The 111413-nt window shown below is 55.3% G+C and carries 123 protein-coding genes, 2 tRNA genes, 4 rRNA genes and 1 pseudogene (2 of these 130 cut by a window edge); 90 read left to right on the top strand and 40 right to left on the bottom strand.

Translation table 11 applies throughout. From position 1 onward, the window contains the following. Both malP and malQ read left to right on the top strand, forming a co-directional pair. On the top strand, positions 1–2183 hold the 3' portion of the coding sequence (malP, locus tag KGP25_RS22835; RefSeq protein WP_223539655.1) for a maltodextrin phosphorylase. Its footprint begins 211 nt before the window's first position; 2183 of the gene's 2394 nt are visible here — the last part of the coding sequence; its start codon lies beyond the left edge, outside the window; its stop codon occupies positions 2181–2183. A gap of 9 nt (positions 2184–2192) precedes the next feature. After that, positions 2193–4271, top strand: a complete 2079-nt coding sequence (malQ, locus tag KGP25_RS22830) for a 4-alpha-glucanotransferase (RefSeq protein WP_223539654.1) — start codon at positions 2193–2195, stop codon at positions 4269–4271. A gap of 87 nt (positions 4272–4358) precedes the next feature. Here malQ and gntT read toward each other — a convergent pair whose 3' ends face one another. From gntT to gntX, 3 genes are all read right to left on the bottom strand, one after another. Further along, positions 4359–5675 carry a gluconate transporter gene (gntT, locus tag KGP25_RS22825; protein WP_024907902.1) on the bottom strand — a complete coding sequence of 439 codons (1317 nt, stop codon included), beginning with the start codon at positions 5673–5675 and terminating at the stop codon, positions 4359–4361. A gap of 316 nt (positions 5676–5991) precedes the next feature. Then, positions 5992–6567, bottom strand: coding sequence for a Fe-S biogenesis protein NfuA (gene nfuA / locus KGP25_RS22820; protein ID WP_008503055.1), 576 nt, complete (start codon positions 6565–6567; stop codon positions 5992–5994). A 61-nt stretch (positions 6568–6628) separates the two neighbouring features. Continuing rightward, positions 6629–7312, bottom strand: a complete 684-nt coding sequence (gene gntX / locus KGP25_RS22815) for a DNA utilization protein GntX (protein WP_223539653.1) — start codon at positions 7310–7312, stop codon at positions 6629–6631. A 36-nt stretch (positions 7313–7348) separates the two neighbouring features. Here gntX and bioH point away from each other — a divergent pair, with 36 nt between their 5' ends. Further along, a complete protein-coding gene (gene bioH, locus KGP25_RS22810; protein ID WP_223539652.1) occupies positions 7349–8131 on the top strand; it encodes a pimeloyl-ACP methyl ester esterase BioH in 783 nt (260 codons plus the stop codon). On the opposite strand, the gene feoC is transcribed toward bioH, so the two are convergent. The 5 genes from feoC to greB form a co-directional block, all read right to left on the bottom strand. Continuing rightward, a complete protein-coding gene (gene feoC / locus KGP25_RS22805) occupies positions 8103–8342 on the bottom strand; it encodes a [Fe-S]-dependent transcriptional repressor FeoC (RefSeq protein ID WP_048027699.1) in 240 nt (79 codons plus the stop codon). The two genes, bioH and feoC, sit on opposite strands and share 29 nt — an antisense overlap. Positions 8343–8354: 12 nt before the next feature. Beyond that, the gene (gene feoB, locus KGP25_RS22800) at positions 8355–10673 is read right to left on the bottom strand and encodes a Fe(2+) transporter permease subunit FeoB (protein WP_048027698.1); all 2319 of its coding nucleotides are present in this window, start codon (positions 10671–10673) and stop codon (positions 8355–8357) included. A 30-nt stretch (positions 10674–10703) separates the two neighbouring features. Continuing rightward, entirely contained in the window at positions 10704–10931 is a 228-nt protein-coding gene (feoA, locus tag KGP25_RS22795; protein WP_008503050.1) for a ferrous iron transporter A, read from the bottom strand. A 319-nt stretch (positions 10932–11250) separates the two neighbouring features. Then, complete coding sequence (locus KGP25_RS22790) at positions 11251–13581, bottom strand: Tex family protein (protein ID WP_223539651.1); 2331 nt, start codon at positions 13579–13581, stop codon at positions 11251–11253. 89 nt (positions 13582–13670) lie between these two features. Then, positions 13671–14144, bottom strand: coding sequence for a transcription elongation factor GreB (gene greB, locus KGP25_RS22785; RefSeq protein WP_008503048.1), 474 nt, complete (start codon positions 14142–14144; stop codon positions 13671–13673). A 228-nt stretch (positions 14145–14372) separates the two neighbouring features. Between greB and ompR the strand changes: the two genes are divergently transcribed. Further along, on the top strand, positions 14373–15092 hold the full coding sequence (ompR, locus tag KGP25_RS22780; protein ID WP_001157751.1) for a two-component system response regulator OmpR: 720 nt from the start codon (positions 14373–14375) through the stop codon (positions 15090–15092). Further along, positions 15089–16435 (top strand): two-component system sensor histidine kinase EnvZ, encoded by a 1347-nt coding sequence (envZ, locus tag KGP25_RS22775; RefSeq protein WP_008503047.1) that lies wholly within the window; start codon positions 15089–15091, stop codon positions 16433–16435. Before ompR ends, envZ begins: the two co-directional genes overlap by 4 nt. 66 nt (positions 16436–16501) lie before the next feature. Here the strand turns inward: envZ and pckA are convergent, their stop codons facing one another. From pckA to KGP25_RS22750, 5 genes are all read right to left on the bottom strand, one after another. After that, positions 16502–18121, bottom strand: coding sequence for a phosphoenolpyruvate carboxykinase (ATP) (pckA, locus tag KGP25_RS22770; RefSeq protein WP_048226358.1), 1620 nt, complete (start codon positions 18119–18121; stop codon positions 16502–16504). 360 nt (positions 18122–18481) lie between these two features. Further along, a complete protein-coding gene (hslO, locus tag KGP25_RS22765) occupies positions 18482–19360 on the bottom strand; it encodes an Hsp33 family molecular chaperone HslO (protein ID WP_023309492.1) in 879 nt (292 codons plus the stop codon). A gap of 24 nt (positions 19361–19384) precedes the next feature. Beyond that, a complete protein-coding gene (gene hslR / locus KGP25_RS22760; protein WP_063622743.1) occupies positions 19385–19786 on the bottom strand; it encodes a ribosome-associated heat shock protein Hsp15 in 402 nt (133 codons plus the stop codon). Next, a complete protein-coding gene (gene yrfG / locus KGP25_RS22755) occupies positions 19783–20466 on the bottom strand; it encodes a GMP/IMP nucleotidase (protein WP_048027692.1) in 684 nt (227 codons plus the stop codon). The genes hslR and yrfG overlap by 4 nt, the downstream gene beginning before the upstream one ends. Positions 20467–20532: 66 nt before the next feature. Further along, a complete protein-coding gene (locus KGP25_RS22750; RefSeq protein ID WP_045909339.1) occupies positions 20533–22668 on the bottom strand; it encodes an intracellular growth attenuator family protein in 2136 nt (711 codons plus the stop codon). A 324-nt stretch (positions 22669–22992) separates the two neighbouring features. On the opposite strand from KGP25_RS22750, the gene nudE reads away from it, so the two are divergent. Further along, positions 22993–23553 (top strand): ADP compounds hydrolase NudE, encoded by a 561-nt coding sequence (gene nudE / locus KGP25_RS22745; RefSeq protein WP_008503041.1) that lies wholly within the window; start codon positions 22993–22995, stop codon positions 23551–23553. An 80-nt stretch (positions 23554–23633) separates the two neighbouring features. Here nudE and mrcA read toward each other — a convergent pair whose 3' ends face one another. Then, positions 23634–26186: a peptidoglycan glycosyltransferase/peptidoglycan DD-transpeptidase MrcA gene (gene mrcA, locus KGP25_RS22740; RefSeq protein WP_223539650.1), complete on the bottom strand. Its 2553-nt coding sequence runs from the start codon at positions 26184–26186 to the stop codon at positions 23634–23636. 120 nt (positions 26187–26306) lie between these two features. Here mrcA and pilM point away from each other — a divergent pair, with 120 nt between their 5' ends. From pilM to trpS, 12 genes are all read left to right on the top strand, one after another. Next, the gene (gene pilM / locus KGP25_RS22735; protein ID WP_063622741.1) at positions 26307–27083 is read left to right on the top strand and encodes a pilus assembly protein PilM; all 777 of its coding nucleotides are present in this window, start codon (positions 26307–26309) and stop codon (positions 27081–27083) included. After that, a complete protein-coding gene (locus KGP25_RS22730; protein WP_111967810.1) occupies positions 27080–27574 on the top strand; it encodes a PilN domain-containing protein in 495 nt (164 codons plus the stop codon). Before pilM ends, KGP25_RS22730 begins: the two co-directional genes overlap by 4 nt. Before the next feature lie 3 nt (positions 27575–27577). Further along, positions 27578–28033 (top strand): HofO, encoded by a 456-nt coding sequence (locus KGP25_RS22725; protein ID WP_223539649.1) that lies wholly within the window; start codon positions 27578–27580, stop codon positions 28031–28033. Then, positions 28023–28427, top strand: a complete 405-nt coding sequence (locus KGP25_RS22720; RefSeq protein ID WP_223539648.1) for a HofP DNA utilization family protein — start codon at positions 28023–28025, stop codon at positions 28425–28427. The genes KGP25_RS22725 and KGP25_RS22720 overlap by 11 nt, the downstream gene beginning before the upstream one ends. Then, positions 28339–29577 carry a DNA uptake porin HofQ gene (gene hofQ / locus KGP25_RS22715; RefSeq protein ID WP_223539647.1) on the top strand — a complete coding sequence of 413 codons (1239 nt, stop codon included), beginning with the start codon at positions 28339–28341 and terminating at the stop codon, positions 29575–29577. Before KGP25_RS22720 ends, hofQ begins: the two co-directional genes overlap by 89 nt. Positions 29578–29863: 286 nt before the next feature. Next, positions 29864–30385: a shikimate kinase AroK gene (gene aroK, locus KGP25_RS22710; protein ID WP_003861630.1), complete on the top strand. Its 522-nt coding sequence runs from the start codon at positions 29864–29866 to the stop codon at positions 30383–30385. A 57-nt stretch (positions 30386–30442) separates the two neighbouring features. Further along, positions 30443–31531: a 3-dehydroquinate synthase gene (gene aroB, locus KGP25_RS22705; protein ID WP_223539646.1), complete on the top strand. Its 1089-nt coding sequence runs from the start codon at positions 30443–30445 to the stop codon at positions 31529–31531. A gap of 92 nt (positions 31532–31623) precedes the next feature. Next, positions 31624–32925, top strand: coding sequence for a cell division protein DamX (damX, locus tag KGP25_RS22700; RefSeq protein WP_223539645.1), 1302 nt, complete (start codon positions 31624–31626; stop codon positions 32923–32925). 67 nt (positions 32926–32992) lie between these two features. Then, a complete protein-coding gene (gene dam, locus KGP25_RS22695; protein WP_045909331.1) occupies positions 32993–33805 on the top strand; it encodes an adenine-specific DNA-methyltransferase in 813 nt (270 codons plus the stop codon). Positions 33806–33846: 41 nt separating this feature from the next. Further along, positions 33847–34524: a ribulose-phosphate 3-epimerase gene (rpe, locus tag KGP25_RS22690; RefSeq protein ID WP_008503032.1), complete on the top strand. Its 678-nt coding sequence runs from the start codon at positions 33847–33849 to the stop codon at positions 34522–34524. Then, positions 34517–35278, top strand: a complete 762-nt coding sequence (gene gph, locus KGP25_RS22685) for a phosphoglycolate phosphatase (RefSeq protein ID WP_167214943.1) — start codon at positions 34517–34519, stop codon at positions 35276–35278. Before rpe ends, gph begins: the two co-directional genes overlap by 8 nt. Continuing rightward, positions 35271–36275, top strand: a complete 1005-nt coding sequence (gene trpS, locus KGP25_RS22680; RefSeq protein ID WP_045333928.1) for a tryptophan--tRNA ligase — start codon at positions 35271–35273, stop codon at positions 36273–36275. The genes gph and trpS overlap by 8 nt, the downstream gene beginning before the upstream one ends. Before the next feature lie 144 nt (positions 36276–36419). Here trpS and KGP25_RS22675 read toward each other — a convergent pair whose 3' ends face one another. From KGP25_RS22675 to nirB, 4 genes are all read right to left on the bottom strand, one after another. Beyond that, a complete protein-coding gene (locus KGP25_RS22675; RefSeq protein WP_008503029.1) occupies positions 36420–36590 on the bottom strand; it encodes a YhfL family protein in 171 nt (56 codons plus the stop codon). Positions 36591–36727: 137 nt separating this feature from the next. After that, complete coding sequence (gene cysG / locus KGP25_RS22670) at positions 36728–38101, bottom strand: siroheme synthase CysG (protein WP_008503028.1); 1374 nt, start codon at positions 38099–38101, stop codon at positions 36728–36730. Between the two features lie 134 nt (positions 38102–38235). After that, the gene (gene nirD, locus KGP25_RS22665; protein ID WP_045909328.1) at positions 38236–38562 is read right to left on the bottom strand and encodes a nitrite reductase small subunit NirD; all 327 of its coding nucleotides are present in this window, start codon (positions 38560–38562) and stop codon (positions 38236–38238) included. Next, the gene (gene nirB / locus KGP25_RS22660; protein WP_069720576.1) at positions 38559–41102 is read right to left on the bottom strand and encodes a nitrite reductase large subunit NirB; all 2544 of its coding nucleotides are present in this window, start codon (positions 41100–41102) and stop codon (positions 38559–38561) included. The genes nirD and nirB overlap by 4 nt, the downstream gene beginning before the upstream one ends. Positions 41103–41341: 239 nt before the next feature. Here nirB and KGP25_RS22655 point away from each other — a divergent pair, with 239 nt between their 5' ends. After that, positions 41342–42643 carry a cytosine deaminase gene (locus tag KGP25_RS22655; RefSeq protein WP_223539644.1) on the top strand — a complete coding sequence of 434 codons (1302 nt, stop codon included), beginning with the start codon at positions 41342–41344 and terminating at the stop codon, positions 42641–42643. Between the two features lie 18 nt (positions 42644–42661). Here KGP25_RS22655 and tsgA read toward each other — a convergent pair whose 3' ends face one another. Further along, positions 42662–43846 carry an MFS transporter TsgA gene (gene tsgA, locus KGP25_RS22650; RefSeq protein ID WP_021242206.1) on the bottom strand — a complete coding sequence of 395 codons (1185 nt, stop codon included), beginning with the start codon at positions 43844–43846 and terminating at the stop codon, positions 42662–42664. 278 nt (positions 43847–44124) lie between these two features. On the opposite strand from tsgA, the gene ppiA reads away from it, so the two are divergent. The 4 genes from ppiA (at position 44125) to KGP25_RS22630 (ending at position 47292) form a co-directional block, all read left to right on the top strand. Continuing rightward, positions 44125–44697: a peptidylprolyl isomerase A gene (gene ppiA, locus KGP25_RS22645; protein ID WP_014885514.1), complete on the top strand. Its 573-nt coding sequence runs from the start codon at positions 44125–44127 to the stop codon at positions 44695–44697. A 106-nt stretch (positions 44698–44803) separates the two neighbouring features. Then, the gene (locus tag KGP25_RS22640) at positions 44804–45388 is read left to right on the top strand and encodes a putative adenosine monophosphate-protein transferase Fic (RefSeq protein WP_048027677.1); all 585 of its coding nucleotides are present in this window, start codon (positions 44804–44806) and stop codon (positions 45386–45388) included. 30 nt (positions 45389–45418) lie between these two features. Next, the gene (pabA, locus tag KGP25_RS22635; RefSeq protein WP_069720577.1) at positions 45419–45982 is read left to right on the top strand and encodes an aminodeoxychorismate synthase component 2; all 564 of its coding nucleotides are present in this window, start codon (positions 45419–45421) and stop codon (positions 45980–45982) included. 86 nt (positions 45983–46068) lie between these two features. Then, positions 46069–47292 carry an aspartate aminotransferase family protein gene (locus KGP25_RS22630; protein ID WP_175430186.1) on the top strand — a complete coding sequence of 408 codons (1224 nt, stop codon included), beginning with the start codon at positions 46069–46071 and terminating at the stop codon, positions 47290–47292. Here the strand turns inward: KGP25_RS22630 and KGP25_RS22625 are convergent. Continuing rightward, the gene (locus tag KGP25_RS22625) at positions 47289–49376 is read right to left on the bottom strand and encodes a YccS/YhfK family putative transporter (RefSeq protein WP_223540600.1); all 2088 of its coding nucleotides are present in this window, start codon (positions 49374–49376) and stop codon (positions 47289–47291) included. The genes KGP25_RS22630 and KGP25_RS22625 overlap by 4 nt on opposite strands. 57 nt (positions 49377–49433) lie before the next feature. Beyond that, the gene (crp, locus tag KGP25_RS22620; RefSeq protein ID WP_000242758.1) at positions 49434–50066 is read right to left on the bottom strand and encodes a cAMP-activated global transcriptional regulator CRP; all 633 of its coding nucleotides are present in this window, start codon (positions 50064–50066) and stop codon (positions 49434–49436) included. Between the two features lie 311 nt (positions 50067–50377). Between crp and KGP25_RS22615 the strand changes: the two genes are divergently transcribed. Next, positions 50378–50782, top strand: coding sequence for an OsmC family protein (locus KGP25_RS22615; protein WP_014885509.1), 405 nt, complete (start codon positions 50378–50380; stop codon positions 50780–50782). A 95-nt stretch (positions 50783–50877) separates the two neighbouring features. Here the strand turns inward: KGP25_RS22615 and KGP25_RS22610 are convergent, their stop codons facing one another. The 3 genes from KGP25_RS22610 to KGP25_RS22600 are packed head-to-tail and all read right to left on the bottom strand — an operon-like array spanning position 50878 to position 53015. After that, the gene (locus KGP25_RS22610; protein WP_008503017.1) at positions 50878–51747 is read right to left on the bottom strand and encodes a phosphoribulokinase; all 870 of its coding nucleotides are present in this window, start codon (positions 51745–51747) and stop codon (positions 50878–50880) included. Between the two features lie 30 nt (positions 51748–51777). Further along, positions 51778–51996, bottom strand: a complete 219-nt coding sequence (locus tag KGP25_RS22605; RefSeq protein WP_008503016.1) for a YheU family protein — start codon at positions 51994–51996, stop codon at positions 51778–51780. Further along, positions 51993–53015: a hydrolase gene (locus KGP25_RS22600; RefSeq protein ID WP_045909321.1), complete on the bottom strand. Its 1023-nt coding sequence runs from the start codon at positions 53013–53015 to the stop codon at positions 51993–51995. Before KGP25_RS22600 ends, KGP25_RS22605 begins: the two co-directional genes overlap by 4 nt. A 228-nt stretch (positions 53016–53243) precedes the next feature. On the opposite strand from KGP25_RS22600, the gene mdcA reads away from it, so the two are divergent. The 8 genes from mdcA to mdcH all read left to right on the top strand — a co-directional run bounded on the left by mdcA (position 53244) and on the right by mdcH (position 60289). Beyond that, positions 53244–54899, top strand: a complete 1656-nt coding sequence (gene mdcA, locus KGP25_RS22595; RefSeq protein ID WP_021242210.1) for a malonate decarboxylase subunit alpha — start codon at positions 53244–53246, stop codon at positions 54897–54899. Then, on the top strand, positions 54899–55756 hold the full coding sequence (locus KGP25_RS22590; RefSeq protein WP_223539643.1) for a triphosphoribosyl-dephospho-CoA synthase: 858 nt from the start codon (positions 54899–54901) through the stop codon (positions 55754–55756). The genes mdcA and KGP25_RS22590 overlap by 1 nt, the downstream gene beginning before the upstream one ends. Positions 55757–55765: 9 nt before the next feature. Beyond that, on the top strand, positions 55766–56065 hold the full coding sequence (gene mdcC, locus KGP25_RS22585; protein WP_196353018.1) for a malonate decarboxylase acyl carrier protein: 300 nt from the start codon (positions 55766–55768) through the stop codon (positions 56063–56065). Next, positions 56058–56891: a biotin-independent malonate decarboxylase subunit beta gene (locus KGP25_RS22580; protein WP_021242213.1), complete on the top strand. Its 834-nt coding sequence runs from the start codon at positions 56058–56060 to the stop codon at positions 56889–56891. The genes mdcC and KGP25_RS22580 overlap by 8 nt, the downstream gene beginning before the upstream one ends. Then, entirely contained in the window at positions 56891–57691 is an 801-nt protein-coding gene (mdcE, locus tag KGP25_RS22575) for a biotin-independent malonate decarboxylase subunit gamma (protein ID WP_069720579.1), read from the top strand. The genes KGP25_RS22580 and mdcE overlap by 1 nt, the downstream gene beginning before the upstream one ends. A gap of 122 nt (positions 57692–57813) precedes the next feature. Beyond that, entirely contained in the window at positions 57814–58773 is a 960-nt protein-coding gene (locus KGP25_RS22570; RefSeq protein WP_223539642.1) for an AEC family transporter, read from the top strand. A 2-nt stretch (positions 58774–58775) separates the two neighbouring features. Next, positions 58776–59393, top strand: a complete 618-nt coding sequence (locus tag KGP25_RS22565) for a malonate decarboxylase holo-ACP synthase (RefSeq protein ID WP_045353560.1) — start codon at positions 58776–58778, stop codon at positions 59391–59393. Then, entirely contained in the window at positions 59393–60289 is an 897-nt protein-coding gene (gene mdcH / locus KGP25_RS22560) for a malonate decarboxylase subunit epsilon (RefSeq protein WP_223539641.1), read from the top strand. The genes KGP25_RS22565 and mdcH overlap by 1 nt, the downstream gene beginning before the upstream one ends. A gap of 93 nt (positions 60290–60382) precedes the next feature. Here mdcH and KGP25_RS22555 read toward each other — a convergent pair whose 3' ends face one another. Continuing rightward, on the bottom strand, positions 60383–61315 hold the full coding sequence (locus tag KGP25_RS22555; RefSeq protein WP_045909314.1) for a LysR family transcriptional regulator: 933 nt from the start codon (positions 61313–61315) through the stop codon (positions 60383–60385). 15 nt (positions 61316–61330) lie between these two features. Beyond that, positions 61331–63235, bottom strand: a complete 1905-nt coding sequence (locus KGP25_RS22550) for an ABC transporter ATP-binding protein (protein ID WP_063622728.1) — start codon at positions 63233–63235, stop codon at positions 61331–61333. A gap of 135 nt (positions 63236–63370) precedes the next feature. On the opposite strand from KGP25_RS22550, the gene kefG reads away from it, so the two are divergent. The 4 genes from kefG (at position 63371) to slyD (ending at position 66629) form a co-directional block, all read left to right on the top strand. Continuing rightward, positions 63371–63925 (top strand): glutathione-regulated potassium-efflux system ancillary protein KefG, encoded by a 555-nt coding sequence (gene kefG / locus KGP25_RS22545; RefSeq protein WP_021242220.1) that lies wholly within the window; start codon positions 63371–63373, stop codon positions 63923–63925. Then, on the top strand, positions 63925–65730 hold the full coding sequence (gene kefB, locus KGP25_RS22540) for a glutathione-regulated potassium-efflux system protein KefB (RefSeq protein ID WP_223539640.1): 1806 nt from the start codon (positions 63925–63927) through the stop codon (positions 65728–65730). Before kefG ends, kefB begins: the two co-directional genes overlap by 1 nt. 13 nt (positions 65731–65743) lie before the next feature. Next, positions 65744–65944 (top strand): YheV family putative zinc ribbon protein, encoded by a 201-nt coding sequence (locus KGP25_RS22535; protein WP_010436300.1) that lies wholly within the window; start codon positions 65744–65746, stop codon positions 65942–65944. Positions 65945–66038: 94 nt separating this feature from the next. Next, positions 66039–66629: a peptidylprolyl isomerase gene (slyD, locus tag KGP25_RS22530; protein WP_008503010.1), complete on the top strand. Its 591-nt coding sequence runs from the start codon at positions 66039–66041 to the stop codon at positions 66627–66629. 51 nt (positions 66630–66680) lie between these two features. On the opposite strand, the gene KGP25_RS22525 is transcribed toward slyD, so the two are convergent. Next, complete coding sequence (locus KGP25_RS22525) at positions 66681–66899, bottom strand: protein SlyX (RefSeq protein ID WP_008503009.1); 219 nt, start codon at positions 66897–66899, stop codon at positions 66681–66683. A 238-nt stretch (positions 66900–67137) separates the two neighbouring features. Here KGP25_RS22525 and fkpA point away from each other — a divergent pair, with 238 nt between their 5' ends. The 11 genes from fkpA (at position 67138) to bfr (ending at position 75339) form a co-directional block, all read left to right on the top strand. Then, positions 67138–67956 (top strand): FKBP-type peptidyl-prolyl cis-trans isomerase, encoded by an 819-nt coding sequence (fkpA, locus tag KGP25_RS22520; RefSeq protein ID WP_008503008.1) that lies wholly within the window; start codon positions 67138–67140, stop codon positions 67954–67956. A gap of 166 nt (positions 67957–68122) precedes the next feature. Continuing rightward, entirely contained in the window at positions 68123–68845 is a 723-nt protein-coding gene (locus KGP25_RS22515; protein ID WP_045330517.1) for a transcriptional regulator, read from the top strand. Beyond that, positions 68845–69231 carry a sulfurtransferase complex subunit TusD gene (tusD, locus tag KGP25_RS22510; protein WP_023294706.1) on the top strand — a complete coding sequence of 129 codons (387 nt, stop codon included), beginning with the start codon at positions 68845–68847 and terminating at the stop codon, positions 69229–69231. The genes KGP25_RS22515 and tusD overlap by 1 nt, the downstream gene beginning before the upstream one ends. Then, positions 69231–69590: a sulfurtransferase complex subunit TusC gene (gene tusC, locus KGP25_RS22505; RefSeq protein ID WP_223539639.1), complete on the top strand. Its 360-nt coding sequence runs from the start codon at positions 69231–69233 to the stop codon at positions 69588–69590. Before tusD ends, tusC begins: the two co-directional genes overlap by 1 nt. 7 nt (positions 69591–69597) lie before the next feature. Further along, positions 69598–69885, top strand: a complete 288-nt coding sequence (gene tusB / locus KGP25_RS22500; RefSeq protein ID WP_045909310.1) for a sulfurtransferase complex subunit TusB — start codon at positions 69598–69600, stop codon at positions 69883–69885. Between the two features lie 124 nt (positions 69886–70009). Beyond that, positions 70010–70384, top strand: coding sequence for a 30S ribosomal protein S12 (rpsL, locus tag KGP25_RS22495; protein WP_000246815.1), 375 nt, complete (start codon positions 70010–70012; stop codon positions 70382–70384). 96 nt (positions 70385–70480) lie between these two features. After that, the gene (gene rpsG, locus KGP25_RS22490) at positions 70481–70951 is read left to right on the top strand and encodes a 30S ribosomal protein S7 (RefSeq protein WP_004106370.1); all 471 of its coding nucleotides are present in this window, start codon (positions 70481–70483) and stop codon (positions 70949–70951) included. Between the two features lie 96 nt (positions 70952–71047). Further along, on the top strand, positions 71048–73162 hold the full coding sequence (gene fusA / locus KGP25_RS22485) for an elongation factor G (RefSeq protein ID WP_008503004.1): 2115 nt from the start codon (positions 71048–71050) through the stop codon (positions 73160–73162). 69 nt (positions 73163–73231) lie between these two features. After that, complete coding sequence (gene tuf, locus KGP25_RS22480; protein WP_014068448.1) at positions 73232–74416, top strand: elongation factor Tu; 1185 nt, start codon at positions 73232–73234, stop codon at positions 74414–74416. A gap of 179 nt (positions 74417–74595) precedes the next feature. Further along, complete coding sequence (gene bfd, locus KGP25_RS22475; RefSeq protein ID WP_223539638.1) at positions 74596–74790, top strand: bacterioferritin-associated ferredoxin; 195 nt, start codon at positions 74596–74598, stop codon at positions 74788–74790. Between the two features lie 72 nt (positions 74791–74862). Further along, positions 74863–75339 (top strand): bacterioferritin, encoded by a 477-nt coding sequence (gene bfr, locus KGP25_RS22470; protein ID WP_008503492.1) that lies wholly within the window; start codon positions 74863–74865, stop codon positions 75337–75339. On the opposite strand, the gene KGP25_RS22465 is transcribed toward bfr, so the two are convergent. After that, complete coding sequence (locus tag KGP25_RS22465) at positions 75323–75796, bottom strand: A24 family peptidase (RefSeq protein ID WP_045909535.1); 474 nt, start codon at positions 75794–75796, stop codon at positions 75323–75325. The genes bfr and KGP25_RS22465 overlap by 17 nt on opposite strands. Positions 75797–76176: 380 nt before the next feature. On the opposite strand from KGP25_RS22465, the gene rpsJ reads away from it, so the two are divergent. From rpsJ to KGP25_RS22310, 31 genes are all read left to right on the top strand, one after another. Beyond that, the gene (gene rpsJ / locus KGP25_RS22460; protein ID WP_001181005.1) at positions 76177–76488 is read left to right on the top strand and encodes a 30S ribosomal protein S10; all 312 of its coding nucleotides are present in this window, start codon (positions 76177–76179) and stop codon (positions 76486–76488) included. A 32-nt stretch (positions 76489–76520) separates the two neighbouring features. Continuing rightward, a complete protein-coding gene (rplC, locus tag KGP25_RS22455) occupies positions 76521–77150 on the top strand; it encodes a 50S ribosomal protein L3 (RefSeq protein ID WP_003863274.1) in 630 nt (209 codons plus the stop codon). Between the two features lie 10 nt (positions 77151–77160). Then, positions 77161–77766, top strand: a complete 606-nt coding sequence (gene rplD / locus KGP25_RS22450; protein WP_000424395.1) for a 50S ribosomal protein L4 — start codon at positions 77161–77163, stop codon at positions 77764–77766. After that, a complete protein-coding gene (gene rplW, locus KGP25_RS22445; protein ID WP_000617546.1) occupies positions 77763–78065 on the top strand; it encodes a 50S ribosomal protein L23 in 303 nt (100 codons plus the stop codon). Before rplD ends, rplW begins: the two co-directional genes overlap by 4 nt. Positions 78066–78082: 17 nt before the next feature. Next, positions 78083–78904, top strand: coding sequence for a 50S ribosomal protein L2 (gene rplB, locus KGP25_RS22440; protein WP_008457150.1), 822 nt, complete (start codon positions 78083–78085; stop codon positions 78902–78904). Positions 78905–78920: 16 nt separating this feature from the next. After that, entirely contained in the window at positions 78921–79199 is a 279-nt protein-coding gene (rpsS, locus tag KGP25_RS22435) for a 30S ribosomal protein S19 (RefSeq protein WP_001138117.1), read from the top strand. A 14-nt stretch (positions 79200–79213) separates the two neighbouring features. Beyond that, a complete protein-coding gene (gene rplV / locus KGP25_RS22430; protein ID WP_002919773.1) occupies positions 79214–79546 on the top strand; it encodes a 50S ribosomal protein L22 in 333 nt (110 codons plus the stop codon). A 17-nt stretch (positions 79547–79563) separates the two neighbouring features. Continuing rightward, a complete protein-coding gene (rpsC, locus tag KGP25_RS22425) occupies positions 79564–80265 on the top strand; it encodes a 30S ribosomal protein S3 (RefSeq protein WP_000529945.1) in 702 nt (233 codons plus the stop codon). 12 nt (positions 80266–80277) lie between these two features. Further along, positions 80278–80688, top strand: coding sequence for a 50S ribosomal protein L16 (gene rplP, locus KGP25_RS22420; protein ID WP_002919759.1), 411 nt, complete (start codon positions 80278–80280; stop codon positions 80686–80688). Then, entirely contained in the window at positions 80688–80879 is a 192-nt protein-coding gene (gene rpmC / locus KGP25_RS22415) for a 50S ribosomal protein L29 (protein ID WP_003863282.1), read from the top strand. The genes rplP and rpmC overlap by 1 nt, the downstream gene beginning before the upstream one ends. After that, complete coding sequence (gene rpsQ / locus KGP25_RS22410; protein WP_008503489.1) at positions 80879–81133, top strand: 30S ribosomal protein S17; 255 nt, start codon at positions 80879–80881, stop codon at positions 81131–81133. The genes rpmC and rpsQ overlap by 1 nt, the downstream gene beginning before the upstream one ends. A 166-nt stretch (positions 81134–81299) precedes the next feature. Beyond that, entirely contained in the window at positions 81300–81671 is a 372-nt protein-coding gene (rplN, locus tag KGP25_RS22405; protein WP_002919748.1) for a 50S ribosomal protein L14, read from the top strand. A 10-nt stretch (positions 81672–81681) separates the two neighbouring features. After that, a complete protein-coding gene (gene rplX / locus KGP25_RS22400; RefSeq protein WP_003863287.1) occupies positions 81682–81996 on the top strand; it encodes a 50S ribosomal protein L24 in 315 nt (104 codons plus the stop codon). Positions 81997–82010: 14 nt separating this feature from the next. After that, a complete protein-coding gene (gene rplE / locus KGP25_RS22395; protein ID WP_001096202.1) occupies positions 82011–82550 on the top strand; it encodes a 50S ribosomal protein L5 in 540 nt (179 codons plus the stop codon). 14 nt (positions 82551–82564) lie between these two features. Then, positions 82565–82870, top strand: a complete 306-nt coding sequence (rpsN, locus tag KGP25_RS22390) for a 30S ribosomal protein S14 (protein ID WP_003863291.1) — start codon at positions 82565–82567, stop codon at positions 82868–82870. 30 nt (positions 82871–82900) lie between these two features. Then, positions 82901–83293 (top strand): 30S ribosomal protein S8, encoded by a 393-nt coding sequence (rpsH, locus tag KGP25_RS22385; RefSeq protein ID WP_006178918.1) that lies wholly within the window; start codon positions 82901–82903, stop codon positions 83291–83293. A gap of 12 nt (positions 83294–83305) precedes the next feature. Next, positions 83306–83839 carry a 50S ribosomal protein L6 gene (gene rplF / locus KGP25_RS22380; RefSeq protein WP_003863296.1) on the top strand — a complete coding sequence of 178 codons (534 nt, stop codon included), beginning with the start codon at positions 83306–83308 and terminating at the stop codon, positions 83837–83839. A gap of 9 nt (positions 83840–83848) precedes the next feature. Further along, positions 83849–84202, top strand: a complete 354-nt coding sequence (gene rplR, locus KGP25_RS22375; RefSeq protein ID WP_003863297.1) for a 50S ribosomal protein L18 — start codon at positions 83849–83851, stop codon at positions 84200–84202. 14 nt (positions 84203–84216) lie between these two features. Then, positions 84217–84717, top strand: coding sequence for a 30S ribosomal protein S5 (gene rpsE / locus KGP25_RS22370; RefSeq protein WP_003863299.1), 501 nt, complete (start codon positions 84217–84219; stop codon positions 84715–84717). 6 nt (positions 84718–84723) lie between these two features. Further along, on the top strand, positions 84724–84903 hold the full coding sequence (gene rpmD / locus KGP25_RS22365; RefSeq protein WP_003863301.1) for a 50S ribosomal protein L30: 180 nt from the start codon (positions 84724–84726) through the stop codon (positions 84901–84903). Between the two features lie 3 nt (positions 84904–84906). Further along, positions 84907–85341, top strand: a complete 435-nt coding sequence (gene rplO / locus KGP25_RS22360; RefSeq protein ID WP_003863304.1) for a 50S ribosomal protein L15 — start codon at positions 84907–84909, stop codon at positions 85339–85341. Positions 85342–85348: 7 nt separating this feature from the next. After that, positions 85349–86680, top strand: coding sequence for a preprotein translocase subunit SecY (gene secY, locus KGP25_RS22355; protein WP_003863305.1), 1332 nt, complete (start codon positions 85349–85351; stop codon positions 86678–86680). Between the two features lie 31 nt (positions 86681–86711). After that, the gene (gene rpmJ, locus KGP25_RS22350; protein ID WP_000868187.1) at positions 86712–86828 is read left to right on the top strand and encodes a 50S ribosomal protein L36; all 117 of its coding nucleotides are present in this window, start codon (positions 86712–86714) and stop codon (positions 86826–86828) included. A gap of 146 nt (positions 86829–86974) precedes the next feature. Further along, the gene (gene rpsM / locus KGP25_RS22345; protein WP_003863308.1) at positions 86975–87331 is read left to right on the top strand and encodes a 30S ribosomal protein S13; all 357 of its coding nucleotides are present in this window, start codon (positions 86975–86977) and stop codon (positions 87329–87331) included. A 16-nt stretch (positions 87332–87347) separates the two neighbouring features. Further along, positions 87348–87737: a 30S ribosomal protein S11 gene (rpsK, locus tag KGP25_RS22340; protein ID WP_003863312.1), complete on the top strand. Its 390-nt coding sequence runs from the start codon at positions 87348–87350 to the stop codon at positions 87735–87737. A gap of 33 nt (positions 87738–87770) precedes the next feature. Beyond that, a complete protein-coding gene (rpsD, locus tag KGP25_RS22335) occupies positions 87771–88391 on the top strand; it encodes a 30S ribosomal protein S4 (protein ID WP_004868345.1) in 621 nt (206 codons plus the stop codon). 25 nt (positions 88392–88416) lie between these two features. Then, positions 88417–89406: a DNA-directed RNA polymerase subunit alpha gene (gene rpoA / locus KGP25_RS22330; protein ID WP_002919219.1), complete on the top strand. Its 990-nt coding sequence runs from the start codon at positions 88417–88419 to the stop codon at positions 89404–89406. 40 nt (positions 89407–89446) lie between these two features. Then, a complete protein-coding gene (rplQ, locus tag KGP25_RS22325) occupies positions 89447–89830 on the top strand; it encodes a 50S ribosomal protein L17 (protein ID WP_001216368.1) in 384 nt (127 codons plus the stop codon). Between the two features lie 107 nt (positions 89831–89937). Beyond that, a complete protein-coding gene (locus KGP25_RS22320) occupies positions 89938–90306 on the top strand; it encodes a DUF1992 domain-containing protein (RefSeq protein WP_045909532.1) in 369 nt (122 codons plus the stop codon). 2 nt (positions 90307–90308) lie between these two features. After that, a complete protein-coding gene (zntR, locus tag KGP25_RS22315; RefSeq protein WP_021242972.1) occupies positions 90309–90734 on the top strand; it encodes a Zn(2+)-responsive transcriptional regulator in 426 nt (141 codons plus the stop codon). A 57-nt stretch (positions 90735–90791) separates the two neighbouring features. Next, positions 90792–91034 (top strand): alternative ribosome-rescue factor A, encoded by a 243-nt coding sequence (locus tag KGP25_RS22310; protein WP_223539637.1) that lies wholly within the window; start codon positions 90792–90794, stop codon positions 91032–91034. On the opposite strand, the gene mscL is transcribed toward KGP25_RS22310, so the two are convergent. The 5 genes from mscL to def form a co-directional block, all read right to left on the bottom strand. Continuing rightward, positions 91008–91418, bottom strand: a complete 411-nt coding sequence (gene mscL / locus KGP25_RS22305; protein ID WP_025759210.1) for a large-conductance mechanosensitive channel protein MscL — start codon at positions 91416–91418, stop codon at positions 91008–91010. The two genes, KGP25_RS22310 and mscL, sit on opposite strands and share 27 nt — an antisense overlap. Positions 91419–91564: 146 nt before the next feature. After that, complete coding sequence (gene trkA / locus KGP25_RS22300; RefSeq protein WP_025759209.1) at positions 91565–92941, bottom strand: Trk system potassium transporter TrkA; 1377 nt, start codon at positions 92939–92941, stop codon at positions 91565–91567. Positions 92942–92963: 22 nt separating this feature from the next. Beyond that, on the bottom strand, positions 92964–94250 hold the full coding sequence (gene rsmB / locus KGP25_RS22295) for a 16S rRNA (cytosine(967)-C(5))-methyltransferase RsmB (protein ID WP_223539636.1): 1287 nt from the start codon (positions 94248–94250) through the stop codon (positions 92964–92966). Positions 94251–94302: 52 nt separating this feature from the next. After that, the gene (fmt, locus tag KGP25_RS22290; RefSeq protein ID WP_048030956.1) at positions 94303–95250 is read right to left on the bottom strand and encodes a methionyl-tRNA formyltransferase; all 948 of its coding nucleotides are present in this window, start codon (positions 95248–95250) and stop codon (positions 94303–94305) included. Positions 95251–95275: 25 nt separating this feature from the next. Further along, positions 95276–95785 carry a peptide deformylase gene (gene def, locus KGP25_RS22285; RefSeq protein WP_008503479.1) on the bottom strand — a complete coding sequence of 170 codons (510 nt, stop codon included), beginning with the start codon at positions 95783–95785 and terminating at the stop codon, positions 95276–95278. Positions 95786–95912: 127 nt separating this feature from the next. Between def and dprA the strand changes: the two genes are divergently transcribed. The 6 genes and pseudogenes from dprA to KGP25_RS22255 all read left to right on the top strand — a co-directional run bounded on the left by dprA (position 95913) and on the right by KGP25_RS22255 (position 99697). Next, entirely contained in the window at positions 95913–97037 is a 1125-nt protein-coding gene (gene dprA, locus KGP25_RS22280) for a DNA-protecting protein DprA (protein WP_223539635.1), read from the top strand. Beyond that, positions 97009–97482: a DUF494 family protein Smg gene (gene smg, locus KGP25_RS22275; RefSeq protein WP_008503477.1), complete on the top strand. Its 474-nt coding sequence runs from the start codon at positions 97009–97011 to the stop codon at positions 97480–97482. The genes dprA and smg overlap by 29 nt, the downstream gene beginning before the upstream one ends. Positions 97483–97508: 26 nt before the next feature. Further along, complete coding sequence (locus KGP25_RS22270; RefSeq protein ID WP_045909528.1) at positions 97509–98063, top strand: topoisomerase DNA-binding C4 zinc finger domain-containing protein; 555 nt, start codon at positions 97509–97511, stop codon at positions 98061–98063. Further along, positions 98056–98628, top strand: coding sequence for an L-threonylcarbamoyladenylate synthase type 1 TsaC (gene tsaC / locus KGP25_RS22265; RefSeq protein WP_008503475.1), 573 nt, complete (start codon positions 98056–98058; stop codon positions 98626–98628). Before KGP25_RS22270 ends, tsaC begins: the two co-directional genes overlap by 8 nt. Before the next feature lie 4 nt (positions 98629–98632). Beyond that, positions 98633–99451, top strand: coding sequence for a shikimate dehydrogenase (gene aroE / locus KGP25_RS22260; RefSeq protein ID WP_223539634.1), 819 nt, complete (start codon positions 98633–98635; stop codon positions 99449–99451). Further along, a pseudogene (locus KGP25_RS22255) lies at positions 99448–99697 on the top strand (DUF1488 domain-containing protein). The gene aroE and the pseudogene KGP25_RS22255 overlap by 4 nt, the downstream one beginning before the upstream one ends. Here KGP25_RS22255 and KGP25_RS22250 read toward each other — a convergent pair. Further along, on the bottom strand, positions 99673–100227 hold the full coding sequence (locus KGP25_RS22250; RefSeq protein WP_048030960.1) for a gamma carbonic anhydrase family protein: 555 nt from the start codon (positions 100225–100227) through the stop codon (positions 99673–99675). The pseudogene KGP25_RS22255 and the gene KGP25_RS22250 sit on opposite strands and share 25 nt — an antisense overlap. A gap of 471 nt (positions 100228–100698) precedes the next feature. Here KGP25_RS22250 and KGP25_RS22245 point away from each other — a divergent pair. The 6 genes from KGP25_RS22245 (at position 100699) to rrf (KGP25_RS22220) (ending at position 105925) form a co-directional block, all read left to right on the top strand. Then, a 16S ribosomal RNA gene (locus KGP25_RS22245) occupies positions 100699–102240 on the top strand. An 84-nt stretch (positions 102241–102324) separates the two neighbouring features. Then, positions 102325–102400: transfer RNA gene (locus KGP25_RS22240), tRNA-Glu, on the top strand. Between the two features lie 183 nt (positions 102401–102583). Further along, positions 102584–105487 (top strand): 23S ribosomal RNA (locus KGP25_RS22235). A 73-nt stretch (positions 105488–105560) separates the two neighbouring features. Further along, positions 105561–105676, top strand: a 5S ribosomal RNA gene (rrf, locus tag KGP25_RS22230). Positions 105677–105690: 14 nt separating this feature from the next. Continuing rightward, positions 105691–105766 (top strand) — tRNA-Thr (locus KGP25_RS22225). Between the two features lie 43 nt (positions 105767–105809). Further along, a 5S ribosomal RNA gene (gene rrf / locus KGP25_RS22220) occupies positions 105810–105925 on the top strand. The 16S, 23S and 5S rRNA genes sit together here with 2 tRNA genes alongside, the layout of an rRNA operon. Before the next feature lie 106 nt (positions 105926–106031). On the opposite strand, the gene KGP25_RS22215 is transcribed toward rrf (KGP25_RS22220), so the two are convergent. The 6 genes from KGP25_RS22215 to KGP25_RS22190 form a co-directional block, all read right to left on the bottom strand. Continuing rightward, positions 106032–106790 carry an amino acid ABC transporter ATP-binding protein gene (locus KGP25_RS22215; RefSeq protein WP_014171880.1) on the bottom strand — a complete coding sequence of 253 codons (759 nt, stop codon included), beginning with the start codon at positions 106788–106790 and terminating at the stop codon, positions 106032–106034. Between the two features lie 7 nt (positions 106791–106797). Then, positions 106798–107901: an amino acid ABC transporter permease gene (locus tag KGP25_RS22210; protein ID WP_023309439.1), complete on the bottom strand. Its 1104-nt coding sequence runs from the start codon at positions 107899–107901 to the stop codon at positions 106798–106800. 9 nt (positions 107902–107910) lie between these two features. Further along, positions 107911–109092, bottom strand: coding sequence for an amino acid ABC transporter permease (locus tag KGP25_RS22205; protein ID WP_069719888.1), 1182 nt, complete (start codon positions 109090–109092; stop codon positions 107911–107913). A gap of 67 nt (positions 109093–109159) precedes the next feature. Then, positions 109160–110185, bottom strand: a complete 1026-nt coding sequence (locus KGP25_RS22200) for an amino acid ABC transporter substrate-binding protein (RefSeq protein WP_047071242.1) — start codon at positions 110183–110185, stop codon at positions 109160–109162. Between the two features lie 473 nt (positions 110186–110658). Further along, positions 110659–110880, bottom strand: a complete 222-nt coding sequence (locus tag KGP25_RS22195) for a lipoprotein (protein ID WP_008502867.1) — start codon at positions 110878–110880, stop codon at positions 110659–110661. A gap of 304 nt (positions 110881–111184) precedes the next feature. Then, positions 111185–111413, bottom strand: the final stretch of a protein-coding gene (locus KGP25_RS22190) for an efflux RND transporter permease subunit (protein WP_045910145.1). It continues 2885 nt past the right edge of the window; the window shows 229 of its 3114 coding nt (coding positions 2886–3114); its start codon lies beyond the right edge, outside the window; the stop codon is at positions 111185–111187.

Here is a 111413-nt window from a genome sequence, read left to right as displayed (position 1 = left end):
TTGGCCGTCTGACGGGCAACAACCTGTTGAACCTCGGCTGGTATCAGGAGGTTGGTGACGTCCTTAAAGAACACGACATTAACCTGACCGACCTGCTGGAAGAAGAGATTGACCCGGCGCTGGGCAACGGCGGCCTGGGACGCCTGGCGGCCTGCTTCCTTGACTCCATGGCGACCGTCGGCCAGTCGGCGATTGGCTACGGTCTGAACTACCAGTACGGCCTGTTCCGTCAGTCGTTTGCTGACGGTCACCAGATGGAAGCGCCGGATGACTGGCATCGCAATACCTATCCGTGGTTCCGCCATAACGCGCAGCTTGACGTGCAGGTTGGCATCGGCGGGAAAGTGACGAAACAAGGTCTCTGGGAACCGGCGTTCACCATCACCGGCGAAGCCTGGGATCTGCCGGTGCTTGGCTACCGTAACGGCGTGGCGCAGCCGCTGCGTCTGTGGCAGGCGAAACACGCCCACCCGTTTAACCTGACTAAATTCAACGACGGCGATTTCCTGCGGGCCGAGCAGCAGGGCATCGACGCCGAGAAGCTGACCAAAGTCCTCTATCCGAACGACAACCACCTGGCCGGTAAAAAGCTGCGCCTGATGCAGCAGTACTTCCAGTGCGCCTGCTCCGTGGCGGACATTCTGCGTCGCCATCACCTGGCGGGCCGCAAGCTGGCGCAGCTGCCGGACTTCGAAGTGATTCAGCTTAACGACACGCACCCGACCATTGCCATCCCGGAACTGCTGCGCGTGCTGATCGACGAGCATCAGCTGAGCTGGGACGACGCCTGGGCCATTACCAGCCGTACCTTTGCCTACACCAACCACACGCTGATGCCAGAAGCGCTGGAGTGCTGGGATGAGAAGCTGGTGAAAACGCTGCTGCCGCGCCACATGCAGATCATCAACAAAATTAACGACCAGTTTAAAAAGCTCGTGGATAAAACCTGGCCGGGCAACAAGGCGGTCTGGGCGAAGCTGGCGGTGGTTCACGATAAGCAGGTACGCATGGCGAACATGTGCGTGGTGAGCGGCTTCGCGGTCAACGGCGTGGCGGCGCTGCACTCGGATCTGGTGGTCAAAGATCTGTTCCCGGAATACCACCAGCTGTGGCCAACCAAATTCCACAACGTGACCAACGGCATCACGCCGCGTCGCTGGATCAAGCAGTGCAACCCGCTGCTAGCGGGCCTGCTGGACAAGACCCTGAAGAAAGAGTGGGCCAACGATCTGGACCAGCTCATCAACCTGGAAAAATACGCTGACGACGCGACATTCCGCGAGCAGTACCGGGCGATCAAGCTGGAGAACAAGGTTCGCCTGGCGGAGTTTGTGAAAGTGCGTACCGGGATTGAGATCAACCCGAATGCGATTTTCGATATTCAGATCAAGCGTCTACACGAGTACAAACGCCAGCACCTGAACCTGCTGCACATTCTGGCGCTGTACAAAGAGATCCGCGAGAACCCACAGGCCGATCGCGTTCCGCGCGTGTTCCTGTTCGGTGCGAAAGCGGCGCCGGGCTACTACCTGGCGAAAAACATCATCCTCGCCATCAATAAAGTGGCGTCGGTGATCAACAGCGATCCGAAAGTGGGCGACAAGCTGAAGGTGGTGTTCCTGCCGGATTACTGCGTCTCGGCGGCTGAAATGCTGATCCCGGCGGCAGATATCTCCGAGCAGATCTCAACCGCAGGGAAAGAAGCCTCCGGTACCGGCAACATGAAGCTGGCGCTGAACGGCGCGCTGACCGTCGGCACGCTCGACGGGGCCAACGTCGAAATCGCCGAGAAGGTGGGCGAAGAGAATATCTTTATCTTCGGCCACACCGTGGAAGAGGTGAAAGCCATCAAGGCCAAAGGCTACGACCCGGTGAAGTGGCGTAAGAAAGACAAAGTGCTGGACGCGGTGCTGAAGGAGCTGGAGAGCGGCAAATACAGCGACGGCGACAAGCACGCGTTTGACCAGATGCTGCACAGCATGGACAAACACGGCGGTGACCCGTATCTGGTGATGGCGGACTTTACGGCCTATGTCGACGCGCAAAAACAGGTCGATGTGCTGTATCGCGACCAGGAAGCGTGGACCCGCGCGTGCATCCTGAACACCGCGCGCTGCGGTATGTTCAGCTCTGACCGCTCAATCCGTGATTATCAGGCCCGTATCTGGCAGGCAAAACGCTAAGGAAGCGCGATGGAGAGTAAACGTCTGGACAGTGCCGCGCAGGCGGCGGGAATTAGCCTCAGTTACATTAATGCTCACGGCAAACCACAGTCTATTGGCGCCGACACCAAAAGACGTTTGCTGGACGCTATGCACAAAACCGACGCGAAAGCGTCGGCTGCGCCGGTGCCGAACGTGAAGGTATTCACTACAGGCAAAAAGATGCCGCTCGCGGTGGAGGGACGTGGCGAGTTTAGCTGGCTGCTCACGACCGAAGAGGGGCATCAGCACAAAGGCCACGCCACCGGCGGCAAAACGCTAAACCTTCCGGCGAAGCTGCCGGAGGGCTATCACACCCTGACGCTCACCCAGGACGATCGGCGTTTCCACTGCCGGGTGATCGTCGCGCCAAAACGCTGCTACGAGCCGCAGGCGCTGCTTGAAGGCAAAAAGCTGTGGGGCGCCTGCGTGCAGCTCTATACGCTGCGCTCCGACAGCAACTGGGGGATCGGTGATTTTGGCGATCTGAAGAACATGCTGGCATCCGTGGGCGAGCGCGGCGGCGCGTTTATCGGCCTCAATCCGATCCACGCCCTCTACCCGGCCAACCCGGAGAGCGCCAGCCCGTACAGCCCGTCGTCCCGTCGCTGGCTGAACGTGATTTATATCGACGTTAACGCTTTAGATGATTTCAAAAACAGCCAGGAGGCGCAGGCCTGGTGGAAACTCAGCACCACGCAGCAGGCGCTGAAGCAGGCGCGCGAAGCCGACTGGGTGGATTACTCCACCGTCACGGCGCTGAAAATGGCCGCGCTGCGCCTGGCGTGGAAAGGCTTTTCGCAGCGCGATGACGAGCAGATGGCGGCGTTCCGCCAGTTCGTGACGCAGGAGGGCGAGAGCCTGTACTGGCAGGCGGCGTTCGATGCGCTGCATGCGTATCAGGTGAAAGAGGACGAAATGCGCTGGGGCTGGCCGGTCTGGCCTGAAGCGTATCAATCCGTCGACACGCCGGAAGTGAAAGCGTTCTGTAAAAAATATGCCGATGAAGTGGACTTCTACCTGTGGCTGCAGTGGCTGGCGTACAGCCAGTTTGCCGCCTGCTGGCAGGTGAGCCAGGGCTATAAAATGCCGATTGGCCTGTACCGTGACCTGGCCGTGGGCGTGGCGGAGGGCGGTGCGGAAACCTGGTGTGACCGTGAGCTGTACTGCCTGAAGGCCTCTGTGGGGGCACCACCGGATATCCTGGGCCCGCTGGGCCAGAACTGGGGACTACCGCCGATGGATCCGCACGTCATGGCGGCGCGCGCCTACGAGCCGTTCATCGACCTGCTGCGCGCGAACATGCAGAACTGCGGCGCGCTGCGTATTGACCACGTGATGTCCGTGCTGCGCCTGTGGTGGATCCCGTACGGTGAAACGGCGGACCACGGGGCGTACGTGCAGTATCCGGTTGACGATCTGCTGTCGATCCTGGCTCTGGAAAGCAAGCGTCATCAGTGCATGGTGATCGGTGAAGATCTCGGTACCGTGCCGGTGGAAATTGTCAGCAAGCTTCGCGACAGCGGCGTCTACTCCTATAAAGTGCTCTATTTTGAAAACGACCATGAGAAAACCTTCCGCGCGCCGCAAGCGTACCCTGAACAGTCAATGGCAGTCGCGACGACGCATGACCTTCCTACGCTTCGTGGCTATTGGGAAAGCGGCGATCTGACCCTTGGCAAAACGCTGGGCCTGTATCCTGATGAAGAGGTGTTACGCGGCCTGTATCAGGATCGCGAACTCTCCAAACAGGGGCTGCTGGATGCGCTGCACAAGCAGGGCTGTCTGCCAAAACGTGCCGGACATAAAGCGTCACTGATGTCGATGACCGCGACCCTCAATCGTGGTTTGCAGCGCTATATTGCCGACAGCAATAGCGCCCTGCTGGGCCTGCAGCCGGAAGACTGGATTGATATGGCGGAGCCGGTGAACATCCCGGGCACCAGCTATCAGTACAAGAACTGGCGTCGCAAGCTGTCCACCACGCTTGAGGCGATGTTTGCCGATGACGGGGTGAACAGGCTGATTAAGGATTTGGATAAGCGGCGAAAAGCTGCCGGGAAGAAGTAATAAAAAACCCGCCAGTGGCGGGTTTTTTATTATCCGGTAGTGCTCATGTAGGTCGGGTAAGGCGTAGCCGCCACCCGACTTAGGGCATCAGACCACCATATTCAACAGCAGCACCCCGACCAGACCGCACACCGAAATAATGGTTTCCAGCGCGGACCAGGACTTGATGGTTTCACCGATCGTCAGGTTGAAGTACTCCTTGAACAGCCAGAAGCCCGGGTCGTTAACGTGAGAGAAAATCACGCTACCGGAACCGACGGCGATAACCATCAGCTCAGGGCTCACGCCCGTGGTGGCAATCAACGGCGCAACGATACCGCCCGCGGTGATCGCCGCAACGGTCGCAGAGCCCAGCGCAATACGCAGAACCGCGGCAATAGACCAGGCCATCAGGAGCGGCGACACGTTGGTTTCATGCATCATCGCGGCGATGTATTTGTCCACGCCGCTGTCGACCAGAACCTGTTTGAACGCACCGCCACCGCCGATGATCAGGAGCATCATGGCAATGATTTTGATGGAAGAGGTCAGCGTATCGTTGATCTGATCCATGGAGCGGCCACGGTTCAGACCGAAGGTGAACATCGCGATCAGCACGGCAATCAGCGTTGCCATCACCGGGTCACCCAGGAATTCCGCCACAGACAGGAACGCATGACCTTTCGGCAGGATCATCTCTGCCACGGCGCGCATCGCCATCAGGATCACCGGTACCAGAGAGGTCCAGACGCTGACGCCAAAGCCAGGCATCTCTTCTTCGGTGAAGGTTTTAGCGCTGTACAGACCTTCCGGGATAGGCTTATCAATCCCTTTCAGGAAGCGGGCATAAACCGGACCGGCCAGAATCACCGTCGGGATCGCCAGAATCGTACCGAACAGCAGGGTTTTACCCATATCCGCGTGGAAGATGGTCGCGATAGCGGTTGGACCCGGGTGCGGCGGCAGGAAGCCGTGGGTCACGGACAGCGCCGCGGCCATAGGCACACCGACATACAGCAGCGGGATGCTCGCGGCAGCCGCAATGGTGAACACCAGCGGCAGCATCAATACGAAGCCCACTTCATAGAACAGCGCGAAACCGACGGTAAAGCCGGTTAACACCACTGCCCACTGAATGTTCTTCTTACCAAATTTGTCGATAAGCGTGGTGGCAATACGCTGGGCGCCACCGCAGTCCGCCAGCATTTTACCGAGCATGGCGCCGAAGCCCATGATCAACGCCAGGCTACCGAGCGTGCCGCCGACACCGGCTTTAATCGAGCTGATAACTTTCACCAGCGGCATCCCCTGCATCAGACCGACTGCAAGCGCCACCAGAACCAGAGCGATAAATCCGTTCATTTTGAAGCGGATCATCAAGAGCAGTAATAACACAACACCGATAGCAACGATGACTAATGGCATGATTTACCTGGCCTTTGAATTGTTATGCGTAACGTCATTGTTTCAACGACAAATTCCGATTGTCCCAACTGGGAACAGAGAAGTAACGGCACTAATACTGATGCCTTTTAAACGATTAAGTTTAGTCGGCTGTTATGAATGTGTTTAGTGCCCATGAGAATGATACGGGTAACATGGCGTGATTGAGAATCACCCTGGAAGGCAAAATGTGAATTATGAGACGCAGGTCAACATATAGAGGGGAACGAAGAGGGGGAACAGGGTTTTGTAGGCCCGGTAAGCGCAGCGCCACCGGGCAATACAGACGGGCACTGAATCAGTAGTAGGAGTGCTCGCCGCGCTGGTGTTCGGTCAGGTCACGCACGCCTTTCAGTTCCGGGAACTCGTTCAGCAGCTGCTTCTCGATCCCTTCTTTCAGGGTGACATCGACCATTGAACAACCGTTACAACCGCCGCCAAACTGCAGAATGGCAAAACCTTCGTCGGTGATTTCCATCAGGGAAACACGGCCGCCGTGGCCAGCCAGCTGTGGGTTGATCTGGGATTGCAGCAGATACTCAACGCGCTCCATCAGAGGGGCATCGTCAGACACTTTACGCATTTTCGCGTTCGGTGCTTTCAGGGTCAGCTGAGAACCCAGCTGATCGGTGACGAAGTCGATCTCCGCATCTTCAAGATACGGTGCGCTCAGCTCATCAACATAGGCGGTGAGCTGTTCAAATTTAAGGGCAGTGTCGGTGGCTTCCACAGCGTCCGGAGGACAATAAGAAACACCACATTCTGCATTCGGAGTGCCTGGATTAATCACAAACACGCGGATCTGCGTCCCTTCTTCCTGATTTGCCAGCAGTTTGGCAAAGTGCGCTTGTGCAGAATCGGAAATACGGATCATAGCTTTGGCCTAATAGTTGACTAAATTACCTGGGTATAATCATACGCCCATTGAAGAAGGGCTACAAGGTACGGCACAGACACCATACCTGAACCGACGCGGCGCCGCTTTGCAAAAGCAGTCGGGAAAGTTCAGCAACGGTACTGCCTGTGGTGACGACATCATCCACAATCGCGATATGAAGACCGTCGACCGGCAATTCAAGGCGAAAGGCATTTTTGAGGTTTCTTTTGCGAAGCCGGGCGCTGAGCTGATGCTGGATGGCGGTGGCATGAACACGTGTCAGCGCGCGGGCATCATACTGACAGCCAAGCCACCGGGCGAGGGGACGGCAGATCAGGTCACTCTGGTTATAACCCCGCCGCCAGTGCCGACGTCGGTACAGGGGGACATTTACCACCCTGTCGATTTTCGGCAATGCGCGGTGGCGCCGCGCCTGCAAAACCGCCAGCAGTAGCAGTCGGGCAAGGGGCTGAGCCAGCGCACTCTGGCCGGAAAACTTTAGCGCGTGAATCAGCCTGCTCAGCGGCGGAACATAATCATCCACCGCCACCAGCGCACTCCACGGCGGGGATTTTTTCAGGCAGCGGCCGCAGGGCAAAGAGGGACTGATGGCCGGTAAACCGCATTGTGGACAGGTCCCGATACGCCATTGCAGCGATCGCGTGCAGACGGAGCAGATGCCCCATCCGCTGAGTGCCAGCGGCATTCTGCATAGCCAGCACAACCCAGGTACTGTTAGCATGTGCAACCTCCATGTGAAAAAAGAGAACAGTAACTGATGAAGACGCTGTGGTGGCAGACCGTAGGGACAGGAAATTGCCATCTTGTGCTGCTGCACGGATGGGGCCTGAATGCAGAGATATGGCATTGCATACGTGAGGAACTTGCCTCGCATTTCACGCTGCATCTGGTGGATTTGCCGGGTTATGGCCGCAGCCGCGGCTTTGGCGCGATGTCGCTTGATGAGATGGCGCAGCAGGTTCTGGACGCTGCGCCGCAAAACGCTGTCTGGCTGGGCTGGAGCCTGGGCGGGCTGGTGGCAAGCCAGATTGCGCTGTCGCGGCCTGACCGGGTAAAAGCGCTGGTGACGGTGGCGTCGTCGCCCTGTTTTAGCGCGCAGGACGCGTGGCCGGGGATAAAACCCGAGGTGCTGGCGGGCTTCCAGCAGCAGCTGAGCGAAGATTTCCAGCGGACCGTAGAGCGGTTCCTCGCCCTGCAGACGATGGGAACTGAAACCGCCCGTAAGGATGCCCGTACGCTGAAGCAGACCGTGCTGTCGCTGCCGATGCCTGACGTTGAGGTGCTTAACGGGGGGCTTGAGATACTCAAGACGATCGATCTGCGTGAACCGCTGGCGTCGCTGGCGCTTCCGCACCTGCGTATCTACGGCTACCTTGACGGCCTGGTGCCGCGCAAAGTGGCTCCGCTGCTTGATGACCTGTGGCCGAAAAGCCAATCAATGGTGGTCGCTAAAGCGGCACACGCGCCGTTTATCTCACATCCTGACGAGTTTTGTTCGGCGCTGACCGTCTTTATTCGCGAAGTGACCACCACTCCGTGAGGCAGGCTTTTCCTTCCGGGCAATGTTTACAGCTGCCGGACAGACAACCGTCCGGCTCTTCCTGAATCCGCACCGCTTTCCCCATGGCTTCCAGTCTTGCCAGCATGGCATCGATCATCGGCTGCGGCGTATGCAGACTGAGGCTCAGCTGTTTCGCCTCCATTCGCCCCTGCAGCGCCAGCAGATCACGAACCTGAATCAACGATGCCATGATGTGTGCTCCTTAGTGACAGTCGCCCGCCGGGCTGTTGCAGCAGGTTGCGGCGGTTTTACGGTTTGCCAGCAGGTCGATGTCGACGCGGCTGCGTGCCCGCCGCAGCAGACCGAGAACGACCACGTTGAACAGCACAACCGCAAGAATGCAGACCAGGCTGTAGCGTGGGTGCTGGCTGAAGTTAACGGTTTGATAAAACAGCGTCGCCAGCGAGTAGGCAATGTTTAACCCCCACAGGATGGAGAAACCCATCCAGCCGCGGCTGGACTCGCGGGCAATCGCCCCCATCACGGAGATGCACGGAATATAGAGCAGAACGAAGATGAGATAGCTGTAGGCCGCGGACGCGCTGCCAAATTTCTCGCCCATCACGCCCATGGCACCCGTCGCCATTTCGCCATCGCCTTTGCTGGCCTCAATCGGGTTCGCCAGCACGCTCAGGCTGAAGGTGTCCTTCAGGCTCTGCCAGGTTTCCTCTACGGCACCCAGCAGCTCATCACCGAGATGAAACTCAGCCGGGTTAAATTCCTGCTCCTGAATGTTCTCGGCGGTGTAGAGCGTATTCAGGGTACCGACAACCACCTCTTTTGCCATCGCGCCGGTAAACAGGCCGACGGTTGCCTGCCAGTTATCCTCATGCACGCCAATCGGTTTGAAGACCGGCGTGATGACGCGGCTGACGGAGGCGAGGGCAGAGTCGTTAATGTTATCCGCTGCCTGTCCACTCAGGGTGAAGCTGTTCAGGGCGCTCAGGAAAACGCTGACGATGACAATCACCTTACCGGCGCGCAGGACGAAGCCTTTCAGACGCTGCCAGGTCTGGATCGCCAGGCTTTTCAGATGGGGGACGTGGTACACCGGCAGCTCCATCACGAACGGTGACGCCTCACCGCGCATGATGGTGTGCTTGAGCATTAAACCGGTGAGGATCGCCATCACGATGCCCAGGACATACAGCGAGAAGACCGCCAGCGCGCCCTGCTGGCCAAAGAAGGCTGCCGCAAAGACAGCAAAGATTGCCAGGCGGGCACCGCAGGACATAAACGGCGCCATCATAATGGTCATCAGACGTTCACGCGGTGCATCCAGCGTACGTGCGCCCATCACCGACGGCACGTTACAGCCGAAGCCGACGATCAGCGGGACGAAGGATTTACCCGGCAGGCCCAGCGCCTGCATCAGACGATCCATCACGAACGCCGCGCGCGCCATGTAGCCGGAATCTTCCAGGAACGAGAGGAACAGGTACATCATGCCGATCTGCGGCACCAGCGGCAGAACGGTATTGATACCGCCGCCGATCCCCTGCGCGAGGAAGATGGTGAGCCATTCCGGGAAGTGCAGGGTGTAACCCACCCACTGGATCCCGTGGACGAAGACCGCGACGGAACCGGCGTCAAAAATCGGCTGCAGTGCACCACCGATGTTAATGGCAAGCAGGAACATCACGTACATCACCAGCAGGAAGATGGGCAAACCGAGGAAGCGGTTAAGCACAATCTTATCCACTGCCGCCGTAAAGCGGCTGGGTTCCGCCGTCAGCGCGTTACTGACCACGTCGCAAATCGAGGCGATGGCCTGGTAACGGGCATCGGCGATGTGCAGCGCCGGGTCGTCCAGCTCGTCGCTAAGACGGGCCACCGTTACGTCCAGCTTATCGGCCGCATGCCCGGCGTAAGCGCGGCTGTAGATATCCCCTTCCAGCATCTGCAGGCCAAGCCACAGACGCTGTTTCGCAGGCATAGCGTTATCCATCTCCTGCGCCAGCACGTTGGCTTCACGCAGGAGAGGCTGCGCGTAATGCACCAGCTCAACGTCGCGATTTCCCGCGTGACGGTCAATGGCAAGCTTCAGCGCATCAATACCGCGCGCGCGCGTCGAGACCAGCGGAACGACCGGGCACCCCAGGCGCGCGGAGAGGGCATCGACGTCGATGCGCAGCTTTTGTTTCTCTGCGATATCGAGCATGTTGAGCGCCACGATGCAGGGGATACCCAGCTCCAGCAGCTGCAGCGTAAGATAAAGGTTACGCTCGAGGTTTGAGGCGTCGACCACGTTGATCAGCAGATCCGCGTCGCCGCCAAGAATATAGTGACAGGCGATTTGCTCATCGAGCGAGGTTTGCGACGAAATGGTGGTTAAGGAGTAGGTGCCGGGAAGGTCAACCAGCGTCACCTGGTTGTCTGTCGTCGTGAACTGGCCCTCTTTACGTTCAACCGTCACGCCCGCCCAGTTGCCCACGCGCTGGCGAGCCCCGGTCAACTGGTTAAAAAGCGTGGTCTTGCCGGAATTAGGATTGCCAATTAAGCCAATAGTTAACTTTTTCATTTTTTTAGACTCACTGAAACCGCTGGCTTGTTATCGGGATAAGGCTTCGACTTCTATTAACGCGAGGTCTTTTTTACGCAGGACCAGATTCACGCGTCGGGTTTCGATATGAACCGGATCGCCTAACGGCGCCACGCGTACGACCTGGAATGACGAACCGGGCAGCATGCCCAGCGACAGCAGCTTCTGCCGATAGGCCGGGCTAATTTCGCGGGTAAAACCGGTAATCTTCCATGCACTGTCTGGAGTGAATTGCATAACGCCTGATTCCACGAAAGGTTAAATTATCTACTATGCGATGATAATGAGAATAGTTTTTATCAGCAATATTAAAACTGTGACGGAATGTTGTTTGCGATATTAATTTACGGCCTTTTTGACCTTGCTCAATATTTGCTGAAATGCCGGGAAAACGAAAAGCGGAGTATTTGTTAACGGGGTGATAATTCGCGGTTTAAATATGGCTACACACTATTTATTTTAATTTCCTGCGGCCTGCTTGCCGGGCGGCACTGCGTTTGCCCGGCCTACAAAACCGTAGGCCCGGTAAGCGCAGCGCCACCGGGCATTTATGACCTTAGCGTTTTTTACCCATCGCGGCCGCCAGCGCATCCATCATCGCGCTGTTGCCTGCAGGCTGGGCATCACGTCCACGCGGTTTTGCCGCTTTCGCGGCCGGACGCTGCTGCTCGCGGCCCCCACCGTTGCCGCCGCGGCGCGCGTTGGTGTCACCCGGCTGCTCGTCCAGACGCATGGTGAGCGCGATACGCTTGCGCTGCAGGTCCACTTCCAGCACTTTGACCTTCACGATGTCGCCCGCTTTGACCACGGTGTGCGGGTCTTCAACGAACTTGTCGGCAAGGGATGAGATATGGACCAGGCCATCCTGATGCACGCCGATATCCACGAACGCGCCAAAGTTGGTGACGTTAGTCACCGCACCTTCCAGCACCATGCCTGGCAGCAGGTCGTTCATGGTCTCGATACCGTCAGCAAAGGTCGCGGTTTTGAACTCAGGACGCGGATCGCGGCCCGGTTTTTCCAGCTCTTTGATAATGTCGGTAACGGTTGGCACACCAAATTTGTCGTCGGTGAAATCGACGGCTTTCAGGTTGCGCAGGGCGCTGCTGTCGCCCATGAGATCTTTCAGCGCCTGCTGGGTAGCGGCCAGGATGCGTTCCACCACCGGATACGCTTCCGGGTGAACGGTGGAGGCATCGAGCGGGTTATCGCCGTGGTTGATGCGCAGGAAGCCCGCGCACTGCTCAAACGCTTTTGGCCCCAGACGGCTTACCTTCAGCAGCTGCTGACGGTTCTGGAACTGGCCGTTCTCGTCGCGCCAGGCGACGATGTTCTGCGCCATCATGCGGGTTAAGCCCGCCACGCGGGTCAGCAGAGGAACGGAGGCGGTGTTCAGATCAACGCCAACGGCGTTTACGCAGTCTTCCACGACCGCATCCAGCTTGCGCGCCAGCTGAGTCTGGCTCACGTCGTGCTGATACTGGCCCACGCCGATCGATTTCGGATCGATCTTCACCAGTTCCGCCAGCGGATCCTGCAGACGGCGAGCGATCGAGACCGCGCCGCGCAGGGAAACGTCCAGGTCAGGGAACTCCTGTGCCGCCAGCTCGGACGCGGAGTAGACGGATGCCCCGGCCTCACTGACGATCACTTTCTGTGCCGTCACTTTCGGGAACTGCTTCTGCACGTCGAGATAGAAACGCTCGGTTTCGCGGGACGCCGTACCGTTGCCGATGGCGACCAGCTCGACGTTGTATTTTTCGCACAGCGCCGCCACCACGACGGCCGCTTTCGCTGCCTGGCCGGTGTGCGGATAGATGGTGTCGGTGGCGACCAGCTTGCCGGTGCCGTCAACGACAGCGACTTTTACACCGGTACGCAGACCCGGATCGAGACCCATGGTCGCGCGCAGGCCAGCAGGGGCGGCCATCAGCAGGTCGTGCAGGTTGCGGGCGAAGACGTTAATCGCTTCATCTTCAGCACGTTCGCGCACGGTGCCCATCAGCTCGGTTTCGAGGTGCATCAGCACCTTGATGCGCCAGGTCCAGCTCACCACGCCTTTACGCCAGCTATCAGCCGGGGCGTTGTTCAGGCGCAGGCCGAGATGGTCGATGATGATCTGCTCGCAGTGGCTCTCTTTCGGCGGCTCGTCAAACTGCGGGTCGGCGTTCAGGGAGAGTTGCAGCACGCCTTCGTTGCGGCCGCGGAACATTGCCAGCGCGCGGTGGGAAGGGGTGGTGGAAATCGGTTCGTGGTGATCGAAGTAGTCGCGGAATTTCGCGCCTTCTTCCTCTTTACCCGCGACGACGTTAGAGACGATGTGGGCGTTCTTCCACAGGTAATCACGCACTTTGGCGAGCAGGGCAGCGTCTTCGGCGAAGCGCTCCATCAGAATATAGCGCGCGCCGTCGAGGGCGGCCTTGGTGTCCGCTACGCCTTTGTCGGCGTCGATGAATTTCGCCGCTTCGGTATCCGGATCGTGGGACGGTTCGTTCCACAGCAGGTCGGCCAGCGGCTCAAGGCCCGCTTCAATCGCAATCTGTCCGCGCGTGCGGCGCTTCGGCTTGTACGGCAGATAGAGGTCTTCGAGTTCGGTTTTGCTCAGGGTGCCATTGATGGCGCTTTCCAGTTCGCTGGTCAGCTTGCCCTGTTCGCCGATGGATTTGAGGATCGCCTGACGACGTTCTTCCAGTTCGCGCAGATAACCGAGACGGGTTTCCAGGTTACGCAGCTGCGTGTCATCCAGACCGCCGGTGACTTCCTTACGATAGCGTGCAATAAACGGCACGGTGTTCCCTTCATCAAGCAGGCGAACGGCAGCTTCTACCTGTTCGGCTCTGGCCTGAAGTTCACCCGCAATAATGCGGCAGAGCGAATCTTTCATCATGGCTTTATCATCTGTTGAGTCGAAAAAAATCAGGGGATAGTTATACGGGCTGACACGGCAAAATGCCAGCCGGGGAGGGCGCTCTCGGACTATTTTACGTAGACGATCTCATTAACGTACCAGCTGGCTTCACCGGCTGGGGTCTGCACGACGGCCAGATCGCCCACCTCCTTTTTCAGCAGCGCGCGGGCCATCGGCGAGTCGATGGAGATGTAATCCTTACGACCAAAAATTTCATCGTAGCCGACAATGCGAAAGCGCAGGGTGTCACCGTCGTCGTTTTCAATCTCCACCCACGCGCCGAAGAACACTTTGCCCTCCTGCTGCGGGGAGTAATCGACAATTTTTAGATTTTCGAGGCATTTCGTCAGATAGCGTACCCGGCGGTCAATTTCGCGCAGCCGCTTCTTGTTGTACTGGTAGTCAGCGTTTTCGCTGCGATCGCCCAGGCTCGCGGCCCAGGTCACCTTTTTGGTTACCTCAGGACGCTCTTCGCGCCAGAGGAAATCCATCTCTTTTTTAAGTTTCTCGTACCCTTCGCGGGTGATCAGGGGCGTTTTCATGGTGCTGCCTTTGCTGCCGGTTCTCTGTTTTGCGCACAATACGTACCACACAGTGTAACAGACAGGATTAATAATGATTTATGTGATGAAATGAACAGATAAGCTGCTGTTAAATATGCTTTGTAACAATTTCGACTAGAATTTATACCAGAATTAACTGGTCGAATACGTGCACTTTTTTAGAATACGCTGTTACAAAGACTATCCGAACCTTTGGGAGTACACACAATGCAAGAAAACTACAAAATTCTGGTCGTGGATGACGACATGCGCCTGCGTGCGCTGCTGGAACGTTATCTGACCGAGCAGGGCTTCCAGGTTCGTAGCGTCGCGAACGCTGAGCAGATGGACCGTCTGCTGACCCGTGAATCTTTCCATCTGATGGTTCTCGACCTGATGCTGCCTGGCGAAGATGGGCTTTCTATCTGCCGCCGTCTGCGCAGCCAGAGCAACCCGATGCCGATCATCATGGTGACGGCGAAGGGCGAAGAAGTTGACCGTATCGTGGGCCTCGAAATCGGCGCCGACGACTATATTCCAAAACCGTTTAACCCGCGTGAACTGCTGGCGCGCATTCGCGCCGTACTGCGTCGTCAGGCGAACGAACTGCCGGGCGCGCCGTCGCAGGAAGAAGCCGTTATTGCCTTCGGCAAGTTCAAGCTGAACCTCGGCACGCGCGAAATGTTCCGTGAAGACGAGCCGATGCCGCTCACCAGCGGCGAGTTTGCGGTCCTGAAAGCGCTGGTCAGCCACCCGCGTGAACCGCTTTCCCGTGACAAGCTCATGAACCTGGCGCGCGGTCGCGAATACTCCGCAATGGAACGCTCTATCGACGTGCAGATCTCCCGCCTGCGCCGCATGGTAGAAGAAGATCCGGCGCATCCTCGTTATATTCAGACCGTATGGGGTCTGGGCTACGTGTTCGTCCCGGACGGCTCTAAAGCATGAGGCGAATGCGCTTCTCGCCGCGAAGCTCGTTTGCCCGCACCCTGTTACTGATCGTCACCCTGCTGTTCGTCAGCCTGGTGACGACCTACCTGGTGGTGTTGAACTTTGCGATCCTGCCGAGTCTCCAGCAGTTCAATAAGGTCCTGGCCTACGAAGTGCGTATGCTGATGACCGATAAGCTGCAGCTGGAGGACGGCACGCAGCTCGTCGTTCCCCCGGCGTTTCGTCGTGAAATCTACCGTGAACTGGGCATCTCGCTCTACTCGAATGAAGCGGCGGAAGACGCGGGCCTGCGCTGGGCGCAGCACTATGAATTCCTCAGCCAGCAGATGGCGCAACAGCTGGGTGGCCCGACGGAAGTGCGCGTTGAGGTCAACAAAAGCTCGCCCGTCGTCTGGCTGAAAACCTGGCTGTCACCCAACATCTGGGTGCGCGTCCCGCTGACCGAAATCCATCAGGGCGATTTCTCGCCGCTGTTCCGCTATACCCTGGCGATCATGCTGCTGGCGATAGGCGGGGCCTGGCTGTTTATCCGTATACAGAACCGACCGCTGGTCGACCTGGAGCATGCTGCGCTGCAGGTCGGTAAAGGCATTATTCCTCCTCCGCTGCGCGAGTATGGCGCCTCGGAAGTCCGCTCGGTGACGCGTGCGTTTAACCATATGGCGGCAGGCGTGAAGCAGCTGGCGGATGACCGTACGCTGCTGATGGCGGGCGTGAGCCATGACCTGCGCACCCCCCTGACGCGTATCCGTCTGGCGACGGAGATGATGGGAGAAGAGGACGGTTATCTTGCCGAGTCCATCAACAAGGATATCGAAGAGTGCAACGCCATCATCGAGCAGTTCATCGACTACCTGCGCACCGGTCAGGAGATGCCGATGGAGATGGCGGATCTGAACGCGGTGCTGGGCGAAGTGGTGGCAGCGGAAAGCGGCTACGAGCGCGAGATTGATACCGACCTTCAGGCGGGCGAGATCCAGGTACGCATGCACCCGCTCTCCATTAAGCGCGCGGTGGCCAACATGGTGGTTAACGCGGCGCGCTACGGCAACGGCTGGATTAAGGTCAGCAGCGGGTCTGAGCTCAACCGCGCCTGGTTCCAGGTGGAAGACGACGGTCCGGGCATCAAGCCCGAGCAGCGTAAGCATCTGTTCCAGCCGTTTGTGCGCGGCGACAGCGCGCGCAGCACCAGCGGTACGGGCTTAGGCCTGGCGATTGTGCAGCGTATTGTGGATAACCATAACGGACTGCTGGAGATTGGTACCAGCGAGCGGGGTGGGTTGAGCATTCGCGCCTGGTTGCCGGTTCCGGTGACGCGAGGGCAGGTGAAAGAGAGTTGAAAAAAGGGTGGCACGAGCCACCCTTTTTTACAGGTCGGGTAAGGCGAAGCCGCCACCCGACATGGACTACAACTTCGGACCCGCACTCACCAGCGCAGCACCCGCCGGGGTATCGGTGTACTTCTCGAAGTTCTCGATAAACAGCTTCGCCAGCGATTCCGCTTTCTCACGCCACTGCTCCGGCGAACCGTACGTATTGCGCGGGTCGAGGATATGCGTATCCACACCCGGCAGCGACGTTGGGATCGCCAGGTCAAACATCGGCAGCGTGAAGGTTTCGGCGTCGTCCAGAGAACCATCCAGAATGGCGTCGATAATGGCGCGGGTATCTTTGATGGAGATACGTTTGCCGGTGCCGTTCCAGCCGGTGTTCACCAGGTATGCCTGCGCACCGGATGCCTGCATGCGTTTCACCAGCACTTCAGCGTACTGCGTCGGGTGCAGCGACAGGAAGGCTGCGCCGAAGCAGGCGGAGAAGGTTGGGGTTGGCTCCGTCACGCCGCGCTCGGTACCCGCCAGCTTGGCGGTGAAACCGGAGAGGAAGTGATACTGCGTCTGGCTGGCCGTCAGGCGAGACACCGGAGGCAGCACGCCGAACGCATCCGCCGTCAGGAAAATAACCTTCGTGGCATGACCCGCTTTTGACACCGGCTTCACGATATTGTCGATGTGGTAGATCGGATAAGAGACACGGGTGTTTTCCGTTTTCGACGCATCGTCGAAGTCGATGGAGCCGTCGGCACGCACGGTGACGTTTTCCAGCAGCGCATCGCGACGGATCGCGTGGAAGATATCCGGCTCGGCCTCTTCAGACAGGCGAATGGTCTTCGCGTAGCAGCCGCCTTCAAAGTTGAATACGCCGTCGTCATCCCAGCCGTGTTCGTCATCACCAATCAGACGACGTTTTGGATCGGTAGACAGGGTGGTTTTCCCGGTGCCGGAAAGGCCGAAGAAGACCGCCACGTCGCCTTTTTCACCGACGTTAGCCGAGCAGTGCATGGAGGCGATGCCCCGCAGCGGCAGCAGGTAGTTCATGACCGAGAACATCCCTTTCTTCATTTCGCCGCCGTACCAGGTACCGCCGATCAGCTGGATACGCTCGGTCAGGTTGAAGGCAATAAAGTTTTCGGAGTTCAGACCCTGCTCTTTCCACTGTGGGTTGGTGCATTTCGCGCCGTTCATCACGATGAAATCAGGGGTGAAGTTCTGCAGCTCTTCGTCGGTTGGACGGATAAACATGTTTTTCACGAAATGCGCCTGCCAGGCCACTTCGGTGATAAAACGTACGGAGAGACGGGTGTCGGCGTTAGCGCCGCAGAAAGCGTCGACAATAAACAAACGCTTGCCGGAAAGTTGATGGGTGACGAGCCCTTTCAGGTGCTGCCAGGTTTCCGGAGAGAGCGGTTTGTTGTCGTTCTTCCCTTTGCCCTTGTCAGCCCACCACAGCGTATCGCGGGTGGTTTCGTCTCGGACGATATACTTATCTTTCGGCGAACGACCGGTAAAGATACCGGTATCGACGGCGATAGCACCAAGATTCGTCAACACACCGCGCTCGTATCCTTCCAGTGCTGGATTGAGCTCTTCCTGATACAGCGTATCGTAGTCGGGGTTGTAGACGACTTCCTGGACGTCGTGAATACCATAAGCCTTGAGATCTTGCGGGGTTAAACCAGTAACACGCATATCACTGCTCCTTAGCCAATATGTACTGCCTGAAATTGTAGGGTTTTTCTGAGGTTGTTTACCGCGACGGGGCTCATAGATTCACGCATCTGGACAAAACCCTTACTAACGGAAAACGCTGCAACTCCAGTCACAGCGCAGGCGGATTATCGCAGGAATCGCTTTTTGGTTGGGGAAAATGTTCCGAAAAGGTTAAAGGCTGGTGATTTTATCGGAAAGAATGTGAATGTAATCGCATACACGTAAGAAAATTACGTAAGAGTTACATTGGGAAAACGATTCAGCTTGGGTGGAGTTTTTTGCCCCTCAGCCCAGCCCTCTCCCCTTTGGGGAGAAGGTTAAGGTGAGGGGAAGAGAGGTTTAGTGAACCTGCGGATCCGCCGGGGAGGCGTTATTGCGGATCTCCGCGATATCCATCGAATTGAACACATAGTGCGTACCGCAGTAGTCACAGTGCATATCAATTTCGCCGTCTTCCGCCATGATGCTGTCGATCTCTTCATCCGGCAGGGTTTTCAGTGCGCCAGCGCAGCGCTCGCGGGAGCAGGTGCACTTAAACTCCACAGACTGCGGGTCGTAAACGGTCACTTCTTCTTCGTGGTACAGACGCCACAACACGTCGGTCGCCGACAGATTGAACAGCTCTTCCGCTTTGATGGTTTCGGTCAGCGTCGCCAGGTGCTCAAAATCATTGGTCTGCGCGTCCTGCGCAGGCAGAACCTGCAGCAGCATCCCGCCAGCAGCAGGCTGGCCGTCTACTTCACCGGTGCGGATGAACAGGCGCGTTGGCAACTGTTCAGAACGCATGAAGTAATCTTCCAGGCAGGCTGCGAGGGTATCGCCTTCCAGACCCACCACGCCCTGATAGCGCTCACCTTCCTCTGGGGAGATGGTGATCACCAGGTAGCCATTACCCACCAGCGTTTTGAGGTCAGCATTCTCAGGCACGTCGCCCTGAACGCGCGCCACGCCGCGCATCTGCTGCTGGTTATTGCCGTTGATGACCGCCAGCGTCATCGGGCCGTCACCCTGCAGCTGCACGGTGATATCACCGGCAAATTTCAGCGTCGCCGTGAGCAGGCTGGTGGCAACCAGCAGTTCGCCCAACAGGGTCTTCACCGGCAGCGGGTAGTTGTGGTTTTCCAGAATCTGTTTCCAGGTTTCGGATACGGTGACCAGCTCGCCGCGCACGGCGAATTGTTCAAACAGATAGCGGTGTAATTGGTCGTGTTGGGCCATAATAGTCTCTCGTGCAGGTGAGGGTTACTCGGTCTCACCGTGTTTAAATTTCATCAGATCGCGGCGCTCTTTTTTGTCCGGTCGCCGGTCCGGGTGGGGCATGGTCAGCGCATTCATTTTGCGCGCCAGCGCGGTCTTCTCGCGCTTTTCTATGCTTTCCGCCGTCTCTTCATAAAGCAGTACGGCTTCGGCTGCCGGCCGTCGTTGTTCGGTAATGGCTTTAATCACTACCGTACGTTCATCGTTGCCCTGACGCAGCGTTAAGGTGGCATTCAGCTCAACCAGCTTGCTTGGTTTGCTGCGCTGGCCGTTGTAATGCACTTTTCCGCCGTCAATCATCTCGCGGGCAAGGGCGCGCGTCTTATAAAAACGCGCCGCCCACAGCCATTTATCCAGTCTTACCCCGTCAGAGGGTTTTTCTTTCATGGCCTCTCCTTCACGGTCAGTGAGGGGATCATCTGGCGATAGTCGTTCAGTCCCGGATGGCGTAGATAGCTTTTTTCAGCCAGGCCAGAGTCAGGATTGGTGACGCCCAGACAATAGCGAATGCCAAACTTAGCCGCGGAATCCAGAATGGGTTCGCTGTCATCAATGAACAGCGTGCGTTCCGGCTGCAAACCCGTCTCTTCCTTCACCGCATGCCACAACCGCTGATCCTCTTTCGGATAACCAAATGTGTGGGTGGAAAGTAATAAATCAAGGTGTGATGCCAGACCCGTATGCTCCAGCTTCACGGCCAGGTTATGGGGATGCGCGTTGGTCAGCAAAATGCGGCGCTTGCCGCTTGCTTTCAGCGCGTCCAGGAACGGAACCGTATCCTCGCGCAGCACGGCGCGTGGACCCTGGGCGGTGGTCATGGCACAAATATCCAGACCGAGGCGCTCGCTCCAGTAGTCAAGACAGTACCAGTTTAGCGTATGTTGCACGGCACTATATTGCGAACGAATGAATGCCTGCGCTTCTGCCGGGGAGATCCCCTGCTGCTCGCCATAGGTTTCTGGAACCAGCGTTTGCCAGAAATAGTTATCAAAGGCGAGATCGAGCAGCGTGCCGTCCATATCCAGCAGAACGGTATCAACCTCCTGCCAGGCGATATCAAGATGCATAAGGGGAACTCCAGCCAGAAGAAACGTGCGCGACAGGGTAGCACATCTTGTCGCGCAACGACGTTATCAGATCAGGCTCTCAGAGGAGGGGATCAGCTTAGGATTGAGGCAGTTTTCGTAATATTGCTGGATCTCGGCAAGCCGGGTGCGCGAGCGCTGGTAGCGGCGCAGGGCCATAAAGCCGTTCCAGAAAATGGCGATCAGCATTGCTGTCATCAGCAGAGAGGTGCCGATGTAACGCCATAGCCCTGCGCTATCCGGCATACGGTGCAGGCCGATATGGCGAGTGCCGTTGGCGTCGGTGTAGAGGCTTGTGACGATCCCTTCGGCACTGAACGGCGTTTGCATCAGCATCTGCGCCAGGCGCTGGAATTGGCTCCACTGCTCCTGCGCCGGGTAGTCGTAAAGCGCAACCTGCGGGTAAGGCTGATCGACCAGGTCGCTGCCCTCATCGCTAACAATCACAAACCCGCCCGGTGCCGGGCTGTTCAGCGCCTGAGCCGCTCGGGTGGTCTCGCGCATCATGAACGGCGACGTGGAAGTGGCGACCAGGTTATCCAGCGATTCAGCGCTCACCGGACGCAGCAGCACGTTGACGCCATCCAGCCGTCCCGCTTCGGCGCGTTTCACCAGCGAGTCCCAGTCTTTACTGTTCCCCAGGTTTACCAGGGCATTTTTAAGACGTATGCACTCATCCTGCGAAGAACAGAGATCCTGCGTTTTCAGAACGATGTCACCAAAATCATCCAGCAGAACCATGCCTGATTTTTGAATGGCCGAGCGCAGCGCGGGGCTGACGCGCGAATCATCGTCCGGTTTCGGGTGCAGCTGGCGGTTAACCGTCTGGGTAAGGGCCGTGGCTTTATTCACCACTTCGGATTCCGGCAGCGGCAGCGGCGGTGCGTCGTTCCAGATAATTTGCGAGCAATCAAACGGCATGAACGGTGAGTTCTGGCGCGTGTTCCACGCCCCCGGCGTGTGAATATTACACATCCCGGTTCCCTTCAGGCGCAGCGTGTCCCCCACGCGGACACCGGCTTCATCCAGCTTGTTGACGCTGGTCGCTTCAATGGTTTGCGCCCCTTTGATCCACGACAGGGTAAATTTGATGGGCATATCCAGCGGCACAAAGAGCAGCAGCATGACTAAGACCAGCGCCGCGCCTCCGGCAATGACCGTGCTGCGAAGCCAGTGCTGAAGCGGGAAATTTTTCACTTCATCATGCAGGGATAAGAAGCGCCCCTGACGCACAACGTGGCGGTCAAGGTAGATATCAATATCGGTTTTCTGGCCCAGGTCCTGCGCAATCCACGGTTGCCAGTGGCGCGGGTAGATCAGGTCAATAATTCCGAGCGAAATATTGTTGAGGTGTTCCTGATCGTTTTCACCGAACAGACCCCAGCGCTTTGGCGTACCACGCAGGCAGTGGATCTCGCGCAACGAGGTTTTGGCCGGTGGAGCAAAGAGCCCCCAAAGTCCGCCCGCCAGCAGCAGCACCGCACCGCCCGCCAGCCAGGGGACAAACACATCCGGCGTCAGCAGGCAGATAAAAAAGAGCAGGAAAGCGGCGACGATCAGCAGAGCTTCACGAATACCGTCCGGTCGGCTCAGGGCGTACTCTTCATGGGTTTCCTGGCGAATGTTCAGCAGTTCAATCTGCTCTGTCTCTTCGCCACGAATGGAGGCCTGCGTTGAACTGGCGCGTTCCAGCGCAAAACGCGGGGCTTCCTGAAGATATTCATTCAGCGTGTGGCCGTTAAGCGAGATAACCAGAGGCAACGAATCGGTGTGAATCAGCTCAACGCTGTTTTCGTCATTAATGTATTGCTCCCATGACGGAGGCAGATGCACTTCGACGGAATCCAGGTAATAGCGCCATTTGTTGGGGTCATCAGTGGTAATGCCGTAGCGCGTGATGGAACGCGTCACGCAGAGCACGGTGTCACTTTGCGCATTAAGCTTTAGCGCGACGGGCGCAGTGGTGGCTCCCGTTGGCCCAGGCGTGAGCTGAGAACGGTTCAGGATTTCGAGATAGTTTTCAACTGCATCGCGCTCTTCTTGCGTGAGTTTACGCGTGGTCGCGCCCGCAAATGCATTTAAAAAGGGCAGACGATAACGTCGCTGTACGCGACGCCTGTACAACCACCCTGCAACCAATGCGCCGGCCAGCATAGCAGCGAGAACAATCAAAATGGTGCTCATGCTTTCCCCATCTTACTTATCTTCTTACAGGTGTAGTCAGTAGCACCTTTACATTGAATGAGTGTCTGTGGTTGGCTATCGGCAAGTATGGAGTCGAACTTGAGCATTCTGAAGCGCATCCCAGTGACCGGTGATGATAGCAAAGCCTGTTATGGCGTGATATCAGCAAATTCCTGGAAACATTTCAACCTCTTGACATTTGTTTTGAATTGAGGATTGATCCCAAATACGTTGCATAAATGTAAATAAAGAACAATTGACATTGCCGAAACCGTGCGGCGTATCGCACAATAACCCCAGTTCTCACTGCTAAGACCCATCAAGATGAGCAAACCACTACAAAAACCCACCATTCTGAATGTTGAAACTGTCGCCAAATCGCGCCTGTTTAATGTCGAAAGTGTGGATCTGGAGTTCAGCAACGGTGTGCGTCGCGTTTATGAACGTATGCGCCCCTCGTCGCGCGAAGCGGTGATGATTGTGCCGATTGTCGACGATCATCTGATTTTGATCCGCGAATACGCGGTGGGAACGGAATCTTACGAGCTTGGGTTCTCGAAAGGGCTTATTGACCCGGGTGAAACCGTCTTTGAAGCGGCCAACCGCGAGCTGAAAGAAGAGGTGGGCTTCGGGGCGAATGAGCTTTCATTCCTGAAAAAACTGAGCATGGCGCCGTCCTATTTTTCCAGCAAAATGAATATCGTGGTGGCGGAAGATCTCTATCCTGAATCGCTGGAAGGGGATGAGCCGGAGCCGCTGCCGCAGGTTCGCTGGCCGCTGGCGCACCTGATGGATCTGCTGGAAGACCCTGACTTTAATGAGGCTCGCAACGTGAGCGCGCTGTTCCTGGTACGGGAGTGGTTGAAGGGGCAGGGGCGACTGTAGGCCATAAAAAAAGCCGGGTGGGGGCTTCGCCTTACCCGGCCTACGATGCTTTGCCCGGTTTTTACCGGGCATTTTTATTTTTAGAACAGCTCGTGCGTTTCGCCGTTATCGATAATCTCTGTACCCACCTCGTGCACCGCCTGTGTGGTTGGCTGCGTGCCCTCAATGAAATACTCTTCGCGACTGTTACCGCCGTTGGCGAGCTGGCCCGTGCTGCGGTCGATATTGACCGTCACCACGCCCGGCGGCGGCGTCAGCGGCTGCTCCGGCACGCCTTCAAGAACGGACTTCATGTAGGCGTCCCAGGCCGGTTGCGCGCTCTTCGCGCCGCCTTCGTAGCCGGAAATCTGATCTTTAATCGCGCCGGATGCCGTGGTACGTCCTAAATCGCGGCGGTGATCGTCGAAGCCGATCCAGACCGAGGTCACTACGCCGGGACCGTAACCGGAGAACCACGCGTCTTTCGAGCTGTTGGTTGTCCCCGTTTTACCGCCGATATCATGGCGCTGCAGATCGCGCCCTGCGCGCCAGCCGGTACCCTGCCAGCCTGGCTCACCGAAGATATTGGTGTTCAGCGCGCTCTTGATCAGGAACGACAGCGGCGTGTTGATCACATGCGGGGCGTACTCCTGCGCGCAGGTCTGCGCGACCAGCACCTGGTTCGCCTGCTCGAGCTGCGGCTGCGGCACCACGCCGTTCTGCTGCTCCTGCGACACGGCAGGATCTTCCATGTCCTTATTCTCAAGCACCTCGGATTTCGGCGTATTGCCATAAATGACCGGAATATCGCAGTCAGGGCAGGCAATTTTCGGCTTCGCCTCGAACAGCACGCCGCCCTGATCGTTCTCGATCTTGCTGATGAAGTACGGGTCAATCAGGAAGCCGCCGTTGGCCATCACCGAGTATCCGCGCGCGACCTGAAGCGGCGTAAAGGAGGCTGAGCCTAACGCCAGCGACTCGGTGCGAACGATGTTCTGCGCCGGGAAACCGAAGCGCTGCAGATACTCTGCGGCATAGTCGACGCCCATCGCGCGCATGGCACGCACCATCACCACGTTTTTCGACTGTCCCAGACCCTGACGAAGGCGAATCGGGCCGGCATACTCCGCAGGGGAGTTCTTCGGCTGCCAGTCGGAACCCGCACCCGCATCCCAGCGGGAGATTGGCACGTCGTTGAGGATGCTGGCGAGGGTCAGCCCCTTATCCATCGCGGCCGTGTAGAGGAACGGTTTGATATTGGAACCGACCTGACGCAGCGCCTGGGTGGCGCGGTTAAATTTGCTCTGGTTGAAATCGAACCCGCCGACCAGGGCCAGTACAGCGCCGTTCTGCGGATTGATAGAAACCAGGGCCGAGTTGACGTCCGGCACCTGCGCCAGCCACCAGGATTCGCCGACCTTGCGCACCCAGATTTGCTGCCCGGTCTGTACCGCATCGGTCACTTTACGCGGCGTGGCGCCCTGCAGGGTATCCGAGCGGTACGGACGCGCCCAACGGATACCGTCCATGCGCAGGGAGACGGACGTACCGTCCGCGAGCGTTGCAACGGCTTCCTGAGGATCGGCTTGCGTCACCACCGCAGGAAGGAGCGGACCGTAGGTAGGCAGCGCTCTCAGCGTACTGGTGATTTTTTTGCTGTCCCACGCGCTTTCGCCCACCTTCCAGAGCACGTTGGACGGGCCGCGATAGCCGTGACGCATATCGTAGTCCATCACGTTGTTGCGTACCGCTTCCTGCGCCGCCTGCTGCACTTTACGGGTGACGGTGGTGTACACGCGATAGCCATCTTCATAGGCCTTGTCGCCATAGCGATTCACCATCTCCTGGCGAACCATTTCGGTCAGGTAAGGCGCAGAGAAGGCGATCTCCGGGGCGTGGTAGTTAGCGTCAATGACGTCGTTGCGCGCCTGGTCATACTCGCTCTGGCTGATATAGCCTTCGCTCAGCATACGTGACAGGACGACGTTACGACGGGCAGTGGCGCGGTCGAGCGAGTAGAGCGGGTTAAACGTGGACGGCGCTTTTGGCAAACCGGCGATGGTGGCCATTTCGCTTAAGGTGAGTTGCTCAACAGGCTTACCGAAGTACACCTGCGCGGCCGCCCCCACGCCATAGGCACGGTAGCCCAGGTAGATTTTGTTGAGGTACAGCTCAAGGATCTCGTCTTTGCTCAGCAGCTGCTCAATACGGATCGCAAGGAACACCTCTTTGATCTTACGGGTCAGCGTCTTTTCAGGGCTGAGGAAGAAGTTACGCGCCAGCTGCTGCGTAATGGTGCTCGCCCCCTGAGAGGCGTGACCTGAGAACAGCGCAATGCTCGCGGCACGGAAAATCCCTACCGGATCGACACCGTGGTGCTCGTAAAAACGGCTGTCCTCCGTGGCGATAAAGGCTTTCACCATCACGGGGGGGATTTGGTTTAAGGTCAGCGGAATACGACGCTTCTCGCCATACTGCGCCATGAGCTCGCCATCGGCGCTATAGACCTGCATCGGGATCTGGAGACGCACATCGCGAAGCGTGGCGACATCAGGTAGCTGTGGCTCAATATATTTGTACAAACCGTAAATCGAGCCTGCTCCCAGCAGAATGCAACAGACTGCAAGGATGAATAAATACTTTACGAACTTCACCGGAGATTTCCCATTTGGTTTCACTTGGGCAGTTTCTAAACAATCGCGCGGTAGTATAAAGGCAAGCCTGATTCATTGATATAGCCGTCAGGGCGACGGGCGATAAGGAGATCGTGAAGCATGGCCTTCAAAACATGGCAAACGGGCGTTCATATTCAACAGGATAGGGTGCTGATCGTGGCGCTGGCCCGGGAGAAGTCCGGCTGGCACCTGCGGCGCTGGTGGGCAATCCCGCTGGCCGAAGACATCATTCGTGACGGCAAAATTTGTCAGCCAGAACAGCTGGTTGATGCGTTACGCGACTGGCGAAAAACGCTGCCGCACGCCCATCGGGTGTTCCTCTCTTTTCCGGCAGCACGCACCCTGCAGCGGTCACTTCCCCGTCCAACCGTTGCGCTGCGCGACAGCGAGCAGCTTTCATGGCTTGGCGCCGCGCTCGCCCGCGAACTGGAGATGTCTGTCGATACGCTCTGTTTCGATTACGCGCAGGATACTTTCAGCAATACCTTTCACGTGACGGCCGCACAAAACAACGAGGTCGACACCCTTCTGGCGCTGGCGAAAACGCTGCGTTTGCGGCTGGAGACCATTACCCCGGATGCCAGCGCGCTGACGAATCTTCTTCCTGCGCTGGCACCGGCGCAGTGTGTCGCCTGGCGGGACGATCGGCAGTGGCTCTGGGCGATGCGCCACCAGTGGGGACGCCGCTTAACTACCGAAGCAGAAAACGTGGCCGCGCTGGCGGCGCTGCTGGCTCTGGAGCCAAATGACATCGCGCTGTTTGATCGCCAACGTGATCCGTGGGAAATCCTGGCGCGCTGCCAGGCTCCGCTGCCGGAATGCGGCGCTGATTATACCGTTGCGCTGGCGTTGGCCATGAGCGAGGTGCCCGAATGAGCATCCTGAACTTTTTGCCCTGGCGACAGCAGCGGCGCACGCGATGCCTGCGTTTCTGGGGCGCAATGTGTGTCGGCACAGTGCTGTTGCTGTTCGTGGTCTGTTTCTGTCTGCGGATGAACCATCTCGTGAGGCTGCGCGCGCTGCAAACGGATCTGACGGGAATGCAGTCCGTGCAGCACGCGCTTGTCGCCCGACAAAGACTGACCGCACAGGCGCAAATGCCCGTGCAGACCCTGCAACGACGCGCATGGCAACCGGTGCTGTCCTCCCTTTCCAGCGCCATTCCGGCACAGGTCTGGCTGACAGAGCTGCGCTATCAGCCGCCTGCGCTGATATTGACCGGTTATGCCATCACCCTGCCGGCCCTCTCTGCCCTGCGCGATGGGCTGGGACAACTCGCGGGCTTTACGTCCGGGACAGCGGGCGAGCTTCGGCAGGATAGCCGGGGGCACTGGCTGTTTACGCTTCATCTCAAAAGCGAGGAGTAACGCGTGGATACCTTGGTAGAACGCTGGTGCGAAAGCCGTTCCCGGCATCGGGTACTCTGCTGGTGCCTGGGGAGTCTCCTTGCAGGACTGGTCGCGTGGGTGGCGTTGCTCAGACCGGTAGACAAGCAGTGTGCTGAACAACAACGCCAGCTGATTGAAGATGTGAGGACGAACGCGGCGTTATGGCCTGCCGTCAGAAAGGTTCCGTTTCGTCCGGACGCTGTAAAAGCACGGGCGCTGACGCCGTTCTCCCCGCTCAATTTTCAGGGCGATAACACGACGCTGGTTCACTGGAAGCCGCTGCAAAATGGAGGGGAGCTGGCGCTGGATGCGGAGTGGCAGGCCATTCCGGAGCTTTTTTCCCGGCTGGCACAGCAGGATGTGCAGATCGCGGCTTTCACGATTTCGCCACAAGGTTCGGTGTTACGCCTGCAGCTGGAGCTGGAACATGCGGAATAGCGCGCGATTTTTGCTGGTTTGCTCAGTGCTGCTATTAACCGGTATGCGCGATCCGTTTCGTCCCCCGGACGATCCTTGCGCCATTGGCGAGCTGGCGCAGTGGCACTTTCGCGGCGTGGTGGAAGGGCAGGAGACTATCGGCATTTTACAGGATGGGCAAAAGCGCTGGTACCGGCTGACAACGCATGAGCGCTTCCCGGCAGGCTGGAGGATAAAAGCCATCAATGCAGCGGAGCTGGCAGTTGATGTGGGTGACACCTGTGACCCGGGAAAATGGACGTGGCAACGAGAAGGAACGGACAAAAATGAATTTACGGATAATGCTGTGGCTGCTGGCGTTCAGCCATCCCCTGTGGGCCGCCGAGCCAAAACCGGTCACGCTGGTGGTGGATGACGTTCCTGTGGTTCAGGTGTTACAGGCCCTGGTCGCACAGGAGAACCGTAATCTGGTGGTATCGCCTGATGTCAGCGGCACGCTTTCGCTAAACCTGACGCGCGTCCCCTGGAGGCAGGCGCTACGGACGGTTGTCACCAGTGCCGGACTCGTCTTGCGCGAGGAAGGCGGCATTTTTTATGTGCATACCGTGGCCTGGCAGCGTGAGCAGCGGGAGCGTTCAGAGCAGGAACAGGCGCGTCGACAGCTTGATGCCCCGCTGGTCACTCAGGGCATTCCCTTTTCCTATGCCGATGCCGGGGAGCTGCAAAAAGCCGCGGAAAAACTCCTGAGCCCAAAGGGGAGTTTGTCTGTCGACACGCGTACCAACCGCCTGCTGATCCGCGATAACCAGGCTGCGGTGGATGCGCTGCAGCGCTGGGCCGCCCAGATGGATATTCCCATCGAGCAGGTCGAACTGGCGGCGCATATTGTGACCATTAACGAAAAAAGCCTGCGTGAGCTTGGGGTGAAGTGGAATCTCGCCGACGCGACCGACGCGGGCAAGGTTGGACAGCTCACGACGCTGGGCAGCGATCTTTCCGTCGCCAGCGCCACCAGCCACGTGGGTTTTAATATCGGGAGGATCAATGGTCGGCTGCTGGATCTGGAGCTCTCAGCGCTGGAGCAAAAACAGCAGGTCGATATCATCGCCAGCCCGCGGCTGCTGGCCTCGCACGGGCAACCGGCCAGTATCAAGCAGGGCAGCGAAATTCCGTATCAGGTCTCAAGCGGGGAAAGCGGCGCCACCTCCGTTGAGTTTAAAGAGGCGGTACTCGGAATGGAGGTCACACCGGTGGTCTTACAGGGGGGACGCGTGCGCCTGAAACTACACATCAGCGAAAATATGCCGGGACAGGTTCTGCAGCAGGCCGATGGCGAAACGCTGGCTATCGACAAGCAGGAGATAGAAACCCAGGTGGAGGTAAAAAGTGGAGAAACGCTGGCGTTGGGCGGAATTTTTTCCCAGAAGAACAAAACCGGCAGTGACAGCGTACCCGGTCTGGGAAGCATCCCCTGGATTGGGTCGCTTTTTCGTCATGACGGGAAAGACAACGAACGGCGTGAATTAGTGGTGTTTATTACACCACGTCTGGTCGGTATTCGCTGACGGGTAACGATCCCCGCAATGATTTTGCATTCAGTTTGTTGCAGATGTTTGACGTGGGGCATGAATTAGCATACAAGGAGTACCGATTTGAGTTGGACTTACGTCTTATTACCTTATGCGCCCGGCGCGGTGATTTAATCAGTTGCCAAACAAGCCGGAGTATTGAGATAATTTTTAGTCTGACTCTCGCTCTATTGCATATGAGGTTTCAGTTCATGTCCTGCTACGCCGGGTGTCTGCGAAGCGGGGATTACCATTAACGAATAGTCTTAGTAGTACCGATAAAATGGCAGAGAAACGCAATATCTTTCTGGTTGGGCCTATGGGTGCCGGCAAAAGCACTATTGGGCGTCAGTTAGCTCAACAACTCAATATGGAATTTTACGATTCTGATCAAGAGATTGAGAAACGAACCGGAGCTGATGTGGGCTGGGTTTTCGACGTAGAAGGCGAAGAAGGTTTCCGTGACCGAGAAGAAAAAGTGATCAACGAACTCACGGAAAAACAGGGCATCGTTCTGGCAACAGGCGGCGGCTCTGTGAAATCTCGCGAAACCCGCAACCGTCTCTCCGCCCGTGGCGTAGTGGTCTATCTTGAGACGACCATTGAGAAACAGCTGGCACGTACGCAGCGCGATAAAAAGCGCCCGCTGCTGCAGGTTGAAACGCCACCACGCGAAGTTCTGGAAGCGTTGGCCGATGAACGCAATCCGCTGTATGAAGAGATTGCTGATGTGACCATTCGTACTGACGACCAGAGCGCTAAAGTGGTTGCAAACCAGATTATTCATATGCTGGAAAGCAACTGATTCTGGCTTTATATACACTCGCCTGCGGGTAAAAGCATTAAAGGTGGATGTCGCGTCATGGAGAGGATTACAGTTACTCTCGGGGAACGTAGTTACCCTATCACCATCGCGGCTGGTTTGTTTAACGACCCAGCTTCCTTTTTACCACTGAAAGCGGGTGATCAGGCGATGCTGGTCACCAATGAGACGCTGGCTCCGCTTTATCTCGACCGTGTGCGCCACCTGCTTGAGCAGGCGGGCGTAAAAGTCGACAGTGTGATTCTCCCCGATGGCGAGCAGTATAAAAGCCTGACGGTACTGGATACCGTCTTTACCGCATTGCTGCAAAAACCGCATGGTCGCGATACAACACTGCTTGCCCTGGGCGGCGGTGTTGTGGGCGATCTGACCGGCTTTGCGGCCGCAAGCTATCAGCGTGGCGTCCGTTTTATTCAAATTCCAACCACGTTGCTGTCCCAGGTCGACTCCTCTGTCGGTGGCAAAACGGCAGTGAACCATCCGCTCGGTAAAAACATGATTGGCGCGTTCTACCAGCCCGCATCGGTGGTGGTGGATCTCGACTGTCTGAAAACGCTGCCGAAGCGCGAACTGGCTTCGGGTCTGGCGGAAGTGATCAAATACGGCATTATTCTGGACGGCGAGTTCTTTAGCTGGCTTGAAGAGAATATGGATGCGTTGCTGGGCCTCGATGAGGCAAAACTGGCATACTGCATTCGTCGTTGCTGTGAGCTGAAAGCAGAAGTTGTTGCCGCAGACGAGCGTGAAACGGGCTTACGTGCTTTACTGAATCTTGGGCATACGTTTGGTCACGCGATTGAAGCCGAAATGGGCTACGGCAACTGGCTGCACGGTGAAGCCGTCGCGGCCGGCATGGTGATGGCTGCCCGCACCTCTGAACGTCTCGGACAGTTCAAACCGGAAGAGACGGCACGTATCATTGCGCTGCTTGAGCGTGCTGGTTTGCCGGTGACCGGGCCGCAGGAGATGTCGGCGCAAGCGTATTTACCCCACATGATGCGCGATAAAAAAGTATTGGCAGGTGAGATGCGTCTTGTACTCCCGCTTGCAATAGGGAAGAGTGAAGTACGCGGCGGAGTGCCGCACGATGTCGTTCTTGGCGCTATCGCTGACTTTCAGCAGGCGTAACAACTAGAAAGGTCAGGCCACTGTCGCAGGTGGTCGTTTAGCTTCAGGTGAAATGCAAAGTCGTTGGCATAAGCCTTTGAGTGGGGTGTTAAATGGATGAATTCAAACCAGAAGACGAGCTGAAACCCGATCCCAGCGATCGTCGTACTGGTCGTTCTCGTCAATCTTCAGAACGTGATAACGAGCCGCAGATCAACTTTGACGATGTTGATCTGGATGCAGACGATCGTCGTCCTTCGCGCAGCCGCAACGCGCACGAAGAGCGAGCAGAAGAGGATTATGAGTCCGAAGAAGATTCAATGGACGAACAGCCTGTAGAGCGTCGCCCGCGTAAACGTAAAAAAGCCGCTGCGCCAAAACCGGCTTCCCGCCAGTATATTATGATGGGCCTTGGCATTCTGGTGCTTGTGCTGCTGATTGTCGGCATTGGCTCCGCGCTTAAAGCACCGTCAACGAACACAACCGAGCAAACGGCTTCCGCTGAGAAGAGCATCAACCTTTCCGGTAACGATGCGTCTGACCAGGCGAATGGTGCACAGCCAGCGCCGGGTGCCACTTCTGCTGAGCAGACCGCAGGGAACACCACAGCGCCGCAGGATGTTTCTCTGCCGCCTGTTTCTTCAACCCCTGCTCAGGGTCAGGCACCTGCTGCGCCTGAAGGTCAGCAGCGTGTGGAAGTTCAGGGAGACCTGAACAATGCGCTGACGCAGCCGCAGAACCAGCAGCAGGTTGATAACGTCGTGGTTAACTCTACGCTGCCAACTGAACCTGCAACCGTTGCCCCGGTTCGCGGTGGTAACGCTCAGCCGCAAACGGCTGCGACGGAAACCAAACCGCGCCAGACGCAGACTGCGACACGTCCTGAACGTAAGCAGGCGGTGATTGATCCTAAGCGTGAAACCAAACCTCAGGCAGTGGTGAAGGCGCCTGAAGTGAAAGCTGTTCCGGCGCAGCCGAAACACACTGAAACGGCTGCGGTGAGCGAGCCTGCTAAAGCGCCCGTCACGCAGACTGCGCCGAAAGCCACGGCGACCACCACGGCACCGGCTGCCACAGCGGCGCCAGCAGCGACGGCAACAGCCTCCAGCAGCGCGGCAGGTAAAACGGCAGGCAACGTTGGATCGCTGAAGTCTGCGCCATCCAGCAACTACACGCTGCAGCTGAGCAGTTCGTCCAACTATGACAACCTCAACAGTTGGGCGAAGAAATCAAATCTGAAAAACTACGTTGTTTATCAGACGACCCGTAACGGTCAGCCGTGGTATGTGCTGGTGAGCGGTGTTTATTCGTCCAAAGATGAAGCAAAACGTGCCGTAGCGGCGCTGCCAGCTGACGTTCAGGCGAAGAACCCATGGGCGAAGCCGATTCATCAGGTTCAGGCCGATCTGAAGTAATGTTTAAAGCGCAGGATGCTGTCGGAGCTTTCTCCACAGCCGGAGAAGGTGTAATCAGTTAGTCAGCATGAAAAAAAATCGCGCTTTTCTGAAATGGGCAGGGGGGAAATACCCCCTGCTCGATGATATTAAAAAGCACCTGCCTAAAGGCGAGTGCCTTATCGAACCTTTCGTGGGTGCGGGATCGGTGTTCCTCAACACCGATTTTTCTCGTTATATCCTGGCGGATATCAACAGCGACCTTATCAGCCTCTATAACATCGTTAAGCTGCGTACCGATGAGTATGTCGCCGAGGCGCGCAAACTGTTTACGCCCGAGAACAATAACCCGGACGTTTACTACCAGTTCCGCGCGGAGTTTAACCAGAGCCAGGATCCGTTCCGCAGAGCCCTGCTGTTCCTCTATCTCAACCGGCATGGTTACAACGGCCTGTGCCGGTATAATCTTCGTGGGGAATTTAACGTGCCTTTTGGCCGCTATAAGCGCCCGTATTTCCCACAGGACGAGCTGTATCACTTTGCCGAAAAAGCACAGAACGCGGAGTTCCATTGCCTCTCCTATGAAGAGTGTATGGAGCTGGCTGGCGTCAATTCGGTGGTGTACTGTGACCCGCCATACGCGCCGCTGTCTGCGACGGCGAACTTCACCGCCTATCACACTAACAGCTTCAGCCCTGCCGAGCAGGCGCGCCTGGCGGAGATGGCGGAAAAGCTGGTCAGCAAAAGAATTCCGGTGTTAATTTCGAATCACGACACGCCTGATACGCGCGAATGGTACAAAGCCGCGAAGCATTTTCAGGTTAAGGTGCGGCGTAGCATTAGCAGCAACGGCGGCACACGTAAAAAGGTGGACGAACTCCTGGCTCTTTATCGCCCCTGAGCCGTTTTGCCCGCCGGTAAACACATTTCAAGGAGAAGCGGATGAAACAGTTTTTGATTGCTCCCTCAATTCTGTCGGCCGATTTTGCCCGCCTGGGTGAAGACACTGCCAACGCACTGGCGGCTGGCGCGGATGTCGTCCATTTCGACGTGATGGATAACCACTACGTTCCAAACCTGACCATCGGTCCGATGGTGCTCAAGGCGCTGCGTAACTATGGCATTACCGCCCCGATCGACGTTCACCTGATGGTGAAACCGGTTGATCGCATCGTGCCTGACTTCGCCGCGGCGGGTGCCAGCATCATCACCTTCCATCCGGAAGCCTCTGAACATGTGGATCGCACGCTGCAGCTGATCAAAGAGAACGGCTGTAAAGCGGGGCTGGTGTTTAACCCGGCCACGCCGCTGAGTTATCTCGACTATGTCATGGACAAGCTGGACGTGATCCTGCTGATGTCCGTCAACCCCGGCTTTGGCGGCCAGTCATTCATCCCTCACACGCTGGATAAGCTGCGTGAAGTCCGCCGTCGTATTGACGAGTCAGGCTACGATATTCGTCTGGAAGTGGACGGCGGCGTGAAAGTGAATAACATTGGTGAAATTGCGGCGGCAGGCGCGGATATGTTCGTTGCCGGTTCAGCCATTTTCGACCAACCGGATTACAAAAAAGTCATCGATGAAATGCGCCGCGAGCTGGCGAAGGTAAGTCATGGATAAATTACAGGCTATTCGGGGTGTGGCATTCGACCTCGACGGCACGCTGGTTGACAGCGCGCCGGGCTTAACGAGCGCCGTTGACCAGGCGCTGTATGCACTTGAACTCCCCGTTGCGGGTGAAGAGCGTGTCGTCACGTGGATTGGTAACGGCGCCGATGTTCTGATGGAGCGCGCGTTGACGTGGGCGCGTCAGGAGCGTGCGTCACAGCGTTCCGCCCAGGGGAAACCGAGCGTCGATCACGCGGACATCCCGCAGGAAGAGCAGCTGCGTATTCTGCGCAAACTGTTCGATCGTTTCTATGAAGAGACCGTCGAGGAGGGCAGCTTCCTGTTCCCGGACGTTCAGGAAACGCTGAGTGCGCTGCACGCGAAGGGCATCCCGCTGGGTCTGGTGACCAACAAACCCACGCCGTTTGTCGCACCGCTGCTCGACGCGCTCGATATCGCGAAGTATTTCTCCGTGATTGTGGGCGGCGACGATGTGCAAAACAAAAAGCCTCATCCGGAACCGCTGCTGCTGGTGGCAGGAAAATTATCCTTAACGCCTGCGGAGCTGCTCTTTGTCGGCGATTCCCGCAATGATATTCTGGCTGCCCGCGCGGCCGGGTGTCCTTCCGTGGGGTTAACCTATGGCTACAACTACGGTGAAGCCATCACGCTGAGTGAGCCGGACGTCGTTTTCGACCACTTCAAAGATTTGTTGCCCGCACTCGGGCTTTCGCACAGTGAACATCAGGAATTGAATAATGACTAAGCCCATCGTTTTTAGTGGCGCACAGCCTTCAGGTGAATTGACCATTGGTAACTACATGGGTGCGTTACGTCAGTGGGTCAGCATGCAGGATGACTACCATTGCATTTATTGCATCGTCGATCTCCATGCGATTACCGCGCGTCAGGATCCTGAGAAGCTGCGCAAAGCCACGCTGGACACCCTGGCGCTGTATCTGGCCTGCGGTATTGATCCAGAGAAGAGCACTATCTTCGTTCAGTCTCACGTGCCGGAGCACGCGCAGCTGGGCTGGGCGCTGAACTGCTACACCTATTTCGGCGAGCTGAGCCGCATGACGCAGTTCAAGGATAAATCCGCGCGCTACTCAGAAAACATCAACGCCGGTCTGTTTGACTATCCGGTGCTGATGGCGGCAGACATTCTGCTGTACCAGACTAACCAGGTCCCGGTGGGTGAAGACCAGAAGCAGCACCTGGAGCTGAGCCGCGATATCGCCCAGCGCTTTAACGCGATCTACGGCGATGTGTTTAAAGTGCCTGAGCCTTTCATTCCGAAGTCCGGCGCGCGCGTGATGTCGCTGCTGGAGCCGACCAAGAAGATGTCCAAGTCTGACGATAACCGTAACAACGTTATCGGCCTGCTGGAAGATCCGAAATCGGTGGTGAAAAAACTCAAGCGCGCGGTGACCGATTCCGACGAGCCGCCTGTAGTGCGCTACGACGTGCAGAACAAAGCGGGCGTCTCAAACCTGCTGGATATCCTCTCCGGCGTCACCGGTCAGAGCATCCCTGAGCTGGAAAAACACTTCGAAGGCAAGATGTACGGCCACCTGAAAGGCGAAGTGGCAGATGCCGTTTCCGGCATGCTGACCGAGCTGCAGGAGCGTTATCACCGCTACCGTAACGACGAAGCTTTCCTGCAGAAAGTGATGAAAGAGGGCGCGGAAAAAGCCAGCGCGCGCGCGTCCGAAACCCTGAAAGCGGTGTATGAAGCGATTGGGTTTGTGGGTAAACCTTAAGCCTGCTTTGCCGGGTGGCGCTAACGCTTACCCGGCCTACAGGATCGTGTAGGTCGGGTAAGGCAAAGCCGCCACCCGACAAAAAACACACTCTCCAAAACTAAAAAACCGGGACATCCCGGTTTTTTTACGCCTGTAAAACACTTACTGCTGCGCTGCCGGGCCGCAACCACCGATGATTTTCGAAATGGAGATCGCCGGGTGCAGCAGATAATCGTAGCTGCAATTATTTTTGGTGTTCTGTACGTGACCGGTGCAGGCCGTCAGCGTCGATAACAGGCCAACCAGAACGGCGGCTTTTGCCAGTTTGAACATATGCATTCCTTGTCTAAAAAATGGATGTAATACGAGGGAATAAATGGAAAAGTTCCACTATGCGGGCGGTATGTTATCGGTAGGCGTAAGAGGGGAGTAGTCCGCTTAAGGACTACTCCAGGAAGGGAGAATATGCGTTAGTGATTCGAGAACCAGTTCAGCCTGTCGCGCAGTTCAACCACGCGACCTACCACGATCAGCGCCGGGCTTTCAACCTGCTGCGCCAGCTCGCCTAACTGCGTCAGCACGCCATCCACCACGCGCTGCGTAATGGCGGTGCCGTTTTCGACCAGCGCGACGGGCATATCCGCATTCATACCGTGCTCCAGCAGCTTCGCCTGAATCGTGGCGGCCTGATTGAGCCCCATGTAGAACACCAGCGTCTGCTTTTCGGCGGCCAGGTTATGCCAGTCCAGCTCGCTGCCGGTCTTCAGGTGGCCCGTCACCAGACGCACGCTCTGAGCGTAGTCGCGATGGGTCAGCGGAATGCCAGAGTATGCTGAACAGCCGGATGCCGCCGTAATGCCGGGCACGACAGAGAACGGAATGCCCGCGTCACACAGAGTTTCCAGCTCCTCGCCGCCGCGCCCAAAAATAAACGGATCGCCGCCCTTAAGGCGCACTACGCGTTTACCTTTCTGCGCCTCGCGCAGCAGGATCTGGTTGATCTCCTCCTGCGGCACGCAGTGGTAGCCCGCCCGTTTGCCCACGAAGACGCGGTCGGCATCGCGACGGACCAGATTCATGATGTCATCGGACACCAGACGGTCGTACACCACGATATCGGCCTGCTGGATCTGCTGTAGCCCTTTCAGCGTCAGCAAGCCCGCATCACCGGGGCCTGCGCCCACCAGCACCACTTCGCCGCGATGGTCCAGCGGTTCGCTCAGCAGCTGTTCGGTCGTCTCTTCAACGGCTTTGGTGTCCTGATTCGCCAGCGACTGCGCCAGCCTGTCGTTCACAAAGAATTTTTCCCAGAAGCGACGGCGCTCGCCCACGGTCGCGAAGGTTTGCTTCACGCGTGAACGCAGCTGCCCGGCATAATGCGCAATCTGGCCAAGATGCTGGGGCAACAGGGCTTCCAGTTTTTCCCGCAGCAGACGCGCGAGAACCGGCGAACGTCCCCCGGACGAGACCGCAATCATCAGCGGCGAGCGGTCGATAATCGACGGCATGATAAAGCTGGCCTCTTTCGGCGCATCCACCACGTTGCAGAAGATACGGCGTGCTTCGCAGGCGTCGCTCACGCGCTGGTTCACTTCATCGTCATCCGTCGCGGCAATGGTCAGCCAGCAGGTATCCAGCAGGGATTCATTAAACGCGCCCTGTTCCAGCGTGAGCATCCCTTCCTGGGCCCAAACCTCAAACTGGGGGGCGAAGGACAGGGCATTCACGGTCAGGCGGGCGCCAGCCTCTAACAGCAGGCGCGCTTTGCGCTCGGCCACGTCGCCGCCGCCCACGAGCAGGCAGTCGCGGTTGCGTAATTGACAAAAAATCGGCAGGTGATCCACGACGTTACCTCACAGCATTCATGGCGGGGGAAGAATTGACGTCAGGATAACAGCAGGAATCGTACCGAACATACGGTTTTTCCTGCCGTTACCCATAAGGGGTCATAAGCCTTTCCTGTTGAAAAGGCGAGGGGTTACGCTTTCAGCTGCACCTCGCCGTCCTTCACGCGGACGTCGTAGTGTTTGACCGAGAAGCTTTCATCTTCCATGCAGAGTCCGTCGGTTAAGCGGAAACGCTGCTTTTTCAACGGGCTGGCGACCCACAGTTCACCCTGGTGCTCGGCAATCAGGCCGCGGGAGAGCACGCTGGCCTCAAAGAACGGGTCGATATTGCTGATGGCAAAAACCTGTTCATCGTGGCGAGGGCGGAAAATCGCCACCTGCTCGCTGCCCAGCAGCGCACAGACGCCGGTGGCGGGGAGAATGTCATTAATATTGCAGATGTTTACCCACTGGCTCATGCGTTTTCCTCCACCAGCTTGACCGGAATACGTTCATACGGCGTCGCCGGACGATGCTGTTCGCGCTCCGGCACAACCTGTACGTTCGGGTCGCGCTGGGTGCTGTTGATAAAGTGTTTGAAGCGCGTCTGCGCCGCCGGGGTGTTGACGGTTTCCGTCCACTCGCAGATCACCGCCTCGCGCAGGCGCGCCATCTCCGCTTCCAGATGTTCGTTCAGGCCCAGCTTGTCGTCGATGATGACCGATTTCAGGTAGTCGATGCCGCCCTCGAGGTTATCGAGCCAGGAGGCGGTACGGGTCAGCTTATCGGCGGTACGGATGTAGAACATCATGAAGCGGTCGAGATACTGAATCAGCGTGTCACGATCGAGATCCGCCGCCAGCAGGTCCGCATGGCGCGGTTTCATCCCGCCGTTGCCGCACACATACAGGTTCCAGCCTTTCTCGGTGGCAATAATACCCACGTCTTTACCCTGCGCTTCCGCACATTCGCGGGTACAGCCGGAGACGCCGAACTTCATTTTGTGCGGGGTACGGATGCCTTTGTAGCGGTTTTCCAGCTCAACGCCGAAGCCCACGCTGTCGCCGACGCCGTAGCGGCACCAGGTGCTGCCCACGCAGGTTTTCGCCATGCGCAGCGCTTTAGCGTACGCGTGGCCGGTTTCGAAGCCCGCTTCAATCAGCTGACGCCAGATTTCCGGCAGGTCGTCCTTCTGCGCGCCAAACAGGCCGATACGCTGGGAGCCGGTAATTTTGGTGTAGAGGTTAAATTCACGTGCGATACGGCCCACCGCGACCAGCCCTTCCGGCGTGATTTCACCACCGGCCGAGCGTGGAATCACGGAGTAGGTGCCGTCTTTCTGGATGTTGGCCAGGAAGTTGTCGTTGGTGTCCTGCAGCGGCGTATGCTCGGGCTTGAGCACGTACTCGTTCCAGCAGGAGGCCAGCAGGGAGCCGACGGTCGGTTTACACACTTCACAGCCGTAGCCCTGGCCGTGCTTCGCCAGCAGTTCGTCGAAGGACTTAATGCCTTCCACGCGGATCAGGTGGTACAGTTCCTGGCGAGAATACGCGAAGTGCTCGCACAGGTTGTTGTTCACTTCGATGCCCTGTTTCGCCAGTTCGGCGTTCAGCACCTGAGTGACCAGCGGAATACAGCCGCCGCAGCCAGTACCGGCTTTGGTTTCCGCTTTCAGCGCCGCAACGGTGTGGCACCCTTTGTTGATCGCGGAGATCAGCATGCCTTTGGTCACGTCGAAGCAGGAGCAAATCTGCGCGCTGTCCGGCAGTTTATCCACGCCGATGGACGGCTTGCCGCTGGAGGCGTGCGCCGGGAGGATCAGCGCATCCGGGTTTTCCGGCAGCTCGATGGCGTTGAGCACCAGCTGGAGCAGGTTACCGAAGTCGCTGGTGTCGCCCACCAGCACCGCGCCGAGCAGGGTTTTGTTGTCCTGGCTGACGATGAGTCTTTTGTAGACCTCTTTGCTTTCGTCCAGATAGACGTAGCTGCGGGAATTCGGGGTGCGGCCGTGCGCATCGCCAATACCGCCTACATCCACGCCCAGCAGCTTCAGCTTGGCGCTCATGTCTGCGCCGGTGAAGGCGTTTTCGCTGCCGAGGATATGATCCACGGCGACCTGCGCCATTTTGTAGCCCGGCGCCACCAGGCCGTATACGCGGTTGTTCCAGCTGGCGCATTCGCCGATGGCGTAGATATCCGGATCGGAGGTCTGGCAGGTGTCGTTAATCATGATCCCGCCGCGCTGCGCGACGGCCAGACCGCACTGCGTCGCCAGCTTGTCGCGCGGACGAATACCGGTGGAGAAGACGATGAAGTCCACCTCCAGCTCGCTGCCGTCGGCAAAGCGCATGGTTTTGCGCGCTTCAGTCCCTTCCTGAACGATCTCTTTGGTGTTCTTGCTGGTGTGAACCTTCACGCCCATGCTTTCGATTTTACGACGCAGCTGGTCACCACCCATGTGGTCGAGCTGTTCGGCCATCAGCATCGGGGCAAATTCGATGACGTGGGTTTCCACGCCGAGGTTTTTCAGCGCGCCTGCCGCTTCCAGACCCAGCAGGCCGCCGCCGACAACCGCGCCGCGTTTGCTTCGACGCGCACAGGATTCGATGGCGTTGAGATCTTCAATGGTACGGTAAACGAAGCAATCCTGCGTTTCCGAGCCTTTAATCGGCGGGATCCACGGGTACGAGCCTGTCGCCATGATCAGCTTGTCGTAAAAAACCGTACGGCCAGCACTGGAGTGGATCACTTTTTCCTGACGGTTGATGGTGATAGCGCGTTCGCCCACCAGCACTTTTACGCCATGCTTCTCGTAGAAACCTTCGCGCACCAGAGAGAGCTCTTCGGCGGTATGATGGGAGAAGTAGGAAGACAAGTGCACACGATCGTATGCCTTGCGGGGTTCTTCACAGAACACGGTAATATCGAACTGCTCAGCATCGGCCTTATCGAGAAGATCCTCAATAAAGCGGTGGCCGACCATACCGTTACCGATGATAGCGAGTCTGACTTTGCTCATTATTGCCTCGATTTCTTTTCTATTATTGCCTACCTTAACGATTCAGCAGGGGCGCTTATTGATGCAAATCAAATACGTCTTCGCCTACTCCTTAGGTGGTATATGACTGATTTGTCAGGATTTTTATAAGTGGCGGAAATCGCAGGCTTTTCGTGTTCGTTGAATTTGTGTACAACTCAGGGGCGGTTTTGCAAAAATCGATACGCCTGAATATCAGCTGCGTTTATGAGGGGAAAGGTATGTCTACATCACCGTTATGGCTTGTTCAGAATGTGCGTTTACCGGGTCGGGATGGGCTGTGGCAACTTGCCATCGAGAACGGGCGATTTGGTGACATCACCCCCATGGACGATACCCACGCCGAAAGTTATGAGGTACTGAACGCGCGCGGTGGTCTCGCTCTCCCGCCGTTCATCGAGCCGCATATTCATCTTGATACCACCCAGACGGCGGGGGAGCCGAACTGGAACCAGTCCGGCACGCTGTTCGAAGGCATTGAACGTTGGGCGGAGCGCAAGGCGCTGCTCAGCCATGAGGATGTGAAAGCACGCGCCTGGAAAACGCTGAAGTGGCAAATTGCCAACGGCATCCAGTTTGTTCGTACCCATGTGGATGTCTCTGATCCGACGCTCACCGCCCTGAAGGCGATGCTGGAGGTGAAGCAGGAGGTGGCGCCGTGGGTAACGCTGCAAATCGTTGCGTTTCCGCAGGAAGGTATTCTCTCTTACCCGAACGGCGCGGCGCTGCTGGAAGAGGCGTTAAAACTGGGAGCCGACGTGGTGGGGGCGATCCCGCACTTCGAATTTACCCGGGAATATGGCGTCCAGTCGCTGCACATCGCTTTTGAACTGGCGAAGCAGTATGACCGACCGCTGGATATCCACTGCGATGAAATTGACGACGAACAGTCGAGGTTTGTCGAGACGGTGGCCACGCTGGCGTATGAGGCTGGCATCGGCCCGCGCGTGACGGCCAGCCACACCACCGCCATGCACTCCTACAACGGCGCTTACACCTCGCGGCTCTTCCGTCTGCTGAAGATGTCGGGGATTAACTTCGTTGCTAACCCGCTGGTCAACATCCACCTGCAGGGGCGCTTTGATGACTATCCGAAGCGTCGCGGCATCACCCGCGTGAAAGAGCTGCAGGAGGCGGGCATTAACGTCTGCTTTGGTCACGACGATGTCTTCGACCCGTGGTACCCGCTCGGCACCGGCAATATGCTGCAGGTGCTGCATATGGGGCTACACGTCTGCCAGATGATGGGCTATCCGCAAATCGACAATGGTCTGAATCTGATCACCCATAACAGCGCCCGTACCTTCGGCCTGAGCGATTACGGTATTGAAACGGGAAACCCGGCAAACCTGATTATTTTGCCTGCGGAGAGCGGGTTTGAAGCGGTGCGCTGTCAGGTGCCGGTGCGCTGGTCGATTCGTCAGGGGCGGATTATCGCCACCACGCAACTGGCGCAGACCTGGATCCAGATGGATACCGGAGGAGAAGAGGTCAGTTTCGCCAGAAACAGCCCCTCTGCATAATGCAAAGGGGCGCAGGGTTTAGTGCGATGCCGCTGCCGCGTTGTGCTGGCGGTGGCGGGTCACAAAGCCCAGGATGAAGCACATGATGAACACCACGGCGTACAGACCGTTCGCGGTGTGCAGCGCGGCCAGCGGGCCGCTGTGGGCAACGATCGGGCCCGTCACCACGAAGGTCAGCATAGTGCCGATGGTGCCGCAGGTCAGAACGAAGTTAACCAGCTTCGGCGAGGCCACTTTGGTCTGCAGAGAGCCCAGGGTGATGATCGAGGTGTAGATCGCGCTGGAGAAGAAGCCCAGGGTCAGAATGAACCACGGCATATGTTCCGGGGAACCGTTGATGAACAGATACATCAGCACGGTCGCCAGACCTGCCAGCACGGTCAGAATGCGCTGCAGGTCGAAGAAGCGCAGGATGAAGCTAAACGCCCACATGCCGAACATGTAAGACATCCAGAAATCGCTCACCAGTTTACCCGCATCGTTCAGGCTCATGCCCAGACCTTTGGCGTATTCCGGTACCCAGGAGATAAAGCCCAGCTGGCCCAGGATGTAGCACAAGGCGGCGATGGAGAGGAACAGCACGCCGATACCCCATTTCTCTTTCGCCACAGGCTCTGCCGTGGTTTGCGCTTTCTTGCCCAGTACCGGGAACTCGCAGCCGAAGGTCAGAATAAAGATCGCCACGTAGACCAGCCCAATGCAGGCATAGACCCAGTACCATTCAATGCTGCGGGCCAGCAGAACGGCCGCGACCATCGGGAAGATCATGCCGGCCATGCTGAAGAAGGAGTCGGTAAACAGCAGGCGCGCGCCGCGCTGGCGGCCTTCATACATATGGGTAATCAGGAACGTACCGATCGACATGGTGATCCCGCTAACCAGGCCGAGCACGAACATGGCGGCAGAGAACAGGGCGATGCTGTGGCTCAGCATCAGCCCCGCCACGGCGGCGACCATCAGCACAAAGCCGAAGCGAAGCTGGGTTTTCAGCGGCACGATTTCCATCAGCCAGGCATTCAGGAAGATAGAGATCAGGATCCCCGCGTTGAGGAAGGTGAAGGTGTTACTCATGCTGGAAACGGGCAGCTGGAAGTAGTCTGCGATATTCCCCATCACCATCCCGGTGACGATCACCAACGCGCCGGTCAGGGCGTAGGAGAAGAAGCTGATCCATGTGAGCTTGATGCGATTGCTGTTAGTCATGTCTGGCCTGTTCAGAAAAAGAAAAGCGCCCATTGGGCGCTGAGAGCGGGCAGATTTTAGACATTAAAGTGATCTATTCATATCTTTTAAGAGAAATTAGAAGTTCATTGCAGGTTTTTATGTGATCACGATCACATAAAAAGGCGATAAAACCAATCGTTTGCGTGGTTACAACTGTTTCAATTTCGTAAAATTAGGTAAAAGGCTGGTCTCCGTTCATACTGCTCTTTAGAATCAAGCCATTCGCTTTTTATACTGCGCTTTGTTAAGGAATTCTCATGCTCAAATCAACACTGGCGGCTGTCGCAGCTGTGTTTGCTCTTTCTGCCGTTTCCCCTGCTGCGCTGGCAGCAAAAGGGGACCCTCACGTTCTGCTGACCACCTCCGCCGGGAATATTGAGCTGGAACTGAATAGCCAGAAAGCTCCGGTTTCTGTGAAAAACTTCCTCGACTATGTGAACAGCGGCTTCTACAACAACACCACCTTCCACCGCGTGATCCCGGGCTTCATGATTCAGGGCGGCGGCTTCAACGAGCAGATGCAGCAGAAACAGCCGAACCCGCCAATCAAAAACGAAGCGGATAACGGCCTGCTGAATAAGCGCGGCACGATCTCTATGGCGCGTACCGCGGACAAAGACAGCGCGACCAGCCAGTTCTTCCTCAACGTGGCGGATAACGCCTTCCTTGACCACGGTCAGCGCGACTTCGGCTATGCCGTTTTCGGTAAAATTGTGAAAGGGATGGACGTCGCCGACAAGATTTCTCAGGTGCCTACTCACGACGTCGGTCCGTACCAGAATGTGCCGTCAAAACCTGTCGTGATCCTCTCCGCAAAAGTTCTGCCGTAATTCTTCTGAACGCGGGCTTCTCCTGCCCGCGTGATGTCGCCCTCCCTGCGAAAGCGCGTTTTGCTGCTTATACTTGTGGCAAACGGACTATTCAGGGAGGCGTTAAGTGAAAAAACTCACCGACAAGCAAAAATCCCGTCTCTGGGAGCAGCAGCGTAGCGTCAACTTTCAGGCCAGTTGTCTCCTTGAGAAAGGTAATGGTCCATCGGAGCCCGACATTGAGACCCTGGAGCTTGGGCCTTCCGCGCCCGGGTTACCCCATCTGTGCCTTATTCACCGCCATCTCTACCGCAGAGAGATGAAGCGGGCAGGGGAGTTCCGTACCGACGATATTTTCAAGGGGGATATTCCCTTCTGCCATTTCGAATACATCGAGAAGATGGGGAATGAACTGATGGCGGCGCTGGAAAGCGAAAAGTATCTTGTGGGTCTTGAGAAAGCGGCGTTTGTTGACCGGGTTAGCCACTATTACTGCGAAATCAACATGCTGCACCCGTTTATGCGCGGCAATGGCATTGCCCAACGGGTGTTCTTCGAGCAACTGGCGCTTCACGCGGGTTACGCGCTGGACTGGCGCGATATCGATCCTGAGCAGTGGGTGACCGCTAACCGCAGCGGCGCAACGGGGGATTTAACCGCGCTAAACGCTATCTTTGCCAAAGTAGTGAGCGAAGCGCGGGAATCTGAGTAGAATAGGGCGGCATTTTTTTCGGGAGCCGCCATGATTCTGCTGATTGATAACTACGATTCCTTCACCTGGAACCTTTACCAGTATTTTTGCGAACTGGGTGCAGAGGTGGTTGTTCGTCGCAACGACGAGATCGAGCTCGCCGATATCGAGACGCTGGCTCCGCAGAAAATCGTGATTTCACCCGGCCCCTGCACCCCGTCGGAATCGGGTATTTCGCTGGAGGTTATCCAGCACTATGCCGGCAGGCTGCCGCTCCTGGGCGTCTGCCTGGGTCATCAGGCGATTGCCCAGGCGTTTGGTGCTACCATCGTGCGGGCCGCCAAAGTGATGCACGGTAAAACCTCGCCGGTTACGCACGCGGGCACCGGGGTGTTCACGGGGCTCAATAATCCGTTAACCGTGACGCGCTACCACTCGCTGGTGATTGACCCGCCGACGCTGCCTGACGGCTTTGAGGTGACCGCCTGGAGCGATACGCAGGAGATCATGGGGATTCGCCATCGCGAATGGGATCTCGAAGGCGTGCAGTTCCATCCGGAAAGTATCCTCAGCGAGCAGGGGCACGCGCTGCTGGCAAATTTCCTCCATCGCTGAATATCTGTTGCCTTGTTGTGATTTTTTATGCATATTTTGTGATTATATTTTCACAATCAATGTGACATAAAATGGATGGGCATGACATGGCAACTGAACAACCAGCAATTACCCGCGCAACATTTGATGAAGTGATCCTGCCGATTTATGCACCGGCTGAGTTTATCCCTGTGAAGGGGAAAGGCAGCCGCGTCTGGGATCAGCAGGGTAAAGAGTATGTGGATTTCGCGGGCGGAATTGCGGTCACGGCGCTGGGTCATTGCCATCCCGCGCTGGTGGAGGCGCTGAAAACCCAGGGCGAAACCCTGTGGCACACCAGCAACGTGTTCACCAACGAACCGGCGCTGCGCCTGGGCCGCAAGATCATTGATGCCACGTTTGCCGAGCGCGTGCTGTTTATGAACTCCGGCACCGAAGCCAACGAAACCGCCTTTAAGCTGGCGCGCTACTACGCGACTACGCGCCACAGCCCGTATAAAACCAAAATCATCGCCTTCCATAACGCTTTCCACGGGCGCTCCTTCTTTACCGTCTCCGTTGGCGGCCAGCCGAAGTATTCCGACGGGTTTGGCCCGAAACCGGCCGACATCGTCCACGTGCCGTTTAACGATCTGCACGCGGTAAAAGCGGTGATGGACGATCACACCTGCGCGGTGGTGGTGGAACCTATTCAGGGGGAAGGCGGCGTGACCGCGGCAACCCCGGAGTTCCTGAAAGGGCTGCGCGCGCTGTGCGACGAACATCAGGCGCTGCTGGTCTTTGATGAAGTGCAGTGCGGAATGGGACGTACCGGGGACCTGTTTGCCTATATGCACTACGGCGTGACGCCGGATATTCTGACCAGCGCGAAAGCGCTCGGCGGTGGATTCCCGGTAAGTGCGGTCCTGACGACGCAGGAGATCGCCTCCGCGTTCCACGTCGGTTCTCACGGCTCAACCTACGGCGGTAACCCGCTGGCGAGCGCCGTGGCGGGTGCCGCGTTCGACATCATCAACACACCAGAGGTGTTGAACGGCGTTAGCGCGAAGCGCGAGCTGTTTGTGAAACACCTGAAAAAGATTGATGAGCAGTACGACGTGTTCAGCGAGATCCGTGGGATGGGGCTGCTGATTGGCGCTGAGCTGAAGCCGCAGTACAAGGGCCGCGCGCGTGATTTCCTGCACGCCGCCGCTCGCGAAGGGGTGATGGTGCTCAACGCCGGGCCTGACGTCATGCGCTTTGCGCCGTCGCTGGTGGTGGAAGATAAGGATATTGAAGACGGATTAACCCGCTTTGCCGCGGCGGTTGCGAAGATCGTCCAGCAGAATTAGTACGGCGTTCGTTTCAACACGCGCGTTAACCAAACCCCATGATGCGGACGCTGACGCCATGCCACCGACGAAATGGTGTGCATGGTGTTCAGATGCCCCAGCACGCGCTGTAAATGCTGTTCCAGGGTGCTCATTGGGCCGTGGGTCAGCGTTTCCGGCGCTTCCAGAATATTTGAATCCCCCGACTCACCCGGCGAGTCATACTCCAGACGCTGCTGACACCGCTGCAACGCAATTTCACACGACTGCAAATAGCGCTGCGCCAGATCCGGCGTGAGCATCGTGTGCTCGCGCGCCAGCGTGGTCATAGCGTTAATGTGCTCGACGATAAACTGGCTGTGCGTCACCCAGAGCTTCATATCGGCCAGATAGTGTGAGTTAAAGCCCGGCTCCTGCATCGCCTGGTTGAGCGAGTTAAACAGGGCGTTGTGCGCCTGGTTAACCTTCATGCGCTGATACGCCAGCGGGGAGGGCTGCGGGTCGTCGCTCAGGATCAGGCGAATGGCCTGCTGGTCGGCTTCCAGCGCGTCGTGGGCGTTCTGCCTGAGCAGTCCGCTTTGCCACTGCGGCCAGAGCCAGACCATACCGCCGAAGGCAATCAGGCAGCCGATCAGGGTATCGATCAGCCTGGCGACAATAAACTGTTCGCCATTGAGCGTGAGTAGCTGCAGGGTGTATACCGCCGTCACCGTGAAGCCCACCATCGCCCAGCCGTAGTTTTTGCGGATAATCAGGTAACTCACCAGCGTGATCGCCAGCATCCCTGCCAGGGTGTAGCCTTCCGGCACGTGGAAGTGCAGCGTCACGCCCGCAATGATCAGCCCGGCCATGGTGCCGCCCGCCCGATGCAGAATACGCACCCGCGTGGCGCCGTAGCCGTTCTGGGTGACAAACAGCACGGTCATTAAGATCCAGTAAGGTTTCGGCAGATGCAGCGCCATGCCCATCAGGCTGGCGGTACTGAGCATCACGCTAATTCGTGCGGCGTTGCGCAGGGCGGACGATTTAAGCGACAGATAGCTCCTGAGCGCGGGTAATAACGGCAGCCGTTTTTGTTTATCCGCCATCAGGTCGCGCGGATAGAGCGGGCGCTGGGTGCGCAGCACGCGGGCGATGCGGTTGAAGTGCCAGGCGGCAAACTGGCCGACCGGGTTATCCGGATGCTGACGGGCGATTTTCTCCAGCGCGCCGAGCTGTTTTTCCATGTTAAATCGCGTGGGGTAGCGGTGGTAAAGAATATCGTCTGCCAGCACCCGCAGACGTGCCGAAACGGTCTGCGCGTTCCAGCGGATCACCGCTTCGGCGTGGCTGCGCTCGACCAGCTTTTGCACCTCCTGCGGATGGTGCAGGCTCACGGAGATATGCTCCTGCAGATCCAGCCCGACCTGGAAGGTGCGCAGCAGCCGTTTGTACTCGTGGTTCTTGTTGGCGGCGAGCATATGCAGCTGCTGATAGCACTGGCTTATCAGATCCACCACCTTCTGCTGGCGCGTCAGCAGCGGCGGTAAGGCTTTTTCCGGATCGGTATGCTGGGTCAGCAGGGGGTATTTGGCTTCGCAGTACTCCGCTAGCTGCACATAGAGCAGGCTCAGGGATTCGCGCAGCGGCTGTTCCCGCCACAGCCAGAACCAGAACCAGTTGAACAGCCCGTACCACAGTGTCCCCAGGGCGTAGATCAGCAGCGGCTCCCACACCGGCATATTCCCGGCGAGGCTCAGCGTGAAGATGGCCGCAATCAGCGACGCGGGAAGCAGGCGAGCGTGCAGCGAACTGATTTCCGCCGTGACGCCGAGCGTCATCGCCAGCACGGTCAGGATCAGCGGCAGCGGGATATCACGAGCCAGTAACAGCTGTACGGCGAGGCTACAGCCGGCAAACAGGCAGCCACCAATAATCAGGCGTTTGAAAAAGCGCTTATGCGGCGTGTCCAGACCGGCGATGTTGCAGCAGGCGGGCACGAGGGAAAACAGCAGGCCTTGCTGAAGATGTCCGAGGATCAGGCCGATGGCCACGGGAAGACACAACACCAGCGTTTGTCGCAGTGCGTAGTTAACTTCCGGGTGATAGATCAGCCTGCGCCACATGGGGAGTAGAGACAAAAACGGCGTGACACCTTGCGATGGCACGCCGTTTGAGCGGAATTAACGCGTTCCGTAGACCACGATGGTTTTACCGTGGGCGGAAATCAGGTTTTGATCTTCCAGCATTTTCAGGATACGGCCCACTGTTTCACGGGAGCAACCAACGATCTGACCAATTTCCTGACGGGTAATTTTAATTTGCATGCCGTCCGGGTGGGTCATGGCGTCCGGCTGTTTCGCCAGGTTCAGCAGAGTTTGTGCGATGCGGCCCGTCACGTCCAGGAAGGCGAGGTTGCCCACTTTCTCTGAGGTGACCTGCAGGCGGCGCGCCATCTGGGAAGAGAGACGCATCAGGATGTCAGGGTTAACCTGAATCAGCTGACGGAACTTCTTGTAAGAAATTTCAGCCACTTCACATGCTGTCTTTGCACGAACCCAGGCGCTACGTTCCTGGCCCTCTTCAAACAGGCCCAGTTCACCGATGAAATCGCCCTGGTTCAGATAAGAAAGGATCATCTCTTTCCCTTCTTCATCTTTGATCAGCACTGCCACCGAGCCTTTAACGATGTAATACAACGTTTCCGCTTTTTCACCCTGGTGAATCAGCGTGCTCTTCGATGGGTACTTATGAATGTGGCAATGAGACAAGAACCATTCGAGAGTCGGGTCTGTTTGCGGTTTGCCAAGCACCATGCGCTGTTATCCTCTGTTATAAGCTGTCACCAGAGTCATCAGATGCATCCGGACTCTGGGGTTGCAATCGAATTCTTACCCATACCCTGGGAAGTCGGCTACCGTAACGTTTCGCAGCCAGTAAAGTTTGATGTCCTCTGCATACATGTGTAACGTCAATGTATTACTGTAGCATCCTGAGTGTTTTAGCATAGCTTTCGCCGCGTGTCTCCTGGTGTCTCGCTTCAGCATGATGCAGGTCGCCTTCCATTGCGAGAAATGTAACGCACGCGTAATCTGTCACCAAAAATGCAACGTTGGAGTTTAAGAATATGCAAGCGCGCGTGAAGTGGGTTGAAGGTTTAACGTTCCTGGGCGAATCCGCGTCAGGGCACCAGATTTTAATGGACGGTAACTCCGGCGATAAAGCGCCCAGCCCAATGGAAATGGTGCTGATGGCGGCAGGGGGATGCAGCGCCATTGACGTGGTGTCGATTCTGCAAAAAGGTCGTCATGACGTGACGGATTGTGAGGTGAAACTCACGTCAGAACGTCGCGAAGAGGCGCCACGCCTGTTCACCCACATTAATCTGCACTTTGTGGTCACCGGTAAAGCGCTGAAAGACGCGGCGGTTTCACGTGCGGTGGACCTGTCTGCCGAGAAGTACTGCTCTGTGGCGTTAATGCTGGAGAAAGCGGTAAAAATCACCCATTCGTATGAAGTGATCGAGGCTTAATCTTTTGGCGGGTGGCGCTTCGCTAACCCGCCCTACAAAAGCTACAACTGCACGAACGTAGGCCGGATAAGCGAAGCGCCATCCGGCAACAGACGTCACGCAATCTGCTTTCCTTCCATCAACCGCTCCACCAGCGGCGTCATGATGAGCTCCATCGCCAGCCCCATTTTTCCGCCCGGTACGACCAATGTATTCATGTGAGAAATAAACGAGCCCTGCAGCATCGCCAGCAGCCAGGGGTAATCAATGCCTTCGAGATTGCGGAAATGGATCACCACAAAGCTCTCATCCAGGGATGGGATACTTTTGGCCGCGAACGGGTTGGAGGTATCCACCGTCGGCACGCGCTGGAAGTTGATATGGGTGCGGGAGAACTGCGGCGTCAGGAAGTTGATGTAATCTTCCATGGAGCGCACTACCGAGTCCATCACCGCCTCTCGCGAATGGCCGCGCTCGCTCATGTCACGCGTCAGCTTCTGGATCCACTCCAGGTTAACGATAGGCACCACGCCAACCAGCAGATCCACGTGGCGCGCCACGTCGTGCTGCGGCGTGACCACGCCGCCGTGTAATCCTTCGTAAAACAGCACGTCGGTGGGTTCCGGCAGGGGCTGCCAGGGGGTAAAGGTGCCCGGCACCTGATTCCAGGGAACGGCTTCATCATAGGTATGCAGATACTTGCGGGACTGCCCTTTGCCGCTCTGACCGTACTCAATAAAGGTTTGTTCCAGCAGGCCGAAGTCATTGGCTTCCGGACCGAAGTAGCTGATGTGTTTTCCCAGATCGCGCGCCTTACGGATGGCCATGTCCATCTCCGGACGCGTGTAGCGGTGAAAGCTGTCGCCTTCGACCTCCGCCGCACGGAGATTCAGCTGGGCGAAAATCTTGCGAAATGCGAGGCTGGTGGTGGTGGTTCCCGCACCACTTGACCCCGTAACGGCAATAACCGGATGTCTGGCAGACATAGCAACTCCCTGACTGAAAAGGGTGGAAGATCAGCCGTGAAACGCGTTGCGGGGCATGATATTGACCGTCTCATGCAGCTCTGACCACACCAGCACCACGTCGCCGCTTTTCAGCTGGCGCTTTACATCGTTGACCTTTTGCTCAAGCGAGCGTTCCTGTTCACCATAATCGGTGCCTTCGCGTAATACAAAGCTTTCAATCAGATTATCGAGCGTTTCGGGAGCCAGATCCTGCCAGGGAATAATCATGTTGCACCGTCCAGATAAGGGGTTAGCCAGTCAGGAATACGCGTCTCAAGCCACATTTTCGGGCGGCGCAGCGTGCCGCCGATAAACCCGACGTGGCCGCCGTGCTCGGTCAACTGATAGTGAACGTTGTCGGGCAGGAATTCCTGAGCGGGAATCGAGTGATGATCCATAAATGGGTCATCTTTGGCATGAATGATCAGCGTCGGTTGCGTGATCTTGCTGAGCAACGGCATGGCGCTGCACTGACGATAATAGTCAATCGCATCGGCGAAGCCGTGAATTTTCGCGGTGATCAGATCGTCGAATTCGCGAATGCGGCGTACCTTTTTCAGCTGGCGCAGGCTGACCGGGAGGGTGTCCGGGTAGGCCTTCAGCTTACGCGCCGCGTTGGCCTTCAGCAGGTTGAGCAGGTAGCGCTGATAGACGCGGGAAAAGCCTTTATCCATGTGGTAGCTGCACTGCTCCAGCATGAACGGGGCGGAGACGATGACGGCGGCATCCAGCGGGACGCTTTCCCCCTCTTTAGCCAGCAGGCAGGCCAGCATATTGCCGCCCAGCGAGTAGCCTACGGCCGCGGTGGGTACGGTGCCGAAGTTGTCCCGCAGCCAGTGTAAAAACCACGTGCCGTCTTCGGTTTCACCCGAGTGATAGATGCGTTTCTGACGATTCGGTTCGCCGCTGCAGCCGCGAAAATGCATCACCACGCCGAGCCAGCCGCGCGCTTTGGCCGCCTCAATTAACCCGTGCGCATACGGGCTGTGCAGGCTGCCTTCCAGACCGTGAAAAACCACCAGCCGCGGCTTATGGCGAGCCTGATCAGGCGCTTCGCTCCAGGCGAGATCCAGAAAGTCACCGTCTGGCAGGTCTAGCCGCTGCCAGTGTGGGGTGAATTGCACCTTGCGGCGGATCAGCCGCGGCAGCATGGTCTGCAAATGGCGATTGGCGACGCCGCGCATAGGCACGAACTCAGTGCTGTCTTCGGCTGCAATCTCGAAGCCTGATGGAATGATTTGGGTCATAAGCGCGATGCTGATTCTTGTCGGAAATTAACGATACTTTCCGAATTGTACCCCGTTTAGCCTGGTTTTCCGAAACATGAACTGATCCCGATCACAAATATTTACCTTGATTATTACTCTCAGGCTAATGATTCAGCTCTACGCTTAATTGATGCCTTTCTCACCAGAGCGCACACTTTACTCAACGTTAAGCAAATCAAAATGATTAGCTGAATCAGGAGGTTAATAATGTTATCTGGGCAAACACCCACCCGGCAATGGAACACGCGACGCAGCGAAAAAGCGCGTCGTCTGGCCTCCGTACCGGTGCAGGGAAAGGTACTGCCAACCGGCGATCTCGTCGCCATGCTGGAAAAACTGATCGCGCCAGGCGACAAGGTCGTGCTGGAAGGTAACAACCAGAAGCAGGCCGATTTCCTTTCCCGCTCGCTGGCCGAAGTGAACCCGCAGATCGTCCACGACCTGCATATGATCATGCCGAGTGTTGGCCGTAGCGAACATCTGGATATCTTTGAGAAAGGCATCGCTCGCAAGCTGGATTTCTCCTTCTCCGGGACGCAGAGCCTGCGCATCTCCCAACTGCTGGAGGATGGTCAGCTCGAAATCGGCGCGATTCACACCTATATCGAACTCTACTCCCGTCTCTACGTCGACCTGTCGCCCAACGTGGCGCTGATTGCCGGCTTTAAAGCTGACCGCAAAGGCAACCTCTATACCGGGGCGAGCACCGAAGATACCCCGGCGCTGGTGGAAGCCGCCGCGTTCCACGACGGCATCGTCATCGCGCAGGTGAACGAGCTGGTGGATGACGAGTGTGACCTGCCGCGCGTGGACATTCCGGGCTCGTGGATTGACTTCGTGGTGGTGGCCGATAAGCCGTTCTTTATCGAACCGCTGTTTACCCGCGACCCGCGCCTGATTAAACAGGAACACATCCTGATGGCGATGATGGCCATCAAGGGTATTTATGCGGAACACCAGGTGCAGTCCCTGAACCACGGGATCGGCTTTAACACCGCGGCGATCGAGCTGCTGCTGCCTACCTACGGTGAACAGCTCGGCCTTAAAGGCAAAATCTGTAAACACTGGACGCTGAATCCGCATCCGACGCTGATCCCGGCTATTGAAAGCGGCTGGGTCGAAAGCGTGCACTGCTTCGGCGGCGAGCTGGGGATGGAAGAGTACATCCGCGCGCGTCCGGACGTCTTCTTTACCGGTGCCGACGGCTCCATGCGCTCCAACCGCGCGTTCTGCCAGCTGGCAGGTCAGTACGCGGTGGATATGTTTATCGGCTCAACCCTGCAGGTTGACGGCTACGCCAACTCCTCAACCGTGACCCGTGGTCGTCTGTCCGGCTTCGGCGGTGCGCCAAACATGGGGCACGACCCGCACGGTCGTCGCCACGCCACGCCAGCCTGGCTGAACATGATCACCGAACCTGACCCAATGCAGCGCGGCAAAAAACTGGTCGTGCAGATGGTGGAAACCTTCCAGGCGGGTGTGAAGCCGACCTTCGTGGAAAAACTCGATGCCGTTGACGTGGCGAAAGCCTCCGGTATGCCGCTGGCGCCGGTGATGATCTACGGCGATGACGTCACCCACGTGCTGACGGAAGAGGGGATTGCCTACCTCTATCGGGCGAAAGATCTGGAAGAGCGTCGTGCCATGGTCGCCGCCGTCGCGGGGATCACCGACATCGGGCTGGGCGTAGATGCCAAACGCGTGGCGGAGCTGCGTCAGAGCGGCAAGGTGCTCTATCCGGAAGATATGGGGATCCGCCGCACTGATGCCACCCGCTCTCTGCTGGCGGCAGGTAGCGTGTCTGATCTCGTGGAATGGTCCGGCGGTCTCTATAACCCACCTGCGAAATTCCGGAGCTGGTAATGAAACTTCTCCCCCAGATTCAGGTTGAAGGCGGTGCCGAATGGCTGGCGCGAACCGCCACGCAGTGTCTGATTGACGAAGCACGTTTAAGCCCGAAACCCGGTCTGGTGGACAGTCGGGGGAACGGCGCGCACCACGATTTATCCCTTGCGCTGATGGAGCGCTCCGCGCACAGCCTGACCTCCACGTTTCAGGCGCTGGCGCTGCAAAGCTGGCAGCGCCCGGCAGATATCGCACTTCGGCAAACCGTCGGGCGACTCGGTCGCGAAGGCGAGCAGCAGATGATGGCCGCAACTGGTGGCGTAAACACCCATCGCGGCGCGATTTGGGCGCTGGGGCTGCTGGTCAGCGCGGTGGCGATGCTCGGCGGTGATGCCAGGGCGCAAGACGTCGCCCGCACCGCCGCACAGCTGGCGAGACTGCCGGACGACGCGGCGCCGAAGGTGTTCAGTAAAGGCCTGCGCGCCACGCACCGTTACCGCGTGCCGGGCGCGCGTGAAGAAGCGCAGCAGGCGTTCCCGCACGTTATGCAACGCGCGCTGCCGCAGCTTCGCCTGAGCCGCCTCAACGGCAGCAGTGAAACGCACGCCAGGCTCGACGCGCTGATGGCTATCATGACCTCACTCACCGACACCTGCGTGCTGTCACGTGCCGGAATGGAAGGGCTTGATGCCATGCAGGACGGCGCCCGTGAGGTGCTGAATGCCGGTGGCAGCGCAACGCCTGCGGGCCAGCAGGCGCTGGCGAGGTTAGACCGTCAGATGCTGGCGCTCAACGCCTCACCGGGCGGCGCTGCCGACCTGCTTGCCGCCACGCTGTTTCTCGACCGCGTCGAAACGCCAAATTCAAAGCATTAAGAGGATGTTATGGAAAAAATCACATTGACCGTGCCAGCCAGCCGCACGTTAAGCGGCAGGGCGCTGGCAGGGGTAGTCGGTTCCGGGGATATGGAGGTGCTCTTCACCGCCGAACCGGGCCAGACGTTAACCATTGATATCACCACCTCCGTGGACAACAGCCGGGGGCGCTGGGAGGCGCTGTTCAACCGTCTGCAAACCGTCAGCAGCCTGCCCGCAGGGAAACTGACCATCCACGACTTCGGCGCGACGCCGGGCGTGGCGCGCATTCGTATCGAACAGGTTTTTGAGGGGGCGAGCCATGCGTGATGACAGCAGCTTTATCGAACTGAAAGCGCGCCAGCGCGCGCAGGCCCTGCTCGACGAGGGCAGCTACCGCGAACTGCTGGATCCGTTTGAAGGCATTATTTCTCCGTGGCTTGGGCCACAGGGCATTGTGCCGCAGGCGGACGACGGCATGGTGGTGGCGAAAGGCACCATCAACGGCAAGCCTGCTGTCGTCGTGGCGATTGAAGGCGCGTTCCAGGGCGGCAGCATGGGCGAGGTGTCCGGCGCCAAAATGGCGGCGGCGCTGGAGCTGGCGGCGGAAGATAACCGCAACGGCATTCCGACTCAGGCGGTACTGTGCCTCGAAACCGGCGGCGTGCGTCTGCAGGAGGCGAACCTCGGCCTGGCGGCGATTGCCGATATCCATGCGGCGATTGTGGATCTGCGTCGCTACACGCCGGTTATTGGCATTGTGGCCGGAACCGTGGGCTGCTTCGGCGGGATGTCCATCGCGGCGGCGCTGTGCAGCTACCTGATCGTGACCCGCGAAGCGCGTCTTGGCCTCAACGGCCCGCAGGTTATCGAACAGGAAGCGGGTATTGAGGAGTACGACTCCCGCGACCGTCCGTTTATCTGGAGCATGACCGGCGGTGAAGTGCGCTATCAAAGCGGGCTGGTGGATGCGCTCGTCGGCGACGGTATCAACGCGGTGAAACAGGCGATGAACGACGCGATTGCTAAAGGCGTGCCGGCGAAACATCGCACCGATAACTACGACGATTACCTGAACCGTCTGACGAATTTCGACACCCGCAAACAGGCTGATGCCGAACAGATTAACGCGCTTTTTGCCCGGGAGGTGAAATGATGAGTAACGCAATGAGCCGTGGCGAACGCTGGCTGGACATCCTCGCCCCGAACGCCAAACGTATCGAGGGGCTATGCCCGTCTGTGCAGGCGGCAGACGGCGAGCTAAACGGTGAGGCAGTGCGCTTTGTTGCCGTCGTCCCGGATGCCAACAACCACTTCCCGCGCGCGGCGAAAGGAGAAGTGGGGCTGTTGGAAGGCTGGACCCTGGCGAAAGTGGTCAGTGAAACCGTCGCGGCGGATGCTGACAAACCCGTGAAGCGCCCGATTGTGGCGGTGATCGACGTCCCAAGCCAGGCCTATGGCCGACGCGAAGAGGCGTTTGGTATTCATCAGGCGCTGGCCGGTGCGGCAGCAGCCTATGCGAATGCGCGCCTGGCCGGTCACCCGGTGATTGGGCTTATCGTCGGCAAGGCGATGTCCGGTGCGTTCCTGGCGCACGGCTACCAGGCCAACCGTCTGATCGCCTTTAACGACAAAGGCGTGCTGATCCACGCGATGGGCAAAGAGTCTGCGGCGCGCATCACGCTGCGTACCGTCGAGGCGCTGGAAAAACTGGCGGCGACCATTCCGCCAATGGCCTACGACATCAGCAACTACGCCACGCTGGGGCTGCTCTCTAACCTGCTGGATATCAGCAACCCGGATGCCCCCTCCGATAACGATCTGACGCTGGTGAAATCCACCCTGCAACAGGCCATCAGTGACGCTCGTCAGGACACCACGTTGAAAAACCGTCTGGGTGCTGACAATCGCCGCAGCTCGGCGCTCGTACGCGAACGTATGCGAGCCAGCTGGTAAGTAAAAAGAGACCTGCCAGATGCATCAACCCGTGGGCGCTGTCACGCGCCCACGCGGGAACCTGCATCCTGAAAATAATAATCATCGCGCCAGTGCTAAAACTTTTTTACTACAGGTGATTTATGACTTACGTAATTGTTCATGCTCTTGCACCGATTTTCGTCATCATGCTGCTGGGATTCTGGGCCGGCAAGGCAAAGATGGTCGATAACAAAAATGTTTCCCTGCTTAATATCTTCGTAATGGATTTTGCACTGCCTGCCGCGCTGTTCAGCGCCACCGTGCAAACCCCGTGGACCGGCATCGTTGCCCAGTCGCCCCTGATTCTGGTGTTGACGCTGGCGATGTGGATCACCTATGCGGTCATCTACTTCCTCGCCACCGGCGTCTTTAAGAAATCGCCACAGGATGCGGCCGTGCTGACGCTCACCGTCGCGTTGCCCAACTATGCAGCGCTGGGTCTGCCGATTCTGGGCAGCGTGCTGGGTGAAGGTTCCTCTACGTCGCTCTCCGTCGCGGTCTCCATCGCCTGCGGTTCGGTGCTGATGACCCCGTTCTGCCTGCTCATTCTGGAACGTGAAAAAGCGCGCGCTGAGGGCAATAGCTCCGGCTCAACGCTCTCAATGCTGCCGGTGCTGATGTGGCGTTCCATTAAAAAACCGATCGTGATGGGCCCGCTGCTGGGCGTGATTTTGTCCGCCATCAGCATCAAAATGCCGGAGCTGGTGCTGGCGGCGATCAAACCGCTGGGACTGTCCGCGACCGCTGCGGCGCTGTTCCTGACCGGGGTGATCCTCTCTGCCCGTAAGCTGCAGATTAATACCATGGTCATCACCTCCACGATCGCCAAGCTGCTGATTCAGCCAGCCATCGCCTGGGGTATCGTCTTGATCTTTGGTCTGCACGGCTCCGTGGCGATCACCGCTATCCTGATGATTGCGCTGTCTGCGGGCTTCTTCGGCGTCGTGTTCGGTAACCGCTTTGGCGTGCAGTCGCCGGATGCAGAAGCCGTGCTGCTGTTAAGCTCCGTCCTGTGTATCCTGTCGCTGCCGCTGTTTATCTCGCTAACTTCAGGAATGTAACCATGACCACCCCATTACGCCCGCACGACCTTATCTGGCTTACTTCCCGCGATGCGCTGGAAGGCATCACTGAATCCTGGGTGGAGGCCGCCTGGCATACCGGCCTGCCGGTGGTGGTGCGGCGTGATGTGGATAGCGAAGGCCGGATCCCCGTTGGCGTGCGCGGTTTACGTCGCGACCAGCGGGCGGCCGGATGGGTGAAGCCCGAAAACGTGTTACGCGTGGTTTCACCGGAAGATCTGAGCGTTGCGGCCGAACTGCTGCGCTCGCCCTTTGTGACTCAGCCACCCGTTCAGGTGGCGCTTCAGCTTTCTCAGCAGGCGTGGCCGTGGACATGGGGCATTACCGGCAGTACCGGCTACGCGCTGGCGACCGGTATCCCGGTGATCCATGCCGACAGCGATCTCGATCTGCTTATCCGCGCTCCACTGCCAATCTCACCGGACGCCCTGACGACGTGGCAGTCCCGGCTAAGCCGCGCGCTGTGTCGTGCCGATACGCAGGTGGATACGCCCGAGGGCGGTTTCGCGCTGGCGGAGTGGCTGCGCGACGGCAAAACGCTGCTTAAAACCCGCCGTGGACCGCGCCTGGTGGCGGATCCGTGGCGCAGGGAGGAGTGATGAAAATAGTGTTTACCTTTCCGGGGCAGGGCACGCAGCACGAAGGCATGCTGCAAAACCTGCCGGGAACGGAACTGGCTCAGGCGCGTGAGGTGCTTGGCGCCGAAGTGGATACGCTGGATAGCGCAGACGCGTTAACCCACACCCGCGCGGTTCAGCTTTGCCTGCTAATTGCAGGCGTGGCCTGGGCGCGCGAGCTGGAACGGCGCGGCGTGACGCCGGATATCGTCAGCGGGCTGTCCATCGGCGCTTATCCGGCGGCGGTCATCGCAGGCGCGCTGGACTTCACGGATGCGCTGAAGCTGGTGGCGCTGCGTGGCGATCTGATGGAGCAGGCGTATCCGCACGGCTACGGCCTGACGGCAATTATGGGGCTCACCCTGCCACAGGTGGAAGACCTTATCCAGGGCACCGGGACCTACATTGCCAACCTGAATGCCGAAACGCAGATCGTGATTGCCGGAGCCGATGAAGGGATGGCGGAGGCGGCGTCGCGCGCGCTGGCGAAAGGGGCGAGCAAGGCCAAACGGCTGGCGGTCAGCGTGCCGTCGCACTGCGAACTGCTGACAGCACCCGCGCAAAAGCTGGCAACGGCGTTTGAATCGGTCACGCTTTCACGCCCACGCTGCGCCTACCTGAGTGGCAGCACCGGGCGCGTGCTGTGGCAGCCGGAAAAGATCGCCGACGATCTGGCGATGAACATGGCGCGCACGGTGCGCTGGCAGGAGGCGATGATTTCAGCGAATGAACGCGAAGCCCGGCTGGCGATCGAGATGCCCACCGGCGGCGTACTGACCTGCCTGACGCGTCAGGCACCGTGGGAAGGAGAGACCATTTCGCTGGAGCGCAGCGGGGTGGACGTGGCAGTACATCTGGCTAAGCGACTCCGTGCGTGATGGTTTAGCCCGGTGGCGGCTGCGCCTTACCGGGCCTACAACTGCACGAACGTAGGCCGGGTAAGACGCGACGCGTCGTCACCCGGCACGACCTCAGGCTCCGTCCTGCAAACTGCGGGCATACATCCGCCCTTCGGCGGCCAGCGCCCGCAGGCTTGGATCCTGCTCGCGATTGCGGGCAAAGACGATGGCGATCAGCTGTTGCATCTGGTACGGCTCGGCCAGCTTCAGGAGCTGCACGGAATTCTCATAGACCTTTTTCATTCTGCCCGGCATCAGCGTAAAGCCCACTCCCGCCTGCACCAGACTGAGCATGGAGAAAATGTCATTCACCCGGGTAACAATCTCCGGCTCGAACCCGGCGATATGAAACGCCTCCTGGAAGCCTGCATAGGTGGCGAACCCTTCCGCAAGAGAGACAAATTTCCGATCTTTATAGTCGCGCAAATCGGCCGGGCCGCGGGTATTGAGCGTCGCCGAGGCCGGTGCGGCAAGGAAAATATCGTCGTGGAACAGGGGGAGCACTTCGAGGCTGTTACGGTCGATATCGCTCTCGGAAATGGAGATAAGAATGGCGTCCAGCGAGCCTTCATCCAGCATGTGCAGCAGGGTTTCGTTGGAGCCCATCGTCAGATCCATTTCCAGATCCGGACGACGCAGCTTCATGCCCATGATCAGGCGCGGCACGGTTTCCAGGGTGAGCGAATAGAGCGTGCCCACGCGCAGCCGCCCCTGGCCGATCCCGGCAATTTTGCGCGACGCTTCCAGCCCGCGCTCCATCACCTGCATCACTTCCTGGCAATATTCCAGCAAGGTCCAGGCGGAAGGGAGAGCAATCAGGTTACGCCCCTTGTGGGTAAAGAGCGGACAGCGCACGTTCTCTTCCAGCGTGTGCAGCGCACGGTGAACGCTGACGCCGCTCAGGCCCAGAGTTTCGGCGGTACGCGCGATATTCCCCTTCTCCATAAACGTCATGAAGATGCTGAGCTTGCGGAATGTAATCTCGCTCGTGTTATCGAAACTCATAGCCCTCCCGGTGGATCAGTCAGCCTGTAGCATCGCTTCCAGTTGTTCCTGCGCGTCCAGCCACGCCATCTCACACTCTTCAAGGCTGGATTTGGTCTTCGCCTGGGTTTGCAGGCAGTCCGTCAGTTCGGCTTTACGGCTCTGGTCATACAGACCGCTGTCACCGAGCTTCTCTTCAACAGCGGCAAGCGTGGCGTTGAGCTTTTCCATCTCTTTTTCGAGACGGGTAATCTCTTTACGCAGCGGCTGAGTCTGGGTGCGCAGCTCCGCTTCACGGCGCTTCTGGTCTTTACGTGCCTGCGCGCTGTTGGCGTTGTCTTTCGCCGACTCCTCCGGCTGGTTCTCCTGCTTCTGCACGTCCGTCAGCCACTGCTGGTAGTCTTCCAGATCGCCGTCGAACGGTTCGACTTTGCCATCGTGCACTAAGTAGAGATCGTCCGTGGTGGAGCGGATCAGGTGACGGTCGTGCGAAACCACCACCAGTGCGCCTTCGAACTCAATCAGCGCTTCGGTCAGCGCCTGACGCATATCGAGATCCAGGTGGTTGGTCGGTTCATCGAGCAGCAGCAGGTTCGGGCGCTGCCAGACGATCAGCGCCAGCACCAGACGGGCTTTTTCACCGCCCGAGAAACGCTCGGTGTTTTCGGTGACCTTATCGCCCTGGAAGCCGAAGCCGCCGAGGTAGTCGCGCAGCTTCTGCTCCATCTCCTGCGGCGCCAGACGCGCGAGATGCTGAATCGGGGATTCATCCGCGCGTAAAAATTCCAGCTGATGCTGGGCGAAGTAACCCAGCTTGATGCCCTTCGCCAGGCCGATTTCACCCTTGACCGGGTTAAGCTCGCCCGCCAGCAGTTTGATCAGCGTCGATTTACCGGCACCGTTGCGTCCCAGCAGACCAATACGTGAACCCGGCACCAGGTTGAGCTTGATGGAGTCGAGAATAATGCGGTCGGCATAGCCCGCACTGACTTTTTCCATTTTCAGCAGCGGATTTGGCAGGCTTTCCGGAGCGCGGAAGCTGAAGTGGAACGGGTTGTCGACGTGCGCCGGGGCGATCATCTCCATGCGCTCCAGCATCTTGATGCGGCTCTGGGCCTGCTTTGCTTTTGACGCTTTGGCCTTGAAGCGATCCACAAAGCTCTGCAGGTGCGCCACGCGCTGCTGCTGGCTTTCGTACATGGACTGCTGCTGGGCAAGACGCGTCGCGCGCTGGCGCTCGAAGGAGCTGTAGTTGCCGGTGTACTCGAACATCGTTTGCTGTTCGATATGAATGATTTTATCCACCACCGGGTCGAGGAAGTCTCGGTCGTGGGAGATCAGAATCAGAGTGCCCTGATAGCTCTTGAGCCACTTCTCCAGCCAAATAACCGCATCGAGATCGAGGTGGTTAGTCGGTTCATCGAGCAGCAGCAGGTCAGAGCGGCAGATCAGCGCCTGCGCCAGGTTGAGGCGCATGCGCCAGCCACCGGAGAAGTCGCTGACCGGGCGTTCCAGCTGTTCATTGCTGAAGCCCAGGCCGTGAAGCAGGCTGGAGGCGCGGGAGCGAATGGTCCACGCGTCGATGGCGTCCAGCTTGCCGTGAACGGTGGCAATGGCGTGGCCGTCGTTGCGCTCGTTAGCGGCGTTAAGTTCCGCCTCGAGCTTGCGGTATTCCCGGTCGCCGTCGATAACATAGTCGAGTGCCGGTTCGCTCAGGGCTGGCGTCTCCTGGTTCACCCAGGCGAGCTGCCAGTTCCCCGGGAAGGTGAAGTTACCGCCATCCGCGCTAATCTCGTTTTTCAGCAACGCCAGCAGCGTGGATTTACCACAGCCGTTTTTGCCGACCAGACCCACTTTTTGGCCTGGGTTGATGGTAGCAGTGGCGTTATCCAGCAGGACGCGCACGCCGCGACGAATTTGTAACGAGGAGAAAACAATCATAGAAGCGCCGTATGTTCCGACTATGTTAATTTGTCATTATGATAATGTAAGGTGTGGGCCATTTTCCGCACCGGGCCGCCATGGTAGCCCAAAACAACAACGATACACAAAAACAGAAACAAGACCGGGAGGGGAATGATGTCTCAGACAGCAAAAGTGCTGCTGCTGTATGCCCATCCGGAATCTCAGGACTCGGTGGCAAACCGGGTGCTGCTTAAGCCGGCCACACAGCTCAGTAACGTGACGGTGCACGATCTCTACGCGCACTATCCTGATTTCTTTATTGATATTCCTTACGAGCAGGAACTGCTGCGTCAGCATGACGTGATTGTGTTCCAGCATCCGCTTTATACCTACAGCTGTCCGGCGCTGCTCAAAGAGTGGCTGGACCGCGTGCTGAGCCGGGGCTTCTCCAGTGGGGTGGGGGGCAACCAGCTGGCGGGAAAGTACTGGCGTAGCGTGATTACGACCGGTGAACCCGAAAGCGCTTACCGCCACGACGGGCTGAACCGCTATCCGATGAGCGACATTCTGCGGCCTTTCGAACTGACGGCGGCAATGTGCCGTATGCACTGGATGAGCCCGATTATTGTCTACTGGGCCCGACGTCAGGATCCGAAAGAACTGGCCAGCCACGCCAGAGCCTATGGTGAATGGCTGGCGTCACCGATTCCGGCAGGAGGTCGTTAATGGAAGGATCGAATTTGCTCCTCGCCGGGGTGCTGTTTTTATTTGCGGCCGTCGTCGCGGTGCCGCTTGCTGCGCGTATTGGTATCGGTGCGGTACTGGGGTATCTGCTGGCGGGGATCGCGATTGGCCCCTGGGGACTGGGATTCATCAGCGATGTAGATGAAATTCTTCACTTCTCCGAACTGGGCGTGGTGTTCCTGATGTTCATCATCGGCCTTGAGCTCAACCCTTCTAAATTGTGGCAGCTCCGACGCTCCATCTTTGGCGTGGGTGCCGCGCAGGTGGTGTTCAGCGCCGCGATTCTGGGTGGCCTGTTAATGCTGACGAATTTCTCCTGGCAGGCGGCGGTGATCGGCGGGATAGGCCTTGCGATGTCGTCGACGGCGATGGCCCTACAACTGATGCGCGACAAGGGGATGAACCGCAACGAAGCCGGTCAACTGGGTTTTTCGGTGCTGCTGTTCCAGGATTTGGCGGTCATCCCGGCGCTGGCGCTGGTGCCGCTGCTGGCGGGCTCCGGCGACGACCACTTCGACTGGACGAAAATCGCGATGAAGGTGCTGGCCTTCGCGGGGATGCTGATTGGCGGACGTTTCCTGTTACGTCCGGTGTTCCGTTTTATTGCCGCGTCGGGCGTGCGCGAGGTGTTTACCGCCGCGACGCTGCTGCTGGTGCTGGGGTCAGCATTGTTTATGGACGCGCTGGGGCTGTCGATGGCGCTCGGGACCTTTATCGCCGGGGTGCTGCTGGCGGAAAGTGAATACCGGCACGAGCTGGAAATTGCCATCGATCCCTTTAAAGGGCTGCTGTTAGGCCTGTTCTTTATTTCGGTGGGGATGGCGCTCAACCTTGGCGTGCTCTATACCCATCTGCTGTGGGTTGTGGTGAGCGTGGCCATCCTGGTGGCGGTGAAAACGCTGGTGCTGTACGTCATGGCGCGCATTTACGGCTTGCGCAGTTCGGAACGCATGCAGTTTGCCAGCGTGTTGAGCCAGGGAGGCGAGTTCGCGTTTGTGCTGTTCTCTACCGCCTCCTCCCAGAAGCTGTTTAAAGACGACCAGATGGCGCTTTTGCTGGTGACGGTCACGCTGTCAATGATGACTACGCCGCTGTTGATGAAGCTGGTGGATAAACTGCTGTCGCGCCGCCTGAATCCGACAGACGATGAAGACGAAGCGCCGTGGGTGGAGGATGATAAGCCCCAGGTGATCGTGGTGGGCTTTGGCCGCTTTGGACAGGTGATCGGGCGTTTGCTGATGGCGAACAAAATGCGCATTACGGTGCTGGAGCGGGATATCAGCGCGGTCAACCTGATGCGCAAATACGGCTACAAGGTTTACTACGGCGATGCGACTCAGCTCGAGCTACTGCGCTCGGCGGGGGCAGAGGCGGCAGAGTCCATCGTCATTACCTGTAACGACCCGGAAGACACGATGAAGCTGGTGGATCTCTGCCAGCAGCATTTCCCGCATCTGCATATTCTGGCGCGTGCGCGGGGACGTGTTGAAGCTCACGAATTATTGCAGGCGGGTGTGAAACACTTCTCCCGTGAGACGTTCTCCAGTGCGCTGGAGCTGGGGCGCAAGGCGCTGATCTCGCTTGGCATGCATCCGCATCAGGCGCAGCGTGCTCAGATGCACTTCCGCCGGCTGGATATGCGGATGCTGCGCGAGCTGATGCCGGTACATACCGATACGGCGCAGATCTCCCGCGTGCGGGAAGCGCGTCGCGAGCTGGAGGAGATCTTCCAGCGCGAGATGCAGCAGGAACGACGCCAGCTCGATGGCTGGGATGAATTTGAATAAAGGGTAACGAAAGATGGCTGTACGTAAACGCTTTATCGCGGGTGCAAAATGCCCGACCTGCCAGGCGCAAGATACCCTGGCGATGTGGCGGGAAAATAATATTGATGTTGTTGAGTGTGTTAAGTGCGGTCACCAGATGCGTGAGGCCGACAAAGAGGCCCGCGATCACGTTCGCAAAGAAGAGCAAGTTATCGGGATTTTTCATCCGGACTAGCGATATGCCCTGAGTTTTTTTAAGCTAAAGGGTACACAGGTGCAGATTTCCGCTACAATCTGCGCCAGCAATTTTCCCACGCTCAGGAGATATCATGAAAGTAGCAAAAGACCTGGTGGTCAGCCTGGCCTATCAGGTACGTACAGAAGACGGTGTGTTGGTTGATGAGTCTCCGGTGAGTGCGCCGCTTGACTACCTGCATGGTCACGGTTCCCTGATTTCCGGCCTGGAAAACGCGCTGGAAGGTCATGAAGTTGGCGACAAATTTGACGTTGCTGTAGGCGCGAACGACGCTTACGGTCAGTATGATGACAACCTGGTTCAGCGCGTTCCTAAAGACGTGTTCATGGGCGTTGACGAACTGCAGGTTGGCATGCGCTTCCTGGCAGAAACCGACCAGGGCCCGGTTCCAGTTGAAATCACCGAAGTGGAAGATGACCACGTCGTGGTTGACGGCAACCACATGCTGGCTGGCCAGAACCTGAAGTTCAACGTAGAAGTTGTTGCGATCCGTGAAGCGACCGAAGAAGAGCTGGCTCATGGCCACGTTCACGGTGCGCACGGTCACGACCATGACCACGATCACGGCCACGATGGCTGCTGCGGTGGTCACGGCCACGACCATGGTCATGACCACGGCCACGGTAAAGGTGGTTGCGGTAACGGCGGTTGCGGCTGCCACTAATTCCGTCATGCGGAAAATAAAAAAGCGGGATAATCCCGCTTTTTTTACGCCTCAATAATGAGGAGGTGGCGTCTCTTCCGACTGAGAGGCAATGTTCGACGGCTGCGTAGCCTTCAGCTTTTCCGTCAGCAGGCGCATATGATCCCGCAGTTTCGCCATTTCGAGCTCATGTGCGGTCACGGTCTGGTTTAGCTCTTCGATGGTGATGTCCTGAAAAGCCAGGCGGCTTTCCAGCTCAGCCATTCTCGCTTCTATCGTTGTATCCTTCATCATTCACCTCGTTTATTTCAGATTCGCCATAATGGCCCAGCGGCGGCGCAGTTTAACTGAGTTTATCCTTAAGTACAGTTCGCATCCCTCTGGCAAGAAACTTATTTAAACAAAAATAGTCTGAAAAGTGGCGAGAATTGGACGTGTCTGTCTGTAGATTTCTTCTGCAACGTTTTATAGTACGTCACTCATTTACGTTTAACGCTGGGGTGAGAGTCCCCAGGCCCTGGAGATATGGATGAAATCACTGTTTAAAGTAACGCTGCTGGCGACGACGATGGCTGTTGCGCTGAACGCGCCGCTGTCATTCGCTGCTGATACTGCTGCGAAGCCTGCTGCCACTGCAGACAGCAAAGCGGCGTTCAAAAATGACGACCAGAAATCCGCCTACGCACTGGGCGCATCTCTGGGTCGTTACATGGAAAACTCTCTGAAAGAACAAGAGAAACTGGGCATCAAACTGGATAAAGCTCAGCTGATCGCGGGCGTTCAGGACGCATTTGCCGATAAGAGCAAGCTGTCTGACCAGGAAATTGAACAGACTCTGCAGGCGTTCGAAGCGCGTGTGAAGGGCGCTGCGCAGACCAAGATGGACGCGGACGCTAAAGACAACGAAGCGAAAGGCAAAGCCTACCGCGATGCCTTTGCTAAAGAGAAGGGTGTGAAAACCTCTTCGACTGGCCTGGTATACAAAGTTGAGAAAGAAGGCACCGGCGATGCGCCTAAAGACAGCGATACGGTTGTCGTGAACTACAAAGGTACGCTGATCGACGGTAAAGAGTTTGATAACTCTTACACCCGTGGTGAGCCACTCTCCTTCCGTCTGGATGGTGTGATCCCGGGCTGGACTGAAGGCCTGAAAAACATCAAGAAAGGCGGCAAGATCAAGATGGTTATTCCACCGGATCTGGCCTATGGCAAAACCGGCGTTCCGGGTATCCCTGCCAACTCTACCCTGGTCTTTGACGTAGAGCTGCTGGACATCAAACCGGCACCGAAAGCGGATGCCAAGGCAGACGCACCGGCTGACGATAAAGCCGCTGCCGCTAAGAAGTAATGCTGAAAAAAACCCGCCGCCTTTAAGGCGGCGGTTTTTTATTGTGGGGCAGGTATAATTAACACTGGAAAGCGTTAGGCACGCTGTATTAATTTAGTTGTCCGTGTAGATAATGAGCCTGCCCTGAAAACCTAACGACAGGCTCCTGAAAAGGAGTGTTTTTTTCATGTCCAGGTCGCTTTTAACCAACGAAACCAGTGAACTTGATTTACTGGATCAACGTCCTTTCGATCAGACCGACTTCGATATTCTGAAATCCTATGAAGCGGTAGTGGACGGGTTAGCGATGCTCATTGGCTCCCACTGCGAAATCGTATTGCACTCCCTGCAAGATCTGAAGTGTTCTGCCATTCGCATTGCGAATGGTGAGCATACTGGCCGTAAAATTGGTTCGCCAATTACCGACCTTGCATTGCGTATGTTGCATGACATGACCGGCGCGGACAGCAGCGTCTCCAAATGCTATTTCACCCGCGCCAAAAGCGGCGTGCTGATGAAATCTGAAACCATCGCGATTCGAAACCGCGAGCATCGCGTGATTGGGCTGCTGTGCATCAACATGAACCTTGATGTGCCTTTCTCGCAGATCATGAGCACCTTTGTTCCACCCGAAACGCCGGATGTTGGCTCTTCTGTTAACTTTGCCTCTTCCGTCGAAGATCTTGTGACGCAGACGCTGGAGTTCACTATTGAAGAGGTGAATGCCGACCGCAACGTCTCGAACAACGCCAAGAATCGTCAGATCGTGCTCAATCTCTATGAAAAAGGGATTTTTGATATTAAAGACGCCATCAACCAGGTGGCCGATCGTCTGAACATCTCCAAGCACACGGTCTATCTCTATATTCGCCAGTTCAAAAGCGGTGATTTCCTGGGACAAGACAAGTAATGCGTTTTGCGTTAATGGTGACAGGCCCGGCATACGGGACTCAGCAGGCCAGCAGCGCGCTGCAGTTTGCGCATGCGCTGCTGGCAGCCGGACATGAGCTGGCGAGCGTCTTCTTCTATCGGGAAGGGGTGTATAACGCGAACCAGTTTACGTCACCGGCGAGCGATGAGTTTGACGTGGTGCGCGGCTGGCAGGCACTAAACGAAAAGCAGGGCGTAGAACTACATATCTGCGTCGCGGCGGCACTGCGCCGCGGCGTGACAGATGCAACCGAAGCCGCGCGTCTTGGTTTATCGGGTTCTAACCTGCAGCCCGGTTTTTCGTTAAGTGGCCTGGGTGCGCTGGCACAGGCGGCGTTAACCTGCGACAGAGTGGTGCAATTCTGATGAAGCGCGTGGCATTTGTGTTTACGTCTGCGCCGCACGGCAGCGCTTCCGGCCGCGAAGGGCTGGATGCGTTACTTGCGACGTCCGCGCTGACCGAAGATATCGGCGTCTTCTTTTTGGGGGACGGGGTGTTTCAGCTTCTGGCGGATCAGCAGCCACAGGTCATTCTGGCGCGGGATTACATCGCGACCTTCAAAGTGCTGCCGCTGTACGACATTGAAACCCTATATGTCTGCGCCGATTCGCTGGCCGCTCGCGGTTTGGATGATAAGACGCCTTTCGTGCTGGATGTGACCGTCGTGTCTTCTGCGGCATTGCGCGAACACCTTTCCCACTACGATATCGTTCTGACTTTCTGAGGCCGCCATGCTCCATACTCTGAGCCATTCACCATGGCAATGTGACATCGACGCGTTACTGAGTATGCTGCGCGACGGTGATGATCTGCTGCTGATTCAGGACGGCGTGCTTGCCGCACTTGAAGGCAGTCGTTTCGTTGAAATTCTCACGAATGCCCCCATAACAGTCTCTGCGCTGAAAGACGATCTGGATGCGCGGGGTCTTTCTGGTCAAATTTCAGCCAAAATTGACGTGGTTGGCTATACTGATTTCGTCAATCTTACTGTGACGCACGCCAGTCAAATGAACTGGTGATTTGAGATCGCTGTATATTTCTTGACACCTTTTCGACGTAGCCCTAAAATTTCGCGTCCTCATATTGTATGAGGTCGTTTTATTACGTGTTTACGAAGCAAAAGCTAAAACCAGGAGCTATTTAATGGCAACAGTTAACCAGCTGGTACGCAAACCACGTGCACGCAAAGTTGCGAAAAGCAACGTGCCTGCGCTGGAAGCCTGCCCGCAGAAACGTGGTGTATGTACTCGTGTATATACCACCACTCCTAAAAAACCAAACTCCGCACTGCGTAAAGTATGCCGTGTGCGTTTGACTAACGGTTTCGAAGTGACTTCCTACATCGGTGGTGAAGGTCACAACCTGCAGGAGCACTCCGTGATCCTGATCCGTGGCGGTCGTGTTAAAGACCTTCCGGGTGTTCGTTACCACACCGTTCGTGGTGCGCTGGACTGCTCAGGTGTTAAAGACCGTAAGCAGGCTCGCTCCAAGTACGGCGTGAAGCGTCCTAAGGCTTAATGGTTCTCCGTTAAGTAAGGCCAAACTGATTTATCTTAATGTCACACTAAACTCTTTGAGTTTTGGACAATCCTGAATTAACAACGGAGTATTCCCATGCCACGTCGTCGCGTCATTGGTCAGCGTAAAATCCTTCCAGATCCGAAATTCGGATCAGAACTGCTGGCAAAATTTGTCAATATCCTGATGGTAGATGGTAAAAAATCTACTGCAGAAGCAATCGTATACAGCGCGCTTGAGACCCTGGCTCAGCGTTCTGGTAAAAATGAACTGGAAGCTTTCGAAGTCGCTCTCGACAACGTTCGCCCAACTGTAGAAGTTAAGTCCCGCCGCGTTGGTGGTTCTACTTATCAGGTTCCAGTTGAAGTTCGTCCGGTTCGTCGTAATGCCCTGGCAATGCGTTGGATCGTTGAAGCTGCTCGTAAACGCGGTGATAAATCCATGGCTCTGCGTCTGGCGAACGAACTTTCTGATGCTGCAGACAACAAAGGTACTGCAGTTAAGAAACGTGAAGACGTTCACCGTATGGCAGAAGCCAACAAGGCGTTCGCACACTACCGTTGGTAATCCCTTCGGAGTCTTAGTCACCAGGCGGGCGCTTCAGAGAAGCCGCCCGCTCTGGGTAACTTAACTGAACGCCTAAAGATATAAACGAGGAATCAAATGGCTCGTACAACACCCATCGCACGCTACCGTAACATCGGTATCAGTGCGCACATCGACGCCGGTAAAACCACTACTACCGAACGTATTCTGTTCTACACCGGTGTAAACCACAAAATCGGTGAAGTTCATGACGGCGCAGCCACCATGGACTGGATGGAACAGGAGCAGGAGCGTGGTATCACTATCACCTCCGCAGCGACTACTGCATTCTGGTCAGGTATGGCTAAGCAGTATGAACCGCATCGCGTAAACATCATCGACACCCCAGGGCACGTTGACTTCACCATCGAAGTAGAACGTTCCATGCGTGTTCTTGACGGCGCGGTAATGGTTTATTGCGCAGTTGGTGGTGTTCAGCCACAGTCTGAAACCGTATGGCGTCAGGCGAACAAATATAAAGTTCCACGCATCGCGTTCGTTAACAAAATGGACCGTATGGGTGCTAACTTCCTGAAAGTTGTTGGTCAGATCAAAACCCGTCTGGGCGCGAACCCTGTTCCGCTGCAGCTGGCAATTGGTGCTGAAGAAGGCTTCACCGGCGTTATCGACCTGGTGAAAATGAAAGCCATCAACTGGAACGATGCAGACCAGGGCGTTACCTTCGAATACGAAGATATCCCAGCTGCAATGCAGGACCTGGCTGACGAATGGCACCAGAACCTGATCGAATCCGCTGCTGAAGCTTCTGAAGAGCTGATGGAGAAATACCTGGGTGGTGAAGAACTGACTGAAGAAGAGATCAAAAAAGCTCTGCGTCAGCGCGTTCTGAACAACGAAATCATCCTGGTAACCTGTGGTTCTGCGTTCAAGAACAAAGGTGTTCAGGCGATGCTGGATGCGGTAGTTGACTACCTGCCATCCCCAGTTGACGTTCCTGCGATCAACGGCATCCTGGACGACGGTAAAGATACCCCGGCTGAGCGTCACGCAAGCGACGAAGAGCCATTCTCTGCACTGGCGTTCAAAATTGCTACCGACCCATTCGTGGGTAACCTGACCTTCTTCCGCGTTTACTCTGGTGTGGTTAACTCCGGTGACACCATCCTGAACTCCGTGAAAGCGGCGCGTGAGCGTTTTGGCCGTATCGTACAGATGCACGCTAACAAACGTGAAGAGATCAAAGAAGTTCGTGCGGGCGACATCGCTGCAGCTATCGGTCTGAAAGACGTGACCACTGGTGACACCCTGTGTGACCCGGATCACCCGATCATTCTGGAGCGTATGGAATTCCCAGAGCCGGTAATCTCCATCGCAGTTGAACCAAAAACCAAAGCTGACCAGGAAAAAATGGGTCTGGCTCTGGGCCGTCTGGCGAAAGAAGACCCATCATTCCGCGTATGGACTGATGAAGAATCTAACCAGACCATCATCGCTGGTATGGGTGAACTGCACCTGGACATCATCGTTGACCGTATGAAGCGTGAATTCAACGTTGAAGCGAACGTGGGTAAACCTCAGGTTGCTTACCGCGAAGCGATTCGCGCGAAAGTTACCGACATTGAAGGTAAACACGCTAAGCAGTCTGGTGGTCGCGGTCAGTACGGTCACGTTGTGATCGACATGTACCCACTGGAGCCGGGCTCTAACCCGAAAGGTTACGAGTTCATCAACGACATCAAAGGTGGTGTAATTCCTGGCGAATACATCCCAGCCGTTGATAAAGGCATCCAGGAACAGCTGAAAGCGGGCCCTCTGGCTGGCTATCCGGTTGTTGACATGGGTGTTCGTCTGCACTTCGGTTCTTACCACGACGTTGACTCCTCTGAACTGGCGTTTAAACTGGCTGCGTCTATTGCCTTTAAAGAAGGCTTTAAGAAAGCAAAACCAGTTCTGCTTGAGCCAATCATGAAGGTTGAAGTAGAAACTCCTGAAGAGAACACCGGTGACGTTATCGGTGACTTGAGCCGTCGTCGCGGTATGCTGCGTGGTCAGGAATCCGAAGTAACTGGCGTTAAGATCCACGCTGAAGTTCCGCTGTCTGAAATGTTCGGATATGCAACTCAGCTGCGTTCTCTGACCAAAGGTCGTGCATCATACACCATGGAATTCCTGAAGTATGATGATGCGCCTAACAACGTTGCTCAGGCCGTTATTGAAGCCCGTGGTAAGTAATCCACAGGATTAAAACCTAAGTCCCGTGCTCTCTCCACAGGGGAGAGCACTATAGTAAGGAATATAGCCGTGTCTAAAGAAAAATTTGAACGTACAAAACCGCACGTCAACGTTGGTACTATCGGCCACGTTGACCATGGTAAAACTACCCTGACTGCTGCAATCACTACCGTTCTGGCTAAAACCTACGGTGGTTCTGCTCGTGCATTCGACCAGATCGATAACGCACCAGAAGAAAAAGCTCGTGGTATCACCATCAACACCTCTCACGTTGAGTACGACACCCCGACTCGCCACTACGCACACGTAGACTGCCCAGGCCACGCCGACTATGTTAAAAACATGATCACCGGTGCTGCGCAGATGGACGGCGCGATCCTGGTTGTTGCTGCGACTGACGGCCCAATGCCTCAGACTCGTGAGCACATCCTGCTGGGTCGTCAGGTAGGCGTTCCTTTCATCATCGTGTTCCTGAACAAGTGCGACATGGTTGATGACGAAGAGCTGCTGGAACTGGTAGAGATGGAAGTTCGTGAACTGCTGTCTCAGTACGATTTCCCAGGCGACGATACCCCAATCGTTCGTGGTTCTGCTCTGAAAGCGCTGGAAGGCGAAGCTGAGTGGGAAGCGAAAATCATCGAACTGGCTGGCTTCCTGGATTCTTACATCCCAGAACCAGAGCGTGCGATTGACAAGCCATTCCTGCTGCCAATCGAAGACGTATTCTCCATCTCCGGTCGTGGTACCGTTGTTACCGGTCGTGTAGAGCGCGGTATCATCAAAGTTGGTGAAGAAGTTGAAATCGTTGGTATCAAAGAGACTGCGAAGTCTACCTGTACTGGCGTTGAAATGTTCCGCAAACTGCTGGACGAAGGCCGTGCTGGTGAGAACGTTGGTGTTCTGCTGCGTGGTATCAAACGTGAAGAAATCGAACGTGGTCAGGTTCTGGCTAAGCCAGGCTCAATCAAGCCACACACCAAGTTCGAATCTGAAGTGTACATCCTGTCCAAAGACGAAGGCGGCCGTCATACTCCGTTCTTCAAAGGCTACCGTCCACAGTTCTACTTCCGTACTACTGACGTGACCGGTACCATCGAACTGCCAGAAGGCGTTGAGATGGTAATGCCAGGCGACAACATCAAGATGGTTGTGACTCTGATCCACCCAATCGCGATGGACGACGGTCTGCGTTTCGCAATCCGTGAAGGCGGCCGTACCGTTGGCGCGGGCGTTGTTGCTAAAGTTCTGGGCTAATTAATTATCCCCGAATAAAAAAAGGACGCTTCGGCGTCCTTTTTTGTTTTCTGCCGCTCAGGCGTTGTCACAAAATTTCGCATTTTTTGCCTGCTCCCGCCCCGCATTCTGGCGTTTGTGCTATTGTAATCATAACCATTCTCACTTACACTTTGCGCATAATTTGAACGGGAGTTTCTATGTACGTTTGTTTATGTAATGGTGTAAGCGACAAAAAAATACGTCAGGCCGTTCGCCAGTCTCAGCCCCAGTCATTCCAGCAGCTTCGCAAATTTGTTCCGGTGGGAAATCAATGCGGTAAATGTGTACGTGCTGCGCGAGAGATCATGCAGGACGAACTGATGCAGATCCCGGAATACAAAGAGATCGCGTAAGCGCCCATCTTTTTTTTGACATCCCTGTAGCCCGATCTACGCTTCAATGAGTGGAAGCGGAGGGACTATATAATGAAAGGTGATGTTAAAATCATAAGTTATCTCAATAAATTATTGGGAAATGAGCTTGTCGCAATCAACCAGTATTTTCTTCACGCGAGAATGTTCAAAAACTGGGGACTCAAACGTTTAAACGACGTTGAGTACCATGAATCTATAGATGAGATGAAACACGCTGATAAATATATCGAGCGTATTTTATTCCTTGAAGGCATTCCAAACCTGCAGGATCTCGGCAAACTGGGTATCGGAGAAGATGTCGAAGAGATGCTGCGTTCCGACCTCAGGCTGGAACTTGAAGGCGCTAAAGATCTCCGTGAAGCCATTGCCTATGCTGACAGCGTACATGACTACGTCAGCCGCGATATGATGATCCAGATCCTGGCCGATGAAGAAGGGCATATTGACTGGCTGGAAACAGAGCTGGATCTCATTGCTAAAATTGGCCTGCAAAACTATCTTCAGTCACAGATTAAAGTGGAAGAATAAGCAACGTCTTCCAGCCTACGCATAAACCCGCTGCTGCCAGAAATGGCCCAAAAGGCAGCGGGTTTTTTATTGCCTTCTTATCAGGGCGAATGAACGAAAAGACAAGAATGCAAAGAAGCGCCATCAGCGCCGCGAGTAACGCCAGCATTGGCAGTACGCACCAGCCGTGCCATGCACCCAGCGCCGCCAGGTATTTCACATCGCCATATCCCATACCTTCACGCCGGCAGATAAACCAGTAGCCCCAGTAAATAACGGCAAAGCCAATATATCCAGCCATCGCACCCGCCACCGCGCTCGGCAGAAAATCAGGTTGGATACAGAGCTGGAAGAGCAGCCCAGCCCATAGCAGTGGGCAGAGAAATTTATCGGGAAGCAGACCGTAGCGAATATCGGCATGTACCAGTAAGGCAGTCAGTGAAAGATAGATCAACAGAAAGGGGAGGGTGGTAAGCATGTAAAAGGCCTCAAACGGGTTTGAGCGCATAGTCGTTATAATCGGCCTGTCCGGCAATGCACAAAAAACGGAGATGCGTAGCGGCTCGAAACAAAGCATCGCCGCAGAATACATTGCATAAAACGTTGCGCGCTCTTACGCACCCTGCGACATTGGCGCTTAATTTCTAAACGGCACTTGCGTCTTGCCCAGATTTACGTATAATGCGCGGGCTTGTCGTAATTGACGGCGGGTTCAATCAGAACCAGAGTAGCTCATTTTGTTACTCAACAATGCTCCCAATTGGGGAGCTACGTAAGAACGGTTACACTCTCCCATCAATCGTAATGGGTTTGAGGAGTAATCATTTTCGTTTATAAAATAATTGGAGCTCTGGTCTCATGCAGAACCAAAGAATCCGTATCCGCCTTAAAGCGTTTGATCATCGTCTGATCGATCAATCAACCGCGGAAATCGTCGAGACTGCTAAGCGCACTGGTGCGCAAGTCCGTGGTCCGATCCCGCTGCCGACCCGCAAAGAGCGCTTCACCGTTCTGATCTCTCCGCACGTTAACAAAGACGCGCGCGATCAGTACGAAATCCGCACTCACAAGCGTCTGGTTGACATCGTTGAGCCAACTGAGAAAACCGTTGATGCTCTGATGCGTCTGGATCTGGCTGCCGGTGTAGACGTGCAGATCAGCCTGGGTTAATCAGGTCATCGAGCGATTGAGAGGTTGAAACAATGATTGGTTTAGTCGGTAAAAAAGTGGGTATGACCCGCATCTTCACTGAAGATGGCGTTTCTATCCCAGTAACCGTAATCGAAGTTGAAGCAAACCGCGTTACTCAGGTTAAAGATCTGGCTAACGATGGCTACCGCGCTATTCAGGTTACCACTGGTGCTAAAAAAGCTAACCGTGTAACCAAACCAGAAGCGGGTCACTTCGCTAAAGCTGGCGTAGAAGCTGGCCGTGGTCTGTGGGAATTCCGTCTTGCTGAAGGCGAAGAGTTCACCGTAGGTCAGGACATTAGCGTTGAGCTGTTTGCTGACGTTAAAAAAGTTGACGTAACCGGTACCTCTAAAGGTAAAGGTTTTGCTGGTACCGTTAAGCGCTGGAACTTCCGTACCCAGGACGCTACCCACGGTAACTCCTTGTCTCACCGCGTTCCGGGTTCTATCGGTCAGAACCAGACTCCGGGCAAAGTGTTCAAAGGCAAGAAAATGGCAGGTCAGCTGGGCAACGAACGTGTAACCGTTCAGAGCCTGGACGTAGTACGTGTTGACGCTGAGCGCAACCTGCTGCTGGTTAAAGGTGCGGTCCCGGGTGCAACCGGTAGCGACCTGATCGTTAAACCAGCTGTGAAGGCGTAAGGGGATAGCAATGGAATTAGTATTGAAAGACGCGCAGAGCGCGCTGACTGTTTCCGAAACTACCTTCGGTCGTGATTTCAACGAAGCGCTGGTTCACCAGGTTGTTGTTGCTTATGCAGCTGGTGCTCGTCAGGGTACTCGTGCTCAGAAGACTCGTGCTGAAGTAACTGGTTCTGGCAAAAAGCCATGGCGCCAGAAAGGTACCGGCCGTGCGCGTTCAGGTTCTATCAAGAGCCCGATCTGGCGTTCAGGTGGCGTGACCTTCGCTGCGCGTCCACAGGACCACAGTCAAAAAGTTAACAAAAAGATGTACCGCGGCGCGCTGAAAAGCATCCTGTCCGAACTGGTACGTCAGGATCGTCTGATCGTTGTCGAGAAGTTCTCTGTTGAAGCGCCTAAAACTAAGCTGCTGGCACAGAAACTGAAAGACATGGCTCTGGAAGATGTGCTGATCATCACCGGTGAGCTGGACGAGAACCTGTTCCTGGCCGCACGTAACCTGCACAAGGTTGACGTACGCGATGCGACTGGTATCGACCCGGTTAGCCTGATCGCCTTCGACAAAGTCGTAATGACTGCTGATGCTGTTAAGCAAGTTGAGGAGATGCTGGCATGATTCGTGAAGAACGTCTGCTGAAGGTGCTTCGCGCACCGCACGTTTCTGAAAAAGCGTCTACTGCGATGGAAAAAACAAACACCATCGTTCTCAAAGTTGCTAAAGACGCGACCAAAGCAGAGATCAAAGCTGCTGTGCAGAAACTGTTTGAAGTCGAAGTCGAAGTCGTTAACACCCTGGTAGTTAAAGGGAAAGTTAAACGTCACGGACAGCGTATCGGTCGTCGTAGCGACTGGAAAAAAGCTTACGTCACCCTGAAAGAAGGCCAGAATCTGGACTTCGTTGGCGGCGCTGAGTAAGTCGGAGGAGTAATACAATGGCAGTTGTTAAATGTAAACCGACATCTCCGGGTCGTCGCCACGTAGTTAAAGTGGTTAACCCTGAGCTGCACAAGGGCAAACCTTTTGCTCCGTTGCTGGAAAAAAACAGCAAATCCGGTGGTCGTAACAACAATGGCCGTATCACCACTCGTCACATCGGTGGTGGCCACAAGCAGGCTTATCGTATTGTTGACTTCAAACGCAACAAAGACGGTATCCCAGCAGTTGTTGAACGTCTTGAGTACGATCCGAACCGTTCCGCGAACATCGCGCTGGTTCTGTACAAAGATGGCGAACGCCGTTACATCCTGGCCCCTAAAGGCCTGAAAGCTGGCGACCAGATTCAGTCTGGCGTTGATGCTGCAATCAAAGCAGGCAACACCCTGCCGATGCGCAATATCCCGGTTGGTTCTACCGTTCATAACGTAGAAATGAAACCAGGTAAAGGCGGTCAGCTGGCGCGTTCCGCGGGTACTTACGTTCAGATCGTTGCGCGTGATGGTGCTTATGTCACCCTGCGTCTGCGTTCTGGTGAAATGCGTAAAGTCGAAGCAGACTGCCGCGCTACTCTGGGCGAAGTTGGCAATGCTGAGCATATGCTGCGCGTTCTGGGTAAAGCAGGTGCTGCACGCTGGCGTGGTGTTCGTCCTACCGTTCGCGGTACTGCGATGAACCCAGTCGACCACCCACATGGTGGTGGTGAAGGTCGTAACTTTGGTAAGCACCCGGTATCTCCGTGGGGCGTTCAGACCAAAGGTAAGAAGACCCGCAGCAACAAGCGTACTGATAAATTTATCGTACGTCGCCGTAGCAAATAATTTTAGAGGATAAGCCATGCCACGTTCTCTCAAGAAAGGTCCTTTTATTGACCTGCACTTGCTGAAGAAGGTAGAGAAAGCGGTGGAAAGCGGAGACAAGAAGCCCCTGCGCACTTGGTCCCGTCGTTCAACGATCTTTCCTAACATGATCGGTTTGACCATCGCTGTCCATAATGGTCGTCAGCACGTTCCAGTCTTTGTTACCGACGAAATGGTTGGTCACAAACTGGGTGAATTCGCACCGACTCGTACTTATCGCGGCCACGCTGCTGATAAAAAAGCGAAGAAGAAATAAGGTAGGAGGAAGAGATGGAAACTTTAGCTCAACATCGCCATGCTCGTTCTTCTGCACAGAAGGTTCGCCTTGTTGCTGACCTGATTCGCGGTAAGAAAGTGTCGCAGGCCCTGGACATCCTGACCTATACCAACAAGAAAGCTGCGGTATTGGTCAAGAAAGTACTGGAATCTGCCATTGCTAACGCTGAACACAACGATGGCGCTGACATCGACGATCTGAAAGTCGCGAAAATTTTCGTAGATGAAGGCCCAAGCATGAAGCGCATTATGCCGCGTGCGAAAGGTCGTGCAGATCGCATCCTGAAGCGCACCAGCCACATTACTGTGGTTGTGTCCGATCGCTGAGACTCTGGAGACTAGCAATGGGTCAGAAAGTACATCCTAATGGTATTCGCCTGGGTATTGTAAAACCATGGAACTCTACCTGGTTTGCGAACACCAAAGAATTCGCTGACAACCTGGACAGCGATTTTAAAGTACGTCAGTACCTGACTAAGGAACTGGCTAAAGCGTCTGTATCTCGTATCGTTATCGAGCGTCCAGCGAAGAGCATCCGTGTGACTATTCACACTGCTCGTCCTGGCATCGTTATCGGTAAGAAAGGCGAAGACGTAGAAAAACTGCGCAAGGTCGTAGCGGATATCGCTGGCGTTCCTGCACAGATCAATATCGCTGAAGTTCGTAAGCCTGAACTGGACGCTAAATTGGTTGCTGACAGCATCACTTCTCAGCTGGAACGTCGTGTTATGTTCCGTCGTGCTATGAAGCGTGCTGTACAGAACGCAATGCGTCTGGGCGCTAAAGGTATCAAAGTTGAAGTTAGCGGCCGTCTGGGCGGCGCGGAAATCGCACGTACCGAATGGTACCGTGAAGGTCGCGTACCGCTGCACACTCTGCGTGCTGACATCGACTACAACACCTCTGAAGCGCACACCACTTACGGTGTAATCGGCGTTAAGGTATGGATCTTCAAAGGTGAGATCCTGGGTGGTATGGCTGCTGTTGAACAACCGGAAAAACCGGCTGCTCAACCTAAAAAGCAGCAGCGTAAAGGCCGTAAATAAGGAGCGTCGCTGATGTTACAACCAAAGCGTACAAAATTCCGTAAAGTGCACAAAGGCCGCAACCGTGGTCTGGCGCAGGGTACGGATGTTAGCTTCGGCACTTTCGGTCTGAAAGCTGTTGGCCGTGGTCGTCTGACTGCACGTCAGATCGAAGCAGCACGTCGTGCAATGACCCGTGCAGTTAAGCGTCAAGGTAAGATCTGGATCCGTGTATTCCCGGACAAACCGATCACCGAGAAGCCGCTGGAAGTTCGTATGGGTAAAGGTAAAGGTAACGTGGAGTACTGGGTTGCCTTGATCCAACCGGGCAAAGTCCTTTATGAAATGGACGGTGTTCCGGAAGAGCTGGCCCGTGAAGCCTTCGGCCTGGCAGCAGCGAAACTGCCTATCAAAACCACCTTTGTAACTAAGACGGTGATGTAATGAAAGCAAAAGAGCTGCGTGAAAAAAGCGTTGAAGAGCTGAACGCTGAGCTGCTGAACCTGCTGCGTGAGCAGTTCAACCTGCGTATGCAGGCTGCAAGTGGCCAGCTGCAACAGACTCACCTGCTGAAGCAAGTGCGTCGCAATGTTGCACGCGTTAAGACTTTACTGACTCAGAAGGCGGGTGCGTAATGACCGATAAAATCCGTACTCTGCAAGGTCGTGTTGTTAGCGACAAAATGGAGAAATCCATTGTTGTAGCTATCGAACGTATTGTGAAACACCCGATCTACGGTAAATTCATCAAGCGTACGACCAAACTGCACGTACATGACGAGAACAACGAATGTGGTATCGGCGACAAGGTTGAAATCCGTGAATGCCGTCCACTGTCCAAGACTAAGTCCTGGACGCTGGTTCGCGTTGTAGAGAAAGCGGTTCTGTAATACAGTACGCCTTCTCAATACGAATAAACGGCTCAGCGATGAGCCGTTTATTTTTTCTACCCATATTGCAGAAGCGGTGTTATAATGCCGCGCCCTCGATATGGGGCTTTTTAACGGCTCTGATTTTAGAGTCTCAGGTAGTAGTTGACATTAGCGGAGCACTAAAATGATCCAAGAACAGACTATGCTGAACGTCGCCGACAACTCCGGTGCACGTCGCGTAATGTGTATCAAGGTTCTGGGTGGCTCGCACCGTCGCTACGCAGGCGTAGGCGACATCATCAAGATCACCATCAAGGAAGCAATTCCACGTGGTAAGGTCAAAAAAGGTGATGTGCTGAAGGCGGTAGTGGTGCGCACCAAGAAGGGTGTTCGTCGCCCTGACGGTTCTGTCATTCGCTTCGATGGTAATGCATGCGTTATTTTAAACAATAACAGCGAGCAGCCTATCGGCACGCGTATCTTTGGGCCGGTAACTCGTGAACTTCGTACTGAGAAGTTCATGAAAATTATCTCTCTGGCACCAGAAGTACTCTAAGGAGCGAATCATGGCAGCGAAAATCCGTCGTGATGACGAAGTTATCGTGTTAACCGGTAAAGATAAAGGTAAACGCGGTAAAGTAAAAAATGTTCTGTCTTCCGGCAAACTTGTCGTTGAAGGTATCAACCTGGTTAAGAAACATCAGAAGCCGGTTCCGGCCCTGAACCAACCAGGTGGCATCGTTGAAAAAGAAGCTGCTATTCAGGTTTCTAACGTTGCAATCTTCAATGCGGCTACCGGCAAGGCTGACCGTGTAGGCTTTAGATTCGAAGACGGCAAAAAAGTCCGTTTCTTCAAGTCTAACAGCGAAACTATCAAGTAATTTGGAGTAGTACGATGGCGAAACTGCATGATTACTACAAAGACGAAGTAGTTAAGAAACTCATGACCGAGTTTAACTACAATTCTGTCATGCAAGTCCCTCGGGTCGAGAAGATCACCCTGAACATGGGTGTTGGTGAAGCGATCGCTGACAAGAAACTGCTGGATAACGCAGCAGCTGACCTGACAGCAATCTCCGGTCAAAAACCGCTGATCACCAAAGCACGCAAATCTGTTGCAGGCTTCAAAATCCGTCAGGGCTATCCGATCGGCTGTAAAGTAACTCTGCGTGGCGAACGCATGTGGGAGTTCTTTGAGCGCCTGATCACTATTGCTGTTCCACGTATCCGTGACTTCCGTGGCTTGTCCGCTAAGTCTTTCGACGGTCGTGGTAACTACAGCATGGGTGTCCGTGAGCAGATCATCTTCCCAGAAATCGACTACGATAAAGTCGACCGCGTGCGTGGTTTGGATATTACCATTACCACTACTGCGAAATCTGACGAAGAAGGCCGTGCTCTGCTGGCTGCCTTTGACTTCCCGTTCCGCAAGTAAGGTAGGGTTACTGAATGGCTAAGCAATCAATGAAAGCACGCGAAGTAAAGCGCGTAGCTTTAGCTGATAAATTCTTCGCTAAACGCGCTGAACTGAAAGCGATCATTTCTGATGTGAACGCTTCCGACGAAGATCGTTGGAATGCGGTTCTCAAGCTGCAGTCTCTGCCGCGTGATTCCAGCCCGTCTCGTCAGCGTAACCGCTGTCGTCAAACAGGTCGTCCACATGGTTATGTGGGCAAGTTTGGGTTGAGCCGTATCAAACTGCGTGAAGCCGCTATGCGCGGTGAAGTGCCAGGCTTGAAAAAGGCTAGCTGGTAATTACCAATTGAATCACGGGAGTAAAGACAGATGAGCATGCAAGATCCGATCGCGGATATGCTGACCCGTATCCGTAACGGTCAGGCCGCGAACAAAGTTGCGGTCACCATGCCTTCCGCCAAGCTGAAAGTGGCAATTGCCAACGTGCTGAAGGAAGAAGGTTTTATCGAAGATTTTAAAGTTGAAGGCGACACCAAGCCGGAACTGGAACTTACTCTCAAGTATTTCCAGGGTAAAGCTGTTGTAGAAAGCATTCAGCGTGTCAGCCGCCCAGGCCTGCGCATCTATAAGAAAAAAGATGAGCTGCCAAAAGTTATGGCTGGTCTTGGTATCGCAGTTGTTTCTACCTCTAAAGGTGTTATGACTGATCGTGCAGCGCGCCAGGCTGGTCTTGGTGGCGAAATTATCTGCTACGTAGCCTAATCGGAGGAAAGAATGTCTCGTGTTGCTAAAGCACCGGTCGTTATTCCTGCCGGCGTTGATGTAAAAATCGACGGTCAGGTTATTACGATCAAAGGTAAAAACGGCGAGCTGACTCGTACCCTCAACAAAGCTGTTGAAGTTAAACATGCAGATAACGCTCTGACCTTCGGTCCACGTGATGGTTTCGTGGATGGATGGGCTCAGGCTGGTACCGCGCGTGCCCTGCTGAACTCAATGGTTGTTGGTGTTACCGAAGGCTTCACTAAAAAGCTTCAGCTGGTTGGTGTAGGTTATCGTGCAGCTATCAAAGGGAATGCAGTAGGCCTGTCTCTGGGCTTCTCACACCCTGTTGAGCATCCGCTGCCGGCCGGTATCACTGCAGAATGCCCGACTCAAACTGAAATCGTGCTGAAAGGCGCTGATAAACAGCTGATCGGTCAGGTTGCAGCAGATCTGCGCGCCTACCGTCGTCCTGAGCCTTACAAAGGCAAGGGTGTTCGTTACGCCGACGAAGTCGTGCGTACCAAAGAGGCTAAGAAGAAGTAAGGTAACACTATGGATAAGAAATCTGCTCGTATCCGTCGTGCGACCCGCGCACGCCGCAAGCTCAAAGAGCTGGGTGCAACTCGCCTGGTGGTACATCGTACCCCGCGTCATATTTACGCACAGGTAATTGCACCGAACGGTTCTGAAGTTCTGGTAGCTGCTTCTACTGTAGAAAAAGCTATCTCAGAACAATTGAAGTACACCGGTAACAAAGACGCCGCTGCAGCTGTAGGTAAAGCTGTTGCTGAACGCGCTCTGGAAAAAGGCATCAGCAATGTTTCCTTTGACCGTTCCGGGTTCCAATATCATGGTCGTGTCCAGGCACTGGCAGATGCTGCCCGTGAAGCTGGCCTTCAGTTCTAAGGTAGAGGTGTAAGATGGCTCACATCGAAAAACAGGCTGGCGAACTGCAGGAAAAGCTGATCGCGGTAAACCGCGTATCTAAAACCGTTAAAGGTGGTCGTATTTTCTCCTTCACAGCTCTGACTGTAGTAGGCGATGGTAACGGTCGCGTTGGTTTTGGTTACGGTAAAGCGCGTGAAGTTCCAGCAGCGATCCAGAAAGCGATGGAAAAAGCCCGTCGCAACATGATTAACGTCGCGCTGAACAACGGCACCCTGCAGCACCCAGTTAAAGGTGTTCACACGGGTTCTCGTGTATTCATGCAGCCAGCTTCAGAAGGTACCGGTATCATCGCCGGTGGTGCAATGCGCGCCGTTCTGGAAGTTGCTGGGGTTCATAACGTTCTGGCTAAAGCATATGGTTCCACCAACCCGATCAACGTGGTTCGTGCAACTATTGATGGCCTGGAAAATATGAATTCTCCAGAAATGGTCGCTGCCAAGCGTGGTAAATCCGTTGAAGAAATTCTGGGGTAATTGACCATGGCAAAGACTATTAAAATCACTCAAACCCGCAGTGCAATCGGTCGTCTGCCGAAACACAAGGCAACGCTGCTTGGCCTGGGTCTGCGTCGTATTGGTCATACCGTTGAGCGCGAGGATACTCCTGCTGTTCGTGGTATGGTCAACGCGGTTTACTTCATGGTTAAAGTTGAGGAGTAAGAGATGCGTTTAAATACTCTGTCTCCGGCCGAAGGCTCTAAAAAGGCGGGTAAACGCCTGGGTCGTGGTATCGGTTCTGGCCTCGGCAAAACCGGTGGTCGTGGTCACAAAGGTCAGAACTCTCGTTCTGGCGGTGGCGTACGTCGCGGTTTCGAGGGTGGCCAGATGCCACTGTACCGTCGTCTGCCGAAGTTCGGCTTCACCTCTCGTAAAGCAGCGATCACAGCGGAAATCCGTCTGTCTGACCTGGCGAAAGTTGAAGGCGGCGTTGTAGACCTGAATACGCTGAAAGCAGCAAACATTATCGGTATCCAGATCGAGTTCGCGAAAGTGATCCTGGCTGGTGAAGTTTCTACTCCGGTAACTGTTCGTGGCCTGCGTGTTACTAAAGGTGCTCGTGCTGCTATCGAAGCTGCTGGCGGTAAAATTGAGGAATAAGTAGCAGATGGCTAAGCAACCGGGATTAGATTTTCAAAGTGCCAAAGGTGGATTTGGCGAGCTGAAACGCAGACTGCTGTTTGTTATCGGCGCGCTGATTGTGTTCCGTATTGGCTCTTTTATTCCGATCCCTGGTATCGATGCCGCTGTACTTGCCAAACTGCTTGAGCAACAGCGAGGCACCATCATTGAAATGTTCAACATGTTCTCTGGTGGTGCTCTCAGCCGTGCTTCTATCTTCGCATTGGGTATTATGCCGTACATTTCGGCATCTATTATTATCCAGCTGCTGACGGTCGTTCATCCGGCCCTGGCAGAGTTGAAGAAAGAAGGGGAGTCTGGACGTCGTAAGATTAGTCAGTACACCCGTTACGGTACTCTGGTGCTGGCAATATTCCAGTCGATCGGTATTGCTACCGGTCTGCCGAATATGCCTGGTATGCAGGGCCTGGTGTTAAACCCGGGCTTTGCATTCTACTTCACCGCTGTTGTAAGTCTGGTCACAGGGACAATGTTCCTGATGTGGCTCGGCGAACAGATTACTGAGCGTGGTATCGGTAACGGTATCTCAATCATTATCTTCGCCGGTATTGTTGCGGGCCTCCCGCCAGCCATCGCCCACACTATCGAGCAAGCGCGTCAAGGCGACCTGCACTTCCTCCTGTTGCTGTTGGTTGCAGTATTAGTATTTGCAGTGACGTTCTTTGTTGTCTTCGTTGAACGTGGTCAACGCCGCATTGTGGTGAACTACGCTAAACGTCAGCAAGGTCGTCGTGTCTATGCTGCACAGAGCACACATTTACCGCTGAAAGTGAACATGGCGGGGGTTATCCCGGCTATCTTCGCTTCCAGTATTATTCTGTTCCCGGCGACCATCGCGTCATGGTTCGGGGGCGGTACTGGTTGGAACTGGCTGACAACAATTTCGCTGTATTTGCAGCCTGGGCAACCACTTTATGTGTTACTCTATGCGTCTGCGATCATCTTCTTCTGTTTCTTCTACACGGCGTTGGTCTTCAACCCGCGTGAAACAGCAGATAACCTGAAGAAGTCCGGTGCATTTGTACCAGGAATTCGTCCGGGAGAGCAAACGGCGAAGTATATCGATAAAGTAATGACCCGCCTGACTTTGGTTGGTGCGCTCTATATTACTTTTATCTGCCTGATCCCGGAGTTCATGCGTGATGCAATGAAAGTACCGTTCTACTTCGGTGGGACCTCACTGCTTATCGTTGTTGTCGTGATTATGGACTTTATGGCTCAAGTGCAAACTCTGATGATGTCCAGTCAGTATGAGTCTGCATTGAAGAAGGCGAACCTGAAAGGCTACGGCCGCTAATTGGTCGCCTGAGAAGTTACGGAGAGTAAAAATGAAAGTTCGTGCTTCCGTCAAGAAATTATGCCGTAACTGCAAAATCGTTAAGCGTGATGGTGTCATCCGTGTGATTTGCAGTGCCGAGCCGAAGCATAAACAGCGCCAAGGCTGATTATTTCGCATATTTTTCTTGCAAAGTTGGGTTGAGCTGGCTAGATTAGCCAGCCAATCTTTTGTATGTTTGTACGTTTCCATTTGAGTATCCTGAAAACGGGCTTTTCAGCATGGTGCGTACATATTAAATAGTAGGAGTGCATAGTGGCCCGTATAGCAGGCATTAACATTCCTGATCAGAAACATGCTGTGATCGCATTAACTTCGATCTACGGCGTCGGCAAGACCCGTTCTAAAGCCATTCTGGCTGCAGCGGGTATCGCTGAAGATGTTAAGATCAGTGAGCTGTCTGAAGAACAAATCGACACGCTGCGTGACGAAGTTGCCAAATTTGTCGTTGAAGGTGATCTGCGCCGTGAAATCAGCATGAGCATCAAGCGCCTGATGGATCTTGGTTGCTATCGCGGTTTGCGTCATCGTCGTGGTCTGCCAGTGCGCGGTCAGCGTACTAAGACCAACGCACGTACCCGTAAGGGTCCGCGCAAACCGATCAAGAAATAATCGGGGTGATTGAATAATGGCAAAGGCACCAGTTCGTGCACGTAAACGTGTAAGAAAACAAGTCTCTGACGGCGTGGCTCATATCCATGCTTCTTTCAACAACACCATCGTTACTATTACTGATCGTCAGGGTAACGCATTGGGTTGGGCAACAGCCGGTGGTTCCGGTTTCCGTGGTTCTCGCAAATCCACTCCGTTCGCAGCTCAGGTTGCAGCAGAGCGTTGCGCTGAAGCCGTAAAAGAATACGGCATCAAGAATCTGGAAGTTATGGTTAAAGGTCCGGGTCCGGGTCGTGAATCTACTGTTCGCGCTCTGAACGCCGCTGGTTTCCGCATCACGAATATTACTGATGTGACTCCGATCCCTCATAACGGTTGTCGTCCGCCGAAAAAACGTCGCGTATAACGCTCCGTTTTTTAGGTTAGTTGGAGATAGAAAATGGCAAGATATTTGGGTCCTAAGCTCAAGCTGAGCCGTCGTGAGGGCACCGACTTATTCCTTAAGTCTGGCGTTCGCGCGATCGATACCAAGTGTAAAATTGAACAAGCTCCTGGCCAGCACGGTGCGCGTAAACCGCGTCTGTCTGACTATGGTGTGCAGTTGCGTGAAAAGCAAAAAGTTCGCCGTATGTACGGTGTGCTGGAGCGTCAGTTCCGTAACTACTATAAAGAAGCAGCACGTCTGAAAGGCAACACAGGTGAAAACCTGCTGGCTCTGCTGGAAGGTCGTCTGGACAACGTTGTATACCGTATGGGCTTCGGCGCTACTCGTGCTGAATCACGTCAGCTGGTTAGCCACAAAGCAATCATGGTAAACGGTCGTGTTGTTAACATCGCTTCTTATCAGGTTAAAGCGAATGACGTTGTTAGCATTCGTGAGAAAGCGAAAAAGCAATCTCGCGTGAAGGCCGCTCTGGAGCTGGCTGAGCAGCGTGAAAAGCCAACCTGGCTGGAAGTTGATGCTGGCAAGATGGAAGGTACGTTCAAGCGTCAGCCAGAACGTTCTGATCTGTCTGCGGACATTAACGAACACCTGATCGTCGAGCTTTACTCCAAGTAAAGCTTAGTACCAAAGAGAGGACACAATGCAGGGTTCTGTGACAGAGTTTCTAAAACCGCGCCTGGTAGATATCGAGCAAGTGAGTTCGACGCACGCCAAGGTGACCCTTGAGCCTTTAGAGCGTGGCTTTGGCCATACTCTGGGTAACGCACTGCGCCGTATTCTGCTCTCATCGATGCCGGGTTGCGCGGTGACCGAGGTTGAGATTGATGGTGTACTTCATGAGTACAGCACCAAAGAAGGCGTTCAGGAAGATATCCTTGAAATCCTGCTCAACCTGAAAGGGCTGGCGGTGAGAGTTCAGGGTAAAGATGAAGTTATTCTTACTCTGAATAAATCTGGCATTGGCCCTGTGACTGCAGCCGACATCACCCACGACGGTGATGTTGAAATCGTCAAGCCGCAGCACGTGATCTGCCACCTGACCGATGAGAACGCAGCAATTAGCATGCGTATCAAAGTTCAGCGCGGTCGTGGTTATGTGCCGGCTTCTGCCCGAATTCATTCGGAAGAAGATGAGCGCCCAATCGGCCGTCTGCTGGTCGACGCATGCTACAGCCCTGTAGAGCGTATTGCCTACAATGTTGAAGCAGCGCGTGTAGAACAGCGTACCGACCTGGACAAGCTGGTCATCGAAATGGAAACCAACGGCACAATCGATCCTGAAGAGGCGATTCGTCGTGCGGCAACCATCCTGGCAGAACAACTGGAAGCTTTCGTTGACTTACGTGATGTACGTCAGCCGGAAGTGAAAGAAGAGAAACCAGAATTCGATCCGATCCTGCTGCGCCCTGTTGACGATCTCGAATTGACTGTCCGCTCTGCTAACTGCCTCAAGGCAGAAGCTATCCACTATATCGGTGATCTGGTACAGCGTACCGAGGTTGAGTTGCTGAAAACGCCGAACCTGGGTAAAAAATCTCTTACTGAGATTAAAGACGTGCTGGCTTCACGTGGTCTGTCTCTGGGCATGCGCCTGGAAAACTGGCCACCGGCAAGCATTGCTGACGAGTAACCGGATCACAGGTTAAGGTTTTACTGAGAAGGATAAGGTCATGCGCCATCGTAAGAGTGGTCGTCAACTGAACCGCAACAGCAGCCATCGCCAGGCTATGTTCCGCAACATGGCAGGTTCACTGGTTCGTCATGAGATCATCAAGACGACCCTGCCTAAAGCGAAAGAGCTGCGTCGCGTAGTTGAGCCGCTGATTACTCTTGCCAAGACTGACAGCGTTGCTAATCGTCGTCTGGCATTCGCCCGTACTCGTGATAACGAGATCGTGGCAAAACTGTTTAACGAACTGGGCCCGCGTTTCGCGAGCCGTGCCGGTGGTTACACTCGCATTCTGAAGTGTGGTTTCCGTGCAGGCGACAACGCGCCGATGGCTTACATCGAGCTGGTTGATCGTTCAGAGAAAGCAGAAGCTGCTGCAGAGTAATCTGCAGTAACGTAAAAAAACCCGCCTCGGCGGGTTTTTTTATATCCGCGATATCCCCACTTCTCTACAATGCCTGTATCAATTCTGTTCATCCTCTGGAGCTGGTAATGTGGTTGCTCGACCAGTGGGCAGAACGCCATATTCGCGATGCCCAAAAAAAAGGTGAATTCGACGATCTTCCGGGACGCGGCGAACCCCTTGTGCTTGACGATGACTCGCACATTGCGCCTGAACTAAGGGCGGGCTACCGTTTACTGAAAAATGCAGGCTGTCTCCCTCCGGAACTTGAACAGCGCAGAGAGGCTGTTGAACTGGCCGATCTGCTGAAAGGGATCCGTCAGGACGATCCGCGACATTCTGAACTGAGCCGTCGTCTGGCCCTGCTTGAACTTAAGCTGCGCCAGGCAGGAATGAACACTGACTTTCTGCACGGTGAATACGGTGAAAGCTTGTTGCGGAAAATTAACGAGGGGTAGTTATGTACCGTATCGGTGAACTTGCGAAGCTCGCTAACGTCACGCCGGATACCATCCGATATTACGAAAAGCAGCAGATGATCGACCATGAAGTCCGTACTGAAGGTGGCTTTCGACTTTATACCGATAACGATCTGCAGCGCCTGCGGTTTATTCGTTATGCGCGCCAGCTCGGTTTCACATTAGACTCGATCCGCGAGCTATTATCGATCCGCATCGATCCGGCACATCACACCTGCCAGGAGTCTAAAAGCATTGTGCAGGCCCGGCTGGATGAAGTGGAAGCACGCATTCAGGAACTGCAAACCATGCAGCGCTCTCTGCAAAGGCTGAATGATGCTTGTTGCGGTACGGCCCACAGCAGTATTTATTGTTCCATACTGGAAGCCCTTGAACAGGGGGCCAGTGGAGAAACCGAGGACTGTTGATTTTTAGTCCATCCGGATCTAGACTCCCGTCGTCATAAACCATGCTCAGGAGAATTTATGAGCCGCTATCAGCACACGAAAGGACAGATAAAAGACAATGCCATTGAGGCACTACTTCACGACCCACTATTCAGACAGCGTGTTGAGAAGAATAAAAAAGGGAAAGGGAGTTATCTGCGTAAAAACAAGCATGCAAAACGGGGTAACTGGGAGGCCAGTGGCAAACAAGCGAATCGCTTATTTACCACTGGCCTTCCTGCTTTAAGCTTTCGATTAAACGCGGTTGTTCTGCTCTTTTAACAGATCGCGAATCTCACTCAGCAGCACTTCTTCTTTTGTTGGTGCAGGCGCCGCTGCCGGCTCTTCTTTTTTACGGTTCAGCTTGTTGATCAGCTTGATAGCCATAAAAATGGCAAACGCCACAATCACGAAATCAAATACGTTCTGAATAAATACGCCGTAGTGCATCACGACTGCCGGAACATCACCTTGTGCTTCACGCAGCGTGAAAGCGAATTGTTTGAAATCAATGCCCCCGATCAGCAACCCTAAAGGTGGCATGATAATGTCGGCCACTAATGATGAAACAATCTTGCCGAATGCCGCACCAATAATGACACCCACTGCCAAATCCACCACGTTTCCGCGCATCGCAAATTCGCGAAATTCTTTAATAAAACTCATTTTGTTCTCCTTGTGCCAGCTGACGACTATAAGTTTAACAAATGATTAGCTAATTGCCATTCGGGATAATTAAACGTTATGAAAAATAAAAGGCACAGAAATGAAAAGGATAAAGGTCGGGTGCACTTTTTCAGGCACCCGACACATTAAAGGAAGAATGGGCTTGGCTGGAATAAACGTTCGACGTCGGTAATAAACTTTTTATCGGTAAGGAACATAATAACGTGATCGCCTTGCTCAATACGTAAATTATCATTGGCAATCATGACATCATTTCCGCGCACGACGGCACCGATAATCGTTCCCGGTGGCAGCTTAATTTCGTCTATCGAACGGCCCACGACGCGTGACGTGGTTTCATCTCCGTGCGCCACGGCTTCAATGGCTTCCGCGACACCGCGGCGGAGCGATGACACCCCGACAATATCCGCTTTACGCACATGGCTCAGGAGCGCGGAAATGGTCGCCTGCTGAGGTGAAATGGCAATATCAATGACGCTGCCCTGCACCAGATCAACGTATGCCCGACGCTGGATAAGCACCATGACCTTTTTGGCCCCCATGCGTTTGGCGAGCATGGCGGACATTATATTTGCTTCATCGTCGTTGGTGACGGCAATAAAGAGATCAACTTGATCAATATGCTCTTCAGCCAGTAATTCCTGATCGGACGCATCGCCATAAAATACGATCGTATTTTGCAGTTTTTCCGCCAGTTCAGCAGCACGCTGCTGATCGCGCTCGATCAACTTCACGCTGTAATCTTTTTCCAGCCGGTGTGCCAGACCTGCACCGATATTGCCGCCGCCGACCAGCATAATGCGTTTATAGGGTTTTTCGAGACGCTGAAGTTCACTCATCACCGCACGAATATGCTGTGAAGCCGCAATAAAGAAGACTTCGTCACCGGCTTCGACAATCGTGGAGCCCTGCGGGCGGATTGGCCTGTCGTGACGGAAAATGGCTGCGACGCGCGTATCGATATGCGGCATGTGCTCGCGCATGGTGGAAAGCGCATTGCCGATCAATGGCCCGCCGTAATAGGCCTTAACGACGGCCAGGCTCACTTTACCTTCGGCAAAATTCACTACCTGCAGGGCGCCCGGATATTCGATCAGACGGTAGATATTATCGATAACCAGCTGTTCTGGGGCGATGAGATGATCAATAGGGACCGCTTCTGAGTTAAACAGCTTCTCAGCATCGCGGACATAGTCCGGAGAACGGATGCGCGCGATTCGGTTTGGCGTGTTGAAAAGCGAGTAGGCCACCTGACAGGCCACCATATTGGTTTCGTCAGAACTGGTCACCGCAACCAGCATATCGGCATCGTCAGCGCCCGCCTCACGAAGAACGCGCGGGTGCGAACCATGGCCCTGCACAACGCGCAGGTCAAATTTGTCCTGCAAAACACGCAGGCGATCGCCGTTGGTATCCACGATGGTGATGTCGTTGTTTTCGCCAACCAGGTTTTCCGCCAGCGTTCCGCCAACCTGTCCTGCGCCCAGAATGATAATCTTCATATCTCGTGACCTGTTCTCAACATCACTCTTTGATTAGCTTAGCGTAAAAGAAGCCATCACCCTCTTCTGCACCCGGCAGATTCTGCTGACCCGGGCGTTCAGGCGTTCCCGTATCGCGCAGCGCCGCGTCCGGGGTACGTTTAAGGAAGGCCGCGATTTGCTGACTGTTTTCTTCAGGAAGTACCGAGCAGGTCGCATACACCAGCGTTCCGCCGGGCTTGAGATGCGGCCAGATGGCGTCGAGGATGTCGGATTGCAGCTGGGCAAGTTCGTTAATATCACGATCGCGACGCAGCCACTTGATATCCGGATGACGACGAATCACGCCGGTTGCAGAGCAGGGGGCATCCAGCAAAATGCGATCGAATTGTGTTTCACCACACCATTCTGCGGGTTTGCGTCCATCGCCTTGCTTAACCTGCGCCTTCATGCCCAGGCGCTTGAGGTTGTCATAGACGCGTGAAAGACGCTGCTCATCAACGTCCACCGCCATCACGCTGGCCTCCGGAGCCACTTCAAGAATATGCGTCGTTTTGCCCCCTGGTGCGGCGCAGAGATCGAGGATCTGCTCACCGTTTTGGGGTTCAAGCCAGGTCATGCAACCCTGAGCAGAAGCATCCTGTACCGTTACCCAACCCTCTTCAAAGCCGGGTAATGCATGTACCGGTGCAGGCGATGCTAAGCGCACGGCATCAGGGTATGCGTCATGGGTGAAGCCGCTCATTCCAGCTTCTTCGAGTAATGCAAGCCATGCGTCACGGGTGTGGTGATTACGATTCACACGTAACCACATTGGTGGACGCTGGTTGTTGGCATCAGCAATGTCCTGCCACTGCTGCGGATAAGCTTTTTTCAGGCGCTTCAACAGCCAGTCCGGATGCAGGAAGCGCGCTTCGTTTTGGGCAAATTCAGCCAGAAGCTCATCCTGCTGTCGCTGGAACTGGCGCAATACGCCGTTGATCAGCCCTTTCAACTGAGGACGTTTAATCGCAACGGCACCTTCCACCGTCTCTGCCAGCGCGGCGTGAGGTGGGATGCGGGTATGAAGAAGCTGATAAAAACCCACCATAATCAAATAATGTACGGTGCGCTGCTTGCCCGTCATTGGGCGTGACATGAGCTTATTAATCAGCCACTCAAGCTGAGAGAGTGTGCGCAGAACGCCAAAGCAGAGCTCCTGAAGCAGGGCTTTATCTTTATCAGAAACTTTTTGCTGCAGGGGAGGCAGGACGTTACTCAATGACTGGCCCTGCTCGATAACCTGCTCGACGGCCTGAGCCGCCATACTGCGTAGATTTTGTTTTTTCATAACCGTAAAAATAAAAATGCCCGGAAACACCGGGCCTTAAGAATAAATTTGCTCAGGCAAGGCGATTGCCCGGGATAAACCATTCACGACGGGAATTTAACAGATCCTGAGCGCTCATGGCTTTCTTACCGGCCGGTTGGAGCGATTCAAGATTCAAAATCCCTTGCGCAGTCGCCACCTGGATACCGTTCTTGCTGGCATCAATAATCGTACCGGGTTCCGCCGTCGTCGCACCGCTAATGACGGAGGCCTTCCAGACTTTTACTGGCTGCTCATCAATTTCCATCCAGCTCATTGGCCACGGATTAAAAGCGCGAATGCAGCGTTCAAGTTGAGCGGCTGACAGGGACCAGTCGATACGCGCTTCTTCTTTGCTCAGCTTTTCGGCGTAGGTTACCAGCGCATCATCCTGAACTTCCGGTTTTGCCGTATTGTCAGCAAGCTGCTGAAGCGTCTCGATAAGACCTTGTGGGCCAAGGTCTGCCAGTTTGTCATACAGCGTGGCGCTGGTATCGTCTGGCGTAATGGGGCAGGCCAGTTTATACAGCATGTCGCCGGTGTCTAAACCTACGTCCATCTTCATGATGGTCACGCCAGTTTCGGCATCACCCGCCCACAGCGCGCGCTGGATAGGTGCTGCACCACGCCAGCGTGGGAGCAGAGACCCATGCACGTTGATACAACCCAGGCGCGGCATATCAAGCACGGCTTTTGGCAGAATTAAACCGTAAGCCACCACCACCATTACGTCGGCATTCAGGTCAGCAACCAGCTGCTGATTTTCCTGCGGGCGCAGCGATGCGGGCTGAAAAACGGGAAGCCCATGCTCTTCTGCCAGCACTTTGACCGGGCTCGGCATCAGTTTTTTGCCGCGACCAGCAGGACGGTCCGGCTGGGTAAAGACGCCAACAACCTGGTGACCAGACGATAACAGCGCGTCAAGATGACGCGCTGCAAAATCAGGGGTTCCCGCGAAGATAATACGTAGTGTTTTAGACACGATGATCCTTGTATCCGGGGGGACGTTATGCGCGAGAACGCAAACGATCCAGTTTCTCTACTTTCTGACGAATACGCTGCTGTTTCAGCGGCGAGAGATAATCGATAAACAGTTTACCGACCAGGTGATCCATCTCATGCTGAATACAAATTGCCAGCAGGTCGTCTGCCTCCAGTTCGAACGGATTACCGTCACGATCCAGGGCGCGAATTTTCACTTTTTCTGCACGAGGCACTAACGCACGCTGTTCAGGAATAGACAGACAGCCTTCCTCAATACCGGTTTCGCCACTCTTTTCGAGCAGCTCAGGGTTGATCAGCACCAGGCGGCCATCGCGATTTTCCGAAACATCAATCACGATAATACGCTTGTGAATGTCCACCTGCGTCGCCGCCAGGCCAATGCCTTCTTCGGCGTACATGGTATCGAACATATCATCAACGATACGCTGGATTTCTGCATTCACTTCTTTGACCGGTTCAGCGACGATGCGAAGGCGCTCGTCCGGAATATGTAACACTTGCAAAACTGCCATAAATTTCCAGAGTCGTGTTCAGGAGTTGATAAGAATACTCCCTCTATTCTAGACAAATCCCCCATCGATTGACAGCATCAGTGACCAATCGCAATGATTGCGGAGAGCGCTTATGGCAGGGGAAAGGATGACGTCTACCGAGATTTGGCTACGGCTCATGCACACAGGTTCTCTGTGTGGTGATGTCATGGTGGAAGCGGCTGCACGGCTGCAGAGGCAGGAAGGCATCGATACGCTTGTCTTAAGAAATGCTGGACTGACAGCAAAGCAGGCTGAACGGTTCGTTGCGTTCGATGAGAGTGAGCTGGAACGTAGCCTGATATGGCTTGAGCAGCCGGGACAACATTTATTAACGGCCAACCATCACCTTTATCCCCCTCTACTCCGCACAATCCCTGACTATCCCGGGGCTTTATTCATAAAAGGTAACCCTGAGACGCTTAATACCGTTCAGCTGGCGGTGGTAGGCAGTCGTGCGCCGTCATGGTACGGCGAGCGATGGGGGAAAATCCTGTGCGAACAACTTTCACATAGTGGTTTCACGATTACCAGCGGGCTGGCCTGTGGTATTGACGGCGTTGCCCACAGCGCGGCGCTGTCAGTAAAAGGACGAAGTGTCGCGGTGCTGGGGAACGGTCTTTTTAGCATTTACCCACGCCGGCATCAGGCATTGGCGATGCGGCTTATTGAGTCTGACGGCGCGATAGTGTCTGAGTTTCCGCTTTCCGCGCAGCCCCGACCGGCAAACTTTCCGCGTCGTAATCGCATCATCAGCGGCCTTAGCAAAGGCGTGCTGGTGGTCGAAGCCGCGCGGCGAAGCGGTTCGCTGGTCACGGCACGGTGCGCGCTCGAACAGGGGCGAGAAGTCTTCGCCTTGCCAGGCCCGATAGGTAATCCCGGATGCGAGGGACCGCACTGGCTGATTAAGCAGGGGGCAACACCGGTAACGGAAGTCGGGGACATTCTTGAAAATTTGCAATATGGGCTGCAATGGCTGCAGGAAGATACCGAAAAGCGACAATATTCATCAGATCAGGGAAAGGTGGCATTGCCATTTCCCAAGCTCCTGGCTAACGTAGGAGATGAGGTAACACCTGTTGACGTTGTCGCTGAACGTGCCGGCCAACCTGTGCCAGTAACGGTAGCACAGCTACTCGAACTGGAGTTAGCAGGGTGGATCGCAGCTGTACCCGGCGGCTATGTCCGATTAAGGAGGGCATGCCATGTTCGACGTACTGATGTATTTGTTTGAGACTTACATCCATAACGAAGCAGAAATGCGAGTGGATCAGGACAAGTTGACACAGGATCTTACCGATGCGGGATTTGAGCGGGAAGATATCTACAATGCGTTGATGTGGCTGGAAAAACTGGCTGATTATCAGGAAGGCCTTGCCGAACCGATGCAGCTTGCTTCTGACCCATTGTCTGTACGCATTTATACCGCTGAAGAGTGTGAACGGCTGGACGCCAGCTGCCGGGGATTCATTTTATTCCTTGAGCAGATTCAGGTGCTAAACCTCGAAACGAGAGAAATGGTGATAGAGCGCGTCATGGCGCTGGATACGGCAGAATTTGAACTGGAAGATCTCAAGTGGGTGATCCTGATGGTTCTGTTTAATATCCCGGGCTGTGAAAATGCCTATCAACAAATGGAAGAATTACTCTTTGAAGTGAATGAAGGTATGCTGCACTAATTCAATGTGCAGCACCAAGAGTTGTTATGGCCAAATCAGCACTGTTCACGGTGCACAAAAACGAGCCCTGCCCGCAGTGCGGGGCTGAACTTGTTATTCGGTCCGGGAAACACGGCCCGTTTCTCGGTTGTTCTCACTATCCGGAATGTGATTATGTTCGTCCTCTGAAAAGCCAGGCGGATGGACATATCGTCAAAATTCTGGAGGGTCAGCTGTGCCCTCTCTGCGGTGGCGAACTCGCGCTACGCCAGGGGCGTTTCGGCATGTTTATTGGATGTAGCCGCTACCCGGAATGTGAACATACGGAACAAATTGATAAGCCTGATGAAACGGCAATTGCCTGCCCTCAGTGTCAGCGCGGTCAGCTTGTACAGCGCCGTTCCCGTTATGGTAAGACCTTCCATTCGTGCGATCGCTACCCTGACTGCCAGTTCGTTATCAATTTTAAGCCGGTAGCGGGAATCTGCCCTCATTGCAATTATCCGCTACTGATAGAGAAGAAAACCGCGCAAGGCATGAAACGCTTCTGCGCCAGTAAACAATGTGGAAAGCCGGTAACGGCGGATCAATATAGTGAATAATAACCTGCCATCAGGCTCCATTGCCCATGCAGTGGACGTACTGAAAAATGAAGAAGTCATCGCCTATCCAACTGAAGCTGTTTTTGGGGTCGGTTGCGATCCTGACAGCGAGACGGCTGTGAGCCGTCTGCTTACCCTGAAACAAAGACCCGTCGAGAAAGGACTGATTTTGATCGCTGCGAATTACGAGCAGCTTAAGCCCTATATTGATGACTCTATGCTAACGCCAGCACAGCGCGAGACAATCTTCTCCGCGTGGCCTGGACCGGTCACCTTTGTTTTCCCGGCGCAGCCGACAACTCCGCGCTGGTTAACCGGACGCTTTGATTCCCTTGCCGTTCGCGTCACTGACCATCCGCTGGTGGTGGAGCTGTGCCTGGCATTTGGTAAACCACTGGTCTCAACCAGCGCCAACCTGACCGGGCAGCCGCCATGTCGGACAACCGAAGAAGTGCTGGCGCAGTTCGGGAATGACTTCCCTGTCGCTGTCGGTGAAACGGGAGGGCGCCTGAATCCATCTGAAATTCGCGACGCTTTGACCGGCGAACGTTTTCGCCAGGGGTAATCTCATGGAAACCTATGCTGTTTTTGGTAATCCCATTGCACACAGCAAGTCACCGTTGATCCATCAGCAGTTCGCGGAGCAGCTGCAGATAGATCACCCCTATGGTCGCGTACTGGCGCCAGTGGATGCCTTTATCCCTACGCTGGAGACCTTTTTCGCCGCGGGGGGCAAAGGCGCGAATGTGACGGTCCCGTTTAAAGAAGAAGCCTTCGAACGTGCGGATGAGCTGACCGAACGCGCTTCACTTGCTGGTGCAGTCAATACCCTAAAACGGCTTGAGGATGGACGCCTTCTGGGGGACAACACCGACGGGATTGGTTTACTCAGCGATCTGGAAAGACTCTCCTTTATCAAGCCCGGTTTCCGGATCCTGCTGATTGGCGCGGGTGGCGCATCGCGGGGCGTTTTGTTGCCTCTGCTTTCACTGGACTGTTCGGTGACCATCACGAACAGAACCTTTTCCCGGGCAGAAGCGCTGGCGGCGTTGTTTGCGCATACCGGCAGCGTGAGCGCGGTAGCGCTTGACGATCTTGCCGAACGTGAGTTCGATCTTGTCATTAATGCCACATCCAGCGGCATCAACGGTGAGATCCCAGCGATCCCCGCTTCGCTGGTCAGTGCGCATATGTACTTCTATGACATGTTCTATCAGAAAGGGAAGACGCCTTTCCTGAACTGGTGTGAACAACACGGCGCGAAACAGTTAGCCGATGGGCTGGGAATGCTGGTGGGGCAGGCTGCGCATGCGGTGCTGCTCTGGCACGGCGTGTTGCCTGCGGTCGAGCCGGTCATTGAAAAGCTAAAGCAGGAGCTTTCGGCGTGAATCAGGCTATTCATTTCCCGGACAGAGAGAGCTGGGATGAGCATAAACAAGCGGTCTGTTTTCCGGTGCTGGTGCAGGGCATGCAACCTTACCTGCGCCATCCATGGAGAAACGCTGTTGCATCGTTTTGGCGGCACAGACCCGCTAGCGGTATTTTGCGAAAATCGCTGGGATCTTGAAGAGGAAGCCAGCGATTTAATCCGCGAACAGCAGGAAGACGATCAGGGCTGGGTTTGGTTATCCTGATCCAGATAGTCATTCTTCCATTTTACGTAGTTGTTCGCCGAGTATTTTAATCCTTCGATCTCTGCCTCCTTAAGGGGGCGGATCTGTTTTACCGGACTTCCCAGATAGAGATAACCGCTCTCCAGCCGTTTGTTCTGCGGGACCAGGCTACCGGCACCAATCATTACGTCATCTTCTACTATGACGCCATCCAGCAAAATCGACCCCATGCCAACAAGGACGCGATTTCCGATCGTGCAGCCGTGGAGCATCACTTTATGGCCGACGGTAACATCCTCTCCAATGATGAGGGGATTACCCTCGGGGTTATAGGAGGATTTGTGCGTGACATGCAGAACGCTACCGTCCTGAATGTTGGTACGTGCACCAATCGACACATAGTTAACATCTCCCCTGATGGCGACGAGCGGCCAGATGCTGACATCTTCGGCCATTCGCACATCACCAACGACCACGCTGCTGGCATCGATCATCACGCGATCGCCTTTTTGGGGGAACAGATCTTTATAAGGACGCAATACTGCAGACATATCTACCTCTAAGAATGAGCGCTATACAGAAGACTTTGATCGTATTAATGGATCGAGGCAAGGCAAAATACGTCAATATTTAAGCAGATCGGGCGGGATTTCAGCGAAAAGCGCGGAAAATCAGCAGTCGGAAAAAAAGATCTAAAAAATACTTGTGCTAAAAATTGGGATCCCTATAATGCGCCTCCATCGACACGGCGGATGTGAAACACTTCACAGACAACGCGGTCGGTTGAAGAGAAAAAATCCTGAAATAACGGGTTGACTCTGAAAGAGGAAAGCGTAATATACGCCACCTCGCAACGGTGAGCGAAAGCCGCGTTGCACTGCTCTTTAACAATTTATCAGACAATCTGTGTGGGCACTCAAAGTGACATGGATTCTTAACGTCCCCGGACGAAAAATGAATACCAAGTCTCTGAGTGAACATACGTAATTCATTACGAAGTTTAATTCACGAGCATCAAACTTAAATTGAAGAGTTTGATCATGGCTCAGATTGAACGCTGGCGGCAGGCCTAACACATGCAAGTCGAGCGGCAGCGGAAAGTAGCTTGCTACTTTGCCGGCGAGCGGCGGACGGGTGAGTAATGTCTGGGAAACTGCCTGATGGAGGGGGATAACTACTGGAAACGGTAGCTAATACCGCATAACGTCGCAAGACCAAAGAGGGGGACCTTCGGGCCTCTTGCCATCAGATGTGCCCAGATGGGATTAGCTAGTAGGTGGGGTAACGGCTCACCTAGGCGACGATCCCTAGCTGGTCTGAGAGGATGACCAGCCACACTGGAACTGAGACACGGTCCAGACTCCTACGGGAGGCAGCAGTGGGGAATATTGCACAATGGGCGCAAGCCTGATGCAGCCATGCCGCGTGTATGAAGAAGGCCTTCGGGTTGTAAAGTACTTTCAGCGGGGAGGAAGGCGGTGAGGTTAATAACCTCATCGATTGACGTTACCCGCAGAAGAAGCACCGGCTAACTCCGTGCCAGCAGCCGCGGTAATACGGAGGGTGCAAGCGTTAATCGGAATTACTGGGCGTAAAGCGCACGCAGGCGGTCTGTCAAGTCGGATGTGAAATCCCCGGGCTCAACCTGGGAACTGCATTCGAAACTGGCAGGCTAGAGTCTTGTAGAGGGGGGTAGAATTCCAGGTGTAGCGGTGAAATGCGTAGAGATCTGGAGGAATACCGGTGGCGAAGGCGGCCCCCTGGACAAAGACTGACGCTCAGGTGCGAAAGCGTGGGGAGCAAACAGGATTAGATACCCTGGTAGTCCACGCCGTAAACGATGTCGACTTGGAGGTTGTGCCCTTGAGGCGTGGCTTCCGGAGCTAACGCGTTAAGTCGACCGCCTGGGGAGTACGGCCGCAAGGTTAAAACTCAAATGAATTGACGGGGGCCCGCACAAGCGGTGGAGCATGTGGTTTAATTCGATGCAACGCGAAGAACCTTACCTACTCTTGACATCCAGAGAACTTTCCAGAGATGGATTGGTGCCTTCGGGAACTCTGAGACAGGTGCTGCATGGCTGTCGTCAGCTCGTGTTGTGAAATGTTGGGTTAAGTCCCGCAACGAGCGCAACCCTTATCCTTTGTTGCCAGCGGTCCGGCCGGGAACTCAAAGGAGACTGCCAGTGATAAACTGGAGGAAGGTGGGGATGACGTCAAGTCATCATGGCCCTTACGAGTAGGGCTACACACGTGCTACAATGGCGCATACAAAGAGAAGCGACCTCGCGAGAGCAAGCGGACCTCATAAAGTGCGTCGTAGTCCGGATTGGAGTCTGCAACTCGACTCCATGAAGTCGGAATCGCTAGTAATCGTAGATCAGAATGCTACGGTGAATACGTTCCCGGGCCTTGTACACACCGCCCGTCACACCATGGGAGTGGGTTGCAAAAGAAGTAGGTAGCTTAACCTTCGGGAGGGCGCTTACCACTTTGTGATTCATGACTGGGGTGAAGTCGTAACAAGGTAACCGTAGGGGAACCTGCGGTTGGATCACCTCCTTACCTTAAAGAACCTGCCTTTGTAGTGCTCACACAGATTGTCTGATGAAAAGTAAATAGCAAGGCGTCTTGCGATTGAGACTTCACGTCCCCTTCGTCTAGAGGCCCAGGACACCGCCCTTTCACGGCGGTAACAGGGGTTCGAATCCCCTAGGGGACGCCACTTGCTGGTTCGTGAGTGAAAGTCACCTGCCGTCATATCTCAAAACTGACTTGCGAGTCACGTTTGAGATATTTGCTCTTTAAAAATCTGGATCAAGCTGAAAATTGAAACGACACATCTTTAAGGTGTGTTCGAGTCTCTCAAATTTTCGCAATCATGAAGTGAAACATCTTCGGGTTGTGAGGTTAAGCGACTAAGCGTACACGGTGGATGCCCTGGCAGTCAGAGGCGATGAAGGACGTGCTAATCTGCGAAAAGCGCCGGCGAGGTGATATGAACCTTTGACCCGGCGATGTCCGAATGGGGAAACCCAGTGCAATTCGTTGCACTATCGTTAACTGAATACATAGGTTAACGAGGCGAACCGGGGGAACTGAAACATCTAAGTACCCCGAGGAAAAGAAATCAACCGAGATTCCCCCAGTAGCGGCGAGCGAACGGGGAGCAGCCCAGAGTCTGAATCAGCTTGTGTGTTAGTGGAAGCGTCTGGAAAGTCGCACGGTACAGGGTGACAGTCCCGTACACGAAAACACACAGGTTGTGAACTCGAAGAGTAGGGCGGGACACGTGGTATCCTGTCTGAATATGGGGGGACCATCCTCCAAGGCTAAATACTCCTGACTGACCGATAGTGAACCAGTACCGTGAGGGAAAGGCGAAAAGAACCCCGGCGAGGGGAGTGAAAAAGAACCTGAAACCGTGTACGTACAAGCAGTGGGAGCACCCTTGTGGTGTGACTGCGTACCTTTTGTATAATGGGTCAGCGACTTATATTCTGTAGCAAGGTTAACCGTATAGGGGAGCCGAAGGGAAACCGAGTCTTAACTGGGCGTTAAGTTGCAGGGTATAGACCCGAAACCCGGTGATCTAGCCATGGGCAGGTTGAAGGTTGGGTAACACTAACTGGAGGACCGAACCGACTAATGTTGAAAAATTAGCGGATGACTTGTGGCTGGGGGTGAAAGGCCAATCAAACCGGGAGATAGCTGGTTCTCCCCGAAAGCTATTTAGGTAGCGCCTCGTGAACTCATCTTCGGGGGTAGAGCACTGTTTCGGCTAGGGGGCCATCCCGGCTTACCAACCCGATGCAAACTACGAATACCGAAGAATGTTATCACGGGAGACACACGGCGGGTGCTAACGTCCGTCGTGAAGAGGGAAACAACCCAGACCGCCAGCTAAGGTCCCAAAGTCATGGTTAAGTGGGAAACGATGTGGGAAGGCACAGACAGCCAGGATGTTGGCTTAGAAGCAGCCATCATTTAAAGAAAGCGTAATAGCTCACTGGTCGAGTCGGCCTGCGCGGAAGATGTAACGGGGCTAAACCATGCACCGAAGCTGCGGCAGCGACACTATGTGTTGTTGGGTAGGGGAGCGTTCTGTAAGCCGTTGAAGGTGTGCTGTGAGGCATGCTGGAGGTATCAGAAGTGCGAATGCTGACATAAGTAACGATAAAGCGGGTGAAAAGCCCGCTCGCCGGAAGACCAAGGGTTCCTGTCCAACGTTAATCGGGGCAGGGTGAGTCGACCCCTAAGGCGAGGCCGAAAGGCGTAGTCGATGGGAAACAGGTTAATATTCCTGTACTTGGTGTTACTGCGAAGGGGGGACGGAGAAGGCTATGTTAGCCGGGCGACGGTTGTCCCGGTTTAAGCATGTAGGCGGAGGTTCCAGGTAAATCCGGTACCTTTTAACGCTGAGGTGTGATGACGAGGCACTACGGTGCTGAAGTAACAAATGCCCTGCTTCCAGGAAAAGCCTCTAAGCATCAGGTAACATCAAATCGTACCCCAAACCGACACAGGTGGTCAGGTAGAGAATACCAAGGCGCTTGAGAGAACTCGGGTGAAGGAACTAGGCAAAATGGTGCCGTAACTTCGGGAGAAGGCACGCTGATATGTAGGTGAAGCCCCTGCGGGTGGAGCTGAAATCAGTCGAAGATACCAGCTGGCTGCAACTGTTTATTAAAAACACAGCACTGTGCAAACACGAAAGTGGACGTATACGGTGTGACGCCTGCCCGGTGCCGGAAGGTTAATTGATGGGGTTAGCGGCAACGCGAAGCTCTTGATCGAAGCCCCGGTAAACGGCGGCCGTAACTATAACGGTCCTAAGGTAGCGAAATTCCTTGTCGGGTAAGTTCCGACCTGCACGAATGGCGTAATGATGGCCAGGCTGTCTCCACCCGAGACTCAGTGAAATTGAACTCGCTGTGAAGATGCAGTGTACCCGCGGCAAGACGGAAAGACCCCGTGAACCTTTACTATAGCTTGACACTGAACACTGGTCCTTGATGTGTAGGATAGGTGGGAGGCTTTGAAGTGTGGACGCCAGTCTGCATGGAGCCGTCCTTGAAATACCACCCTTTAATGGCTGGTGTTCTAACGTAGACCCGTAATCCGGGTTGCGGACAGTGTCTGGTGGGTAGTTTGACTGGGGCGGTCTCCTCCCAAAGAGTAACGGAGGAGCACGAAGGTTAGCTAATCCTGGTCGGACATCAGGAGGTTAGTGCAATGGCATAAGCTAGCTTGACTGCGAGAGTGACGGCTCGAGCAGGTGCGAAAGCAGGTCATAGTGATCCGGTGGTTCTGAATGGAAGGGCCATCGCTCAACGGATAAAAGGTACTCCGGGGATAACAGGCTGATACCGCCCAAGAGTTCATATCGACGGCGGTGTTTGGCACCTCGATGTCGGCTCATCACATCCTGGGGCTGAAGTAGGTCCCAAGGGTATGGCTGTTCGCCATTTAAAGTGGTACGCGAGCTGGGTTTAGAACGTCGTGAGACAGTTCGGTCCCTATCTGCCGTGGGCGCTGGAGAATTGAGGGGGGCTGCTCCTAGTACGAGAGGACCGGAGTGGACGCATCACTGGTGTTCGGGTTGTCATGCCAATGGCACTGCCCGGTAGCTAAATGCGGAAAAGATAAGTGCTGAAAGCATCTAAGCACGAAACTTGCCCCGAGATGAGTTCTCCCTGAGACTTTAAGTCTCCTGAAGGAACGTTGAAGACGACGACGTTGATAGGTCGGGTGTGTAAGCGCAGCGATGCGTTGAGCTAACCGATACTAATGAACCGTGAGGCTTAACCTTACAACGCCGAAGATGTTTTGGCGAAGAGACGAACAATCAAAATTCAGCCTTGATACAGATTAAACAGAATTTGCCTGGCGGCTTTAGCGCGGTGGTCCCACCTGACCCCATGCCGAACTCAGAAGTGAAACGCCGTAGCGCCGATGGTAGTGTGGGGTCTCCCCATGTGAGAGTAGGGAACTGCCAGGCATCAAATTTAGCGTGCTGATATGGCTCAGTTGGTAGAGCGCACCCTTGGTAAGGGTGAGGTCCCCAGTTCGACTCTGGGTATCAGCACCACTTTATACTTAGGTTAAAGTTCGGCAAGAAGTAAAAGAATTTGTCTGGCGGCTTTAGCGCGGTGGTCCCACCTGACCCCATGCCGAACTCAGAAGTGAAACGCCGTAGCGCCGATGGTAGTGTGGGGTCTCCCCATGTGAGAGTAGGGAACTGCCAGACATCAAATAAGTGAGAAGGCCATCCGAAAGGATGGCCTTTTTGCGTTATGATTCTCGTGAAAACGGTAGGCCCGGTAAGCGCAGCGCCACCGGGCAAAAACAGCACATTAATGAATCACCTGCGACAGGAATGCTCGCGTACGTTCTGACTTCGGATGTGCAAAGAACTCATCCGGCGGCGCCTGCTCAACAATCTCCCCACGGTCCATAAAGATCACCCGGTCAGCCACGGTTCTCGCAAAACCCATCTCATGCGTCACGCACAGCATGGTCATGCCGGATTGTGCCAGCCCAATCATGGTATCCAGAACCTCCTTCACCATTTCCGGATCGAGAGCTGATGTCGGTTCATCAAACAGCATAATTTTCGGTTTCATACACAAAGAACGGGCGATAGCCACACGCTGCTGCTGGCCACCCGATATCTGGCCAGGGAACTTATTCGCATGCTCTGCGATACGTACACGCTCCAGGTAGTGCATTGCCAGCGCCTCGGCTTCCTTTTTCGGCATCTTCCGTACCCAAATCGGTGCAAGCGTACAGTTCTGCAGAACGGTCAGGTGCGGAAACAGATTAAAGTGCTGAAAGACCATTCCCACTTCCTGACGCACGCGTTCGATATTGCGGATATCTTCATTCAGCTCGATACCATCAACCACGATGCGTCCTTGCTGATGCTCTTCAAGATGGTTTATGCAGCGAATGGTTGTGGATTTCCCGGAGCCGGAAGGGCCGCACAGGACAATGCGTTCGCCCTGCTTGACCTTGAGATTAATGTCCTTCAGGACATGAAACTGTCCGTACCATTTGTTCACGTTTTCCAGCGTAATCATCGCGTCGGCGGGTGTCATAGTTATTTGGCTCATATTTTCCTCAGTGCGGTGTACGCCCGGTGTTAAAGCGCTTTTCCAGATGCTGGCTGTAGCGCGACATGCTAAAACAAAAGATCCAGTAGATCAGGGCAGCAAAGACATATCCTTCGGTGGACATACCCAGCCAGACAGGGTCAACGGTTGCCTGCTGCACGCTGCTAAAGAGATCGAACAATCCGATGATGATCACCAGGCTGGTATCCTTGAAGAGGGCAATGATCGTGTTGACCAGACCCGGGATGACCAGCTTGAGTGCCTGGGGAAGAATGACCAGCCCCTGCGTTTTCCAGTAGCCGAGCGCCAGTGATTCTGCCGCTTCGTACTGGCCTTTAGGCAACGCCTGCAGACCACCGCGCACAACTTCTGCAACATAGGCGGACTGGAAGAGAATTACCCCGACCAGGGCACGGATCAGTTTGTCGATCGTTGTGCCTTCAGCCATAAACAGCGGCAGCATGACCGACGACATAAACAGGACGGTGATAAGCGGTACGCCGCGCCAGAACTCAATGAAGATAACGGAGAGCACGCGGACGATCGGCATTTTTGAACGTCGCCCCAGAGCAAGTAGAATCCCCCACGGCAGAGCACCGGCTATCCCCACTGATGCGATAATCAACGTCAGCGTCAGCCCGCCCCACTGGCGTGTTTCAACGCGTTCCAGCCCCAGAAAACCGCCATACAGCAGCACCCAGACAATAATCGGATAAACCACCGCCCAGACGGCAATATAGCGTCCACGGTGAGGCAGCTTTTTCCAGAACATGACTGCGACAGAGAGCAGGCCGATAACCAGCGCCAGATTAATCCGCCAGCGCTGTTCATGCGGATACAACCCATACATGAACTGACCGAAGCGTTCATGGATAAACACCCAGCAGGCGCCGGCTTTTGTACAGTCTGCCCGGGTTGAACCGACCCAGTTGGCCTGTAAAAACGCCCAGTTCAGCAGGGGAGGAATCAATTCCCACATGAGCCACAGGCAGACAATTGTCAGCAGGCTGTTACTCCAGCTGGAGAACAGATTCTTGCGCGCCCAGAGAATGAAACGTCCACCTGTCGAGTTGGCAGGGCGCGAGGAGTGCGACAGTATCGCTTTTGTCATCATAAATCCTTAGCGCTCGACCAGTGCTATACGACGGTTATAGAGGTTCATCAGCAGTGAAATTACCAGGCTGATGATCAGATAGACAGACATGGTGATGGCGATGGTTTCAATGGCTTGTCCGGTCTGGTTAAGCACGGTTCCGGCGAAGAGTGACACCATATCGGGATAACCAATGGCAGCGGCCAGCGACGAGTTTTTGACAATATTAAGATACTGGCTGGTCAGCGGCGGAATGATGACCCGTAAAGCCTGCGGGATGATGACCTGGCGAAGCGTCACCGTATGGGGTAATCCCAGTGAGCGTGCCGCCTCGTGCTGTCCGTAAGGTACGGCCTGGATCCCGGCACGGATAATCTCGGCAATAAACGCGGACGTATAAATCGACAGCGCCAATGTCAGAGCTGCCAGTTCGGGAATTAATACCATTCCTCCCTGAAAGTTGAAGCCCCGCAGATGGGGAATGTCCCAGTGCAGTGCGGCCCCAAACAGCCAGTGAGCCACCAGCGGCAGGCTAACGAACAGGACGACAGCCGTCGGCCAGGTTCTGCGAAGCTGGCCGGTTTTGATCTGATGCGTGCGGTTAAAACGGAATACCCCAACAGTGAGAGCAAGCGCGATCGCAATCGCGCCGATAAAAGCGTACAGCCCTTCGCCCGGCAGAGGAGAAGGAATGGATAGCCCACGGTTGCTCAGGAAGAAAAGCTCAAACGCGTCGACGGCCTGACGGGGGCCGGGTAGGTTACGCAATACGGCAAAATACCAGAAGAAGATCTGCAGGAGCGGGGGGATATTGCGGAACGTTTCAATATAAACAGTCGACAGCTTCCGCAGGAGCCAGTTTTCAGAAAGACGCGCCAGACCAATAAAGAAGCCCAGTATCGACGCGAAGACGATACAAAGCGCCGATACCAGCAGCGTATTCAGTAAACCGACCACGAACACGCGTCCATACGTGTCACCTTCCTGGTAATCAATAAGATGCTGAACAATGCCAAATCCCGCGCTGCGATCTAAAAACGCGAAACCGGAGGTAATGCCGCGATTATTCAGGTTGGTGATGGTGTTATGGATGAGATACACGGCGATGAGAACAACCGCAACAATAGCAATAATCTGGAATAGCCAGGCGCGGACCGCGGGATGAGAAAAGGATAGCGATCCTTTTACGGCTGAGCGGCGATGGGACATAAAGAAACCTCAGTAACCATGACTCTGGAGTGGGCACTGCCAGAGCAGTGCCCGTTACAGCTATGACTTAACGTACTGGTGGCGCGTACTGAATACCGCCGTTGTTCCAGAGATTGTTCTGGCCGCGTTTGATCTTCAGCGGGCTTTCCGATCCCACGTTGCGTTCAAAGATCTCAGAGTAGTTGCCCACCTGTTTGATGATGTTGTAGGCCCACTTGTTATCCAGCTTCAGATCCTTGCCGAAATCACCTTCTGTACCCAGCAGGTGTGCCATATCCGGGTTGGATGGTTTAGCCGCTTTCTCATCCACGTTTTTCGAGTTGATGCCCATCTCTTCTGCGTTCAGCATGGCAAACAGCGTCCAGCGAACAATGGAGAACCAGTCTTCATCGCCACGACGTACAACCGGTCCGAGAGGTTCTTTGGAGATCACTTCAGGCAGAACAATCCATTCTGCAGGATTGCTCAGCTTAATGCGTAAGGCATACAGCTGTGACTGGTCAGAGGCCAGCGTGTCGCAACGGCCGGATTCCAGCGCTTTGGCCGACTCATCCGAGCGGTCGAATGTCACTGGCGTGTATTTCATGTTATTTGCTTTGAAATAATCGGCCACGTTCAGCTCGGTATCGGTGCCCGCCTGAATACAAACGGTAGCGCCATCCAGCTCTTTGGCGCTTTTCAGGCCCGCTTTATTGTGGGTCAGGAAGCCGATACCGTCATAATAGGTCACGCCCGTGAATGACATCCCCATCCCTGCGTCGCGGGAGGAAGTCCAGGTGGTATTACGGGAGAGCATGTCAACCTCACCGGACTGCAGCGCCGTAAAGCGTTCTTTCGCCGTCAGCGGGGTATATTTTACTTTGCTGTCATCACCAAAAACGGCGGCAGCAACGCCACGGCAGACGTCCACATCGATACCGGTAAATTTGCCGTTCGCATCGGCATAAGAGAAGCCAGGTAAACCGTCACTGATACCGCATTGAACAAAACCTTTCTTTTTAACGGCATCCAGTGTCGTTCCCGCATGGGCTTGACCGGCTACGGCGAACATCATGCCTGCAGCGGCCAGGCTGGCTATCATCGTCTTTTTCATAATGCATCCTGTGTGGCGAAATTTATCGTTATAGAGGCGTTTTTAAACGCTTTACCTGTCTGTGGCGTTGGCCAACGTTTATAAAGCAAACGTAATGCCAGTTTTGCGTTCGACAAAATAAGAGATGAGTGAACGCTTAATGCTGAGTGTAGACAGGCTTAAATAAAACGAGCGCCCTGAAACGGTGCGAAATTACAACCTGTGCCACAAATTGGAGCAAAAGTTTTGAGTCGCGTCAGGAAAAAGACAAGATAGTTTCCAGCGTGAATATTGGCAGGGTAGTCAATAATATTAATGTGTGAAAATCATCACAATAGAACCGGTAATTTAAATGAGTATACGAAAAAGATGTGACTGGTTTCAGGATGAAATGAACAGCGCGAATAAATACGGGGCTATTTTTTTACTTATTTGAAAATAGTGCACTGATTAAAAGCAAAAGCGCGGCCACAGCCGCGCTTTCTTAACAGCTGTTACTTCGTCAGGGCAACAATACCCAGCGTCAAACCTGCCACTGCGGCAGCACCGCCGGCGATAGCACCTGCAGTTTCCCAGTTATCCTGGGTGGTGCCTTTCATACAGGTATTGGTATGAACCAGTCGGCCCTGGTCGTCGTAAACCGGTACACATGGAGAGTCGTGCGCGCAACCAGCAAGCAGCGCAGCGAGTAGTGCAACGGAAATGAATCTTTTCATGATGTTACCTCAATATTATTTCTCATCCGCTATAAAGCCAGGAGGGCAATTAACGAACTGGAGGTTATTTTACCACCGGGGTAAGTCCGCGTTACACGAGGAATAATCTCAAATTATGTAGTTTGTAAAAATCGTGGAGAAAAGTCGGTTTCAGGACGAATTAATGGAGACATTATGAAGCTGCAAGAGAGTATTTTTACTTAATGCAAATCATCGTATTTTTAACATTAGTTTTGCTTAATGCCTAATTCATTGTTTATGTTAAAAATAAAAAAGGCACGCGAGGTGCCTTTTTAGGGAAATGTTAATCTTTATGGCGGGTAAAGCGTCGACGGACCACCACAAAGAAGACGGGTACGAAGAAAATCGCCAGCAGCGTTGCGGAAAGCATTCCCCCCATCACGCCCGTACCGACGGCGTTTTGCGCACCGCTCCCGGCCCCGGAGCTGATCACCAGCGGCATGACGCCCAGTATAAAGGCCAGAGACGTCATCAGGATCGGTCGAAGGCGCATCCTTGACGCTTCAAGCGTG

The organism is Enterobacter sp. JBIWA003, assembly GCF_019968825.1.
In the GTDB taxonomy this organism is placed as follows: domain Bacteria; phylum Pseudomonadota; class Gammaproteobacteria; order Enterobacterales; family Enterobacteriaceae; genus Enterobacter; species Enterobacter quasiroggenkampii.
The sequence above is the reverse complement of the archived record's forward strand: the minus strand, read 5'-3'. Positions and strand labels throughout refer to the sequence as shown.

Bases quoted from the DNA above. Each gene is read 5' to 3' on its own strand.
- malQ (WP_223539654.1), top strand. From the start codon at position 2,193: ATGGAGAGTAAACGTCTGGACAGTGCCGCGCAGGCGGCGGGAATTAGC.
- gntT (WP_024907902.1), bottom strand. From the start codon at position 5,675: ATGCCATTAGTCATCGTTGCTATCGGTGTTGTGTTATTACTGCTCTTG.
- nfuA (WP_008503055.1), bottom strand. From the start codon at position 6,567: ATGATCCGTATTTCCGATTCTGCACAAGCGCACTTTGCCAAACTGCTG.
- gntX (WP_223539653.1), bottom strand. From the start codon at position 7,312: ATGCTAACAGTACCTGGGTTGTGCTGGCTATGCAGAATGCCGCTGGCA.
- bioH (WP_223539652.1), top strand. From the start codon at position 7,349: ATGAAGACGCTGTGGTGGCAGACCGTAGGGACAGGAAATTGCCATCTT.
- feoC (WP_048027699.1), bottom strand. From the start codon at position 8,342: ATGGCATCGTTGATTCAGGTTCGTGATCTGCTGGCGCTGCAGGGGCGA.
- feoB (WP_048027698.1), bottom strand. From the start codon at position 10,673: ATGAAAAAGTTAACTATTGGCTTAATTGGCAATCCTAATTCCGGCAAG.
- feoA (WP_008503050.1), bottom strand. From the start codon at position 10,931: ATGCAATTCACTCCAGACAGTGCATGGAAGATTACCGGTTTTACCCGC.
- KGP25_RS22790 (WP_223539651.1), bottom strand. From the start codon at position 13,581: ATGATGAAAGATTCGCTCTGCCGCATTATTGCGGGTGAACTTCAGGCC.
- greB (WP_008503048.1), bottom strand. From the start codon at position 14,144: ATGAAAACGCCCCTGATCACCCGCGAAGGGTACGAGAAACTTAAAAAA.
- ompR (WP_001157751.1), top strand. From the start codon at position 14,373: ATGCAAGAAAACTACAAAATTCTGGTCGTGGATGACGACATGCGCCTG.
- envZ (WP_008503047.1), top strand. From the start codon at position 15,089: ATGAGGCGAATGCGCTTCTCGCCGCGAAGCTCGTTTGCCCGCACCCTG.
- pckA (WP_048226358.1), bottom strand. From the start codon at position 18,121: ATGCGTGTTACTGGTTTAACCCCGCAAGATCTCAAGGCTTATGGTATT.
- hslO (WP_023309492.1), bottom strand. From the start codon at position 19,360: ATGGCCCAACACGACCAATTACACCGCTATCTGTTTGAACAATTCGCC.
- hslR (WP_063622743.1), bottom strand. From the start codon at position 19,786: ATGAAAGAAAAACCCTCTGACGGGGTAAGACTGGATAAATGGCTGTGG.
- yrfG (WP_048027692.1), bottom strand. From the start codon at position 20,466: ATGCATCTTGATATCGCCTGGCAGGAGGTTGATACCGTTCTGCTGGAT.
- KGP25_RS22750 (WP_045909339.1), bottom strand. From the start codon at position 22,668: ATGAGCACCATTTTGATTGTTCTCGCTGCTATGCTGGCCGGCGCATTG.
- nudE (WP_008503041.1), top strand. From the start codon at position 22,993: ATGAGCAAACCACTACAAAAACCCACCATTCTGAATGTTGAAACTGTC.
- pilM (WP_063622741.1), top strand. From the start codon at position 26,307: ATGGCCTTCAAAACATGGCAAACGGGCGTTCATATTCAACAGGATAGG.
- KGP25_RS22730 (WP_111967810.1), top strand. From the start codon at position 27,080: ATGAGCATCCTGAACTTTTTGCCCTGGCGACAGCAGCGGCGCACGCGA.
- KGP25_RS22720 (WP_223539648.1), top strand. From the start codon at position 28,023: ATGCGGAATAGCGCGCGATTTTTGCTGGTTTGCTCAGTGCTGCTATTA.
- hofQ (WP_223539647.1), top strand. From the start codon at position 28,339: ATGAATTTACGGATAATGCTGTGGCTGCTGGCGTTCAGCCATCCCCTG.
- aroK (WP_003861630.1), top strand. From the start codon at position 29,864: ATGGCAGAGAAACGCAATATCTTTCTGGTTGGGCCTATGGGTGCCGGC.
- aroB (WP_223539646.1), top strand. From the start codon at position 30,443: ATGGAGAGGATTACAGTTACTCTCGGGGAACGTAGTTACCCTATCACC.
- damX (WP_223539645.1), top strand. From the start codon at position 31,624: ATGGATGAATTCAAACCAGAAGACGAGCTGAAACCCGATCCCAGCGAT.
- dam (WP_045909331.1), top strand. From the start codon at position 32,993: ATGAAAAAAAATCGCGCTTTTCTGAAATGGGCAGGGGGGAAATACCCC.
- rpe (WP_008503032.1), top strand. From the start codon at position 33,847: ATGAAACAGTTTTTGATTGCTCCCTCAATTCTGTCGGCCGATTTTGCC.
- gph (WP_167214943.1), top strand. From the start codon at position 34,517: ATGGATAAATTACAGGCTATTCGGGGTGTGGCATTCGACCTCGACGGC.
- trpS (WP_045333928.1), top strand. From the start codon at position 35,271: ATGACTAAGCCCATCGTTTTTAGTGGCGCACAGCCTTCAGGTGAATTG.
- KGP25_RS22675 (WP_008503029.1), bottom strand. From the start codon at position 36,590: ATGTTCAAACTGGCAAAAGCCGCCGTTCTGGTTGGCCTGTTATCGACG.
- nirD (WP_045909328.1), bottom strand. From the start codon at position 38,562: ATGAGCCAGTGGGTAAACATCTGCAATATTAATGACATTCTCCCCGCC.
- nirB (WP_069720576.1), bottom strand. From the start codon at position 41,102: ATGAGCAAAGTCAGACTCGCTATCATCGGTAACGGTATGGTCGGCCAC.
- KGP25_RS22655 (WP_223539644.1), top strand. From the start codon at position 41,342: ATGTCTACATCACCGTTATGGCTTGTTCAGAATGTGCGTTTACCGGGT.
- tsgA (WP_021242206.1), bottom strand. From the start codon at position 43,846: ATGACTAACAGCAATCGCATCAAGCTCACATGGATCAGCTTCTTCTCC.
- ppiA (WP_014885514.1), top strand. From the start codon at position 44,125: ATGCTCAAATCAACACTGGCGGCTGTCGCAGCTGTGTTTGCTCTTTCT.
- pabA (WP_069720577.1), top strand. From the start codon at position 45,419: ATGATTCTGCTGATTGATAACTACGATTCCTTCACCTGGAACCTTTAC.
- KGP25_RS22630 (WP_175430186.1), top strand. From the start codon at position 46,069: ATGGCAACTGAACAACCAGCAATTACCCGCGCAACATTTGATGAAGTG.
- KGP25_RS22625 (WP_223540600.1), bottom strand. From the start codon at position 49,376: ATGTGGCGCAGGCTGATCTATCACCCGGAAGTTAACTACGCACTGCGA.
- crp (WP_000242758.1), bottom strand. From the start codon at position 50,066: ATGGTGCTTGGCAAACCGCAAACAGACCCGACTCTCGAATGGTTCTTG.
- KGP25_RS22615 (WP_014885509.1), top strand. From the start codon at position 50,378: ATGCAAGCGCGCGTGAAGTGGGTTGAAGGTTTAACGTTCCTGGGCGAA.
- KGP25_RS22610 (WP_008503017.1), bottom strand. From the start codon at position 51,747: ATGTCTGCCAGACATCCGGTTATTGCCGTTACGGGGTCAAGTGGTGCG.
- KGP25_RS22605 (WP_008503016.1), bottom strand. From the start codon at position 51,996: ATGATTATTCCCTGGCAGGATCTGGCTCCCGAAACGCTCGATAATCTG.
- KGP25_RS22600 (WP_045909321.1), bottom strand. From the start codon at position 53,015: ATGACCCAAATCATTCCATCAGGCTTCGAGATTGCAGCCGAAGACAGC.
- mdcA (WP_021242210.1), top strand. From the start codon at position 53,244: ATGTTATCTGGGCAAACACCCACCCGGCAATGGAACACGCGACGCAGC.
- KGP25_RS22590 (WP_223539643.1), top strand. From the start codon at position 54,899: ATGAAACTTCTCCCCCAGATTCAGGTTGAAGGCGGTGCCGAATGGCTG.
- mdcC (WP_196353018.1), top strand. From the start codon at position 55,766: ATGGAAAAAATCACATTGACCGTGCCAGCCAGCCGCACGTTAAGCGGC.
- KGP25_RS22580 (WP_021242213.1), top strand. From the start codon at position 56,058: ATGCGTGATGACAGCAGCTTTATCGAACTGAAAGCGCGCCAGCGCGCG.
- mdcE (WP_069720579.1), top strand. From the start codon at position 56,891: ATGAGTAACGCAATGAGCCGTGGCGAACGCTGGCTGGACATCCTCGCC.
- KGP25_RS22570 (WP_223539642.1), top strand. From the start codon at position 57,814: ATGACTTACGTAATTGTTCATGCTCTTGCACCGATTTTCGTCATCATG.
- KGP25_RS22565 (WP_045353560.1), top strand. From the start codon at position 58,776: ATGACCACCCCATTACGCCCGCACGACCTTATCTGGCTTACTTCCCGC.
- mdcH (WP_223539641.1), top strand. From the start codon at position 59,393: ATGAAAATAGTGTTTACCTTTCCGGGGCAGGGCACGCAGCACGAAGGC.
- KGP25_RS22555 (WP_045909314.1), bottom strand. From the start codon at position 61,315: ATGAGTTTCGATAACACGAGCGAGATTACATTCCGCAAGCTCAGCATC.
- KGP25_RS22550 (WP_063622728.1), bottom strand. From the start codon at position 63,235: ATGATTGTTTTCTCCTCGTTACAAATTCGTCGCGGCGTGCGCGTCCTG.
- kefG (WP_021242220.1), top strand. From the start codon at position 63,371: ATGATGTCTCAGACAGCAAAAGTGCTGCTGCTGTATGCCCATCCGGAA.
- kefB (WP_223539640.1), top strand. From the start codon at position 63,925: ATGGAAGGATCGAATTTGCTCCTCGCCGGGGTGCTGTTTTTATTTGCG.
- KGP25_RS22535 (WP_010436300.1), top strand. From the start codon at position 65,744: ATGGCTGTACGTAAACGCTTTATCGCGGGTGCAAAATGCCCGACCTGC.
- slyD (WP_008503010.1), top strand. From the start codon at position 66,039: ATGAAAGTAGCAAAAGACCTGGTGGTCAGCCTGGCCTATCAGGTACGT.
- KGP25_RS22525 (WP_008503009.1), bottom strand. From the start codon at position 66,899: ATGAAGGATACAACGATAGAAGCGAGAATGGCTGAGCTGGAAAGCCGC.
- fkpA (WP_008503008.1), top strand. From the start codon at position 67,138: ATGAAATCACTGTTTAAAGTAACGCTGCTGGCGACGACGATGGCTGTT.
- KGP25_RS22515 (WP_045330517.1), top strand. From the start codon at position 68,123: ATGTCCAGGTCGCTTTTAACCAACGAAACCAGTGAACTTGATTTACTG.
- tusD (WP_023294706.1), top strand. From the start codon at position 68,845: ATGCGTTTTGCGTTAATGGTGACAGGCCCGGCATACGGGACTCAGCAG.
- tusC (WP_223539639.1), top strand. From the start codon at position 69,231: ATGAAGCGCGTGGCATTTGTGTTTACGTCTGCGCCGCACGGCAGCGCT.
- tusB (WP_045909310.1), top strand. From the start codon at position 69,598: ATGCTCCATACTCTGAGCCATTCACCATGGCAATGTGACATCGACGCG.
- rpsL (WP_000246815.1), top strand. From the start codon at position 70,010: ATGGCAACAGTTAACCAGCTGGTACGCAAACCACGTGCACGCAAAGTT.
- rpsG (WP_004106370.1), top strand. From the start codon at position 70,481: ATGCCACGTCGTCGCGTCATTGGTCAGCGTAAAATCCTTCCAGATCCG.
- fusA (WP_008503004.1), top strand. From the start codon at position 71,048: ATGGCTCGTACAACACCCATCGCACGCTACCGTAACATCGGTATCAGT.
- bfd (WP_223539638.1), top strand. From the start codon at position 74,596: ATGTACGTTTGTTTATGTAATGGTGTAAGCGACAAAAAAATACGTCAG.
- bfr (WP_008503492.1), top strand. From the start codon at position 74,863: ATGAAAGGTGATGTTAAAATCATAAGTTATCTCAATAAATTATTGGGA.
- KGP25_RS22465 (WP_045909535.1), bottom strand. From the start codon at position 75,796: ATGCTTACCACCCTCCCCTTTCTGTTGATCTATCTTTCACTGACTGCC.
- rpsJ (WP_001181005.1), top strand. From the start codon at position 76,177: ATGCAGAACCAAAGAATCCGTATCCGCCTTAAAGCGTTTGATCATCGT.
- rplC (WP_003863274.1), top strand. From the start codon at position 76,521: ATGATTGGTTTAGTCGGTAAAAAAGTGGGTATGACCCGCATCTTCACT.
- rplD (WP_000424395.1), top strand. From the start codon at position 77,161: ATGGAATTAGTATTGAAAGACGCGCAGAGCGCGCTGACTGTTTCCGAA.
- rplW (WP_000617546.1), top strand. From the start codon at position 77,763: ATGATTCGTGAAGAACGTCTGCTGAAGGTGCTTCGCGCACCGCACGTT.
- rplB (WP_008457150.1), top strand. From the start codon at position 78,083: ATGGCAGTTGTTAAATGTAAACCGACATCTCCGGGTCGTCGCCACGTA.
- rpsS (WP_001138117.1), top strand. From the start codon at position 78,921: ATGCCACGTTCTCTCAAGAAAGGTCCTTTTATTGACCTGCACTTGCTG.
- rplV (WP_002919773.1), top strand. From the start codon at position 79,214: ATGGAAACTTTAGCTCAACATCGCCATGCTCGTTCTTCTGCACAGAAG.
- rpsC (WP_000529945.1), top strand. From the start codon at position 79,564: ATGGGTCAGAAAGTACATCCTAATGGTATTCGCCTGGGTATTGTAAAA.
- rplP (WP_002919759.1), top strand. From the start codon at position 80,278: ATGTTACAACCAAAGCGTACAAAATTCCGTAAAGTGCACAAAGGCCGC.
- rpmC (WP_003863282.1), top strand. From the start codon at position 80,688: ATGAAAGCAAAAGAGCTGCGTGAAAAAAGCGTTGAAGAGCTGAACGCT.
- rpsQ (WP_008503489.1), top strand. From the start codon at position 80,879: ATGACCGATAAAATCCGTACTCTGCAAGGTCGTGTTGTTAGCGACAAA.
- rplN (WP_002919748.1), top strand. From the start codon at position 81,300: ATGATCCAAGAACAGACTATGCTGAACGTCGCCGACAACTCCGGTGCA.
- rplX (WP_003863287.1), top strand. From the start codon at position 81,682: ATGGCAGCGAAAATCCGTCGTGATGACGAAGTTATCGTGTTAACCGGT.
- rplE (WP_001096202.1), top strand. From the start codon at position 82,011: ATGGCGAAACTGCATGATTACTACAAAGACGAAGTAGTTAAGAAACTC.
- rpsN (WP_003863291.1), top strand. From the start codon at position 82,565: ATGGCTAAGCAATCAATGAAAGCACGCGAAGTAAAGCGCGTAGCTTTA.
- rpsH (WP_006178918.1), top strand. From the start codon at position 82,901: ATGAGCATGCAAGATCCGATCGCGGATATGCTGACCCGTATCCGTAAC.
- rplF (WP_003863296.1), top strand. From the start codon at position 83,306: ATGTCTCGTGTTGCTAAAGCACCGGTCGTTATTCCTGCCGGCGTTGAT.
- rplR (WP_003863297.1), top strand. From the start codon at position 83,849: ATGGATAAGAAATCTGCTCGTATCCGTCGTGCGACCCGCGCACGCCGC.
- rpsE (WP_003863299.1), top strand. From the start codon at position 84,217: ATGGCTCACATCGAAAAACAGGCTGGCGAACTGCAGGAAAAGCTGATC.
- rpmD (WP_003863301.1), top strand. From the start codon at position 84,724: ATGGCAAAGACTATTAAAATCACTCAAACCCGCAGTGCAATCGGTCGT.
- rplO (WP_003863304.1), top strand. From the start codon at position 84,907: ATGCGTTTAAATACTCTGTCTCCGGCCGAAGGCTCTAAAAAGGCGGGT.
- secY (WP_003863305.1), top strand. From the start codon at position 85,349: ATGGCTAAGCAACCGGGATTAGATTTTCAAAGTGCCAAAGGTGGATTT.
- rpmJ (WP_000868187.1), top strand. From the start codon at position 86,712: ATGAAAGTTCGTGCTTCCGTCAAGAAATTATGCCGTAACTGCAAAATC.
- rpsK (WP_003863312.1), top strand. From the start codon at position 87,348: ATGGCAAAGGCACCAGTTCGTGCACGTAAACGTGTAAGAAAACAAGTC.
- rpsD (WP_004868345.1), top strand. From the start codon at position 87,771: ATGGCAAGATATTTGGGTCCTAAGCTCAAGCTGAGCCGTCGTGAGGGC.
- rpoA (WP_002919219.1), top strand. From the start codon at position 88,417: ATGCAGGGTTCTGTGACAGAGTTTCTAAAACCGCGCCTGGTAGATATC.
- rplQ (WP_001216368.1), top strand. From the start codon at position 89,447: ATGCGCCATCGTAAGAGTGGTCGTCAACTGAACCGCAACAGCAGCCAT.
- KGP25_RS22320 (WP_045909532.1), top strand. From the start codon at position 89,938: ATGTGGTTGCTCGACCAGTGGGCAGAACGCCATATTCGCGATGCCCAA.
- zntR (WP_021242972.1), top strand. From the start codon at position 90,309: ATGTACCGTATCGGTGAACTTGCGAAGCTCGCTAACGTCACGCCGGAT.
- KGP25_RS22310 (WP_223539637.1), top strand. From the start codon at position 90,792: ATGAGCCGCTATCAGCACACGAAAGGACAGATAAAAGACAATGCCATT.
- mscL (WP_025759210.1), bottom strand. From the start codon at position 91,418: ATGAGTTTTATTAAAGAATTTCGCGAATTTGCGATGCGCGGAAACGTG.
- trkA (WP_025759209.1), bottom strand. From the start codon at position 92,941: ATGAAGATTATCATTCTGGGCGCAGGACAGGTTGGCGGAACGCTGGCG.
- rsmB (WP_223539636.1), bottom strand. From the start codon at position 94,250: ATGAAAAAACAAAATCTACGCAGTATGGCGGCTCAGGCCGTCGAGCAG.
- def (WP_008503479.1), bottom strand. From the start codon at position 95,785: ATGGCAGTTTTGCAAGTGTTACATATTCCGGACGAGCGCCTTCGCATC.
- dprA (WP_223539635.1), top strand. From the start codon at position 95,913: ATGACGTCTACCGAGATTTGGCTACGGCTCATGCACACAGGTTCTCTG.
- smg (WP_008503477.1), top strand. From the start codon at position 97,009: ATGTTCGACGTACTGATGTATTTGTTTGAGACTTACATCCATAACGAA.
- KGP25_RS22270 (WP_045909528.1), top strand. From the start codon at position 97,509: ATGGCCAAATCAGCACTGTTCACGGTGCACAAAAACGAGCCCTGCCCG.
- aroE (WP_223539634.1), top strand. From the start codon at position 98,633: ATGGAAACCTATGCTGTTTTTGGTAATCCCATTGCACACAGCAAGTCA.
- KGP25_RS22250 (WP_048030960.1), bottom strand. From the start codon at position 100,227: ATGTCTGCAGTATTGCGTCCTTATAAAGATCTGTTCCCCCAAAAAGGC.
- KGP25_RS22215 (WP_014171880.1), bottom strand. From the start codon at position 106,790: ATGAGCCAAATAACTATGACACCCGCCGACGCGATGATTACGCTGGAA.
- KGP25_RS22210 (WP_023309439.1), bottom strand. From the start codon at position 107,901: ATGACAAAAGCGATACTGTCGCACTCCTCGCGCCCTGCCAACTCGACA.
- KGP25_RS22205 (WP_069719888.1), bottom strand. From the start codon at position 109,092: ATGTCCCATCGCCGCTCAGCCGTAAAAGGATCGCTATCCTTTTCTCAT.
- KGP25_RS22200 (WP_047071242.1), bottom strand. From the start codon at position 110,185: ATGAAAAAGACGATGATAGCCAGCCTGGCCGCTGCAGGCATGATGTTC.
- KGP25_RS22195 (WP_008502867.1), bottom strand. From the start codon at position 110,880: ATGAAAAGATTCATTTCCGTTGCACTACTCGCTGCGCTGCTTGCTGGT.